The following is a 110,997-nucleotide window of genomic DNA, read 5'->3' as shown; positions in this document are numbered from 1 at the left end:
GACGGTCACGTTGGCGGTGGGCGCGGCCGACAGCTTGGCGGTGAAGGTCGCCGTGCCGCCCTCGTTGACGGACACCGAGCTCGCGGAGGTGACGACCGAGGGCGTCGTCGGATTGCCGCCGCCACAGGTCACGTTGTTGACGCTGAAGGAGGCCGGGTTCGGGTTGCTGCCGCTCCACGTGCCGTTGAAGCCGATGTTGGTCGAGGCGCCGGTGGCCAGGTTGCCGTTGTACGACAGGCTCTGCCCGGTGACGCGGGTCCCGGTCTGGCTCCAGTTGGCGCCCCAGCCGCTCGGGGTGTACTTCTGTCCGGCGGTGGGGAAGTCGAAGGCCAGCGTCCATGCGGTGAGGGGGTCGCCGAGGTTCTTGAGGGTGATGTTCGCGGTGAAGCCGCCCTGCCCCGGACTCGTCGTCCACGTGTTGGGCGTGTAGGAGACGTCACAGGCGACCGCGGCCTGTGCGGCCGTGGTCTGGCCGGCGACGAGCCCTAAGGTCGCCAGGCAGGCGGCGGTCGCGGTCACGGCCCATCTGCGCAGGCCGCGGTGGAGTTTCACGAGCAATCATCTCCAGGAGCTAGAGCTGATGTTTTGGGAGCGCTCCCATACTGAGCCGTGCTCACGGGTGTGTACAGGGTGCGGTGAAGAGCGGCTGCGCCGCCGACCCGGCATGCTCGCCGAATGTCGCGGAACGTCCATGAAACTTTCATGCCACGCAGCCAGGTGAGAGGAAATATGCGGGTCACCGGGACGGCATTCCGTTGACATCTCCATATGGCCACCCACAATCCATTTTGGGAGCGCTCCCACCCCCTACTCCCATGGAGACCTCGTGTCGTACACAATGCTCGCGCGCCTGAGAAGGCGGCTCGCACCGGCTTTTGGGCTTGTCCTCATAGCCGGGGTGACCACCGCGCTGACGGCCGCGCCCGCCAGCGCGGCCGTCGCCTGCGAGGTGACGTACACCACCAATGACTGGAGCCCCGGCTTCACCGCCAGCGTCACCATCAAGAACACCGGCGACCCGATCAACGGCTGGACGCTCGGCTTCAGCTTCCCCACGACCACGCAGAAGCTCACCCAGGGCTGGAGCGCCACCTGGGCGCAGAACAACCAGGCCGTCACCGCCAAGAGCCTCGACTGGAACGGCAACCTGGCCACCGGCGCCTCCACCAACATCGGCTTCAACGGCACCTTCACCGGCAGCAACCCGAAGCCCACCGCCTTCACCGTCAACGGCGTCACCTGCGGGGGCGCCGGCGTCAACAAGCCGCCGACCGTGGCGCTGACCTCGCCGAGCGCCGGGCAGACGTTCGCGGCGCCCGCCACGGTGCCGATCGCCGCGACCGCGGCGGACTCCGACGGCACGATCGCCAAGGTCGACTTCTACCAGGGCACCACGCTGCTGAACAGCGACACCACAGCCCCGTACGCCTACAGCTGGCCGAACGTGCCCGCGGGCAGCTACTCGATCACCGCCAGGGCCACCGACAACCTCGGCGCCACCACCACCTCCTCGCCCGTCGGGATCACCGTGACGGCCGACAACACGCCGGCGCTCGTGGTGAGCCCGACGAGCCTGGCCGTGCCGGAGAAGGGCACCGCGACGTTCGGCGTCCGGCTGTCGCGGGCGCCAACCGGCAACGTGACCGTCGCCACCGCGCGGACCAGCGGTGACACCGACCTCACGGTCAGCTCGGGCGCCAGCCTGACCTTCACCACCGCCAATTGGAACACCGCGCAGAACGTCACCCTGGCCGCCGCCGACGACACCGACACGACCGCCGGCTCGGCCACCTTCACGGTGAGCGCCAGTGGCTACAGCCCGATCACGGTCACCGCCACCGAGGCCGACGACGACCTGCCGGGTGGCGACAACGAGTACGTCAGGCGGTTCACCGAGCTCTACAACGAGCTGCACGACCCGGCCAACGGCTACTTCTCGCCCGAGGGCGTGCCGTACCACTCGCTGGAGACCCTCATGGTCGAGGCACCCGACCAGGGGCACGAGACCACGTCGGAGGCGTTCAGCTACTACCTGTGGCTGGAGGCGGTCTACGGGCAGATCACCGGTGACTGGGCCAAGTTCAACACCGCCTGGGCGACGATGGAGAAGTACATCATCCCGGCCACGGCCGACCAGCCGACCAACTCCTTCTACTCCCCGTCGAAGCCGGCCACGTACGCCCCCGAGTCCACCTCGATCAACAACTACCCGTCACCGCTGGACACCAGCGTGAGCGTGGGCACCGACCCGATCGCCAACGAGCTGAAGAGCGCTTACGGCACCGGCGACATCTACGGCATGCACTGGCTGCTGGACGTCGACAACACCTACGGCTTCGGCCGCTGCGGCGACGGCACCACCAAGCCCGCCTACATCAACACCTACCAGCGCGGCCCCGAGGAGTCGGTCTTCGAGACGATCCCGCAGCCGTCCTGCGACCAGTTCAAGTTCGGCGGACCCAACGGCTACCTCGACCTGTTCGTCAAGGACAACTCGTACGCCAAGCAGTGGAAGTACACCAACGCCCCCGACGCCGACGCGCGAGCCGTGCAGGCGGCGTACTGGGCGCAGACCTGGGCCAAGGCGCAGGGCAAGGAGTCGCAGATCTCGGGGTCGGTCGCCAAGGCCGCGAAGATGGGCGACTACCTGCGGTACGCGATGTACGACAAGTACTTCAAGAAGCCCGGCTGCACCAGCCCGTCCTGCGCGGCCGGCACCGGCAAGGACGCCTCCAACTACCTGCTGTCCTGGTATTACGCCTGGGGCGGCGCGACCGACACGAACGCAGGGTGGGCCTGGCGGATCGGCTCCAGCCACAACCACTCCGGCTACCAGAACCCGCTGGCCGCCTGGGCCCTGTCGAACGTCGCCGAGCTCAAGCCCAAGAGCTCGACCGGCGTCACCGACTGGAGCACCAGCCTGACCCGGCAGCTGCAGTTCTACACCTGGCTGCAGTCGGCCGAAGGCGCCATCGCCGGTGGCGCGACCAACAGCTGGGAAGGCCACTACGGGACGCCGCCGGCCGGTCTGCCCAAGTTCTTCGGCATGACCTATGACTGGCAGCCCGTCTACCACGACCCGCCGTCCAACCAGTGGTTCGGCTTCCAGGCGTGGACGATGGAGCGGGTGGCCGAGTACTACTACGCCACCGGCAACGCCAGTGCCAAGACGCTGCTCGACAAGTGGGTCACCTGGGCGCTGGCCAACACCACGGTCAACGCGGACGGCAGCTACCAGATCCCGTCCACGCTGCACTGGACCGGCCAGCCGGCGAGCGACTTCAGTTCCACGAGCGGCATGCCCGCCGCCAACCCGGGCCTGCACGTGTCGATCGTGGACTACACGCAGGACGTCGGCGTCGCCGGCGCCTACGCCAAGGCCCTGATGTACTACGCCGCCAAGGCCAATAACACGGCGGCCAGGACCACGGCCAAGGCGCTGCTCGACGGCGTCTGGAAGTACCGCGACGCCAAGGGCGTGTCGGTGCCGGAGACCAAGACGGACTACAAGCGCCTCGCCGACCCGGTCTACGTCCCGCCGGGCTGGAGCGGCACCATGCCGAACGGCGACCCGATCAACTCCAGCTCGACGTTCCTGTCGATCAGGTCCTTCTACAAGAACGACCCCGACTACGCGAGGGTCGACGCCTTCATCAAGGGCACGGGCCCGGCGCCGGTCTTCAACTATCACCGGTTCTGGGCGCAGGTGGACGTAGCCGTCGCCCTGGCCGAGTACGGACGGCTCTTCCCCTGATCCGTCCCGCATGATCGCCCCGCCCCGCCGCGTCCTGCCACGTCGGCGGGGCGGGTCACCATCGAAAGGCCGCCCATGAGAACCCGGCTCGCGGCGCTCGCCGCGCTGTTGCTCCCGCTGCTCTTCCTCCCGGCGCCCGCGCACGCCGCCACCGGCCTTCATGTGAGCGGTACGAAGATCCTCGAAGCGAACGGCCAGGAGTTCGTCATGCGCGGCACCAGCCACGCGCACACCTGGTACCCCACCCAGACCAAGGCGTTCGCCGACATCAAGTCGCTGGGCGCGAACACCGTCCGGGTGGTGCTCAGCGGCGGCCGCTGGACCGCCAACAGCGTCTCCGACGTGGCCGACGTCGTCGCCCGCTGCAAGGCCAACCGGCTGATCTGCGTCCTGGAGAACCACGACACCACCGGGTACGGCGAGCAGAGCGGCGCCTACACCCTCGACCAGGCGGCCGACTACTGGATCAGCGTCAAGAGCGCCCTGGTCGGCCAGGAGAACTACGTCATCGTCAACATCGGCAACGAGCCGGTCGGCAACAACGCCGTCACCCCTGACTGGACCACCGCCACCGCCAACGCGGTCAAGAAGCTGCGCGCCAACGGCTTCGAGCACGCGCTCATGGTGGACGCGCCCAACTGGGGTCAGGACTGGCAGAACGTCATGCGCACCACCGCGCGGACCGTCTTCGACGCCGACCCCGCCAAGAACACGATCTTCTCGGTGCACATGTACGGCGTGTACGACACGGCCGCTGAGATCACGACTTATCTGGACGCGTTCAGGACCGCCGGGCTGCCGCTGGTGATCGGTGAGTTCGGCTTCAACCACTCCGACGGCGACCCGGACGAGGACACGATCATGGCCCAGTCCGTGAGCCGGGGCCTCGGCTACCTGGGCTGGTCGTGGAGCGGCAACGGCGGCGGCGTCGAGTACCTCGACCAGGTCACCAACTTCGATGTCAACCAGCTCACCTCATGGGGTCAGCGGCTCTTCAACGGCGCCAACGGCATCGCCGCCACCGCGCGTGAGGCGTCGGTGTACGGCGGCGGCACCCCCGACCCGACCCCGCCCAGCGTGCCCGGCACCCCGGTCGCCTCCGGCGTCACCTCGACGGGGGCCACGCTGAGCTGGACCGCCTCCACCGACAACGTGCGCGTGACCGGATATGACGTCTACCGGGCGCCGAGCACGCTGCTCGGCCAGTCGGCGACCAACTCGATCACGCTGAGCGGGCTGACCCCCGCGACCGCCTACCAGGTCTACGTCAAGGCCAGGGACGCGGCGGGCAACGTCTCGGGGCAGTCGGGCCAGGTCACCTTCACCACCCTCAGCGGTGGTGGCGGCGGGGGCTGCACGGCCGTCGCGACCGTACAGACCCAGTGGAGCAGCGGGTACGTCGTGCAGCCCGTGACCGTGACCAACACCAGCGGCGCGGCTAGGACCAGCTGGACGGTGACGTTCACGCTGCCCGCCGGGCACGTGCTCACCGGCTCCTGGAACGCCGCGGTGACGGTGAGCGGGCAGACGGTGACGGCCAAGAACCTGAGCTACAACGGCGCGCTCGGGCCGAACGCGAGCACCGCCTTCGGCTTCCAGGCCAGCCGGCCGAACGGCCAGATCACCGTGCCGTCCGGCTACACCTGCGCGAACTGAACCCCGGACCGGCCGGTGTGGCGAACCTCGCCATATCGGCCGGTCAACGCCGCGAAGCGGCCCGGTGTACGAGCTGGCCGTCTATCCGGCCGGTCGATGAGGAGGTGGTGCCGACAACCGTCACTGGTGCAACCGTTCCATGACACCATCCCGCCCGGATGGCGTGGCCGCGGCCGGCCGCGAGACCTCCCCCTCCTGCCGGCCGCGTCCGCATGCCAGGCGGCGCCCCTCGGGTCGAGCGCCCCTCGGGTCGGGCACCGCTCGGGTCGGGCACCGCTCGGGTCGAGCACCGCTCGCTTCGAGCATCACTCGGCCGAGCGCCACTCATCGGGCGCCACCAGGTCATCGGGCCGTCACCAGGGCGAACCTCTGACGGGCCGCCTCGATCGCGTCCTCGTCGGCGAACTCGCCGAACGCCTCCTCCTGATACCGCTGGGGTATCACCTGCCGGACCCGCTCGGGGTAACCGGCGCCCGGCGTGGGCACCCGTACCAGAGGTGGATCGCCGAGCCGGACGGCGAGCGGGCCCGAGGCGCGCACCGAGACGGCCCACCCGGCGCCCGGACCGGTGATGGCGCACATGTGGCGGGCGTAGACCCACTTCACCTGGGCCGTCGTGGTCGCGGTCGGCGGGTCGAAGCCGAACGGGTCGACCGCGCACACGATCCGGCCGGCCTGCTCGCCGAACTCGTGCCCGTGGTCGTGGTGCTCGGCCGGGGTGGATCTCTCAAGGATGTCCGTGACCTGGGCGGCGAGCTGATCGCGCAGGTCCGATCGCCCCGCCTGGTGCAGGCCCACGAACAGCGCCGCACCGGCGACGGGGATCAGGGCCACGACGGCGATCGCCGCGGCCCTTCTGGTCCTCAACTCTTCCGGAATGCGCATGACCTACGGGCTGGTGCAGGTCAGCGTGGGTGCGGGGCTGGGGGCGGTGCCCGTGGCGTTGAATCCGAACGAGGTGGTCGCGTTCGGCGCGAGCTGCCCGTTGTAGGTGGCGTTCTTGACCGAGACGTTGGGCGGCTGCGCGCTCAGCACGCCGTTCCATGGCGATCCGTCGAGGCCCTGCCCGCCGCTGAAGGTCCACTTGACCGTCCAGCCGTTGAGCGCGGTGGTGCCGTTGTTCTTGACCGTCACGTCGGCCTGGAAGTGTCCTGGCCAGCCGGGGTTGTCGGTCGCGTGCCAGGTGGCGGAGCAGGCGCCGGGCGTTGGGGGAGTCGGGGTGACAGTGGGGTCGGGCGTGCTGTCGCCGTTGGGTCCGACACCGGTGACCTCGCCGTGGCCGCCGTCGAAGACGACGTCGGAGCAGCTGAAGAAGTTCTCGGCGCTGTCGGAGCGGATCCAGTCGACGTAGATCATGTGCCGCCCGCTCTTGCCGGACGGGAGCTGGACGTTCCAGTAGTAGTAGTTGAGCGCGCCGGGCCCACCGGTGGCTGGCGGGTTGGTGACGCTGCCGAACGACTCCAGGTCGGACCACTTGAGCGGGGCGTTCGGGTTCCAGCCGTTCTTGGTGACGTAGTAGACGAACGTGCCGGGGTGCTGGGCCCAGTTGCTGTGCCACATCTGGATGCTCGCGCCCGAGGTCAGGTGGGTCTGCGGCCAGTCGGAGCGGACGGCGTTGTAGGCGGTGAAGTCGTACGGGCCGCCGGTGCCGCCGCTGCAGAGCTGCCCGTCGGGGATGAAGCCGCTGGTACGGCCGCCGGCGTCGGAGCGCAGCACGGCGAACCAGTTGTACAGCGGCGTGGCGCCGCTCTGCGCGACGGCCGCAGCGCAGGCCGGGTTGTAGGGGATGATCTGCCCGTTGTCCCGCAGACCGTCCTTCCAGCACAGGTAGGTACGGGCACCGGGGAACATCGTGACGCCATGCGCCTGCGCCTGGGGAGCCACCAGGGCGGAGGCGAGCAATGTCGCCACCAGCGCGGCGGCGAAGGCCACCGACCGGATGAATCTCATGGGGATTCCCTTGTTCGTGCGACAGAGATCCCGCCCACGACCTGCCCGCCCGGCAGCTAGACGGATTGAACCACGCGCCGACCCGGCCGACAACGCGCCGTGAAACTTTCACCCCGTCCCGGTCAGGGTTTGCCTGGTCGCTCGCCTCACTGCGGGCGCCGGCACGGACGCGCGCTTGCCGGGAGACCACGTCGGCCATGATGCTGCGTTGTGGGAGCGCTCCCAAACCTCCTTGTCAGAGAAGCGGGAGCAACATGCCATGAGGCGCGTGCACATCAACCTGATCATCGCGGCGATCGGCTCGATCCTCGCCGCGGGACTGTTCGCCGTTCCGGCCCAGGCCGCCCCGGTGATCTGCGGGAAGATAGATTCCACCAGCATCCAGGGCAACAAGTACATCGTCCAGAACAACATCTGGGGAGCCGACACGGCGCAGTGCATCGACGTCGACCAGGCCGCCGCCGGCTTCACGATCACCCAGGCGGCGCACAACAAGCCGACCAACGGAGCGCCCGCCTCCTACCCGTCGATCTTCGCGGGCTGCCACTACACCCTCTGTACGACCGGCAGCGGCCTGCCCATGCGGGCCGACGCGAGCGGCTTCGGCAACCTGCGCACCAGCGTCAGGATGAGCTACCCGAGCGCGGGCGTCTGGGACGCGGCCTATGACATCTGGTTCGATCCGACCCCGCGCACCGACGGGCAGAACACCGGCGCCGAGATCATGGTCTGGCTCAACAAGCAGGGCTCCATCCAGCCGGTCGGCTCGCCCGTCGGCACGGTGAGCCTGGCGGGCGGCACCTGGCAGGTCTGGTTCGGCAACACCGGCTGGAACGTGATCTCCTACGTCCGCACCTCGGCCACCTCCTCGCTGGACTTCGCCATCGACACCTTCCTCGCCGACGCGATCAGCCGCGGGTACGCCCAGCGGTCGTGGTACCTCACCAGCGTGCAGGCCGGGTTCGAGCCCTGGGTCGGCGGGACGGGGCTGGCCGTCAACGCCTTCTCGTACACCACCTCGGGAGGCGGCACCGACACGACGCCGCCGACCACGCCGTCCGGCCTGACGGCCTCGGGCACCACGTCGAGCGGCACGAACCTGTCGTGGACCGCCTCCACCGACTCAGGTGGCAGCGGGCTGGCCGGGTACGACATCCTGCGGGCGACCGGTACTGGCTCCTTCGCCCAGGTCGGCACGAGCACCACCACCTCGTACGCCGGCAGCGGCCTGAGCGCCGCCACCACCTACCGCTACCAGGTCCGCGCCCGGGACGGCGCGGGCAACCTGTCACCGGTGTCGAACACGGTCAGCGTGACCACCTCGACCGGCGGCGGGGGCGGCGGCTGCTCGGCCGTCGGGACCGTACAGAACGCCTGGAGCAACGGCTACGTCGTGCAGCCCGTGACCGTGACCAACACCGGCACCGCCACCAAGAACGGCTGGACGGTCACCTTCACGCTGCCCGCCGGTCACACCGTCACGGGCTCCTGGAACGCGACCCTATCGGTCAGCGGGCAGACCGTGACGGCCAGGAACCTGTCGCACAACGGCACCCTGGCGCCTGGCGGGAGCACCACGTTCGGCTTCCAGGCGAGCCGGCCCAACGGCAACACCCAGGCGCCGTCGGGGTACAGCTGCAGCTGACCGCGCATCGCAGCTGACGGCGCATCGCGGCTGACCGCGCATGAGGTGGGCGCCCGCGCGTGAGGCGGGCGCCTGCGCGTGAGGTGCGCGCCCGCGCGTGAGGTGCGTGGCCTCGTGTGAGGGGCGTGGCCTCGTGTGAGGGGCGGTGGCCGCGCGTGAGGGGTGCGGTCCGGCCGTACCCCTCACCGAGGGCCCAGCGCGGTGGCGATCCGCTCACACCGTCGCGGAGCGGCCGGGTGCGAATTGCCGGATATTGGCCTCGGTGACACCGTCAGCGAGGAGATCGCCCAGAGCCTCGCCGACCGCCGGCGCGTACTTGAATCCTCCACCGGAGAATCCGACGGCGACCGCGACGTGCGCGGCGCCCGGGAGCAGCCCGACGACGGGCCGGCCGTCCCCCGTGTACGACTCCACGTGCACCGAGGTCTGCACAGGACGCGGGTTGAGCCGGGGCAGCCAGCGCCCGACGACCTCGCGGACCTCCGCCATGTGCTCGGCGGTGAGGTGGGGATCCGGGCGCGCCGGGTCGGCCACCTCCGGGTGTGGGCGGGTCTTCACGCCGATCTTGACCGTGGCGCCGTCCAGGCTGGGAAAGCCGTAGACGGAGGCGCCGTCCGGCAGGCCGGCCCGTTCGAAGACCGGAAAGCGTTCCGCGCTGTACAGCGACGGGTCGTCCGGTACGAACCAGGTCTGCGCCAGCCGGCGGGCGGTCAGCCCGGCCACCCCGATCGCCGCCCGCAGCCCGTCCGGCAGCAGCGTGGCCGCCCAGGCGCCGGGGGCCAGGACCACCGCGTCGAACGTCTCGCTGCGAGCGCTGCCTCCCGTACCACGGTAGGTCAGCTCGACCGTGTCGGACCTTACGTCGATGTCGAGGATCTCGGTGTCATGGCGCACCGTCGCCCCGAGCGTCGTGGCCTGTTCGATCGCGGCGAGGATGGCCGGCTCAGGACGGAGAAAGCCGGTCGCGGAGTCATGGACGGCGATGTCCTCGTCGTCGACGGCGTGCTGGGGGAAGCGGTGCCGCAGATCTCGCGCGTCGAAGATGCGGTGGGCCAGCCCCCACTTCTCGCAGCTGGCCACGGCCTGCCGGACGGAGGTGCGGTCCGCGGGACCGAGGATCAGTCCTCCGGTCTGCTCAAGCAGATGTCGTCCGGTCAATTCCTCCAGCCGGCGCCACAGCCGCTCGGCCCGGAGCACCAGCGGCGGCAGGTCCGGGTCTCCCATGCTGATGACCGCGAACCGGCGGCTCTGCCCGCCGGAGGCCCCGCGGTGGTGCGGGACGCCCCAGCGATCGAAGGCATGCACGTCCAGGCCGCGCTCGGCCAGCTGCCAGGCGGCCATGCTGCCCACCGCTCCGGCCCCGATGACCGCCGCTCTCCTTCGAGCGGTCATGAGGCCAGCGCCGGAGCGGCGAGGTACTTGAGGTTCTGGTACTCGGTGAGCCCTTCGGCGCCGCCCTCCCGGCCGAGCCCGGACTCCTTGATCCCGCCGAACGGCGCGGCCACGTGGGACAGCAGCCCCCGGTTGATGCCGACCATGCCGCTGTCCAACCGGCCCGCGACCCGCGCGATCCGGTCGCTGTCACGCGCCACCAGGTAGGCCGCGAGCCCGAACGGAGTGTCGTTGGCCAGCGCCACCCCCTCGTCCTCCGTCCTGAACCGGCGGATGCCCGCGACCGGGGCGAAGACCTCCTCCTGCTGCAGGAGAGCGTCGGCGCTGAGATGGTCGAGCACCACCGGGGCGAACCAGCTGCCGGGTCCGCCGGGTACGCCGCAACGCCCCAGAACGGTCGCCCCCTTCGAGACGGCGTCGTCGACCAGCCGGTCGGCCTTGGCCACCGCACGGTCATCGATGAGCGGACCGAGGTCGACGTCCGAGGTGCCCAGCCCGACCCTGATCGCGGTGAGGGCCTCGGTGAGACGGGCCGCGAACTCGTCGGCCACCGGTTCCTGGACCAGGAACCGGTTGGCCGCCACGCACGACTGACCCCCCAGGCGCATCTTGGCGATGACCGCCTCACGGACCGCGAGGTCGAGGTCGGCGTCGTCGAAGACCAGGAACGGGGCGTTGCCGCCGAGTTCCATCGACGTACGCAGCACGTTCGCGCCGGCCTGCCGCAGCAGCAGCTTCCCGACGGGGGTGGACCCGGTGAAGGACACCTTCCGCAGTCGTGGGTCGGCGATGAGGGCGCCGCAGACCGCCCCTGGATCCGTGGTGGTGACCACGGTGAGGACTCCTGCCGGGACCCCCGCGTCCTCGGCTAGCCGCGCGAAGGCCAGCGAGGTCAGCGGGGTGAGCTCCGCCGGTTTCAGCACGACCGTGCAGCCGGCGGCCAGGGCGGGCGCGACCTTGCGGGTGGCCATCGCCAGCGGCACGTTCCACGGGGTGATGAGCAGACAGGGGCCGACCGGGCGCGGGACGGTGACGATGTGCCAGCCGCCGTCGGGGGTCGGGGTGCTCCGGCCGGAGCTGCGGACCGCCTCCTCGGCGTACCAGCGGATGTACTCGGCGGCGTAGCGGACCTCGCCGCGGGACTCGGAGAGGGTCTTGCCGACCTCCAGGGTGATGAGGGCCGCCAGGCGGTCCTCATCGGCGAGCATCGCCTGGTAGAGCCGGTGCAGAATGTCGGCCCGCCGCCGGGTCGGGGTGGCCGCCCAGGCGGGGAACGCCTCGCTCGCCGCGGTGAGCGCGAGCAGGCCGTCAGCCGGTTCGCAGTCGGCGACGGCGGCGACCGGCCGGCCGAGCGCGGGATCGGCGACGTCGAAGGTCCGCCCGGAGCGCGGCGCCGTCCACTCGGCGCTCAGGAAGCCACTGGGCAGCGACGCGGCCGCGGTCTGCGTGAGTTCGCTGTGCCGGGCGAGGTCCGCCGACGCCGGCGTGGGCTCAGGCGGATTCGAGGGCACGGGCACGGTCGAGAGCGGACTTGAGGACGTCAGCGGCACGGGAGATCTCCTCGGCGGTGATGACGAACGGGGGACTGACGTGCAGGGAGTTGTCGGCCAGCAGCCGGGTCAGTACGCCCTGCTCCCGCGCGGCGCGCAGCACGGGGCGCGCGTCGACGTCGGGGGCGAGCTGGACGGCCGCGAGCAGGCCGACCCCGGCCCGGACGTCGACGACGGCTCCGTGGTCGACCAGCGGGGCGAGGGCCTGGGCCAGGACGGGTTCGAGGTCCAGGACGCGCTCCAGCAGACCTTCCTCCTCAAGGATGCTCAGGTTCGCCTCGGCGGCGACACAGGCCGCGGCGTGGCCCGAGTACGTCAGGCCGTGGCGGAAGGTCGGGGCGTCGGAGGTTTCGGCGAAGAAGGGCTCCCAGACGCGCCGGGCCACCAGCACGCCGCCCAGCGGCAGGTAGCCGGAGGTGATGCCCTTGGCCATGGTGAGGAGGTCCGGCTCGATGCCGAAGCGCTGACAGGCGAACCACTGCCCGACCCGTCCGAAGCCGGTGATGACCTCGTCGGCGATGAGCAGGATGTCCAGGCGGCGGCACAGCTCGGCCAGCCCGGTGAGGTAGCCGGGCGCGGGCAGCAGCACTCCTCCGGTGCCGATGATCGGTTCGGCGATGAGGGCGGCGATGTTGTCGGGTCCGAGCCGGAGGAGCTCCGCCTCGGTGGCGGCCAGGTCGTCCCATGGCACGCGGGCGGTCTCGGGGATCAGCGAGTCGCTGCCGTACCCGTCGCGGTTGCTCTGGATGCCCGTGATGCTGGTCCCGAACCCGTGCAGGCCGTGGTAGGCGTGTTCGCGGGAGACGATGACGCGCTTGCCGGGCCGCCCGGCCACCTGCCAGTGCCGGCGCGCGAGCTTGCAGGCGGTGTCGACGGAGTCGGAGCCGCCGCTGGTGAGGAAGACCTTCGCGTCGGGGATGGGACTCAGCGCGGCCAGGCGCTCGGCGAGCCGGATGGCGGGGCGGTTGGCCATGCCCTGGAACAGGTGGTAGGTCTCCAGGTCGGTCAGCTGCTGACGCACGGCGTCGGCGATGCGGGCTCGGCCGTGTCCGATGTTGGCGTGCCACAGGCCGGCCGGCAGGTCGAGCAGGTCCTGGCCGTCCTCGGTACGTATCCAGGCTCCCTGCCCCGACGCGATGACGGTGCGGGTTTCCTCGATGGTGGACATCGCGGTCTGCGGATGCCACAGGCTGGTGCTGGTCAAGAAAGGCTCCTCATCACGTCGGGGGGAGTGCTGCCGGTGGTGGCGGGAACGGCGTGGGTCAGGCGGCGGCCACGACGTCCTCGACGACCTCGGCGTGGATGTGCAGCATCCGGGCCACCAGGCCGTTGCCGCGAGTGAACTTCAGGTCCTCCGGCGCCACGGCGTCGTCCGCGCCGGTGAAGAACGCGGCACCCTGGTCCATCGACTTGTCGGACTTGTCATCGGGGTAGAGCGGGTTGATCGTGTTCTCGATCTTCGGCCACAGAGCTCGGGCGGCCTCGGTGCTCTCGAACTCCAGCGTCATCACCAGCGTGTTCGAGATGAGCTCGCCCGCGCACTCGCGCAGAACCGAGCCCCCGAGGTATCCGGGGTGGCCCTCCAGGCCGCGCAGCCAGTCGATGAGGCTGGTGCGGGCCTGGTCGACCTTGGTGGGCTCGGCAACGAAGATGAAGACGTCACGACGCTTGGACATGGTGTTCTCCTGTCTCGCCAGTGCGGTGGGGATGGCATGGGGACCGCGCGGCAGTCACCGCGAGGAGCGCGGCAGGTCGTAGAAGACCGCGCCGGTGGCTCCGTTCGAGTCGTCGTGGATGAGCCGGGCGCCGAAGGACTCCCAGAAGGCGACGGCGCCCGGGGAGTGCTGGTAGGTGTGCAGAGCGATGGCCTCGTAGTGCCCCTCCCGGTCCGCGCGGTCGAGAACCGCGTGGACCAGGGCTCTGGCGATGCCGCGGCGGCGGGCTTCCTTGCGGACGTAGACGCGTACGAGCTGGCCGTGCCGGCCGTCCTCGTACCGGTCGACGACGTGTTGCGGGGTGAGTCCGGGCTTCAGCCGTCCGCTGCGGATCCCGCCCGTGGCCAGGACCTCATCCGTGCTGTCGTCGGTCACCACCAGGAGGAAGGGGCCGGCTCCGGGGGCGTAGTGGGTCAGCGGGTCGTCGACGTCGGCGTGGATCCGCGGGTCGTAGGCGTCGCCGAAGTCCTCGGCGATGCTGCGTCGCATCACCGACTGCGCGCCGGCCAGGGTGCGCTCACTCAGCGGGTGGATCGACCATCCCGTCGAGCCGTTCACGGGTGTCACCGCGCGCTCTGCGTGGCGAGCTTGGCCCGGTAGGCCTCCCGGGCCTCCTTCGAGGCGTGGTGGTCGGACAACTCGTGGAGGTCGTCGGGGACCACGCCGTCGAAGGCGGGGTGGACGTGGACGGTGACCCGGTCGAGGTTGCCGACCGCGTGCATCAGGGAGTGCTGTACGTCCTCGGCCACGCGGTGGGCCTCGATGATGCTCAGCCGGGCGTCGACGCCGATCTCGGCGTCTCCCTCCATGCGGTGACCGGACCAGCGGGCGCGCACGCCGCCGACGGTCTCGACGCCGACGACGCCGGCGATGGTGCTGCGCATCCGGTCGATCGTCGCCGGCTCCACACCGTCCATGAGACGGCGGACGATGATGACCAGGGAGTTGATCAGGATGCCGGTGATCGCCAGGGCGATGAGCAGGCCGACGATGGCGTCGGCGCGGTCGAACCCGAGCCACACGCCGATCACGCCGGCGACGACGGCGATCGATGTGTAGCCATCGGCGCGGGCGTGCTGGCCCTCGGCGATCAGCGCCGCGGATCCGATGCGACGGCCGGCCCGGATGCGGTACACGGCCACCACCTCGTTTCCGAGGAAGCCGACGATCCCGGCGGCGAAGACCCACCACAGGTTGGTCGGCGGGTGCGGGTTGAGCAGCGCGTCGATCGACTCCCAGATGATCAGCCCGATCGAGGCGACGATGACCAGGGAGATGAACAACCCGACCAGGTCCTCGGCGCGCCGGTAACCGTAGGAGTACTTCTTCGTCGCCGCGCGCCGGCCCAGCCGGAAGGCGATGATCAGCGGGATCGTGGTCGCCGCGTGTCCCAGGTTGTGGATGGTGTCGGCCAGCAGGGCGATCGACCCGGACATCGCGACGATGACCATCTGCCCGATCGCGGTGGCCATCATCCCGGCCAGCCCGATCCAGGCCGTGCGGATCCCGTCTTTGGCCGACTCCTCGGCGGTCTGGATCGCTTCGTTGGCGTCGTGGGCGTGGGGGACCACCGTGTGCTTGATCCGCGCCCACAGGCCGTTCCCGTGGTCGTGGCCCTCGTCGTGGCCATGCCCGTGCCCATGCCCATGCCCGTGCCCGGTGATGGCCGACGCCTCTGCCGCGTGGTGGCCGGTCGCGTGGTGATCGGCCGCGTGGTCATCGTGGGCGTGATCGGAGTGGTCGTGCCCGTGGTCGTTCCCGGTGGCGGGCGCGTCGTCGTGGGGGTGGCCGTGACCGTGACCATGGCCGTGTCCGTGATCGTCTGGGGTCGTGGAAGCTCGCATCGGGAGTCCGTTCGTGCCGGCGGAGGGGGGAGTCGCGGGGCCGGGAGAGAGTCGGCCGGCTACCGAGTGGCGCCTGCCGCGTCACCACATCTTGTGCACAACCGCCAGCGGCGGTCAACTGTTGTCAACAATCTTCCGGTGGCCTGAAGGGAAACTCCGGCGGCGAAAGTCAGCGCCACGACCTGGAAATAGTCGTCCAACCCGGCTTATGAAGATCAAAGAAAGGCCGGGAAACGTACTCGTTACAAGCAGGCGACTCGAAATTGTTGACAACAGAGAATCGGGTCCTTAGCGTTCCAGACACCACGCTGGCTGCCCGCCTCGGACGGCTCGCACCGGGCGTGATATCTCGCCGCTTCGCCGCCTGCCCAGTCGCACCGACGGGCTCCGGCCCTCACCGGACCGACCACCGACGCTCCTGCCCCCACCGGACATACCACCACCGGAGGAACTGCTCGTGGACCTGACCAGTGTGCGCCCCAAATACCTCACTTTCGATTGCTACGGGACGCTGACCAGCTTCGACCTCAACCTCACCGTCAAGCCGCTGGTCGCCGACCGGATCTCCGAGGAGGACATGCCGGTCTTCCTCAAGGACTACCGCGCGTACCGGATGGACGAGGTGCTCGGCGAGTTCAAGCTCTACCCCGACGTGCTCAAGGACTCCTTCAAGCGCACCTGCGAACGCTGGGGCATCGGCTACCGCCCCTCCGACGGCGAGGCCATCGTGGCCTGCGTACCGACCTGGGGTCCCCACGCGGACGTTCCCGCGAGCCTGGCCAAGCTCGCCGACGCCTACCCTCTGGTGATCTTCTCCAACGCCGTCGACGAGCCGTTGCGGCACAACGTCGAGCAGCTCGGCGCCCCCTTTCACAAGGTGTTCACCGCCGAGCAGGCCAGGGCGTACAAACCGCGCTACCAGGCCTTCGAGTACATGCTCGACCAGCTGGGCTGCGAACGCGACGAGATCGTCCACGTCTCCTCGCACATCTGGTACGACCTGATCCCCGCCCACGAGCTGCGGATCCCGCACAAGATCTACGTCAACCGCGGCTACGACCCCTCGACGCCCTTCTACCAGTACGCCGAAACCGCCGACCTGTCCGGCGTCCCTGCCGTTCTGGGTCTGTGAAGTCCGCGAGGAGGCTGTCGTGAAGCTGACCAGCTACTGGCTCGACACCGCCGAACCGGCCGGCGACTTCCGCCGCACCGAGCTCCCTGCGAACGTCGATGTCGCGGTCATCGGTGCCGGGTTGACCGGGCTGTCCGCCGCGCTGCATCTCGCTCGCGGCGGTGCCAGTGTCGCCGTGCTGGAGTCCCACACCGTGGGCTGGGGAGCCTCCGGCCGCAACGGCGGCATGGCCACGACCGGCCTGGCCATCTCGCTTCCCGCCGCGGTCAAGCGCTACGGCCCTGAGCGTGCGGCCATGATGTTCACCGCTTACGACAACGCGATCGACACCGTAGAGAAGATCGTCACCGAGGAGCGGATCGACTGCCACTTCGAGCGGTCGGGAAAGCTCACCCTGGCCGCCAAACCGGCGCACTACGCCGCTTTGGAGCGTTCGGCGCGGGTGATCGAGAAACTCGTCGGCCGCACGGTTCAGCTGGTCCCCCGCGGCCGCATGCGGGACGAACTCGGCAGCGACCGCTACTACGGTGCGCAGGTCGACCCGAACGGGGCGGGCGCCCACGTGGGGAAGCTGGTCATGGGGCTGGCCCGTGCCGCGGTCGGTCACGGGGCCCTGATAGCGGAGAACGCCGCGGTAACCGGCGTCCGCCGCGGCGGCCGGGGGCACCAGGTGCAGACCACCCGTGGCGCCCTGACCGCCTCCGACGTGCTCATCGCCACCAGCGGCTACACCGGGAAACTGACCCCGTGGCTGCGCCGCCGCATCGTGCCGGTGGGCAGTTTCATCGTCGTCACCGAACCCCTGCCGGACGACCTCGTCGCCCAGCTCATGCCGCACCGGCGGATGGCGTCTGACACCAAGAACCTGCTGTACTACTTCCGTCCCACACCGGACAACCGGCTGCTGTTCGGCGGGCGGGCCCGGTTCGCCCTGTCGGACGCCCAGTCGGACCTCAAAAGCGGGGAGATCCTGCGCAAGGCCGTCACCGAGGTGTTCCCGCAGCTGCGGGACGTCCGGCTGGACTACTGCTGGGGCGGCCTGGTCGACATGACGATGGATCAGATGGTCCACGCCGGCGTACGCGACGGGATGCACTACTCCGTCGGCTACAGCGGCCACGGGGTCCAGATGGCCACCCACATGGGCAAGGTCATGGCCGAGGTCATCGGCGGCGACTCCACGGCCAACCCGTGGCAGGGCCTGGCGTTCCCGCCGGTTCCCGGTCACTTCGGGCCGCCGTGGTTCCTGCCGGCCGCCGGGGCGTTCTACCGCGCACTCGACGCCGTGCGCTGATCGATCCGAGAACGTGTGACGACCCGGAGGTATCCCGAGTGTTGTACATGCTGAGGCGGTTCGCCGTCCTCGTGACGACCCTGCTGGTCGCCTCTTTCCTGGTGTTCCTCATCCCCTACGTCACCTCCGGGGATCCGGCCGCGCGGATCCTGCGCGCCCGGGTGGGCGACCTGGTCCAGGACCCGGCGACGCTGGCCCGCCTCCGGCTCGAGTACGGGCTGGACCGGCCGCTGCTCCAGCAGTACCTGTCCTGGCTGGGCTCGGCACTGCAGGGCGATCTCGGCCGGTCGTTCACCAACGGCACGGAGGTTCTTCCTCAGCTGATGCGGGCGTTGTCGGTCACCGCCTCGATCGCCGTTCTCGCGCTCCTGCTCGCCCTGTTGGTCGCGGTTCCGCTGGGAGCCCTCTGCGCGATACGGCGTGGAACCAAGCTCGACGGGGCGATCACCGGCATCACGCAGGCTTTCGTGGCCGTCCCGGAGTACTGGCTCGCCCCGGTCCTGGTGCTGGTGTTCGCCCTGCAGCTCGGCGTGCTGCCCTCCTCCGGCTGGCAGGGGCCGTCGTCGCTGGTGCTTCCCTGCCTGACCCTGGCGTTGCGGCCGATGAGCTACTTCACCCAGGTCGCCCGCTCGTCGATGGTCGAGGTACTCGAGGCGCCCTACATCACCGCCGCCCGCGGTCGCGGGCTGAGCTTCGCCCAGACCATGCTGCGTCACGGGCTGCGCAATTCCGTCCTGCCGGTCCTGACCCTGTTCGCGGTCTGGCTGGCCGGCCTGCTCGGCGGGTCCGTCGTCGTCGAGGTGATCTTCGCTGTGCCCGGAGTGGGGCGACAGATGTACGACGCGGTCATCAACAACGACGTCCCGCTCATCCAGGGTGGGGTCGTGGCGGTCGTCGGCCTGGCCGTGATCATCACCAGCCTCACCGATGTGCTTTACACCGTCATCAACCCGACTGCGAGGGCGAGCCGTGTCCGTGCTTAACGTCTTCGGCGACAACACCCGTCGCGACGATTCCGGCGCTGAGCATCCGCCGTCACCGGCCGGAACCACCACCGCCCCGGCCCGCCGGGGGCGCGGAAGCTGCCCACCGGCGTTGCTGGCCGGGTCCATCATGTTCGGTGTGATCGCCCTGCTTCTGCTGCTGGCACCGTGGCTGTCGCCCTATCCGCCGGCTCAGCAGAACCTCGCCGCCCGTCTGGAAGGCATCTCCGCCGCCCACCTGCTGGGCACCGACCACCTGGGCCGTGACGTGCTCAGCAGACTGCTGGACGGGGGCCGGTTCTCTCTCGCCGTCGCCTCGGTCACGCTGGTGATCTGCGCCGTCACCGGCACTCTCGTGGGGTTCCTCGCCGCACGGCGGGGCGGCCTGCTCGACACCCTCGTCATGCGCGTCACCGACATCCTGCTGGCCTTTCCCGAGATGGTGGTCGCGCTCTTCCTCGTCGCGGTCCTCGGCACCGGTAACCTGACGCTGCTGCTCGCCCTGACCATCGGCGGGTGGACCCCGTTCTGCCGGCTGGCCCGTGGTGTCGCCCTGGAACTCAACGGCCGCGACTTCATCGAAGCGGCTCAGGCCCTGGGGTGCTCGGGGTGGTTCATCATCCGCCGCCACCTGCTTCCCAACGCCATGCCCCCGTTGCTGGCCCACACGGCACTGCGCTTCGGCCACAAACTCATCACCGTCGGCGCCCTGTCGTTCCTGGGGCTCGGCGTCCAGCCGCCGTCCTCCGACTGGGGTTCGATGCTGTCCGAGGCCACCCCGTACCTCGACCGCCTGCCGCTGCTGGTCCTGGCACCCGGTGCCGCGATCTTCCTGGCCGCCCTCAGCGTCACACTCGCCGGCCGCGGCCTGGAGACGCGCCGGGCCAGGACAGGCGGGTCCTCATGACGTGCGGAGCTCCGCTGCACCCGCGCGGCGATCAGACTGGAAACGCTCACGCCCTCCTGCGCCTGCGGACTGTGAGTGGCGGAAACGGCCCACAAACCCGGAGAAGCACACCCATGAGCGCTCAGACCCCGGCCCCGGCGGCCAAGACCTCGAAGCGCACGCTGACGGAGGTGGTCACCGGGCTGCTGCGTAACCGCATTCTCAGCGGGGAGTTCCCGCCCGGAACCCAGATGAACGAAGTCGAGCTCGCGGCCTCCTTCGAGGTCTCCCGCGGCCCGTTGCGCGAGGCGATGCAGCGTCTGGTACAGGAAGGTCTGCTGGTCAGCTACCCCCGTCACGGGGTCTTCGTCCCCACCTTGACCAGGGAGGACCTGGAGGACATCTTCGTCGCCCGCCAAGCGATCGAGCGGGAGGCGCTGCGCCGGGTCACCGCCCGAGGGGTCTCCGCGGGCCTGGTCGCCGACCTCGAAGTGATCGTCGCGCGGATGAAGGACGCCGCCGGCGGCGCGGACAGGAGCGCACTGGCCGCCCTGGACCTCGCCTTTCACCGGCGGCTGGTCAGCGGTGCCGGCAGCACCCGGCTGGATCGGCTGTACGGACTCATCTCCAACGAGATGCAGCTGTGCTTCCGGTTGATCGTCGACAGCTACAGCGATCGTTCCGAGTTGCCGGCCGAGCACGAGCAACTGCTGCACGTCATCGCCAGCGGTGACAAGTCCGCCGCCCTGGCACTTCTGGACCGGCACTTCGCCGAGGTCGGCGAACTCCAGGCGGCGACATCGGGCAAGCCGCACAAGCACCACCTTCGACCGCAACCGCATCACCACCAGGATCCGTTGGCGCATGAACAGATCTTTCACGAACACGCCGACGGCTACCGCCACGGAGACGACCACAAAGCCCCACCGCAACCCCGGGAGCAGCCATGAGCGCACGCCTGGAGGTCCGTGACCTGACCGTTCACGCTGGTCGGCCAGGACAAGCCCCGCCCATCCTCGACCGTGTCAGCCTGACCCTGGACCCCGGCGAGGTGCTGGCCCTGGTCGGTGAATCCGGGTCGGGCAAGAGCATGGCCGCCCACTCGATGCTGCGCATGCTGCCGACCGGGCTGCACATGCACGCCGAGGCGCTGCGGCTGGGCGATCTGGACCTGCTCGCCGCCTCATCACGGGCGTTGGACGGCATCCGCGGCCAGCGCATCTCCATGCTCTACCAGCAGCCCAAGCGCATGCTCGACCCGACCGCGACGATCGGCAGCCAGGTCGCCGAGCCACTGCGCCGGCATCTCGGCATGAGCCGGCCGGCCGCCCGCCGCCGGGTCGTGGAGTTGCTCGCCGACGTCGGGATCCCCGATCCCGAACGCCGCGCCGGTGACCATCCGCACCAGATGTCCGGCGGCATGGCCCAGCGCGTCATGATCGCCATGGCGCTGGCCACCCAGCCGGACGTCCTCATAGCCGACGAACCCACCACCGCCCTGGACGTCACCGTCCAAGCGCAGATTCTCCGTCTTATCGCCACCCTGCAGGCCGAGACCGGAATGTCGGTCCTGTTCATCTCCCACGACGTCACCACCGTCGCCTCCATCGCCGACCGCATCGCCGTCATGTACGCGGGCCGCATCGTCGAGGACGGACCGGCCGACGAGGTCATCACCACCGCCGAGCACCCTTATACCCAGGCCTTGTTGCGCTGCTCCACTCTGCAGACCGACGACACGGGCCATCTGCACGTCATCCCCGGCAACGCCACCTCGGCCCGCGCCGCCAGTAACGGCTGCCGATTCCGCCCACGCTGCGCCGTCGCGGACGGCGACGCGAAACTGGGCTCCCACTGTGACAGCGAGGAACCCGACCTCACCTGCTGCGGCACTCACCGCAACTCACGCTGCTGGGTCACCATCGACACCCGACGACAGGTTCCGGCATGAACGACCTCGCCCAGAACTCCGACATCGCCGTCATCGACCATGTCAGCAAGCACTATCCGTTGTCGCGGACCGGTTTCGGCCGCCGGCCGCACGTGCACTCCGTCGACGACGTGTCCCTGCGCATCCGGTCAGGGGAGGTGCTGGGGCTGGTCGGTGAGTCCGGCTCGGGCAAGAGCACTCTGGCTCGGCTCCTGCTCGGCCTCGTACCAGCCGACTGCGGACGGATCGACGTCGATCGGCTGAGGGTCGGCAAGTTGCGCGGCGCCCAACTGCGGCAGCTGCGCCGGTCGGCGCAGCTGGTCTTCCAGGACCCGCACTCCGCGCTGGACCCGCGCATGACGCTGTGGGAATCGCTGCTCGCCCCCCTGCAACAACACCGCATCGGTACGCCGCCGGAGCGCCTGCGGCGAGTCGCCACCGCGCTGGCGGAGGTGGGCCTGGACGACAGTTTCCTGGAGCGCCGGCCGGGTGACTGCTCCGGTGGGCAACTGCAGCGGGTGGTCATCGCCAGAGCCCTCCTGCTGGAACCCAAGCTGCTCGTCTGCGACGAGCCCGTGTCGGCCCTGGACGCCTCGGTGCAGGCGACCATCCTGAACCTGCTGGTCGATCTGCGTCGTTCGCGGGGGCTGAGCATGCTGTTCATCTCCCACGACCTGAAGGTGGTCAAGTTCCTCGCCGACCGGGTGGCGGTTCTGTATCTCGGGCAGGTCGTGGAGACAGCCACGCACGAAGGCATCTTCACCGGCGCCCTGCACCCCTACACCCTGGCGCTGCTGCATTCCGGTCGTGGACACCGCATCGACGCCGGTGCGGCGGACCAGCTGAAGGGCGAACCACCCAGCCCCGTCTCCCCGCCTTCCGGCTGCCGCTTCAACACCCGCTGTCCGCTGGCCACCGACCATTGCCGCACCGAGCCACCCGACCTCGTCGACATCGGAGACGGCCACCAGGTCCGCTGTCACCGCTCGGCGGAGACCCGGAGCCGGCTGGCAGTTGAGGAGCTCCCCGTATGAGCCTCATGACCGGACGCGCCGCCACGGCGGCCACCTGGACCCCGCCCGGCAAGGCGTACGCCGGCGGACGCTGGCGGGAAACGGCACGGCACACCGCCATCACCGACCCCGAAACCGGCGCTTTCCTCGGCGAGGTCGCCGACAGCACCGCCGCGGAGGTACGCGAGGCCGTCGACGCGCTGGTGGACACCTTTCGGGCCGGCACCGCCGACCGTACCGGCTGGCCGCTGTGGCAACGCCGGGAGGCCCTGCACCGCGCCGCCGAACTGCTGAGACAGCACGCCGAGCGGTTCACCGCCATCGTGAGCTCCGAGGGATGCAAGACCATCAGAGATGCCCGCCGGGAGGTGGCCCGGGCAGCGGAGACCTTGCAGCTTTCCGCCGGTGCGGGACACGCCCTGCAGGGCACCAGCGTGCCGTTCGAGGACACCTCCCGTGGCGCGGACCGGCTCGGGTGGAGCAGCAGGGAACCGCTCGGGGTCGTCGCCGCCATCACCCCGTTCAACGACCCGCTGAACCTCGTGGCGCACAAGGTCGGCCCGGCGCTGCTGGCCGGCAACGTCATCGCGGTCAAGCCGCACGAGGCGACGCCGCTGTCCGCGCTCGCCCTCGCCGAGTTGCTCCTTGAGGCCGGCGTTCCCGGCGACCGGATCGCCGTGCTGCCGGGCGGCCCGGCCGCAGGGCGGGAGCTGGTGTCGCACCCCGGCATCGACGTCGTCTCCTTCACCGGCGGGGTCCGCACCGCCGACGAGGTGGCCTGGCTGGCCGGCGCCCGGACCCTGCTGATGGAGCTGGGCGGATCCAACCCGGTCATCGTCGACCATGGCGTGGACCTGGCGGCAGCCGCGCGGGCCATAGCCGAAGGGGCGTTCGGGTGCGCGGGGCAGAACTGCCTGTCGGTGCAGCGGGTCTACGTGGTCGCCGAGCACTACGACGAACTGCTCAGCCACCTGACCCAGATGACCGCTCACCTGAGCGTCGGCAGCAAGCACGACGAGAGCACCGACGTCGGGCCGCTGATCGACACGGCGGCCGCGCGGCGGGTGGAGCGCCGGGTCGAGGAGGCCGTCGCCCGCGGCGCGGTCGTACGCGCGGGAGCGGTCCGTCAGGAAGCCACCTATCAGCCGACCATCCTCACCGACCTCGCCCCCGACGATCCCATCATCACCGACGAGATCTTCGGCCCCGTGGTCAGCGTGCTGCCCGTGGCCGATCTCGACGACGCCGTGACCCAGGCCAACCGCGCGGCCACCGGTCTGCAGGCCGGGGTCTTCACCCGCGACACCACCTCGGCCCTGCGCACGGCCCGCCTGCTGCGAGCCGGCGCGGTAATGATCAACGACACGTCCGACTTCCGCATCGACGCCATGCCGTTCGGCGGTTTCCACCGCAGCGGCATCGGCCGGGAAGGCGTCACCAGCGCCGTCGTGGCGATGACCGCACCCAAGGTCATCGCGGCCCGGCTGACCTCCATCAGCTGAGCTCTCTTCACTGACGAAATATCCATCGGCTCTGCCAGCCCGACCGGGACGAACAGCCCTCACCGGGTCATGTCGTGGTGCCCATTTCCCCTTGCTCTCCCCCCAACGACGTTCCGGAGGAACACCAGCATGGCCCGCACCCTCACCGCCCTCGCCGGCTTGTCGACAGGCATCGTCCTGCTCGCCGGCTGCTCGTTCGACTCAGGAAGCCCCGATGCCACCACGAGCGGCACCTCCAAGCTGGTGATCGCCGACCTGTGGGCGCCCGACTCCGGGTACGCCCTGGAGACCGACGACGCCTTCACCCTCACCCGCGCGGGCTGCCTGGAGACCTTGGTGGCCGTGGACAACGACAACCAGGCCCAGCCCGCTCTGGCGACGGAATGGAAGCAGGCGGCACCCACGTCCTGGACGTTCACCATCCGTGAGACCAAGTTCCAGAACGGCACCGCGCTCACCGCCAAGGTCGTCGCCGACGATCTCAACCGGCTGCTGAAGGCCACGGCACCGCCGCGCAGCTTCTCTCCCAGCGTCATCTCCGCGGTCACCGCCGTCGACGACCGGACCGTACGGATCGACACACCGGAAGAGGACCACTTCCTGCCGCTACGGGTCAGCGTGCCCAACACCGGGATCCTCGCCCCCGAGGCGTTCTCCGGCACCACCACCAACCCGGTCGGCACCTGCACCGGGCCGTTCAAGATCACCAGCACCGGAACGGGGCAGTCGCTGGCACTGACCGCCAACGCCGACTACTGGGGCGGGGACGTCGCCCTCGGCAGCGCCGAAATCCGCTACGCCGAGAGCGGCGCCACCCGCGCCACCCAGCTGCGTACCGGTGAGGTCTCGGTGGCCGCCAACCTCCCCGTCACCACCCTCACGACCCTGAAGGGCGACAACAAGATCACCCTTCAGCAGACGTCGCTGCCCCGCACCACCGGCCTCTACCTCAACACCCGCAAAGCCCCCTTCGACAACGTCGAGGCCCGCCGCGCGATCCAGAAGGCCATCGGACTCGACGCCATCGTCAAGGGGGTCTACGAGGGCACCGCCACCCCGGCGGCCGGACCGTTCACCCCCGACGAGCCCTGGACACCGGCCGAACTGAAGCCGGTGCAGGGAGACGCCGCGGCGGCCAAGGCCGCCATGGCCGCCGCCGGAATCGACCCCGCCTCCCTCGGCTTCGAGCTCATCGCCTACTCCGACCGGCCCGAGTTCGCCGACCTCGCCCAGGTGATCCAGGCGCAGCTGGCCGAAGCCGGCATCACCGTGAAGATCCGCACCGGGGACTACGCCTCGGTCGAGGACGACCTCATGAGCGGCAAGTTCCAGGCGACCCTGCTGTCCCGCAACCACCTCATCGACATGCCCGAGCCCATCAGCATGCTGCGCTCGGACGAGACCTGCAAGGGCAGTTTCAACCTCGCCGGATACTGCAGCCCGAAGGTCGACGGGCTGGTCAAGGAGGCCGGGAGCACCGGGGACACGACCAAGCGCCACGCCCTCTACGGTCAGATCGCCACCCAGCTGGCCGGCGACGTGGCGTTCATCCCGCTCGTCCACGAGAGCCTGACCATGGGTCTGGCGGCCGCCGTCAAGGGCCTGCCGACCGACCCGATGGAGCGAACCCTGCTGACGATGGACACGAAGCTGTCGTGACCACGACCACCCCCGAACACACCGGCCCTGGGACGACACGGCGCTACGTCATCGACGTCATCCCGGGGGACGGCATAGGCACCGAGGTCGTCCCCGCCGCCGTCCGCTGCGTCGACCACCTGGCCGGAACCTTCGGGTTCACCATCGAGTGGCGCGACCGCGCGTGGGGCTGCGACCACCACCGGGCGCACGGGCGCATGATGCCCGTCGACGGCCTCGAACGACTGGCCTCCGCCGACGCCATCCTGCTGGGCGCCGTCGGAGCGCCGGACATCCCCGATGACATCACCCTGTGGGGTCTGCTCATCCCCATCCGCCGGGAGTTCGTGCAGTACGTCAACCTGCGGCCGGTCCGATCCCTGCCCGGAATCCGCACGCCGCTGCGGTCGAATGTCCCCATCGACCTGGTCGTCGTACGCGAGAACGTCGAAGGCGAGTACAGCGAGGTCGGCGGCCGGGTCAACCGCGGCCGGCCCGGCGAGTTCGCCGTCCAGGAGGCGGTGTTCACCCGGACCGGCATCGAGCGGGTCGCCCGCTTCGCCGCCGACCTGGCCCGGCGACGCTCGGGCCGGCTGATCTCGGCGACGAAGTCGAACGGCATCATTCACACGATGCCGTTCTGGGACGAGGTGGTGGCCGAGGTGGCCGACGGCAGCGGGGTGGAGCTGGAGAAGGTCCTCATCGACGCCCTGGCCGCGCGTCTCGTGCTGCGGCCGGAGTCCGTCGACGTCATCCTCGCCTCCAATCTGTTCGGCGACATCCTGTCCGACCTCGCCGGTGCCCTGGCCGGGTCGATCGGGGTCGCGCCCAGCGCCAACCTCGACCCCACCAAGACGTACCCGTCGATGTTCGAGCCGGTGCACGGATCGGCACCCGACATCGCCGGCATGGGTATCGCCAATCCGGTCGGCACTCTGTGGGCCGCGGCCATGATGCTGGACCATCTCGGCGAACCCGCGGCCGCGGCCAGGCTCGTGTCCGCCTTCGAGCACGTCCTCCGTACGGGGACCGCCACACCCGATCTTGGCGGCACGGCGAGCACCGAGCAGTTCACGACCGCCGTCGTCCACGCCCTCGCCGGGGGAACGCCGTGAGCGCACGCTCGCGAGCTGAGGCTCGGCCGGATCCGCTGGACGCGAGCGCCGTCCGGCGTCATCTGCACCGGCGGCCCGAGATCGGCTTCCTCGAGATCGAGACCGCGGACCTGGCCTGGGACCTTCTCTCCGATCTGGGCTGGCGGCTACGCGGCGGCGGCGACCTCGTCGACGTACACGATCACCCTGGTCTGCCGAGCCGCGACGAGCTCGACGCCGCCGTCCGGCGGGCCGTCGCGCGCGGTGTGCCGGAGTCATCGGTGCGGCGCTTCCGTGACGGGAACACCGCCTTCGTCGCGGAGCTGCGGGGCGCCCGCCCGGGTCCGCTGATCGCCCTGCGGGTGGACATGGACGCCCTGCCGATCCAGGAGAGCCGCCACCGCGGCCACCACCCGGCGGCCCAGGGTTTCGACTCGACCATCGACGGCGCGATGCACGCCTGCGGACACGACGGGCACGTGGCCATCGCGTTGCGGGCCGCGGCCCTGCTGTCCGACAGGCGGTTCGCCGGCACCGTACGGCTGCTGTTCCAGCCGGCCGAGGAGGGTGTCCGCGGCGCTGCTCCCATGGTGGCCGCCGGGCTGGTCGACGACGTCGACGTCCTGCTGGCCGTCCACCTCGGTTTCGGCACCCCGGACGGGTGCGTCGCGGCCGCGACCGAGCTGTACGGGACCTCGAAGCTGCGCGCGGAGTTCACCGGCGTCGCCGCCCACGCCAGCGGAGCGCCCGAACAGGGCCGCAGCGCCCTGCTGGCGGCGGCGTCCGCCGTTCTGGGCCTGCACGCTCTGCCCCGCTACGCGACGGCGACGACCCGCGTCAACGTCGGGGCGCTGCACGCACCCGGTGCGGCGAACATCGTCAACGCCCACGCCGTTCTCGACGCCGAGGTCCGGGCGGACGCCGCCGCCGAACACGACGACCTGGAGCGGCGTGCCCGCGCTGTCCTCCACGGCGCGGCCGCCATGCACGGTGTCACCGTGGACATCACCAGAACCGGCTGGGCGACCAGCGCGACCACCGACGGCGCGATCCTCGGCAGGGTGGAAACCCTCGCCCCGAGCTGCGGTCTGCGTCTACTGCCGCCGCGTCCCTTGCGCGCGAGCGACGACGCGACGCTGTTCATGCGGCACGTCCAGGAACACGACGGACTCGCCGGATACCTGCTCATGGGTGCCGGAACATACGGACCGCATCACTCGCCGACGTTCGACCTGGACGAGGCCGTGCTGACCCCAGCCGCCGACCTCCTGGCCACGCTCATCCGATCCCTGGAGGATCCTTGAGGGAAGACCGTCCAACGTTCCGGCCGTACTCCTCATTGGGGGCCCAGCGCGATGGCGATCTCGTCGAGACGGGCCTGGAGCTGCGTTCGGCAGGACGGTGTGAGGCGGCCTTCGCGTTCGCGGTCGGCCAGCTTGCGCCTCAGCTTCGCCATGCCGGGCTCGATGGGGCCGGGGGTGTCGAGCACGCCCTGCAGCACCTGCTGGAGGTCCAGCGTGACGTCGTGATCGATGGCCCCGCACGCCGCGGCGCCCGACAGCGTTCCGTGGAAGCCGGCCACCGCCTGCCGGGCCGTACGCTCCTGGCCGGCCGACCGCTGGACGGTGTGGGTGGATGGTCCCTCGGAGACAGCCGGTCCTGTGGTGCTAGCCGGGTCCGCGGTGGCCGGCGGCAGCGCGGTGGCGGCGGGGCTCGCGGACCGCCCGGCCGTGATGGCGCCATCGCCGGACGCGCGCGGGACGGCCGTATCGCCGGGGGCTCGCGTGCCGGGGATGGTGTCGGACGCGCGCGGCGGGGTGGTGGCGGCGCCAGGGGTCTCGCTGGAGGCTCGCGGCGTGGCCGTGGTGCCGGCGGGGGGCGAGGGCGAGATGGGGAGGCGGTCGACCGGGCGGTTGAGCCACAGCACCGAGGACAGCACCATCACACCCGTCCCGGCGACGGCCAGGCCATGCCGTACCCGCCGGCCGAGCGCGGCGCCCCTGAGTGTGGCGGCCAGCGAGTCCGCGATCTCCGCCGCCGTGGGCCGCCGCGCCGGGTCGTGCGCGAGGCAGTTCCGGCACAATGAAGCGATGCCGTGCGGCACGCCGGTCACCCGGGGCGGCGGCGAGGTGCGGTGGGCGGCCTCGATCTGCTCCCAGGTGGTCTCCGGATAGGGCGTACGCCCGGTGAGCATGGCGAACAGCAGCACCCCGAGCGCGTACACGTCGACCGCCGGATGGGTGGGGGCACCGGCCAGCCGTTCGGGTGCGACGTAGGGCGGGGTGCCCCGGTCGTCGTCGGGGTCGCCGGAGGCGGCCGCGATCCCGAAGTCGAGCAGCTTCGGGCCGGACGCGGTGAGCAGCACGTTGTCGGCGGTGACGTCGCGATGGACCACGCCGCGGGCGTGTCCGTCGCGCAGCGCCCGCGCCAGCCGCAGGGCGATCGCCGCGGCCTCGGTCCAGGGCAGCGGCTCCTCGGCGATGCGCTCGCCAAGGGTGGAGCCGTCGAGCAGCGGCATCACCACGTAGGCCGCCACCTCGCCGTCCTCCGTCACGGTTTCGCCGTAGTCGTAGATGTCGATCACGTCCGGATGGAGGAACCGGGCGGCGGCGCGGGCCTCACTGCGTACGCGGACACGCTCGCCGAGCCCGGCCTGGAGCGAGGCGGTCAGCACCTTGACCGCGACCAGCCGGTGCAGCGACTGGTCGAAGGCCCGCCAGATCATCGACATGCCGCCGCGGGCGAGGGGATCCAGCAGCAGGTATCTGCGGGCCAGGACGTCACCCGGGTCAAGCCGACTCACGGATGACCAGTTCCGTGGGGAGGACTGGGTCGATGCCGGTCGTACCGGCCAGTAGTAATCGGGTGGCGACCATCGCGAGCTCCTCGACCGGTTGCCGGACCGTGGTCAGCGCCGGGACGGTACGCCGGGCGACGGGGGCGTCGTCGAAGCCGATCACCGCGACGTCCGCGGGGACCCGGCGACCGGCGCGGCGCAGAGCCTGGACCGCCCCGGCGGCCATCAGGTCGGAGGCGGCGAAGACCGCGTCGAGCCCGGGGGCGTGCCGCAGCAGCCACTGCATGGCGTGCGTGCCGGAGGCGGCCGTGAAGTCGCCGTAGGCCACGGGCACCTCCGTCGCTCCGGCGGTGCGCAGCGTACGCACCAGCCCGTCTAGCCGGTCGCGCGCCCCTGGCAGGGACGGCGGGCCGCCGATGGCGGCGATCGTCCGGCGGCCCGACAGCAGCAGGTGCTCGGCGGCCTGCCGGCCGCCGTCGTGGTTGTCCACGTCCACGTATGGCAGTTTGAGGTCGTGTGGGGGGCGGCCGACGTTCCGCACCGGTACGCCCGATGTACAGAGCTTGATGGCCAGGGGATGGCGTTCGCGGGCGCCGATGAGGAGCACCGCGCCGCCTAACTCGGGAAGCACCGACGCGGTCGGGGTCACCGTCGTCACCATGAGCTGCGTGCCGTGCTCGGCCAGTACGGCACCGGCGGCAGACAGCAGCCTGGCGTAGTAGGGCTCGGAGAATAATCGGGGCAGATGGTCGCAGACCACCGCCGTCACCCCGGCGGCCGGTCCTCTGGCCCCCGTTCCCCTGGGCGCGCGATGACGTACGTATCCCATGCGGGACACCGCGTCGTAGACCTGCCGGCGGGTCGAGGTGCTGACCCGTACGGAGCCGGTGAGGACCCTGGATGCGGTCGCGGGCGATACCCCCGCTTCGGCCGCTACCTGTGCCAGTGTGGGCTGCTCAGACATGGGAGCACCTCGCGGAAAAGATCCTGGGAGCGCTCCCACGTTACCAATGTTTCGCCGCTGTTAACAGGGCGATTTGACAGTGTTGTCAGCACGAGACCCGCGAGCACGGCGTGCTCGCGGGTCTCGGAACGCTGGACCGGCTGGTCGGTCTCGGAACGCGGAACGCTGGACCGGCTAGTGGGGGAGCGTGTTGTCGATGATGGGCTCGTCGTCGTTGGGGCCCGTGTCGTTCTGCTCGTCGTCGGTCGGCGTCCGTACGGGAGCGCAGCCCTGACCGCAGCCGCCGAAGCGGGCGGAGTTGATCGGCGTGAACGAGGTGGGCTCGGTGTCCTTCAGCGCCGCCAGCATGGTGTCCTTCCAGATCGGCCCCGGCACGCTCGCGCCGAACACCGAGCCGAAGTAGCGGCCGCCGATGGTGATGTTGTTGAGCTTGTATTTCTGGGAGCCCCGGATGTCGCCGATGCTCACCGCGCCGGCCAGGTCGGGTGTGAACCCGGCGAACCAGGCGGTGGCCTGGTTGTCGGTGGTACCGGTCTTACCCGCGGCGTCCCGGCCGATGCCGCCGACGCCCCGCATCGTGCCCTTGGTGAACACCCCGCTCAGGACGTTCGCCGCAGCGTCCGCGACCTCGGGGTCGAGGCCGGCCGCCTGGTTGCAGTTGGGGTTGTACTTGGTGACCTTGCCGTCGCGGTCGGTGATCTGGGTGATGGCCATTGGCGTGCAGTACTTGCCGCGCGCCGCGATGGCGGCGTAGGCGTTGGCGACCGTGATCGGGTCCATCTCATTGATGCCGAGCGTGAAGGTCTCGTATTCCTGCAGCCTGCCGCCGTCGGCCCGCTTGATGCCGAGCGACTGGGCGGTCTTGATGGTGTCGCAGAGGCCGACGCGCTGCTCCAGCGTCAGGAAGAAGGTGTTGACCGAGCCCCAGGTGCCGGTCTGCAGCGTCTTGAAGCCGCCGCCGCCCTCGTCGTTGGTGACGGTGTGCGACGGGTCACCGATGTTCTCGCCCTTGCAGTTCTTGAAGGAGGAGTAGTAGGGGGCCCGGTAGCCGCTGCCCACGGTGAAGCCGTCGTTGATCTTCATGCCCTCCTTGAGGGCGGTGATCAGCGTGAACGTCTTGAAGGTCGAGCCGGGCTGGAAGCCGGTGCCGCCGCCGTGGGCCGCGTCGGCCGCCACGTTGAGCGACAGTTGGTGCTTCCGCTTGGACGTGCCGTATGGCCTGCTGACCGCCATCGCCTTGATCGCCCCGGTGCCCGGCTGGATCAGGGCCTCGCTGGCGATCGGGTTGTCGGTGGCGAAGACGTGCTTCTTGATGGCCTTGTCGGCCGCCGCCTGCATCTTGGGGTCGAGCGTGGTCTTGACCTTCAGGCCGCCCCGGCTGAGCAGCGCGGCGCGGATCTTCGGCGTCTTGCCGAAGAGCTTGCTCTTGGTGATCTCGTTGCGTACGTACACGCAGAAGTATGGGTATTTGCTGGACTCGCAGCCGCCGGGCAGCGGGGTGCCCTTGTAGCCGAGCTTCTTGGCCTTGGCCTCCTTGGCCTCTTCCGGGGTGATCTTGCCGAGTTCGGCCATCCGGTTGAGTACGGTGTCGCGGCGGACCACCAGGCGATCCCGGAACTTCTTGCCGAGATTGGGGTCGGTCGAGTTGGGGTCCTGCACGGCGCCCGCCAGAGTGGCCGCCTGCGCCAGGCTGAGCTCGGAGGCGTGTACGCCGAAGAACCGCAGAGCCGCGGCCTCCACCCCGTAGGCACTCGCGCCGAAGTAGGCGATGTTCAGGTACTTCTCAAGGATCTGGTCCTTGGTGTACTTCTCCTCGACGGCCATCGCATAACGCAGCTCGTTGAGCTTGCGCGCGTAGGTGGCCTCCAGCGCCTTGTTCTTGTCCTCTTCGGTGGTGGCGTTGTTGAGCAGCACCTGCTTGACGTACTGCTGGGTGATGCTGGAGCCGCCCTGCGCCACCCGGCCCGTGCCCAGGTTCTTCGCCAGCGCGCGGACCGTGCCCTCGATGTCGATCGGGCCGTGCTCGTAGAACCGGTAGTCCTCGATCGAGATGATGGCTTTCTTCATGAGGTCGCCCATGTCGGCCAACGGGATGACCTTGCGGTACTGCTCGTAGAACTGCGCGATCTGGTTGCCCTTGGCGTCGAGGATCGCGGTCATCTCGGCCGGCGGCTCCTCGCGGAGATCTGTCGCCTTGAGATTCAGCTCGGCGGAAGCGGTCTTGAACAGCGCCCCCGCGCCGCCCACGGCAGGCAGGGCGATAGCGGCCACCAGCACACCCGCAGCCGCTCCCGCTCCGGCAAGACGCGCGATACTCCTGGTGATCACGTCAGCTTCCCCCCTATTGGTTATAGGATTAATCCTATAGCCGTTAGGGTTGCGGGGCGGACGATGCGTAAGAGACTAACGCGGCAGACGACGATAGATGGGGCGATCGCCTATGCCGATGAGCACGGCATCGACGCCCTGTCCATCAGCGCCCTGGCCCGCCATCTGGGTGTGGCCGCGCCCAGCCTGTACGTCCACCTGCCCGGCGGGCTGCGTGACCTTCGGATCGCCCTGTCCGTCAAGGGACATCGCGACCTCGCCGAACACTGCCGCCGCGCCGCCACCGGCCGCTCGGGAGCCGACGCCTTAAGAGCGCTGGCCCACGCCCAGCGAGCATACGCGCGCGAGCATCCTTCCCTGTACGCGGCCACGCACTTCGCGGTGGACGGCTTCGACGACGAGGAAGTACGCAGTGCCGCGGACGAGGCGGCGGCCGTCACCGTCGACGTCCTGGCCGTCGGCTCGCTGACCGGAGCCGCCCTGGTGCACGCCGCCCGCGGCATCCGCAGCGCGGTCCAGGGGTTCTGCGCGCTGGAGTCGGCCGGGGTGTTCGCGCTGCGCGTCTCGCTGGACGACAGCTTCGCCTGGCTGGTGGACGCGCTGGTGACCAAGGCCATGGGGGCCACCGCGCTGTCCACAGGAGCCGCCGCGCTGTCCACGGGGGCCACCGCCGTTTGGGAGAGTGGGCCTCGGCCAACCTGATGGGAGCGGCGGTGACGCCCCTCGTCGCGCGCCCCCTGCCAGGAGAGTTTGGTGTGATCAGGGGCCTTTGTCGAGCATTTCGAAGATTCTGAAAGCGCCCGCCCCCCGTGAGCCGGACCCAGGTCGGCGTGTGACAGCCGAGGCTCGATACTGGGGAGATGGTGATGGACGCGGCGCTCGTGGCCCGGCTGTTCGACGGGTCCATCGATCGCTGGGCGAATCTCCTGGAGAGTGCATCAACGTGAGCGACATCCTCTTCCCCGTCCGGCGCATCGGCCGCCGCGAGTTCGACTTCGCGCGCCAGGTGGCCATCATGGCGATCGTCAACAGGACACCCAACTCCTTCCACGACAAGGGCCGGACGTTCGAGCTCGACAGGGCCGTCGAGGCGGCGCGGGCCGCCGTCGCGGCCGGCGCCGACTGGGTGGACGTCGGCGGGTTCGCGTTCAGCGCCGATCAGGACGGCATCAGCGTCGGCGAGGAGGTCGACCGGGTGGTCCCCGTCATCGCCGAGATCCGGAAGGTGACGGACGCCGTCATCTCGGTCGACACCCACCGCGCCGACGTGGCGAAGGCGGCCCTGGCGGCCGGCGCCGACGTCATCAACGACACCAACGGCCTGCGCGAGCCCGGCATGGCCGCGGTCGCGGCGGAGAGCGGCGCGACCGTGATCGTGACCCACAGCCTCGGCGGCCCCGGGAAGGCGGTCGTCCGGCCGGTGTACGGCGACGTCGTGACGGAGGTCGCCGACTTCCTGCGCGAGCGGGTCCGGTTCGTGCTCGACTCCGGCATCCCCGCCGAGCGGATCATCATCGACCCCGGCCACGACCTGAACAAGAACACCTTCCACTCGCTGGAGCTCATGCGCAGGCTCGACGAGATCACCTCGATCGGCTACCCGACCCTGGTCGCCCTGTCGAACAAGGACTTCATCGGAGAGACCCTCGATCGCCCGCAGCGCGAGCGGACGGAAGGCACGGTCGCCGCGAACGTGACCGCCGTCCTGAAGGGCGCCCGGATCCTCCGCGTGCACGACGTGCCCTCGACGGTCGCGGCCGTACGGATGACCGAAGCCATGCTCGGCTGGAGAGCGCCGATCGCGCCTCGGCATAATCTTGGGTGAGGAGAGGGGCCGCGGATGACTGAGCGCAAACCGGGTGGGATGAGCTTCGAGTCATGGATCGACCGGCAGATCCGTGAGGCGACGGAGCGCGGCGAGTTCGACAACCTGCCAGGCGCCGGCAAGCCGCTTCCAGACCTCGACAAGCCGTACGACGAGATGTGGTGGATCAAGCAGAAGGTGCGCAGCGAGGGCCTGTCGATGCCGCTGCCGCCGACGCTCGCCCTGCGCAAGGACGCCCAGGAGGCGCGCGCCGAGGCCGTGGGCGCCAGGTCGGAGGCCGAGGCGCGGCGGATCATTGAGGAGATCAACGCGCGGATCCGCGAGGCGATCAGGACCGGGCTGCAGGGCCCGCCGCTCAATCTGATGCCGTACGACGTCGAGCGCGTCATCTCCGAATGGCGCGACCGCCAGGCCCGCTGACCCCAGCCACATCCCCCGAAGGGGGTATCACCCCTATAAGGACCCCAGCCACGACGGACCGTCACAGAGATCGAGGCGGGTCCCTGTGGAGGGCTCTTCGTCACCGCACTACCGGGTCCAATAGCTGTCGATGATGGGCTCGCGGCTCAGCAGCTCCGCGAACAGGTCCTCCCACAGCGGCATCACCGAGTCGGCGTGGTAGTTGGCGGCCGTCCGTTTGGCCGCCGCCCCCATCCGCACCCGCAGCGCCTTGTCCGACATCAGCCGGTCGAGCGCGTCGGCCAGCCCGGCGACGTCCCCGGCCGGCACCAGCAGCCCGTCCTTGCCCGGGGTGAGCACATCGGCGGGCCCGGTGGGGCAGTCGAACGCGGCGATCGGCAACCCCTGCCCCATCGCCTCGATCATCACCATCGGCAGCCCCTCGAAGCGGGACGAGAGCGCATAGATCGACGCCCCGGCCAGCTTCTCCTCCAGGCGGTCCGTACGGCCCATCAACTGCACCCGGTCCTCCAGGCCGAGCTCGGCGATGAGCGCGTTGAGCTCGGCCTTCCTGGGGCCGCCGCCGTACACGCGCAGCCGCCAGTCCGGATGCCGCCGCGCCGCCTGCTGGAACGCCGGGATCAGCAGGTCGAAGCCCTTCTGCTTGACCAGCCGCCCGGCCGCCACCACGACCGGGTTCACCTGCTTGGAGACCGGCCCCGACCCGTGCAGCGCGTTGGGGATGCGCACGATGGGCGTGTCAGGCAGGAGGATGCGGTATTCGATCTGGTTCTTCGTGGTCAGCACGACGACCGCGTCGAAGCGGCCGTAGTAGCGGGCGATGTCCCGGGTGATCGTCTCGGGGTAGGCGCCCACGTTCATGTGGTCCTGGGCGACGCAGATGACGCTCTTGGGAGTACGGCGGGCGGCGATCAGGTTGAGCGCGGGCCGGGTCGTGACCAGGATGCCGCCTTCGAGGCGCGAGACATAGTCGATGACCGCCCTCTCCACCCGTTCGGTGAAGTAGTCGGCGGCGAACTCCCCGAAGGGCACGATCTTGCCGCGCATCCTCCGCCACAGCTTGCGGCCCAGCGAGTCGACCGGCACACCGGCGCGCTGGTCGGCCAGCGGAACCAGCCTCACGCGGGGATCGATGGGGAACTGGGGCTTGTCGCGCCGTCGTACGGCGCTGGCGATCTCCACCTCGTGACCGAGCGCGACCATCGCGTTGGCCTGGTTGATGACGGTACGGATCGTCCCGCCCTGCCCATAGGCATGCAGCAGCAGATATCGGATCTTCATGAGTATCCCCAGCTCCGGCACATGGCCCGGAGCATCTCGGGCACCTCCTCAGGTGTGGGAAGTTCGCGGCCCGGCTGCACGCTGCCGGAGCGGATCTTGTCTCGCCAGTCGCCGAGCCCCTTGGTGAGCACGTCAGGCCGGCCGTACGCGAGCATCTCCGGCTCCCAGGGGACGCCCAGGAACTCGCAGACGGCTCTCGTCTCGCGCTCGGGGTCGGCGGTCAGGTCCTCGTAGCGCACGGTCAGGCCGGTGTGCGCCTTCCTGGCCCGCTGGACCGCCTTCATGTAGCGCAGCGCGTCGGCCGCCGCCGCTTCGCGGTCGCGCTTGTCCGGGGCGGCCTCGTGCCAGGAGGCGGCGATGGAGGCCGGGTGGCGCAGCAGGAAGACGAAGCGCGCGTCGGGCCAGCAGGTGGCGATGCGCTCGTGGGCGAAGGCGTTGGCCGGGGTCTTGTCCACGATGTGCCGCTTGCCGCTGCGGACCAGTTCGCGGTGGAGCACCCGGTCCCAGAGCAGGTGTTCCAGATCGGCCCGGTTGTGGCCGAGTGCCGCCATCGACCGCTCCGCCAGCGATGTCCCGAACTCGACCCCGAGCCTGCGCACATGCAGCTCGTGCGGGGCGTGGACCAGGGAGTGGGCGTCGAGCATCGCGCGCAGCAGGGTGGAGCCCGATCTGACGGGCGACAGGATGAACACCGGCTCGCTCAACAGCCTGTCGGCGGGGTCGGCAGGTGGCCTTGCCGGGCTCTCCGGAGCCGCCTTGCTGACCCGCGAGAACTGGACGCCGGCATATTTGCCGAGCGCCTTGTTGATCTTGTGCTGCCAGGTCATGCGCTTGGAGGTTACCCAGCGTTCCTGGCAATTGGCTGGCAGCGGACAATCGGCGCGGGTCAGGTGAAGAGGGAGTTAACGCTGGTGCAGCAGCGGATGATCGCCTGCGGGCGGGCAGGTGAGCGGGATCCGGCGACCGTACGTACTCGCCATAAAGTCGCATCCATAAAGTCGCATCCATAAAGTCGCATCCGCAGGCGGACGAGGAGGAACCCGATGGCGCACGGCTACCCCACATCGGTGCCCTACCGGGCGGGCACCGACGGTTACCACACCTTCCGCATCCCGGCGGCGGTGGTGACCGGGGCCGGCACGATCCTGGCCTTCGCCGAGGGGCGGCGCGGCTCGGCCGGCGACTCGGGACACATCGACATCGTGCTCAAGAGGTCGACCGACGGCGGAGCCACGTGGGACGGGCCGCGCGTGGTCGCCGCCGAACCGCACAAGGGCACCGCGGGCAACCCGGCCCCCATCGTGACCCGCGACGGCCGGATCGTCCTGGTGTACGTGCGCAACGGCCCCGCCGCCACCGAGGACAAGATCAGGCGCGGGCAGGTCGCCGCCGCCGACGGCCGCCGCGTGTACGTGCAGGCGAGCGACGACGACGGCGTCACCTGGTCGGCGCCCCGCGAGATCACCGCGAGCGCGAAGCGGCCCGAGTGGCGCTGGTACGCCACCGGCCCCGGCCACGCGGTCGAGCTGCGGCAGGGGCCGCACGCGGGCCGCCTCGTCGTACCCGCCAACCACTCGGTGCCCCCGACCGGTCGCGACAACGGCACGGAGGGCAAGTACAACGGCGGCCACTGCCTGCTGAGCGACGACGGCGGCACCTCGTGGCGCATCGGGTACGTCGACGGCAACCCCGACGGCTACCTCAACATCAACGAGTCCACGGCCACCGAACTGCCGGACGGCCGCCTCTACGTCAACTCCCGCACCGACTCCACCGCTCCCGGCAACCGGGCCGACGCCTACTCGGCCGACGGCGGGCAGACGCTCGAAGCGCCGTTCCGCCCGCAGGCCGATCTGGTCTGCCCGGTCGTGGAGGGCAGTGTGCTGCAGTGCGAGACGCCGGACGTCCTGCTGTTCTCCGCCCCGGGGGCGCCCGACGCCAGGGCGGTGATGACGGTACGGGCCAGCGCGGACGGCGGCGTCACGTGGCGGCCCGTGCACACGGTGTCGGGCCTGCCCGCGGCCTACTCGGACCTGGTCAGGGTGGACGCGGACACGGTCGGGCTGTTGTACGAGACAGGTGACACCAGCGCCTACTCCACCATCGCCTTCCGCCGCGTCCCCATCGCCGAGCTCAGCTGATCCGGCTCTCCAGCCAGGGCCGCAGGATCGGCAGGACGTTGGCCACCTGCATCGCCCGAATGTGGTCGAGGCCGTCGAGCACGCGCACGTCCCAGCCGAACGATTCGAGCTCGGCCCGCCGGTTGACCATCGGCCCGGCGATGTCCACGTCCACGCCGCCCCACCGCTCGCCGTACTCGATCTTGTCGGCCGAGCCCGCGAAGCAGAGGCGCGGGCAGCTCAGGCTCGCCTGCGCCGCCCGGTCGTCGAACTCCTGCAGACCCTCGTAGAGCGTGACGAACTGCCTGGTCTGGGCCTCCGTCATGGTGACCTCGGCGGAGTCCCAGTCGTACTCCTCGGCCTTGGTGCCCTCGGCTTTGGGCTGGGGGGCGGGGTCCTGGCCGGACATCTCGTAGGTGGCCATGGTCACGCTGAGCATCTCCGCGTACGGCCCGTCGAGCGGCGGGTAGCCGCCCATGACGAGCGCCGACAGCCGGTCGGTCCTGATCGCCAGCTGCAACCCGCTGAGCGCGAGCCACGAGTAGCCGTAATAGGCGAACCGGTCGGCCTCCACGGCGTCGGCGACGGCGAGCAGGTCGGCGGCGATGTTGGCCGGGGTCAGCGTGTCCGGCTTGGGGGTGGCCAGGACGTGGCCCTCGTAGTCGAAGGCGACGACCCTGAACGCGTCCGACAGTCCGTCGATGAGGTTGCGGCCGAGTGCCGGGTCGACGCCCCATTTGCGCATGTCGTCGGCCTTGGTGCCTTCGATCGGCACCGGGTTGACCGGTAGTAGCACTGTCGGGCCCTGGCCGTGCACCTCCAGGTGGATCGTGCTTCCGTCGTGCAGTTTGGCCTCGGTCATCAAGGATCTCCTTCTAACTCCATACGCTGTAAACCAATCATCCATACAATAGCTTATGCCGTAAAGAGTTGAGCATTGCGACTAGCCAATTTTCCGCAGTACGCGATAGCATTCCATTATTCGGAATACGCTAGGAGAATCCATGGCCGAGGCCCAGTCGCCGGTGGGCAGCGTCGACCGCGCCCTGCTGATCCTGCAGGAGATCGGCAAGCACAGCCGAGGGGTGACGCTCGACGAGCTGGCCACCCGGCTCGGCCTGCCCAAGAGCTCGCTCCACCGGTTGCTCGGCGCGCTCAAGCATCGCGGCTTCGCCGCGCAGCCGGAACCCAGCGGGCCCTACTTCCTGGGCACCGAGATGCTCGCCACAGCCTTCAGATTCTACGAAACCATGGACCTGCGCACGCTGGTGCGCCCGCTGCTGCTGCGGCTGAGCGAGGAGTTCGCCGAGACCGTGCACATGGCCATGCTGGACGGCGGCGAGGTCGTCTACCTGGACAAGGTCGAGGCGGTGCGGTCCATCACGATGACCTCCGTGGTCGGCGGGCGCAACGCGGCCCACTGCACGGGCGTGGGCAAGGCACTGCTGGCCTGGACCTACCCGACCGACGAGGCGATCAAGGCCTGGGCCGATCGCTACGGCCCGCTCGCGACCAGGACCCGCAACACGATCACGAACCCGGCCAAGCTGGCCACCCACCTGGACCAGGTCCGGCAGCGCGGCTACGCGCTCGACATGGAGGAGAACGAACCCGGCGTGCGCTGCGTGTCCGCCCCGGTCTTCCTGGGGCGGACGGCTCCCGTCGCCGCGGTGAGCGTGACCGCGATCAAGGACAGGATGTCACCGGCCCGGATGGAAGAGGTGGGCCACAACCTGCGGCGGGCGGTCGCGGAGCAGGGCTGACCAGCGGCCACGATCTGCGCTGGGCGGTCGCCGCGGCAGAGCTGATCGGTTGACAGTGCGATCTTCCGGGTGATCTCCTGACACTCTAACTGGAATGCCGTTCTGACATACGGAACAAAGGAGTGGCGATGGAGGTCGTACCCGTACCGCACGCGCGGCTGGGTGAGGGGCCGTGCTGGGACGAGCGGACGGGGACGCTGCTCTGGGTGGACATCCCCGCGGGCCTGGTGCACCGGCTCGACCCCGCCGACGGCTCGCACGAGTCGATCGACGTGGGGCAGCCGGTGGGCGTGGCGGTTCCGCGTGCCTCCGGCGGTCTGGCGCTCGCCGTCAGGGACGGTTTCGCCGTACACGATGGAGAGTTGACCGTCGTGGCGCCCGTGACGGCGGCCGAACCACCCGGAAACCGGATGAACGACGGTGCGTGTGACCGCGCGGGCCGGTTCTTCGCCGGGACCATGGCGCAGGACGACACCCCTGGCGCGGGCTCGCTCTACCGCCTCGACCCCGACCGCCGCGTCGAGCGGATCCTCGACGGCGTCACCATCTCCAACGGCATCGGGTGGAGCCCCGACGAGCGACTGCTGTACTACGTCGACACGTTCACGGACCGGGTCGACGTCTTCGACTACGACCCGGCGACCGGTCAGGTCGCGGACCGCCGGTTGTTCGCCGTGCTCCCGAGCCCCGACGGCCTCACGGTCGACGCGTCGGGGCACGTGTGGGTGGCGCTGTGGGGCGGCGGGAAGGTGGTTCGGCTACGGCCGGACGGGCAGCCCGACCTGACGGTGGAGGTGCCCGCCACCAACGTGACGAGCTGCGCCTTCGGCGGCCCCGACCTCGACATCCTGTACGTCACCACCGCCTGGGACGGCCGGACCGGCGGCGAGCTGTGGCAGCGGCGCACCTCGTTCACCGGCCTGCCCGCCAACCCCTACCGCGACCTGAACCCGTGACCGCGACCTCAGCCCCCGCCCCGATCAGCCCTTGACCGCGCCGGTCAGCGCCTGGACGAACCGGCGCTGGCCGAACAGGAACACGCCCAGCACCGGCAGCGTCGTCAGCACCGTGCCCGCCATGATCGCCGGCCAGTCGGCCCGGTGCTGGCCCTGGAACGACGTCAACCCCACCTGCACGGTGTAGTTGGCGTCCGAGTTGATCGCCACCACCGGCCAGAACAGATCATTCCAGGCGGTGATGAACGTGATGACCGCCAGCGCGGCCAGCGCGGGCCGGGCCACCGGCAGCACCACCTTGAAGAACACCCCGTACCGCGAGCAGCCGTCGATCCGCGCGGCCTCCTCCAGCTCCCTCGGGAAGGACTGGAAGAACGAGGTCATCAGGAAGATGCCGACCGCCGAGCTGAGCTGCGGCACGATGAGCGCGCCGAGCGTGTCGGTCAGCCCGACCTTGTTGAAGATCAGGAACGTGGGGATCACCGTGAGCTGGAAGGGGATCAGCGCGGTGGCGATGACCAGGACCAGCGTGATCCTGGAGCCGGTGAACCTGATCCTGGCGAACGCGTAACCCGCCAGGCTGCAGAGCGCCAGCTGGGCCAGCACGATGGCGCCCGAGACGATCACGCTGTTGAGGAACCAGCGCGGGAAGTTCGAGCCGTTGAGCACCGTACGGTAGCCGCCCAGGTCGATCCCCTCCGGCCAGAACGGCGGCGGGAACCGGTTGAGCTCGCCCTGGGTCATCACCGAGCTGAGGATCATCCAGACGAACGGCAGCACGGTCACCACCGACATCGGCAGGAGCACCAGATGCCACTTGCTGGGCAGGCGCAGCTTCACGCCATGGCTCCCTTCCTGCGCGCGATCAAGAAGCCACCGATGATCAGCACGAGGGTGCCGACGAACAGGACGTACGCCACGGCCGCGCCGTAGCCGGCCGTGAAGTAGTTGAAGGCGAGCTGCCAGATGTAGTAGACGATCGTCACGGTCGCGTTGGCCGGGCCGCCCTTGGTCGTGGTCATGACCAGGTCGAAGAACTGCAGCGCGTCGATCACGCCCCAGACCGTGAGGAAGAGCGTCATCGGCCGTACGGACGGCACGATGATGTGCCGGAACGTGGTCCACCGGCCCGCCCCGTCGATCGAGGCAGCCTCCAGGATCTCCTTGTTGATCTCCTGGATGGCGGCCAGATAGATCACCACCGCGAACCCGAACCGGGTCCAGAAGAAGATCAGGGTGAGCACGAACATGGCCTGCGAAGGGCTGCTCAGCAACCCCTGCACCGGCAGCCCGAGCTTGACGAACAGCCCGTTCATCAGCCCGAAGTCCCGGTCGAAGATGTAGCCCATCAGCAGCCCGGCCGAGGTCGCCGAGGCGATGTAGGGCACCAGGAAGCAGGTCCGGTAGAACCCGATCCCGCGTACCTTCCTGTTCAGCAGCACCGCCACGAGCAGGCCCGCGATCAGCGACGCCGGGATGTAGAGCACGACGAGCAGCCCGGTGTTGCGCAGCGCCTGGAAGAAGACGGGGTCCTCCAGCAGCGCCCGGTAGTTGGCCAGTCCCACGTTCCGCCCCGGCGTCTGCAGGTCGGAGTCGGTGAAGGACAGCGCGAGCGCCCACACCATCGGGACCAGCGAGAAGCCGAGGATGATCAGCGAGGCGGGGCCGGCGAAGGTCCAGCCGGCGACGTTCTCGGCGAGTCTGCGGCGGTCGCGCGGCTGCCGGTGGCCGACGGCGGCCCGGCCCAGGGCCGGCGCGGTGCTGTTCACGATCCCGGTACGGCGAGCGCCGCGTCGGCCTTGGCGGCGGCCTCGTCCAGGGCCGTCTTGGGATCGGCCTTGCCGAGCAGGGTCTGCGCGATGGCCTCGGCCACGAACGCCGACACCCGCGGATATCTGGTCGTCGGCGGCCTGACCCGCTTAGCGTTGGCCAGGTTGATGGAGATCACCTCGATACCCGGATATTTCATGAGGTAGTCCTGGTAGCCGGGCAGCTTGGTGATCGACTCGCGGATGGGCAGCGAGCCGGTGTCCTTCATCCACTCCAGCTGCTGTTCGGCCGCGGTCAGCCAGGTCAGGAACGTGGCGGCGGCCTTGACCCGCCGGTCGTCGTGCTTGAACACCACCCAGTTGTCGGGCCCGGAGACCGTCTCGTGGTTGCCGTTCGTACCGGGGAGCTGGGCGACGCCGTAGTCGACCTTGGCGGCCTGCAGGTCGGGCAGCACCCACGGACCGGCCAGGAACATGCCGAGCCGGCCCGATTCGAAGAGCTTCTGGCCCTTCTCGGCCGGGCTGGAGTCGAGGTAGAGCGACTTGTCGTCGATGGCCATGCCGCGCAGCAGGCCGAGCGCCTGCTGTCCGGCGGCGGAGTTGAAGACGGCCTTCTTGCGGTCGGGGGAGAGCACGTCGCCGCCCGCCTGCCAGACCAGCGGCCACAGGCCCCAGACGGCCTCCTCGCCACCGCTGATCGCCCAGGTGGTGCCGAAGGTGCCGGACCCGGCGTCGGTGGTCTTCTTGGCGATCGCCCGGAAGTCGTCCCAGGTCCAGTCGGGCTTCGGCGCCTCGACCCCGGCCTTGGCCAGCAGCTTCTTGTTGTACAGGACCACCATGTTGTCGACCACCGCCGGGAAGCCGATGACCTTGCCCTCGACGGTGGCCGCCTCCCGCTCGCTGGCCCAGAAGTCCGCCCAGCCGACGGCCGGATCCTTGGCGTACTGCGTGAGGTCGGCCGTCTTCGGGTTCCTGGCCAGGTTGGGCGCCCAGGAGCCGTACAGGTAGGCGATGTCGGGATAGGCGTCGGAGGTCAGCGCGGCGGTGAGCTTGGGCAGCATGCCGTCAGCGGTCGCGGCCCCGGACTCGAGGCTCACCTTGATGTCCGGATGGGCCTGGTTGAACTGGGCCACCAGCTTCGCGATCGACTTGGCGGCGGCGTCTGACTGGCCGTCCCAGACGGTGATCCGCACCGGGCCGCCCGCCTGCTCGCTCCCGGCCGGCGAGCCGCAGCCGGTCGCGAGCAGGGCGAGGCCCGTGACGGTGGCCAGGGCGCGCCTCATCGGACGCCCTCGGGAAGGAGATCGCCGTGAGCGGCGATCATCTCGTCCACGAGGTCGTGGATCTGCTGGAGGGTGAGCGTGGCGGCGGCGTTCGGGTCGAGCATGGCCGCGTGGTAGACGTGCTCGCGGCGGCCTTCGAGCGCCGCCCGTACCGTCAGGTCGCCGACGTTCAGGAACGTCTGGTTGAGCGCGGCGAGCTGGGGCGGCAGGTCGCCGATCCGGGTCGGGCGCATCCCCGACCGGTCGACCAGGCAGGGCACCTCGACGCAGGCGTCGGGCGGCAGGTTACTGATCAGCCCGTCGTTGCGTACGTTGCCGTGGACCACCCTGCGGGTGCCGGTCTCGATCGAGTGGATGACCTCGGAGGCCAGCTCCATCGCGGGCTCGATCTCCACGCCCTCGCCGGCCGCCAGGCGCCGCTTGGTCTCCTCGTAGGTGTCGAGGTTCTCCTCCGACCAGCGCAGGTAGATGTCCACCGGGATGCGGAAGTGCGCCACCTGGTCGTCGTGGTGCAGGAACCAGGGCAGGTATTCCGAGCCGTGCTCGCTCGACTCGGTGGGGAAGTAGCCGAAGCGGCGGTACATCTCCACCCGCACGGTCCTGCGCAGGTCGGCATCCCGGGCGATCACGTCGTCGAGCGCCGGGTACAGGTCCCGGCCCTGGTGCTCGAACCGCAGCACGAACGCCTGGTGGTTGGCCCCGGCCGTGACGAAGGAGACCTCGTCCTCGGGTACGCCCACGAGCGAGGCGAGGCGGGCCTGCGTGTCGCGCACCGAGTGGCAGAGCCCGACGACCCGCTTGAAGTCGGTGCCCTGGTAGACGGCCCGGGGGATCATCGCCATCGGGTTGGTGTAGTTGAGCAGCAGGGAGTCCGGTGCCAGCTCGGCCAGGTCGTTCCCCAGCCCGACCATCACCGGGATCGTACGGAGCGCGCGGAAGATGCCGCCGATGCCGAGGGTGTCGGCGATCGTCTGGCGCAGGCCGTAGCGGCGCGGGATCTCGAAGTCGACGCGGGTCGCGGCGTGCCCGCCGACCGCGATCTCGTTGATGACGTAGTCGGCGCCGTCCACGGCGGCGCGGCGGTCGAGGTGGGCCTCCACCTTGGCGCCGAGGCCGAGCGCGGCGACCATCCACTCGGCCATGGCGGCCGCGGTGGCGAGCCGCTCGGGGTTGATGTCATGGAGGACCAAGGTCGAGTCCCCCAGCTCGGGGAAGGTCAGGATGTCGGAGAGGACGTTTTTGGTGAATTCGACGCTGCCGGCGCCGATGAAGACGATGCGTGCCATCGGGCTCTTTCCCTCCACGGACCACGGCGGGCGTGGCGGCCCGCTGCGTGCGGCGAGTATAGCCATCCATCCACGATACAGACTAGCATTCCGCTATACGGAAAGCCCTGAGAGCACGGCCTGGTCGGCGTTACACGCCTTTTGTGAGGAATTCTCGACATCGAGACAAGATTGACAGCGTGTGATCTTGCCCGATTTCCTTGGTGTCGGAATTACATTCCACCCCTCGGAATAGAAGGTGAGTGTATGATCAACCTCCGATCGTTCTTCACCCGGTCCGCCGTGGCCGCGGCGCTGGTCATCGCGCCGGTGGCGGTCCTCGGCGCCGCCGGATCGGCCGCCGCCGCGACCACTCCCAAGGCCGCCACTCCCAACGCCGCCACTCCCAACGCCGGCGCTCGTGCGGCGATCTGGAAGCCTCCGCTGCGGAGCCGCTGGCAGTACCAGCTCCAGGGCAACTCCGCCTACCCCGCCACCGGCGGCGTCAACGTCGACATCTGCCAGGTCCCGCAGACCGGGGGCGCCTGCGTGAAGCCGACGGTGTTCGACATCGACCTCTACGCGGACGCCGATGTGGTGGGCAACAACACCACGCTCAACACCGCCGCCGTCTCCGCCATCCACGCGAAGGGCGCCAAGGCGATCTGCTACGTCGACGCCGGCTCGATCGAGGAGTACCGGCCCGACTACCAGACGTTCGTCGACTGGGACAACAGCCACGGCAATTCCCTGCTGGGCAAGCCGTTCAGCGAGGAGTTCCCGAACGAGCGCTGGGCCAACATCAACAACGACAAGGGCCAGCGGGACTTCCTGCTGACGATGATGGCGGCCCGGGTCGACAAGTGCGCCCGGGCCGGGTTCGACGGCGTCGAGTTCGACGTGGTGAACGCGCACGAGGAGGGCAAGTCGGTCACCGGCTGGACGGTCACCCCGGCCACCCAGCTCATCTTCAACCGGGCCCTGGCCGCCCTGGGCCACGCCAAGGGCCTGTCGGTGGCGCTGAAGAACGACCTCTCCCAGGTGTCCGACCTGGTGGGGGACTTCGACTACGCGGTCAACGAGCAGTGCTTCGAGTTCGACGAGTGCGGGGAGCTGACGCCGTTCATCCAGGCGGGCAAGCCGGTGTTCCAGGTGGAGTACCTGACCTCGCCGGCCGGCTTCTGTGGCAAGGCGGCCACGCTCAACGTCAACGCCATCAAGAAGGCGACCGACTACTCCCTCAAGGATCTGCCCTACAAGCCCTGTAGGTAGGCGGGCGAGGTGGCCCCACCGGGGGCGGGGCCACCTTTCCGTAAAACAGAACGCTGTTCCGGGCTACCTACGGTTATGTGAGCAGGCGTCAAGGACTCGCGGAGCCCGTTGAGCTTTCCGAATAGCAGAATGCTCGTGCGCCTGGCGGAATCAATGCTACGTTCGGAGCCGAGTCGCGACAGGGGGAGGGCATCATGCGCGGGCTGGCCGGAAAGCGGGTGCTGATCAGTGGTGGCAGCAGCGGCATCGGCGCCGCCACCGCGCGCCGGTTCCTGGAGGAGGGCGCCCGGGTCGTCCTCGGCGGCCTCCACGAAGCCGAGGTGGACCAGGCGGTGACCGAGCTGGCCCCGCTGGGTGAGGTGCACGGGCTGGCGGGCGACATCAGCTCGGAGGACGACGTCACCCGGCTGGTGGACGGCGCGATCTCGACACTGCGCGGGATCGACGTCCTGATCAACAACGCGGGCATCGCCTGGCGCGAGCCGTTCCTGGAGATCACGCCCGACCACTGGGACCGGATCGTGTCGGTGAACCTGCGGGGGATGTTCCTGGTCGCGCAGGCCGTGGCCAGGCATCTGGTGGCGCGCGGCGCCGGCGGAGTGATCCTCAACATGTCGTCCACGAACGGGCTCGGCGGTGAGGCCGACTACGCGCATTACAACGCCTCCAAGGGCGGCGTGCTGTTGCTCTCCAAGACCATGGCCGTGGAGCTTGGAAAACACGGCATCCGCGTCAATTCCCTTTGTCCCGGATATATCAAGACCCCATTGAATTCCACCATCTCGGCCGGGCTGGCGGACGATTTCGTGTCGGCGTACGAACGCGACCACATCCCGCTCGGCCGGGCCGGGCTGGCCGAGGAGGTCGCGGCCGGGTACGCCTTCCTGGCCTCGGACGACGCCGCCTTCATCCACGGCACCGAGCTGGTCATCGACGGCGGGCAACTCGCCATCATGTGAGCACTTTTCTCGCTGATCGCGGCTGAATCGCCGTCATTAATACGCGTGGACTTTCCGATGAAACCGCGATCTCATATCCCCGCCGGTATCGCCGAGTGGGGAGAGATGAATGCGGAGAATAGTGGGCATCACCGCGGCCGTCGCGGTCACGATCGGCCTCGCCGCCGTGCCCGCAGCCACGGCGGCGAGTGCCTCGCCGCAGCCGGTCGAGATCACCCGGTTCCTCGGCGAGCAGCGACTGCCGTACAAGCTGTCCTACGCCGGCAGCACGGTCGGCGGCCTGTCCGGACTCGATCGCGACCCGCTCACCGGCACCTGGTATCTCATCTCCGACGACCGCGGCCGCTACGGCCCGGCTCGCTTCTACACCGGGCGTCTCGCCATCGACCGGACGACCGGCGCGTTCACCGGCGTGCAGCTCACCGGGGTCAACTCCTTCCTGCGTCCCGACGGGAGCACCTACCCGCCGTACGGCGAGCCCGACGCCGCCGATCCGGAGAGCATCCGCTACGACCGGTGGACCGACCGGCTGCTGTGGGGTGACGAAGGCGACCGCCCGGACGAGGGACACCCGGACATCCCGCCGTCCGGCCCGTACGTCCACCGGGCCGACGCCCACGGCCGGCAGGTCGGCGAGCTACCGATGCCCGCCAACCTGCGCATGACCGCCACGGACAGCGGGCCCAGGCGCAACTTCGGCATCGAGGGCCTGGCCCTCACCCCGCGCACGATCACGACCGTCACCGAGGGCCCGCGTTTCGAGGACGGGGAGCCGCCGACCGTCGAGCACGGCGCCCCGGCCCGCCTCACCGTATGGAGCCGCTTCGGGACCAAGCCGAGCGCCCAGTACGTTTACCCCATCGACCCCCTGCCCACCGCCCCCGTCCCGCCGACCGGGCACTCCGACAGCGGGGTCTCGGAGATCCTGGCGATCGACGAGCACCGGTTCCTTGCTCTGGAGCGCTCCTGGCTCGAAGGCGTCGGTTACCGGGTGAAGCTGTACGAGATCGACCTGCGTGGGGCCACGAATGTGCTGGCCAGGAACAGCCTGACGACCGGCGGGCCCTACCGGGCGGTCTCCAAGCGCCTGGTCACCGACCTCGACGACATCCGGACGCCGGTACAGAACCTGGAGAGCCTCGCCTGGGGGCCGCGGCTGCGCACGGGCGAGTGCACGCTGGTGATCGGATCCGACGACAACTTCTCCGCTGAGGAGACTACGCAGTTCCTGGCCTTCGCCACCCGGAGCTGCTGAACCCGCTCGAACCCGCTCGAACTCGCTTCGCAAAACGGTGAAGCATCGTGGGGGGCCTGGGCGCCCGAACTAGCCTGACTTTTCATGACGTACCGGCCGCCGCAACAGCCACCGTATCCACCTCACCACCAGCAGCAGTTCAACGCCCCGTATCCCCCGCAGCAGCAACCCCCCGCCTTCGCCCCGCCTCCCGTGGTGATCGACGTCGGCGGGGACGCCAAGACGAAGGCGTTGATCGGCGGCTCCGTGGCCGGGGTCATCGGGCTCATCACGATCGTGTCGTCGCTCACCGGCCAGGTCAGGGGCGGTGCCGGGACCACTGTCGTCGCCGTGCTGTTCGGGCTGCTGTTCCTGGCCATCGGGGCCCTCCCGATCATCACGTGGCGCAAGCTCAGCCGCCCCCGCAGGCTGGTTTTCGACGGTTACGGCGTGCGCTGGGACGATCCCCAGGGCCGGCCGTGGTCCGTGCCGTGGGCCGAGCTGTCGGGGGTGGGCATCTCGCGCACCCAGCAGCGCCGGGTCAAGCTCGCCGACTACATCATGCGCAAGGTGATGGTGCGCCTCGATCTCTTCCCCGCCGACCCCGGGTTCCGCGCCCGCCACCCGGAGTTGGAGCACCTGTGGGAGTTCCACACGGTCAAGAACGGTTACCGGCTGCCTCTTGGCTCCAACCCCAAGTACATTCCGGTCATCGAGCGGGCTATGCGGCAATATCATCCCGCGGCCTACCTGGGGATCCGCGACGAGGGGTTCATGGTCGGCCTGGTGTAGGGACCGCAATGTCTCTCTGGAGGGACCCCCTTCGGGGAGGGGAGGAAGACGGTCCGTCGGGCTGGGGTCTCTGGGTGGCGTCAGTGGGGGCGGGAGAGGCGGCGGGCGGCCAGCAGGAGGGAGAGCAGGCCTACCCCGGCGGTGACGGCGAGTTCCATGAGGACGGGCGAGTGGACGGTGGCGGGCTCCGGCCGGGCGAGGTACGGGGCGATGGTCCGCCGGAGCAGGTCGATCACGTAGGTGAGCGGGTTGGCCATCATCAGAGCGGTCAACCAGCCCGGCAGGCCCGCGATCGGGAACAGCGCGCCCGACAGGAACACCAGCGGCGTCAGCGCGCACCCCAGCGCCGCGTGGAAGGACGGCGTCGGGGAGATGACCACGGCCAGCAGGGCGACGAACGCGGTCATGGCGAACGCGATCAGCGCCATCTCGGCGACCAGGGCGAGCATCAGCTCAGGCGCGTACGGGATGTGCGCCACCCCCGCCAGACCCAGGACGAACACGCCCTGACAGGTGGCCACCGTGGCGGCGCCCGCGCACCGGCCCGCCAGCAGGCTCACCCGATGGACGGGCGCGACCAGCATCTCCCTGAGGAAGCCCGCCTCGCGGTCGGCCGCGACGGAGGCGCCGATGGCGATCGCGGGCGCCTGGACGGTCATCAGCAGTACGCCGGGAAACAGGTAGGTGAGATAGCCGCCACCGCCCGGGAGCATGGCGCTGAGCCCGGTGCCGAGGACCAGCAGGTACACGACCGGCTGGACCAGGGTCATGATCAGGCGGGCGGGGTTGCGGACATAGTGGAGCAGTTCGCGCTGCCACACCACGTGGGCGGCCCGCGTCTCCCACCAGAGCCGGCGCAGCAGACGTGACCAGACGGAAGGACGGGCGTCCACGGTCACGGCCACACCCCCGGACGTGACGCGCCGTCCAAGGTCCGGCCGGTGTAGCGCAGGAACACCTCGTCGAGGCTGGGACGGCGTACCTCGATCGAATGGACGGGCACCCGCAGCACGGTGCACACCCAGGGGATGGCGGTGGCCGCGTCGGTCACCTGGACGTACAGGCCGTCGGGCCCCCACGCGCTCGACAGGCCCAGGTAGTCGGACAACGTGGCGGCCGCGGCCTGGTCGTCGCCGGTGCGCAGATGGATGCGGTCGGTGCCGATCAGTCGCTTCAGCGCGGCCGGGGAGTCGTCGGCGACCACCCGGCCCCGGTCGACCATGGCGATGTGGTCGCAGTATTCGGCCTCCTCCAGGTGATGGGTGGTCAGGAACACGGTGATGGCCCGGCGATGGCGCAGCTCACGCAGGTGCTCCCAGATCTCCGCGCGGGCCTGCGGGTCCAGGCCCACCGTGGGCTCGTCGAGGAACAGCACCCCCGGCTCGTGCAGCAACCCGCGGGCGATCTCCAGCAGGCGTCTCATGCTGTCGGACAGGGTGCGTACCAGCGTGTCGCCGCGGCCGGTCAGGCCCACGAGGTCCGCGGCCTCGGCCACGCGGCGGCGCGCGTCGTGTTTGCCCAGGCCGTAGAGCGTGGCGTGGAAGGCGAGGTTCTCGCGTACGGTCAGGTCGGCGTCGACGGTCGGCTCCTGGAAGACCAGCCCGATGCGCCGGCGTACCTCCTTCGGGTCGTCGCGCACGTCGATGCCCGCGACGAGGGCCCGGCCGCCGCTGGGCCGCAGCAGCGTGGACAGCATCGAGATCGTGGTGGACTTGCCGGCCCCGTTGGGCCCGAGGAAGCCGAACATCTCCCCGGCCTCGACGTTCAGGCTGATCCCGCACACAGCGCGCATGCCCTGGTAGGACTTGCGCAGCGAGCGGGTGTGGATCGCCCCCGGCCTCATGGGGCGGTCGGGGGGGCCGCGACGGTCATGATCGGCCGGTAGTAGCCGGCCGGGTAGGGCTCGCCGACGGGCTGCCCGTTCACCTGCACCCAGGCGTGCGCGCGGAACGGCTCCACGCGCACCCCCGCGCACCAGGTGGGCCAGGTGCCCCGGAGCCGGCACAGGATGGCCGTCGCCAGCGAGCGCTGCAGGCAGGCGGGCCCGGCGCAGCGCGCGCTCACGGCGACCACGTCGTCCCTGGCGGCCAGGGCCTGCGCGGCCGTGGCGGCGACGGCGCCGCGCCGGATCACCCCTAGGACGCGCCGGATGCGGTACGGCCTGAGCCCGGCCAGTGGCCGGGCCGCGGCGACGGCAAGGAGCGCCACCGATGTCCTGGCCGGCGAAACCCGAGCGCGTGACTCGGAGGCCATCGGGTGGCTCACGGCCTCACCAGCCCGGCTCGGCGCAGGGCCGCCAGCAGGTCGGCGACGTCGCGGTCCGCCTGCTCGACGGACAGCCCCGGATGGTTGCCGGTCAGCCTCTTGGCCACCTCGCCCGGAGAGGCGCCGCAGAGCAGGGCGCGCAGGACCAGCGTGGCGGTGGCGTTGAGCTGCCAGTAGCGGCCGGCGTGCTCGTCGAGCAGCACCATGCCGTCGATGGAGTGCGCGGCGGACACGCCGCCGCGCAGGCTGAAGGGCATCAGGAGTCTCCCGTGGTCATGGCCGGCATCCGGTGTGGGGTCAGTGAGCGCAGCCATATCTCGCAGGCGAGCGTCTGCGACAGGGGTTCCATGACGTGCGGCCGCGGGTGCACGCCGAGCAGGGCGGCACGCAGGGCGCCGGTGTCGATCAACCCGAGCCGGCCGAGCTCCGACGCCTCGAACAGCTCCAGCACGCTGTCACGATGGCGCCGCCAGCCGGCGTAGAAGTCGGCGCCGTATTCGCCCTTGGTCGAGCGCTCCAGCATCTCGGCCGGCACGACGCCGTCCATCGAGGCCGCCAGCAGCGGCTTGTAACGGCCGAGGCCGGCGCGCTCGTCCGGCCGTACCGACAGCGCGGCCTCGATCACGGCGTCGTCCAGGTAGGGCGCGGCGTACGGGAGACCCAGGCGGGAGGTGGCCTGGTCGATCTGGCGCAGCCCGGCCCCGCCGGTGCGCGCGTAGAGCAGGGTCTGGTGCTGGGCACGTAGCGGCGACAGCGGCGCCGGCCGCGCGGCGGCGATCCCGGCCAGTACGTCGCGGGCCGCGTGCACGGCGCAGGCGGTGGCCCAGGGCGGCATGCGCAGCGGCGGCCCCCAGGCCATCGAGTAGGGGTCCGCGACCGCGGGCGTGGTGCTCAAGTCGGCGACACAGCGTTCCAGCCAGGCCGGGTGGTCGGTGCGGTCGGCCAGCGCCCGCAGCATCCGCCACCAGGAGCTGCGCCAGCGGGCCCGGCGGGCGCGGAGGTGCGCGGGCGCCGTGAACGGGCGGTCTCTGACCAGGTCGTGAAGGTAGGGCGGAAGCGCGGAGAACAGCTCGTCGCCGCCGACCCCCATCAGGTGCAGCCGGGAACCGGCGGTGCTCAGCCGCCAGGCCAGGTCGGCCAGCCGCGCCGCGTCGCGTACCCAGCCGGAGGGTTCCTCCATCGACGGCTGGGGCTCGGTCAGCTCGGCGAACCACAGCGGGAGCTCGTCGCTGCCGATGACGTGGTGCGTCGCATCCGGAAGGCCGGTGGCCGCGCGGAAAGCCCAGGCCGGGTCGTCGTTGCCGGGGTCCATGCCCTCGCAGTGCACGGTGATCAGGCTTGCCCGGCCGCGGGCGGCCAGGAAGCAGAGGCTGGTGGAGTCGATGCCGCCGGACAGGTCGGCGCTGATCGTGCCGCCGTCGGCGGTGCACGCGTCCACGGCGCCGGTCAGCGCCTCGCGGAGCGCCGTCGCCCCCTCAGCCAGGGGCAAGGCCGGTTCGGGTGGGTGCCACCAGGTGCGGATGCCGGTCATGCCGGTGGGCTCGATCAGCAGCGTACGGTCGGGCGGCAGGCAGCTGACGTCGCGCCACACACCGAGGTCCTGCAACGGGCCGACCACCCCGCTCGGCAGCAGCCGCGTGGCCAGCACCCGTTCGTCGATCCGCCCGCCGGTCGCCCACGCGAGCACGTCGGAACGGCTGGCGGCCACGGTCACACCGCGTACGCGGGCGTGGAAGACGCGGCGGACGGCCGAGGCGGTGCCGCGCACCGCCACCCGGCCGTCGATCGAGGCGACCAGGTGGAAGCTGCCCGTCAGCCCCGCGACGACCTGCTCGATCCGCTCGACGTCGGATATCCGGGCCAGCCGCAGGGCCAGGTCAGTGGCGGTGACCGGGCAGCGCCCGACCACCGCCACCCGTGCCGCTCCCGCCGCCGCCAGACGGATCTGGTGGCCGGGCCAGTCCCCGATCAACCACGGCCGCCCGGAGGCGTGGTCGATCACCTGACTGGCTCCAGGAAGCAGCACGCCTGCCGCGGCAAGACCGGCTTCACCGTCGGGGAGGACGGCGAACCACATCTCACCTAGCACCGAAGCTCCCGCCCGTCAGCCGGAGAACCACTGGAACGGCTGGGGGCCCAGTCAAGGACGAAGCCTGACGGGAAACCGCGCGTCAGGTCGGCGAAGTCGCCGACTTCGGCCAGGGCCGGCGGCTCGTACGCGGCTGGTGCGTGCATGACCTTCTCCTTTCAGAGATGATGTCGGTCACGCCCATGTCTATCTACCTGGCACTGTCACTGACAGTAGCTATTCGGTTACTAATAGCGATGACCATGGTCACGGTTTCTGTGCCGACCGGCTACTGGTCGCAGGGGACTGGGGACGGGGCACGCAGAGGGGCTAGTAGGGACGGGCGCGCAGGGAGTTGGGACGGGCGCGCAGCGGGTTGGGGACGGGCACGCAGCGCATCGCGCCGCCGTCGGCGCCGAGCCAGCGCAGTAGCAGGTTGGCCTTGGCGGGCACGTGGTCGGCGGCCAGCAGGGCGCGGACCTCTATGTGGTCCGCCGCGTACCCGGCGAGCAGATCTCTGGCCCGCGCCCACAGCGCGCCGCCGAGGCCCGGGTGGCGCTCCTCGATCGCGCCGGCGATCTCCCAGAGATTGTTGGTCACCAGGCAGTAGACCAGCCGCTCCCAGCCGTAGGCCGCGCTGACGCCCGGTGTCGTGTCCGGGTGCCGGTCGGCGACCAACTTGACGCCCTCGTGGTCACGGAAGATCACCTGTGCCGGGGCGCCGGTGGCGTCCACGCCGATCAGTACGTTCTGCAGGTGGCACTCCAGGACCACACCGTGACGCAGGTACGCGTGCAGGACCGGCGGTACGACGTGCTCCAGGTAGCCCTGCCACCAGGCGAGCGCCCGGTCCTCGTCGAGGCCGTCGAGCGGGTTGCCGGGAAAGCCCTCGCTGATCCCCGCCGCCAGCAGTGCCGCCAGGCCGGGACGCAGGTGCGCCCCCAGGCCGTCGCGCACGACCACCGCCAGCGCCTCGCCGCCGTCGCCATCGCCGAGGTCCACGGTGCGGTAGCCCCGGTCGGAGAGTACGGACGGTCTCGGCAGGTGGGCGGGCAGGTCGTCGAAGACCTCCCGCAGCCGGCTGTCTATGGTGGTCAGCCGGCGCAGGTCATGGACCCAGAGGCGGCGGACGTCGTTGGTGATCCGGACGTCGAGACTGAACTTGCAGAACAGGTCTACGTCGGGCAGATACACGGTGCGCAGCGAAGAGGTGGGTACGGCCACGGCGGTGGTTTCGCCGAGATAGCGCGCAGCTTCGCCCAGGTTCTGCAGCCGCCCGTCCCGCAGGGCGGCGTGGCCGCCCAGCAGCTCCAGTTGCCAGGGGTGGGCGGGCAGCAGGAGGCCGCCATCGGGCGGCGGCGGTCCGAGGGCGTCCAGCGCGGTGGCGTCGCCCTCCTCCAGCACGATCTCGGGCGCCAGCCCGAGCAGGATCAGCGGGAACCGGGCGCTGGCCTCGGGCGCGTAGGGGAGCCAGGCGTCCGGACCGAGGCCGCCACGGGCCTTGGGCGCCGGGTGGTAGCGGTGCCCGGCGACCAGGGCCTGCTCGGACCGCAGGAACAGCTCGGTGGGTTCGATGAACGGCTGGGTGCTGGATGTGGGGGTGCGCCGGGTGGACAGCAGAGTGGCGACGACGTCTCTGCTGTGGCGGATCTCGCTCGCGAGGGTGTCGTTGGACACGCCGGTGTACGCGGTCAGCTCCTTGGTGGTCAGCGCCACCAGGAGGTCCAGGGACAGAGGGAGCCAGCCATCGGGCGTGTACAGGGCGGGGTGGCCGGGGTAGCGTCCGGCGCGAACGCGCAGCAGGTGGCCGGTCGTGGGCAGACGGTAGGTCTGGTGGCCGTCGTTCTGGCCGCTCTCGGGGCTGACCACTTCGCGGACCAGGCAGTTGAGGAGAGCCGTCATCGTGAGAGCGTCGGCGACGGTCACCTGTGCCGGGTCCGGCCCCTCGGGATGGTGTGCCATCGCGGATCCCTCACCACTCGTATCGGTGGTCATACACGGGGTAACTACCCGTTATGAGTATTGAATTGGAGGATCCCCCTCAAGGTCGGGCAGAAGCGGAACTTGCCGCAAAGCTGGCACAGGTCCGTCCCGGTCTGGCCGCCGCCTACGCCGAGGCGCTGCCGGGGGCGCGGGCCACCATCCTGGGCCTGCTCTGGCGGGGCCTGCTGTACGAGCCGGTGCCCGGGTTGGCCGGGCGGGATGGCGCGGCCGGGCGGGTCCGGTTGGCGGATGGACGTCTGCTCACCGGGCCCAGCCGCCTCGCGTACGACCTGGGGGCGGGGGAGGACCCGGCGGTGCTGCTGGATGGGCGGGCCTACACGCGGCCGGGCGAGCTGTTGGCCGCGCTCGGGCTGCCGGGATCGGAGCGCTTCGGCGCCGATCTGGACCGCAGCGTCGCCTCCCTGGCGCTCGCGCGGGCCGGAGCCAGGCTGGGGCTGGGGACGGGGGCGGAGGAGGGGTCGCTGGAGTGGTTCGAGCAGAGTGTGGTGGACGGGCATCCCTATCATCCGTCCTGTCGTAACCGGCCGGGGGTGTCGCCGGCGGAGCAGATCGCGTACATGCCCGAACATCGGCCCGTCGTCGACCTGGATCTGGTGGCGGTGCCGGCGTCGCGGTGCGTGGTCATCGGAGCCTGGCCCGACTGGCTGCGCGACGGTGACCGGCTGCTGCTGCCCGCCCATCCGTGGCAGAGCAGGCATGTGCTGCCGGAGCTGGGGTTCCGGCCGTTCGTGGCCGGTGGGATAGCGGCCCGGCCGCTGATCTGTGTACGAACGCTCGCGCCCGTCGGCGGCGGGCCGCATTTCAAGACGGCGTTCTCCACGCGGCTGACGTCCAACGTGCGGGACATCTCGCCGGGCTCGATCCGTGACAGCGCGCCGCTCTCGGCCATGCTGGTGCACCTGGTCCGGCGGCTGGGCGGGCCGCTGCGGATCACCCGCAACCTGGCCGCCGCCTGCGCGGTGGTGGATGGCGAGCCCAGTGCCGACCTGGCGGTCCTGGTGCGCGAGTCGCCGACGGAGTACGCGGGCGCGGGCGAGACCGTGCTTCCCGTGGCGGCCCTCATCGTCCGGCCCCCGACCGGTGGCCCGCCCTTGATTCACGGCATCGTCCAGTCTCCGACCGATGGTCCACCCTTCATCCATGGTGTCGTCCAGTCTCCGTCCGGCGGTCCACGGCTGGATGCGGTCGTGGAGTGGCTGGGGGAGTTCGCGCGGCAGGCGTTGGAGGCGGCGCTGGGGCTGTTGGCGTACGGCGTGACGTTGGAGGCGCATGGGCAGAATCTCCTGGTCGTCCTGGACCGTCACGGTCGCCCGATCCGTCTGGTCTATCGGGACCTGGCCGACATCCGCGTCAGCCCGGCGCGCCTGCGCCGCAACGGCCTTACGCCGCCACCGCTCAGTGCCCGCCTCATCACCGACGATCCGGACGAGCTGCACGCCAAGCTGTTCGGCTCGCTCGTCGGCACCACGTTCAGCAGCCTCGTCTCGGCTCTCGGGCAGGGTGACCGGGAGGTGGAGGGGCGGCTGTGGGCGGTGGTGGCGGCGGTGGCCGGCCAGGTCTTCGACGACCTGCCCGCCACCGCCGACACCCGCGCTGACCGGGCGGCGCTGTTCGGCGCGGAGCTCCCCGTCAAAGCGCACACGGTGATGCAGTTCGAAGGCGGCCTCACCGGCGACCGCTGGGCGCGGCTGCCCAACCCGCTGTCGCGGACCTGACCCACGCGCCCCTCAGACGTCGAAGCCCACCGGCACCCGGGCCCCCGTGCGGGCCGACTCCAGGGCGGCCGTCACCATGGCCAGGCTGCGGATGTTGTCATGGCACTCACCCTGCGGCGGTCGACCGGTACGCAGACCGGCCAGGAACTCCTCCAGCCCCTCCGCCAGCCCGCTGAACCGGGCCCGCCCCGGGTACCGGTCAGGTTCGGGTGGATGTCTGCGTACCTTGTGGCCGTTTGCCCCTTCCACCGTCGGCCGCCGTTCGCCGTCCCAGCGCGCCGTGCCGTGCGTGCCGGCGGCCCGCCAGCTGCCGGTCCAGGACGTCGCCTGGCCGGGCGCGGACCAGCTCCCCGTGAAGGTGTAGCGGAGCCCGCCGGTCATCTCGAAGATCGCCGTGGCCGAGCAGGTGCCGGGATACCAGGTCCACGGCGGCCGGAACGACTCGCAGTAGACGCTGACCGGATCGGCCCCCGACACCGCGCGGGCCGCGTCGAACAGGTGAATGGCCATGTCCTGTAACAGCGGGTGCTCCAGCGTGTCCAGGAACGGCGGCCCCTTGTACGGCATGAAGAACTCCGAGGTCAGCAGCCCGAGCGGCCCGAGCTCGGCCACCGTCCTGCGGAAGGCCACCAGGTTCGGCAGAAAGCGGCGGTTCTGGTTGACCGCGAACAGCCGCCGCGCCCGGTCCGCCGCGCTCACCATGCTCCGCGCCTCGTCGAGCGTGATCGACATCGGCTTCTCGCTGAGCACCGACACCCCACGCTCCAGGGCGGTGACGGTGACCTCGCGATGAGCCCCGGGTACGGTGCAGTTGACGATGAAGTCGGGCTCCTCGCCGTCGAGCACGGCGGTGAGGGAGGCGCTGACGGGCAGCCCGTCCAGGCCCAGGGCGGCGGCGGAGGCGCGGGCGCGCTCCTCGGCCACGTCCACCCAGCCGACCAGCTCGGTGCCGGGATGGGCGAGCAGTTCGGGTGCCCATTGGCCGCCGATGTACCCGGCGCCGACGACCACGGCCCGCAGCGGACGGTCCTCGTCGAGGGTGATGAAGGTCATGCGGCTCCTACCAGGTGATGGGGGTGTGGGCGTTCCGCAGGGGGTCGCCGACGCCGGACGCGGGGGCGGCCCACAGCACCGCGTTGGCCAGCACGCGCCGTACGTCGGGGTGGTGGTAGACCGGGTGCCCCTGGTCGCCGGGGCTGAAGTAGAAGACCCGGCCCAGGCCCCGGCGGTAGCAGCAGCCGCTGCGGAAGACCTCGCCGCCGCTGAAATTGCTGACGAAGACCAGCTCGTCGGGTTCCGGGATACCGAACGGTTCGCCGTACGTCTCCTGCTCGCCGATGACCAGCGGACGCGGTACGCCCTCGGCGATGGGATGGCCGGGGGCGACCGTCCACACCAGCTCGCGCTCGGCCGCGTCGCGCCAGGTGAGCGAGCAGGTGGTGCCCATCAGTTTGCGGAAGATCTTCGAGTAGTGGCCCGAGTGCAGCACCAGCAGGCCCATCCCGCCGAGCACGCGCTGATGCACCCGCTCCACGACCTCGTCGGACACCTCCTCGTGGGCCATGTGCCCCCACCAGGTGAGCACGTCGGTCTCGGCGAGAACCTTCTCCGACAGCCCGTGCTCCGGTTCCTCCAGGATCGCGGTGCGCACCTGTACGTGGTCGCCGAGCCGTTCGGTCAGACCGGCGGCGATCGCGCCGTGAATGCCCTCCGGGTAGCGCAGGCGTACGTCCTCCTCGCGTGGCTCGTGGTAGTTCTCGCTCCAGACGGTGACCTTGATCGGCATCCGTGTGCCTCCCCGAGGGGCCCTGCGGCCCTCTGAACGTCGTGGACCCTTTGTTGGATGGTTCTCGCCGCTATCGGAGGCGTTGAAGCCGGTTTCAGGGGAGAGGATGGCCCCGATGTGCCTTTCGTGGCGATTCAAGGCCAGGTGACTCCGCTGGCCGTAAAGCACGGCCACATCCGGCCGGTGGCGGCGTCGTCTGCGCTGATCCTTCTTCGCGGATGATGAGCTGAAGGTCGCAAAGCCGCATGTTGCCCAGGAGTGCCCATGTCCACGATTGAGACGCCGGAATCCCAGCAACGCCCCGCCGAGCCGCCGGTCATCGAAGAGCCGGGCCGCCGCAGGTGGGTGACCGCGGGGATCGGCTCGGCCGTCGCGCTGGTCGCCCTGGCCGCGGCCGGGTACGGCATCTTCCAGACCGTCTCGGCCAAGCCCGCCCAGCCGTACGGCGGGACGCCGCCCTGGTCCATCCCGGACGACCCGGCCCCCGGGATGAAGGCCGCCGGTCTCACCGCCGGGCCGATGGGCACCGCCGAGCACTACCACGCCCATCTGAGCCTCTTCGTGGACGGCAAGGAGGTGGCGGTCCCGGCCAACATCGGGATCGAGGGGGAGGACATGACCCCCGTACACACCCATGATGACCGCGGCGTGATCCACGTCGAATCCCGCGCCAAGGGCGAGGTCTACACCCTCGGCCAGATCTTCAAGCAGTGGGGCGTCACCCTCTCGGCGAACCAGATCGGCGCGCTGCGGACCGGCAACGGCAAGGTCCTCACCACCCAGGTCGACGGCAAGCCGTTCACCGGCGACCCGGCGAGCATCGCGATCAAGGCGCACGAGCAGATCTCGCTCGTGTACGGCGTGCCGGACCCGTCCTTCACCCCGCCGACCAGCTTCGCGTTCAAGGCGGACGAGTAGTCAAGCCGGCCGGGTAGTCACGCGAGCCGGACGAGTAGTACTCACGCCGATCGCTGCGTCAGCCGGTAGCGCGACGGCGGGATCCCGTAGCGGTCGACGAACGCCTGCCGCAGCGTCTCGGCCGTGCCGAAGCCGCAGCGGGCCGCCACACCGGCCATCGGCAGGGTGGTCGAGGCCAGCAGGTGGGCGGCCGCCTCCGTACGGGCCTGCCGGACGAACCGGCCGGGTGTCTGGCCCAGGTCCTTGATGAACAGCCGGGTCAGGTGCCGCTCGCTCACCCCGGCGTCGGCCGCCAGTGTGGCGGTGGTCAGGTCGGCGGCCAGGTGGCTGGTGACGTACTCGGTCACCTGCCTGACCAGCTTGTCCGCGCCCGCCGGCGCGCCGGTGAAGATGCTCATCTGCGCCTGGTTGCCGGGCCGTTGCAGGTAGGTCACCAAGGTGCGGGCGACCTTCCTGGCCAGGTCCGCGCCGTGGTCGTCCTCGACGAAGGCCAGCGTGAGGTCGAGAGCGCTGGTGACGCCGGCCGCCGTGATGACGTTGCCGTCGCGGATGAAGATGGGGTCGGGGTCGAAGGTCACCGAGGGGTGCCGGACGGCGAGGTCGTGCGCCCACTCCCAGTGCGTGGTCACGCGCCGGCCGTCCAGCAGGCCCGTCGCGGCCAGGATGCCGGCGCCCGTGCACACCGACGCGACGCGGCGGCTCTCGCGGGCGAGGCGGCGCAGGTGCGCCAGGATCGGCTGGTTCTCCGCCGCTTTCTGGTGGCCGATGCCGCCGACGACGACGACCGTGTCGAGGGGGCCGGTGACGCGTTCGAGGACTTCCTGGGCCTGCAGCGTCAGCCCGGTGCCGCAGGTGATGGGGTTGCCGCCGAGGGTGGCGAGCCGCACCTCATAGAGGGGGCGGCGGGCGTGGTGGTTGGCCGTCACCAGGGAGGTGGTGATGCAGGCGATGTCGAGCAGCTCCGCCGCCGCGTATCCGATGACGATGATCCGCCGTACGGTCATGGCCAGACCCTACGTCGGAAGGACCGGGACCCCAAGTTTCCGGACCTGTCGATTTGCCCGCCTTTTGGCGGGGAGACGCGGGGTGGGACAGTCGGCGCATGACACAGAGATCATGGGGCCGATTCGCCTGGCACTACGTGGAGATGGTCATCGCGATGTTCGTCGGGATGCTCGTGCTCGGCTTCCTGTTCGACGCCGTCGGGTTCGGGCTGTCGTACGACCGGGATCCCGAGCCGGCCTACCTGCTCATGGCGTTCGACATGTCCGTCGGCATGGCCGTCTGGATGCGCTTCCGGGGTCACGGGTGGGCCGGCACGCTGGAGATGTGCGCCGCCATGTTCGTGCCGGTCGTGCCGCTGTTCCCGCTGCTGTGGCTGGGGGTCGTCGACGGGATGGGGCTGATGATGGCCGCGCACGTGGCGATGTTCCCGCTCATGCTGCTGGTGATGCTGCGCCGGCGCGACGAGTACGCCCACGCGCACTGAACCGGCTGGCGTTTGTAGCAAGCGTTTGGTTGGATCACCGTATGGACGACCGCGAGATCGCCGACCGCCTCCAGATCGCCGAGGTGCTGGCCCGCTACGCCTACGCCATCGACTCGGGGGACTGGGACCTGCTCGACGAGGTGTTCACCCCTGACGCGGTGATCGACTACCAGACGGCGGGCGGCATCCGCGGCACGCGGGCCGAGGCCAAGATCTGGCTCGCCGACGTCCTGGCCAACTGGCCCGGACGGCTGCACCTGATCGGCGCCACGAGGATCGCCTTCGAGGCCGGCGAGGCCCGCGTGAGCGCGTCGTTCGCCGACACCCTCGCTCCCTCGCGCGAACTGGTCTCCGCCGACAGCAAGGGGCTGATCCAGGGCGGGGGCTGGTATCACCACCGGATGCTGCGCACCGCCGACGGCTGGCGGAGCCGCGAACTCGTCGAGGAGCAGTCCTGGCGCACCATCAGGTGATAACGGCGCCGGTGCTGCCGCGCGGAGTCAGCCTGGCCGCCTGGTCCTCGAACGGGGGGACGGCCTCGCCCGCGATCAGGGCCAGCAGCCGCTGGGCGGCGTGCGCTCCGTACGCCGGAATGTCCCGGGTCAGCGCGGTGAGCGGTGGGCGGACGACCTGCGAGAGCGGGGAGTCGTCCCAGGCGACGATCGACAGGTCGCGCGGCACGTCGAGCCGCATCTCCTGGGCGACCGACAGGCCCGCCACCGCCATGATGTCGTTGTCGTAGACGATCGCGGTGGGCCGCGCCGCCGAGCTGAGCAGCCGCCTGGTCGCCCTGGCGCCCTCCTCGCCCGTGTAGTCGGTGTGCACGGTCACGTGCTCGGCCGCGCCGGCGCACGACTCCGCGAACGCCCGATCGCGTACGGCCGTGTGGACCAGATCGGACAGTCCGGCGACGCGGGCGATTCGGCGGTGCCCGAGCGCGACGAGATAGGCGATGGTCTCGCGGATCGCCTCGCCGTCGTCGGACCAGACCGCCGGCAGCGGGCCCGATTCGGCGGGATGGCCGATCACCACGACCGGCATGCCCAACTGCTCCATGGCGGGCACCCTGGCGTCGGAGTAACGCAGGTCGACGAGGAAGGCGCCGTCCGTACGGCTCTCGCCCCACCAGCGCCGGTAGACCTCTATCTCCTGCTCATGGTCGGCGACCACCTGGAGCATCAGGGCGTACGAGTGGTCCGCGAGCTCGCCCTCGATGCCGCTGATGAGCTCCATGAAGAACGGCTCGACGCCCAGGAAGCGCGCGGGACGGCACAGCGCGAGCCCCACGGTGTGGGCCCTGGCGCCGTTCAGCGCGCGGGCGGCGCTGTTGGGCCGCCAGCCGATCTCCTCGGCGATGGCGACGATCCTCGCCCGGGTGGCCTCCGACACCCCCGGCTGACCGTTGAGCGCGTAGGAGACCGCCACCTTGGAGACTCCCGCCCGGCTGGCGATGTCGGCGATCGTCGGTCGCTTCACGAGACCCTCCTGTGAACCGGTTATCTGCCCACACCCTAGGCCACCCACTCCATATGGCCGGTGGCCACGGTCAAAGCACTTATCCGGTTCAGTCAGAAATAGTTACCCGGCAGAGGCATAGCGCGGCAGGCTTCCCGGCGTCTGAGGGCTGATATCAACCCTTTGGAGGTGGTCGTGGACGCTGCGGACGAGCAAGGCTTCCGCGAGTTCGTCTCTGCGCGCTCTCCCGCCCTGATGCGGCTCGGCTTCCTGCTCACCGGTGGTGACCAGCACGGCGCCGAGGACTTGGTCCAGACCGCACTGACGAAGCTGGCGGCCAAATGGCAGCGGGTCGAGGCGCCCGAGGCGTACGCCAGGCAGATCATGTACCGCCAGCAGGTGAGCTGGTGGCGCGCGGCCAACCGGCGCAGCGAGGTCGTCCAGGCGGCCCCGCCCGACCTGCCAGGAGCGGACCGCACGCACCAGAGCGAGCTGCGCCTGGTGCTGCGCGGCGCTCTGGCCAAGCTCACCCCGAAGCAGCGCACGGTACTCGTGCTCCGCTATTTCGAGGACCTGCCCGACCACCAGGTCGCCCGCGAGCTGGGGTGCTCGGTCGGCACGGTCAGAAGCACCACGCACCGATCACTTGCCCGGCTGCGGCTGATCGCCCCCGAACTGGCCATGGAACTGGAGGCCGCGACATGAGCCGACTGCTTCGCGACACCCTGGAGGAGTGGGCCTCGGAGGCGCGGGTCCCGCACGACCTGGCGGACCGGGCGCTACGGAGGCGCGCCTGGCTGCCCATCGGCGCGACGGTGCTGGCGGTCGGGCTGGCGGTGGCCGTCGCCGTGTTCGCCTTCGGCCTGCGGGGCGACAACACGACCGTGCGCCCGGCGACCGACGGGGTGAGTGTCCCGGTCAGGCCGACGGTGACCTCGACCGACGTACGCGGCGACGAGGAGAACGCGCCGCCGCGGAAGCTGGTCGCGGCCGGGAACGTGGCCGTGTCCGCGTACTCCGTCACCAAGGTCGAGAAGCTGGAGGGCAACTGGGTGCGGGAGCGGCGTACCTGGTCGCTCTACGACCCGCGCGATGACACCTACGAGCAGACCCCCTGGGCCTGGGTGGACGTGGCGCCGGGACTCCAGCTCGCCGCGGTGGTCGGGGGCGACCTGATCGGCAAGCAGGTGGGCATCCTCGACATGAACACCCGGCAGATCAAGGCCTTTATCGGGCTGGAGCACGCCGTCGGGTCGGTGGTCTGGTCGCCCGACGGGACCAAGGTCCTGGCCACGGCCTACTCCGAGTACCCGGACCGGTGGCAGGTCCTGGGGAAGGATTCCAGGTCGATGCCCGGGTCCACGCGGATCGGCTATTACGTCATCGACGTCGCCACGGGTGAGGCCGACTACCACGAGCTCGGGCCGATGAGCAGGGACGGGTCTCCAGGCAACTCGAACGCGCGCCAGGATCTCGGCTGGAGCCTGGACGGATCGCTGCTCTGGCAGCCCAGCGTCAGCGGGACGGACAAGGTCTTCCTCGACCTCGACGGCAGGCAGCGGGAGGCGCCGGCCGGCGACCAGTACGTCTACTTCACCGGCAGGTCGAAGGTCTCGCCCGACGGCAAGCTGGTCCTCGGCCGCGACGGCCTGCCGACCCGCATCACCGACCGGTCCGGAGCGGTCGTCGGCAGACAGAAGGTGCTCCAGCTGCTCGCCTGGGCCGACAACGACAACGTGGTCGCGCTCGGTTGCGCGGACAAATGTGGGAACGAGTTCGACAACGGTCTGGTGCTGGTCAGCGTCGACGGCTCCCGGGTGACCCGGCTCACCGCTAGCCATGACAGGAACAACGACCGCTGGGAATGGGTCCTCACGCCCAGAAACTAGCCATCTGGACGCCCGGTCAGTCGGTCTTGAACTCGTCGACGTTCTCCGTGGTCGCGACCTTCACCGGCACGGCCACGGTCTTTTCGATCTTCTCGCCCATGGCGGCCTTGACCGCGGCCGCCACCGCCTGCTGGCCGAGCAGTGCGGGCTGCTGGGCGACGCTGGCGTTCATCGTGCCCGCCTTGACCGCCTTCAGGCCGTCGGGGGTGCCGTCGAAGCCGACGACCTTGACCTCCTTGCCCGCCTTGGCACCCAGGGCCTTGATCGCGCCCAGCGCCATCTCGTCGTTCTCGGCGAACACGCCGTCGAGGCCGGGGTTCGACTGGAGCAGGTTCGTCATGACGTCGAGGCCCTTCGTCCGGTCGAAGTCGGCCGGCTGCTGGGCCACGACCTGGATGCTCGGGAACGCCTTGATCCCCTCGGTGAAGCCCTGCCCGCGGTCGCGCGCGGCCGAGGTGCCGGCCACGCCCTGCAGCACGACGACCTGGCCCTTGTGGCCGAGCAGCTCGGCCAGTTCTTGGGCGGCCAGTTTGCCGCCCGTCACGTTGTCGGAGGCCACGGTCTGCGTCACCTCGGCGCCGTTGACGCCGCGGTCGGCCGCGATGACCGGGATGTTGGCGCGCTCCGCCGCCTTGGCCGCGGGCGCCGCCGCGTCGGAGTCGACCGGGTTCAGGATGATCGCCTTCATGGCCTGGCTGGCGAAGTTCTGGACCTGGTTGACCTGCTGGGAGGCGTCGTTCTGGGCGTCGGTGACGGTGAGCTTGGCGCCGACCCTCTGGGCCTCGGCCTGCGCGCCGTCGCGGAGCTGGACGAAGTACGGGTTGTTCAGCGTCGACACGGTCATGCCGATCTTGACGTTGGCTCCGCCCGGTGAGGCGGAGGTGTTCGAGCCTGACGGGCCGGCGGAGCCACAGGCGGTGAGGCCGAGCGCGAGAGCGGCACCAGCTATGACGAGCGCGGGAATCCGCATGATCTATCCCTTTCCTATGACATCCCCCTGCGCCGCAGCGTGTCGACGAGGACCGCGAGCGCGATGACCACGCCGATCACGACCTGCTGCCAGAAGGCCGAGACGGAGAGCAGGTTCAGGCCGTTGCGCAGGACGGCCAGGATGAGCGCGCCGACGAACGTGCCGAGCGCCCGGCCCTTGCCGCCGGACAGGCTGGCGCCGCCGATGACCACGGCCGCGATGGCGTCGAGCTCGTAGCCGGCGGCGGCCTGCGGCTGGGCCGAGGCCAGGCGGCTGGCCAGGACGATCCCGGCGACCGCCGCGAATCCACCGGACAGCGCGTACGTGATGAGCTTCTGCTGGGAGACCTTGATGCCCGACAGCCGGGCGGCCTCCTCGTTGCCGCCGATGGCGTACATCGCGCGGCCCACATAGGTCCGGTTGAGGATCACGGCCGCGAGGGCGCCCATGACCAGCATCACGAGGACGGGGACCGGCAGGTAGCCGCCGATGGTGTCGCCCAGATGGGAGACCGCGTCCGGCATCGGGATGGGGCTGCCCTGGGAGATGACGAGGGCCAGGCCGCGGGCGATGCCGAGCATGGCCAGCGTGGCGATGAACGGCGGCAGCTTGCCGTACGCGATGAGAGCGGCGTTGACCAGGCCGCACGCGACGCCCACCACCAGGGAGACCACGGTGGCCAGCGGCCAGAGCAGGCCGGGGACGGCGGCCGTCCACGCCAGGACGATCGCGGAGAGCGCGGCGACGGAGCCCACCGACAGGTCGATGCCGCCGGTGACGATGACGAACGTCCCGCCGAAGGCGAGGATCGCGGTGACGGCCGCCTGGACGCCCACGTTGAGCAGGTTCGTTACGCTGAGGAAGTCGGCCGACAGCAGCGACAGCGCCACGACCAGCACGACGAGCGCCACGAGCGCGCCGTTCTCGGCCAGCCAGGACCGCCGGAGGAAGACGTTACCGGCCACGGGGCCCCGCCACCTCGGCGACCGCCAGCGCCATCACGCCGTCCTGGGTGGCCTCGGCCGCAGACAGCTCGCCGACCAGCCGCCCGCGCGCCATGACCAGGATCCGGTCGCTCATCCCGAGCACCTCGGGCAGGTCACTGGAGATCATGAGCACCGCGTGCCCCGACGCGGTGAGCTGGTTGATCAGCTGGTAGATCTCCACCTTCGCGCCCACGTCGATGCCGCGGGTCGGCTCGTCGAGGATCAGCACCCCCGCGTCGGCCTCCAGCCACTTGCCGATGACGACCTTCTGCTGGTTGCCGCCGGAGAGCGTGCGTACCTCCTGGGCCAGTCCGGTCATCCGGATGCCGAGCTGTTCCGCGACCTCCGCGGCGGCGCGGCGCTGCCCGCCGCGGTCGACGAATCCGGCGCGGGTGGCCTCGCGCATGGTGACCAGCCCCAGGTTCTCGCCGATGTCCGCGCCCAGGACCAGCCCCTGGCCCTTGCGGTCCTCGGGGACCAGCCCCAGGCCGGCCTCCATGGCCGCGACCACGTCCCCCGGCGCGGGCCGCCGGCCGCGTACGGTGACCTCGCCGGTGTCGTAGCGGTCGGCGCCGAACACCGCCCTGGCGACCTCCGTACGACCGGCGCCCACCAACCCGGCCAGACCGACCACCTCGCCCGCACGGACCTCGAAGGAGACGTCCTCGAAGACGCCCTTGCGGCCGAGCCCGGTGACCTTGAGCAGCGGCTCGCCCGCCTGGCCGCGCTCGCGCGGGAACTGCTGGTCGATCGGACGGCCCACCATGAGGCGGACCAGCTCGTCCTGGGGCGTGTCGGCGGGCACCTCGCCGACCGACCGGCCGTCGCGCAGCACGGTCACGCGGTCGCCGATCGCGGCGATCTCTTCCAGGTGGTGGGTGATGAACACGATCGCCACCCCGTCCTCACGGAGTCGGCGGACGATCGAGAACAGCTTCTCGACCTCGCCGGTGGTGAGCACCGCCGTCGGCTCGTCCATGATCAGAACGCGGGCGTCGAGGGCGAGTGCCTTGGCGATCTCCACCATCTGCATGCGGGCGATGCCCAGCCGGGCGACCGGCGTACGCGGATCGACGTCCACGCCCACCCGCGCCAGCAGCTCCACGGCCCGCTCGTGCATCTTCTTGGTGTCGACGAAGCCGAACCTGCGCGGCGGCCGGCCCAGCGACAGGTTCTCGGCCACGCTGAGCTCAGGGACCAGGTTGAACTCCTGGTAGATGGTGGCGATGCCGAGCCGTTGCGCGTCGCCGGCCGTACGGATGTGCACGACTCGCCCGTCGAGCAGCACGCGGCCCTCGTCCGGGTGGTAGGCGCCGGAGAGCATCTTGATGAGCGTGCTCTTGCCCGCGCCGTTCTCGCCCAGCAGGACGTGCACTTCACCGGCGCGTACGGTCAGGTCGACGCCGTCGAGCGCCAGCACGCCCGGGAAGCGTTTACGCAGGCCCTCGGCCCTGAGAAGCTCCACTCCACGATGGTGTCCGCCACCGCGCCGACCATTCCGCGAACGCGCAGGTAAAAGGCAGGTTTTTACGAGGAAAGTACCCGTCTGGCACGTTGGCCGCTCATGCCAGCCTTGGCACGAGCCGGCGCGCGTTCGCCGAGTAGACCTGTTCGAGTACGTCCGGTGGGAGATCGAGGCCGGAGATGGTCCAGCGGCCCATCAGCGGCGGGTCGTCGAGCATCACCAGCTCGCCGCGGTGATCGCGGACCCGAAGGCCGACGTCCTTCCAGACCTTCAGCCCCGCCGCGCCCTCGGCCGCCGAGCGGCGTAACTGCGCGGCCAGCCGCTCGCCGAACCCCGGCTCGGCCGTCTGCGCCCAGTCGACGTGACAGAAGGTGGCGAACCTGCCGGGGTGGGCCGCGTCGTAGCGCTCGATGTTCGCGGCCAGCTCGGTGCCCCAGCGGCCGTCGAGGTTGACCATGCCGCGCAGGTTGACCTCGTCCATCAGGCCGATCAGGGCCGGTACGTCCTTGACCGTCCAGTCCCCGTCCTCGCTCAGCCACCGGCCCAGGTGGACGTGGGCGTCCACGGCGGGCACACCGGCCCGGTCGACCTCGTGGACCGCGACCCGGAGCTGGGAGACCGGCCGGTAGCGGGACAACGGCGGGTCGGCTGGGCACATGGTTGCCACCTCTCAGGGGATCAGGAGGGCCTTGACCGGGGTGGTGTGGCCGTTCATCAGCGTGGTGAAGATGTCGGCGCCCTGGTCGAGGGGGTAGGTGTCGGTCCAGCTGAGGTCCCATCCGCCGACCAGGTCGATGGCGGCGCTGAAGTCGGCGTCGCCGTAGGCGAAGGAGCCGAGGACGCGTTTCTCGGTGCGTACGAGGTCGGTGGCGTCGAAGCCGGGGTCGGCGGCGGCCAGGCCGAGCCATACCGTCACGCCGCCGGGGCGCAGGTGGGTGAGGGACTGCTCATGCGTGGCGGCGGCGCCGACGGCGTCGAAGATGACGTCGTACTCGCCGGTCAGCTCGGCGCCGGTGGTGGCGCCGAGCCGGGCGGCGATGGCCAGGCGTTCGGGCGAGCGGTCGGCGACATGGACGGACGCGGCCTTGCCGGCGAGGGCGGTGTGCAGGCAGGTGAGCCCGATGGCGCCGGCGCCGATGACGCCGACGCGCGCTCCGGCGGGGTGGCCGGCCAGGCGCCAGGCGTGCACCGCGTTGGCGGCGGGCTCGATCAGCGCGGCGGCGGTGCGGCCGACGCCGTCGGGCAGGGGGATGACGGCGGTGGCGGGGACGGCGACGCGTTCGGCGAAGCCGCCGGGCCGGTGGATGCCGAGGATCTGCCGGTTCCGGCAGATGTTGGGCTGCCCCTGGGCGCACAGGTCGCATGTGCCGCAGGCCAGGATGGGGTTGACGATGACGGCCTGTCCGTCGTCGGTGTGGCCGGTGAACTCGTGTCCCATGATCAGGGGCGGCACCCGGAAGCCTGGTGTCCTGACGCCGTGCAACTCGCTGCCGCAGATGCCGGACGCGGCCACGTGGACGAGCACCTCGCCGGCGCCGACCACGGGCTCGGGCACCTCGCGCAGCTCCACGACGCTCGGACCGGTGAACACCAGGGCCTTCACGTGCACCCCTCTCTTTTCCGTATTTCGTCTATTCCGTATTGCGGAATGCCATTCCGAATCAGCGCTAGCAGACCATTGCCGGGAAGGAGGTGTCAAGTGCCCGTCCGCGTGTCCACACTGCGGTCAGCGATCCACACCTGTGCGACCTGCCTGTTAGCGTTATCGCGGAGGTGGTGATCCGCATGGCTGGGGGATCGGACGGCAAACCGCGCACCAGGCCCGCCGTGCTCGGCGATGTGGCCGCGCTGGCCGGCGTCTCGGCGATGACGGTCTCGCGGGTGCTCAACGCGCCCGACCGGGTCCGCGCCGAGACCAGGGAGCGCGTGCTGGCCGCCGTGCGCGAGCTGGACTACTGGCCCAACTCGGCTGCTCGCCAGCTGGTCACGGGCCGCTCGGGCGTGCTCGGCGTGGTCAGCATCGACACCACCCTGTACGGCCCGGCCTCCACTCTCTACTGCATCGAGCAGGCGGCCCGGCTGAGCGGCTACACCGTGAGCATCGCCAGCCTGAGCCTGCTCAACCGCAAGTCGATCGAGGAGGGCGTGCACCGCCTCCGGTCCCAGTCCGTCGACGGCGTGGTCATCGTCGCGCCCCACGAGTCGGCGGTCGACGGCCTGCGCTACCTGCCGCCCGATCTGCCGGTGGTCGCCGTCGACGCGGGCAAGGAGGTCCCGGTGCCGGTGGTCATGGTCGACCAGCGGGCGGGCGCCGCGCGGGCGACGCGCCACCTGCTGAGCCTCGGACACGAGACGGTCTGGCACCTGAGCGGGCCGGTCGACTGGATCGACGCCAGCGGCCGGATCGAGGGCTGGCGAGGAGCGCTGGAAGCCGAGGGCCGGCCGGTGCCCGAGCTGTTACGCGGCGACTGGAGCTCCCGCTCGGGCTACCAGCACGGTAGACGACTGGCCGCCGACCCGTCGGTCACGGCCGTCTTCGCGGGCAACGACCAGATGGCGCTGGGCGTCCTGCGGGCGATGCGCGAGGCCGGGCGCCGGGTGCCGGAGGAGGTGAGCGTGGTCGGCTTCGACGACATCCCCGAAGCGGCCTACTTCTGGCCCCCGCTGACCACAGTCCGGCAGGACTTCGGTGAGGTCGGTCGCAACGCCTTCCACCTGCTGCTCGACCAGATGGCCGGCACGAAGCGGGAGACTCAGCGGCTGGTGGAGCCCGAGCTCGTGGTCAGGGAGAGCACGGGCGCCAGCCGTACCAGGTGATAGTGATCAGCCGAGGCGGATCACATTCCAGGAGACAGGAGGCAGCAGCACGCGCAGGGGATCGTGCTGGACGTCCGGGTTCGTCCGAGGGGCGACCGTGTCCGGCGCCTCGGCCGTGTTGCGCGCGTAGACGTCGGGGCCCGACAGCGTGGTGGCCTCGACGACGCGGACGTCGCCCAGTGACCGCGCGTCGATCTCCAGGGAGAGCGGCTCGTCGGTCGAGCGGTTGACGGCGAAGATCACGGTCCCGTCGGCGGAGTGCGTGGCGACGGAGTGCAGCAGCGGCACCTCCCCGTACTCCTTGGTGTCGTGGCTCGGGGAGGTCGCCTCGACGCGGAGCACGTCGCCGGCGGCCAGGCGGGAGGCCTGCGCGAAGGGGTGGAAGGTGGTCTGTTTCCACGCCGAACCGCCGGGCGAGGTCATGATCGGCGCGATCACGTTGACCAGCTGGGCCAGCGAGGCGGAGGTCACCCGGTCGCTGTTGCGCAGCAGGGTGATCAGCAGGCCACCGAAGGCCACCGCGTCCGCCAGGTGGTAGTGGTCCTCCAGCAGCGGCGGCGCGACCGGCCAGTCACGCGGCGGCTCGGCGGCCTGGAAGCGGGACAGGTACCAGACGTTCCACTCGTCGAACGACAGGTTGATCTTCTTGCGTGACTTCAGCCGGGCGCCGACGTGGTCGGCGGTGGACACGACCGACTGGATGAAGTACTCCATGCCGGTCGAGCAGGCCAGGAAGCTCGCCAGATCGCCGTCCTTCTCCTCGTAGTAGGCGTGGCAGGAGACGTAGTCGACCACGTCATAGGTCTCCTCCAGCACCGTGGCCTCCCACGCGCCGAAGGTCGGCATCGACGAGGACGAGCTGCCGCAGGCGACCAGCTCCAGGTCGCCGTTCATCGTGCGCATGGCGCGGGCGGTCTCGGCGGCCAGCCGGCCGTACTCGCGGGCGGTCTTGTGGCCGGTCTGCCACGTGCCGTCCATCTCGTTGCCCAGGCACCACATCCGGATGCCGTGCGGCTCCTTGGCGCCGTTGGCGATCCGCAGGTCCGACAGTGTGGTGCCGGACGGGTGGTTGCAGTATTCGAGCAGGTCAAGGGCCTCGGCGATGCCGCGCGTGCCGAGGTTGAGCGCCATCATCGGCTCCACCCCGGCCTTGCGGCACCAGCGGACGAACTCATCCACCCCGACCTCGTTGGTCTCGGTGCTGTGCCAGGCCAGGTCCAGCCGCCGGGGCCGCTCGGCGACCGGCCCGATGCCGTCCTCCCAGCGGTAGCCGGAGACGAAGTTGCCGCCCGGATAGCGGACCGTGGACACGCCCAGCTCGCGGGTCAGGTCGAGCACGTCCCGGCGGAAGCCGTCCTCGTCGGCCGTCGGGTGGCCCGGCTCGTAGATGCCGGTGTAGACGCACCGGCCCAGGTGCTCGACGAACGTGCCGAAGGTGCGGCGGCGTACGGGGGCCACGCGGAAGGCGGGGTCGATCGTGAGATGTGCTTCGTGCACTGTGCGGACTCCTCGAAAGTGATGCCTAGATTGTTAGCGCTCTCATAGGTCCGGTCAAGGCTCTTGACAGCTCACGTGTTACCGCAAACACTCGGGTAACCCGAAAAGAGGCCGCTCATGGAAGGTCCCTCGTCCGTCTCCCGCCGCCACCTCCTCGGTGGCGGCCTCGCTCTTCTCGGTGCCGGCGCGGCCGGCTGTGCGATCCCCGTCGGCCTGGGCTCGGCCCAGCGGCGGGTCCGCTACTGGCACTTCCTCGGCGCGAGCGACGGCATCATCATGAACCGGATGGTCGGCGCGTTCGCCAAGGCCAATCCCGACGTCTTCGTCGAGGAGAACGTGCTCGCCTGGGGCGAGCCGTACTACACGAAGGTCGCGATGGCCGGAGCGGGCGGGCGCTCGCCCGACCTGGCCACGTTCCACCTGGCCCGCCTGTCCGGGATCGGCGCCGGCCGGATACTCGACCCGATCAACGTCGACCTGCTCGCCAAAAACGGCCTGCGGGCCGCCGACTTCAGCCCGCCCATCTGGGAACGCGCCCACGTCAACGGCGAGCTGTACGCCGTGCCGTTCGACGCCCACCCCATGGTCCAGTACTACAACACCGACCTCTCCCGCCGCGCCGGCCTGCTCGGGGACGACGGCAAGCTGAAGCCGACCACCGGTACCGATGAGCTGCTGGCCATGCTGCGCAAGGCCAAGGACGCGCTCGGCGGCAAGCCGCCGCTGGTCTTCGACGCGCTCGGCCTCGGCACGGTGGGCCCGTGGCGGGTGTGGGAGACCCTGTACGCGCAGAGCGGCGGCACGCTGGTGTCGGACGACGGCACCCGGATCACCCTCGACGACGCCAAGGCGCTGACCGCGCTGCGGTTCATGCGCCAGCTCGGCCAGGAGGGGCTCTGCAACCCCAAGACCGACTACGGCGCGTCCGTGGCCGCCTTCACCAACGGCCTGGCGGCCTTCCTGTGGAACGGCGACTGGGAGACCACCGGGCTCAAGGAACGCAAGACGCCGTTCAGCATGGCCCGCTTCCCCAGTGTCTTCGGCAGCGGCGCGGCCCAGGCCGACTGCCACTCGTTCGTGCTGCCGCACCAGCGCAACCGGGACCCGGAGACCGAGGCGGCGACCTACCGGTTCATCGCCTACCTGGTCAAGCACAGTGCCGACTGGGCGGTGGCCGGGCACGTGCCCGCCTACCTGCCCGCGCTTGAGGAGCCCGCCTACCTGGCGCTGCAGCCGCAGTCGGAGTACCGCTCAGTGATCACCGAGGTCGCCCTGGACCCGAAGGTGTGGTTCGCCGGGTCCGCGTCGCGGTTGTGGATCGAGTTCGGCGGCGCGTTCTCGCCGGTCATCAGCGGGGCGCGGACGCCCGAGCAGGGCCTGGAGACGGCCAAGCAGGCGCTGCGCCGGCTCATGTCAGCCCCGAACCCCTTCCCCGCCAAGGAGGGATGATGACGTCCACCGTCGCCGCCCCCGCCACGACCGCTCCCGTCGCCCACGTTCAAGTACGGCGCCGCTGGACCCAGCACGGACTGCTGTTCGTCGCGCCCTTCCTGGTGATCTATGCCGCCTTCCTGGTGTGGCCGACCGTGCTCGGCCTCCGGATGAGCCTGTCGAGTGTCAACATCGCGGGCGGCAACAACGAATTCGTCGGGTTCGCCAACTACGCCGAGGCGTTCGCCGACCCCAGAATGTGGCACTCGCTGTGGAACACCGTGGTGTTCACCGTGCTGAGCACGATCCCGCTGGTGCTGCTCGGCCTGGGATTCGCCCTGCTGGTGCACAACCTGCGCTTCCTGCAGTGGCTGTGGCGGCTGTCGTTCTTCGGGCCGTTCCTGCTGCCGTCGGCCGTGGTCGCGGTGCTCTGGCTGCAGATGATCTATCCGCCCGAGTACGGCCTGCTCAACGGCACCCTGGGCACTGACGTCCTCTGGCTGGGCGACCCGAGCGTGGCGATGTGGTCGATGGTGCTGACCACCGTCTGGTGGACGGTCGGCTTCAACTTCCTGCTCTACCTCGCCGCTCTGCAGTCGATCCCCCAGCACCTGTACGACGCCGCCGCGATCGACGGCGCGACGGCCTGGACCAAGCTGCGCTCGATCACGCTGCCCCTGCTCGGCCGGACGACCGGGCTCATCGTGATCCTGCAGCTCCTCGCGTCGCTGAAGGTCTTCGACCAGATCTACCTGATGACGAACGGCGGCCCCGAGGAGGCCACCCGGCCGATCATCGAGTACGCCTACGAGGTCGGCTTCTCCGGCTACCGCATCGGCTACGCGTCGGCCATCACCTACATCCTCTTCGTCCTGATCGTCATCGTGTCGCTGGGCCAGCTCCGGCTGCTCCGCAAGCGCGAGGAGGCCCTGTCATGACCAAGCGGTTCAGCCCCTCCCAGATCATCCTGCTGGTGATCGCGGCGGCGCTCGCCATCGTCTGGCTCGCGCCCCTCGCCTGGGCCGTCGCCACCTCGCTGAAGCCCGAGAGCGAGACCACCAAGCTGCCGCTCCAGTGGTTCGGCAGCGAGCTCACCCTGGACGCCTACCGGCTGGTGCTGGCGACCGGCGGCATCGTCAAGTGGGCGATCAACTCGACGGTCACCGCGGTCGTCGTCACCTTCATGACCGTGCTGTTCTCGGCGATGGCCGCGTACGGGTTCGCGCGTACGCAGTTCCGCGGCCAGCGGGCGCTCCTGGCGGTCATCCTGGCCGGGATCATGGTGCCGCCGCAGGTGCTCATGGCGCCGCTGTTCGCCGAGATGGTCTCGCTCGGGCTGGTCGACACCTGGTGGTCGATCATCCTGCCGCAGGTGGCGGCGCCGCTGATCGTGTACATCCTCTACAAGTTCTTCCAGGATGTGCCGCTTGAGCTGGAGCAGGCGGCCTTCGTGGACGGGGCCGGGCGCTGGCGGGTGTTCTTCACCATCGTCCTGCCGCTGTCGCGGCCGGTGCTCGCGGCCGTGTCGATCTTCACGTTCATCACGACGTGGAACAACTTCCTCTGGCCGTTCCTGGTCTCGACGGACCCCAACACAATGACCCTCCCGGTCGGGCTGGCCAACGTGGTGCAGGGTACGTTCGGGCTTCGGTACGCGCAGATCATGGCCAGTGTGGTGCTCGCCGGGCTGCCGCTGCTGGTGGTCTTCGTCCTCTTCCAGCGCCAGATCATCAGAGGAGTCGCCCACACCGGCCTGGCCGGTCAGTGACCGACCTTCCCTCCGGGGCAGCTTCTTCCGCTCCCCGGAGGGACCTCAGCGGTCAGAGCAGCTTGTCGAGCGTGATGGGCAGGTCGCGGACGCGCTTGCCGGTGGCGTGATGCACGGCGCTGGCGATGGCCCCGGCGACGCCCGTGATGCTCACCTCGCCGATCCCGATCAGGCCCAGGGGCATGGTCGGGTCCGGCTCGTCCAGGTAGTGGATGTCGATCGGCGGGATGTCGGCGTGCACCGGGATGTGGTAGTCGCCCAGACCCGGGTTCATGACGCGCCCGTTGCGCGGGTCGACGAGCGTCTCCTCCGACAGCGCCATGCCGATCCCCATCACGATGCCGCCCCGGAGCTGGCTGGCCGCCGTCTTCGCGTTGATCACCCGGCCCACGTCGAACACGCCGAGCCAGCGTGACAGCCGTACCTCGCCGGTGTCCGGATCGACGCGTACCTCGCAGAACTGGGCGCCGGACGCGGCCTTGACCCAGCGCCGCTGGTCGTTGACGAACTTGGCCATGAACCTGATCTGCCCGGCCAGAGCGCCGAGGCCCGATTCGGAGCCGATCGCCGCCTCGACGGACGGCCGGCCCGCCCTGGACAGGATGGCCTCGTAGCTCTCGCCGGCGTCCGGCCGGTCGCGCCGGTAGAGCCCGCCGTCCCTGGCCTCGACCGCGGCGAGCCGCTGCCCGCGCAACGGCGAGTCGCCGGAGCGCCGGGCCAGCGCCAGCACCGACCCCCTCAGCTTCTCGCAGGCCGACAGCAGGCTGGCCGCGATGCTCGCGGTCTGCGCGGAGCCGCCCGCCATGGGCCCGGTCGGCAGGTCGGAGTCGCCGTACTCCACCCGGACCGCCTCGAACGGCACGCCCAGCTCGTCGGCGGCGATCTGCGCCTGCGCGGTCGCGCCGCCCATGCCCATCTCCTGGAAGCCGCAGCGCACCACGACCGTGCCGTCGGCCGAGAGCCGCACGGTGACGTTGGCCGTGAACTGCACCGACGAGTGGTAGGCCGTGGCCACCCCCATACCGACGAGCCACCTGCCGTCGCGCATCGAGCCGGGCTCCGGCGTGCGCTCGGCCCAGCCGAACCGCTCGGCGCCCAGCGCGTACGCCTCGCGCAGCTTCCGGTGCGCGAAGCGCTTGCCGTCGAGCGGGTTGCGCTCCGGCTCGTTGCGCATCCGCAGCTCGATCGGGTCGACGCCGAGCTCGCCGGCCAGCTCGTCGATCGCCGCCTCCAGCGCGAACGTGCCGATGGACACGCCGGGCGCGCGCATGAACGTGTTGGGGAGCAGGTCCATCTCGACGAGCTTCTGCTGGACGAGGATATTCTCGGCGTCGTAGAGGTGCCGGGCCGCCTCGGTCACCGACTCGGAGTTGCCGCCCACCTTCCCGGTCCTGGTGACGCTGGTGTGGATCAGCGCGGTCAGTCTGCCGTCCTGGCCGGCGCCGAGCGCGACGCGCTGGGTCGAGGGCGTGCGCCCGCCGACCGTACGGTAGACGCCCTCCCTGGTCAGCATCATCCGCACCGCTCTGCCGGTCGCCCGGGCGGCCAGCGCGGTCAGGATCGTGCCCGGCCAGATCGAGCCCTTGCCGCCGAAGCCGCCGCCGACGTACGGGGAGGTCATGCGTACGTTCCGCTCGGGGATGCCGAATCTGACCGCGAGGTGTTTGCGCATCCAGGAGATGGCCTGACTGCCCTCGTGCACGGTCAGCCGGTCGCCGTCCCAGACGGCGGTGGTCGCGTGCGGCTCGATCGCGTTGTGGTTGTGGGGCGGGGTGGTGAAGCGCAGGTCCACCGAGACCGGCGCCACCGCCAGAGCCGCCTCCGCGTCACCCTTCTTGGCGCTGCCCGGCCCCAGAATGCTGCTCGGCTGCGGCTTGGCGTTCGCCTCCTCCGCGGCGAAGTCCAGCACGGCCGGGAACTCCTGGTAGGTCACCTCGACCAGGCTCGCGCCGTACCGCGCCGCCTCCAGGCTCTCCGCGACGACGACCGCCACCGGCTGTCCGTCCCAGTGCACCTCGTCGGTGTTGAGGTAGTTGACCGACGTCGCGGAGACCATCGTGCTCAGGTCGAGCATGCTCCGCGCGGGCGCCGGCTTCAGCACGGGCGCGTTCAGATGGGTGAGCACCGACAGGACGCCCGTCACCGCCTCGGCCGCCTTGACGTCGATGCCGGTGATCCGGCCGCGGGCGACAGTCGCGTGCACCAGGGCGGCGTAGGCGAGGTCCGGGTACGGGAACTCGGCCGCGAACCGGGCCGTGCCCGTCGTCTTCTCCGGGCCGTCGACCCGGTCGATGCCCCGGCCCACGGCCTTCTCGCGCGGCGGGCTCTGCGTCTCGGTAGTGGTGGTGGTCATGCCAGGCCCCTGTCGCTGAGCTGCCGCAATGTCGCCACGATTGTCCGTTGTGCTAGTTCGATCTTGAAGGCGTTGTCCGGCCGGCCGACCGCCGGCTCCAGCTCCGCCTCGGCCGACCGGCGGAACGACTCCTCGGTGGCCGGGGCGCCGAGCAGGGCCGCCTCGGCCTGGTGGGCCCGCCACGGCTTGGCCGCCACGCCGCCGAGCGCCAGCCGTACCTCCGACACGACCCCGTCCGTGACCTCCAGCGCCGCGGCGACCGACACCAGCGCGAACGCGTACGAGGCCCGGTCGCGCACCTTGCGATAGCAGGAGGGCGCCGTCAGCGCCGGCACCTCGACCGCGGTGATCAGCTCGTCGGGCTCCAGCGCCGTCTCCAGGTGCGGCGTGCCGCCGGGCAGCCGGTGGAAGTCGGCCAGCGGCACGCGACGCAGGCCGCGTACGCTCTCCACCTCCACGGTGGCGTCGAGCGCGGCGAGCGCGACGCACATGTCCGAGGGGTGCGTGGCGATGCAGTCGTCGCTCGTGCCGAGGATCGCGTGGTTGCGGTTGAAGCCGCCGATCGCGTCGCAGCCGCTGCCGGGCACGCGCTTGTTGCAGGCCGACGCTCCGTCGTAGAAGTAGGGGCATCGGGTGCGCTGCAGCAGGTTGCCGCCCACCGTGGCCATGTTGCGCAGCTGCGCCGACGCGCCCGCGAGCAGCGCCTGCGACAGCAGCGGATAGCGGGTCCTGATCAGCCGGTGGGCGGCCAGGTGGCTGTTGCGCACCAGCGCCCCGATGCGCACGCCGCCGCCGGGCAGCTCCTCGATCTCGGTCAGCGGCAGCCGGGTGATGTCGACCACCGTGTCGGGCCGCTCGATGTCCTCGCGCATCAGGTCGACGAGGTTCGTCCCGCCGCCGAGGAACTTCGCGTTGGGCTCCGTCGAGATCGCGCGGACGGCCGTGGCCACGTCGGGCGCGCTGACGTACGCGAACGGCTTCATCGCGCGACCTCCTTGATGGCGTCGACGATCCCGTTGTACGCGCCGCAGCGGCACAGGTTGCCGCTCATGCGCTCCCTGATCTCGGCCTCCGACAGCCCGGTGGCGCCGGGCTCGGTGACCGCGCTGGGCATCCCCGCCCCGTGCTCGGCCAGCATGCCGATCGCCGAGCAGATCTGGCCGGAGGTGCAGTAACCGCACTGGAAGCCGTCGTGCTCGATGAACGCCCGCTGGATCGGGTGCGTGATCCCCTCGATGGTGGTGATGTCGCGGTCCTCGTACTGCACCGCGAGGGCCAGGCAGGAGTTGATCCGCTCGCCGTCGACCAGCACCGTGCAGGCACCGCAGGCGCCCTGGTCGCAGCCCTTCTTCGTGCCGGTCAGGTCGAGGCGCTCACGTAGCGCGTCGAGCAGGCTGACCCATGGTTCGAGTTCGAGCGAACGGGTTACGCCGTTCACCCGCATACGCAGCGTGACCACATTGCCCTCCGAATGATGCGCGTCAGTTGAGGGCGACGTTAACAGGACGGTGTAATCTTAACAAGAGGACGATGTTTCCTTATCTTGCTCGTATGCTTGGCTCAACCATGACGAGGTCGGCGTTTCTCCGGGCCAGACGCCCGGAGCACAAGCAGCAGCGGCGCGAGGAGATCCTCGCCGCCGCTCGTCGGCTTGCCACCGAATCAGGGGTTCGCAACGTCAGCTTGGGCGGGGTCGCGGCGGCGGTCGGACTGGCGAAGTCCAACGTGGTGCGATATTTCGGGACCCGGGAGGAGATCTACCTCGAACTCACCGTCGAGGAGTGGATCGGCTGGTCGGACGAGGTCGCCGCCCGGCTCGCCACGGCCGCCGGTCCGGACGACGTGATCGCCGCGCTGATCGACACGCTGGCCGAGCGGACGCTCTTCTGCGACCTGCTGGGCCACGTGTCGATCACGCTGGAGCACAACATCTCGGTCCCGGCGGCCCGTGCCTTCAAGCGCGCCGTGCACAGTGCGATCGACGACCTGGGAGCGCGCGTCGCCCTGGCCTACCCCGGCCTGACCACCGGTGAGGGGGTCGAGCTGGCAGGGGCGGCCGCAGCGCTGGCGGGCACGCTCTTCCCGATGTCGAACCCGCCGCCCGCCCTGCGGGAGCTCTACGCCCAGGACCCCGACATCGCGGCTCGCTGCCTGCCATTCCAGCCCACGATGAGGCGCATGCTCGCCGCCCTCGCCGCCGGACTGCCTACACAGCGCTGACCCGCGCCGTGCTGATCGCACGGGCGGGTCAGGGTGTGGCGGGTCAGGGTGTGGCGAGTGCCTCGGTCGGGGAGAGGCGGGAGGCGCGGATCGCCGGGTACAGTCCGGCGACGGCGCCGATAGCCAGGGTGGCCGCGAGCCCGCCGGCCGTCGCCCACGCGGGGATCACCGCGGGCCATCCCTGGTACAGCGCGTACCCCATGGTGACGCCGGTGCCGAGGAGCACCCCGCCCGCACCGCCGAGCGCCGAGAGCAGCAGCGACTCGGCAAGGAACTGCGTACGGATCTGCCCGCGCGTCGCGCCGAGCGAGCGGCGCAGGCCGATCTCCGAGCGTCGTTCGAGCACCGAGATGACCATGGTGTTGGCCACCCCGACCCCGCCGACCAGCAGCGCGACCGCGCCGACGCCCAGCAGCAGCCCGGTGAACGCCTGGCTGGTCGCCTGCTTGGCGGCCAGCGCGTCGGACGGCCGCGAGACGTCGACCTCGTTGGGCGCCTCCGGATTGGCCGTGCCCGCCAGCACCGAGCGTACGTTCTCCAGCTTCGACTCCTCCGCGCGGGTGTAGAGGGTCGTCGGGTACCCGTCGAAGTCCAGCTCCGCCTCCGCGACGGGCCAGCCGACCAGCACCGCGGTGTCCAGCTCGTCGGCGAGCGGCACCGGGTCGAGTACGCCGACGACCGTGAACCGCTTGCCGCCCACGACCACCTGGGTTTCCGGCCCCGCCGCGCCCACGCCGAGCCGCTGGGCCGCGCTCGCCCCGAGCACCGCGGCCGGGTAGCGCTGGGTGGCCGCGTTGAGCCAGGTGCCGCTGCGCAGGGTCGCGCCCACCGTGGCCGGCAGGTCGAGCCGGGCGGCGTAGGTGTTGATGCCGCTGGTCTGCGCCTTGGGCACCTCCTCCGACCGGTAGACCTTGGCCGCGCTGACCTTCCCGGCCGCCGAGACGGCCTGGACCGGCCCGATCCGCTCGATCATCGCCTCCGCCTCGACCGGCATCTTGGCCGGCTCACCCATCAGCGTCTGCCCGGAGGAGACGGTGAGCAGGTTGGTGCCGAGAGCCGAGAGCGTACGGTCCAGCTCGGCTCCCGACGAGGACGAGATGCCGACCACGCCGATCATGGCCGCGATGCCGATGGCGATGCCGAGCGCGGACAGAAAGGCCCGCAGCGGGCGGGTCCGCAGGCCGACGGCGCCGACCCGCAGCACATCGCCCGCCCGCATCCTGGCCGGGGTGAGCTTCGGCAGTCCCGCGTGCTCGACGACGGCCGCCATCAGGCCACTCTCTCTTCGGCCGCGGAGTCGGCGACGATCTGGCCGTCGCGCATCCGTACCTGCCGGGGCAGGCTCGCGGCGATCTCCCGGTCGTGCGTGATGATCACGATGGTGGTGCCGGCCGCGTTCAGGTCGTGCAGCAGGTCCATCACCCCGGTGCCCGAGACGGAGTCCAGGGCGCCGGTCGGCTCGTCGGCCAGGAGGAGCGGGGGATCACCCGCCACGGCCCTGGCGATGGCCACGCGCTGCCGCTCACCGCCGGACAGCTCGTGCGGCTCGTGGTCGAGGCGGTGCCCGAGCCCGACCCGCTCCAGCGCGGTCGCGGCCCGCCGCCGTCGCTCGGCGCGCCCGATGCCGGTGTAGACGAGGCCGTCGGCCACGTTGTCGATCGCCGGGACCTTTGCGGCGAGGTGGAAGTGCTGGAAGACGAAGCCGATGCGGGTGGCCCGCAGCGCGGAGAGCCGGCCGTCCGACAGTTTCGCCACGTCGTAGCCGTCGATGCGGACGGTTCCCGAGGACGGGCGGTCGAGCGTGCCGACGACGTTGAGCATCGTCGACTTGCCCGAGCCGGACGGGCCGACGATCGCGACGAGCTCGCCGCGCTCGATCTCCAGGGACACCTTGTCCAGCGCGGTGACCCCGCCGGGATAGGAGCGGGTGACATCAGTTAGGGAGATCATCGAATAAGAGGTCGGCGAAGGAGAGATCATCGGGGCATCCCGACGCTCATGCCCTCGGTGAGGCCATCGCCGGAGATCTCGACCCGGCCGCCGGAGAACAGACCCGTCTTCACACCGACATATCGGGACTTGCCGCCTTCGACGACCTCCACGCCGTACCCGCCTTCCTGGAGCGCCACGAGCGCGGCGATCGGCACGGTCAGCACGTTCTTGCGCTTCGACGCCGTGAACGTCACGTCCACCGCGGCCTGGTCGAGCCCCTTGGCGGCCCGCTGCTTACCGAGGGAGACGAGCGCCTCCACCCGCGTCTCGGGCTCCGCGCCCTGCCCCTCGCCCGGTTCGATGATGGTGGCGACCTCGGTGACCTTGCCGGACACGGTCTTGCCGTCGGGCAGCTTGACCGACACCTTGGCGCCCTTCTTCGCCACCCGCCCGTCCTTCGTCTCCAGCTTGACGGTGATCACCTTGTCGGTGCCGGTGTAGGAGAGCACCTTCTGGCCCGGCGCGGTGGGCTGGCCGGCCTCGGCCTCCAGGCTGTCCACACGTATCTTGCCGGCGGCGAAGACGACCCGGCCGAGCTCGACGACGCCGGTCTCGTCGAGGTTGCGGTCCTCCTGCCACTCTCTGACCGCGTCGGCCGTGGAGTCGGTGTACTCGTCGTCCACGGTGAAGCCGTCGTAGCCGAGGGCCTTGAGGTTGCGTTCGAGCTGCTCGACGTCCTTGCCTTCAGTGCCGATCCGCAGGTCGCGGTAGGCGGGCGTGGTGCCGTACATCAGCACCACCGGCTTGGCGTCGAGCCGGTACAGGGACTTGCCCCTGCCGACCGTGTCACCGCTGTCCGGCAGCCAGGTGACCGTGCCCGGCTTCCTGCTCACCACCGTGGTGGTCGGCCCGTAGCCAAGGTCCCCGTCGGCCTCCCGCGTGTCGAGCAGTGTCTGCCTGGTCACCGTGGTGGTGGCGGGCGGCAGGGCGCTGGCCGTCTTGCCCGCCGCCCGGTCGCCGCCCAGGAGGCCCATACCGTTCACGGCCGCGCCGGCCGTACCGATGACGGCGAGCGCGAGAAGCAGACCCGCGACCCGCCTGCCGCGACCGCGGCGGCGGCGCGGGCGATCCCCGCCCGCTGCCGCCTTGTCGTCGAGGGTGGCCGTGGACATCAGGAGCCGCCCTGGCCCATCTGGGGCAGGAACTCCTTCGAGCACTTCTCCTGCGCGGCCTTGAAGTCCGGGTCGTCGCCGGCCTCACCGGTCATGCGCAGCGCGCCGCCGTCAGGGTCGGGGAAGGCCTCGACGCCGTTGTCCCGCATGCACTGGGAGAACTTGCGCATCTGCTCGGCCATCTTGGGGTCCACCTTCCCGCCCGGTCCACCGCCGTTCGGCGCGTACTGCTTGCAGGCCTCCTGCGCCTTCTGCGCCGTTTCCGGGGAGATGCTCTTGTCCATCTTGAGCATGACCCCCTTGCCGGGCTCGGGGTCGTCCATGGGGACGCCGTTCTCGCGCATGCACTGGGCGAACTTGAGCCCCATCCCCGCCCGGTCCACACTGGCCGAGGCGCTGGGGGCGGCGGCCGGTTTGCCGCTGCTCACCGATGCCACGTCGGAGCCCGCCGGGTCGTTCGCGCCGCAGCCCGCCAGGGCCAGCGTCAGCGCGAGCGGGATCGCGGCCAGAATGCCTCGTCGTCTCATGGTCTCCTCTTTCTCTGATCGGCTGTACGAGACGAGAGCCAACAGCGCACGCTGTTTCCCCGGCGTTTCCATCAGGTCGAAGGCAGGGGACCGCTCGCTTCAGAGAGCGGGGGAATGCCGAGCGGGAAGGCGTTCTGGCGCCTGAACGTGCCTTGTGTCGCAGGCTGGTGCCGGTTCTGGTGAACGCTGATGTTATAAGAGCGCGTTGGTTATACTGATCGTGTGTCTCGTCAGGTGCGTACTTCCCCCGGTGCGGCCTATGACTTGGGCTACCAGGTGGTGTGGTGTCCCAAGTATCGGCGGCCTGTCCTGGGCGGCCGGGTCAAGGCCCGTCTGGAGGAACTGCTGCGTGCCAAGGCCGCTGAGCACGGCTGGGAGATCATCGCCTTGGAGGTGATGCCCGACCACGTGCAGCTGTTCGTCAAGGCGCATCCGAAGAACTCCCCGTCGTACGTGGCCAACCAGTTCAAGGGCTACACCTCCCATCATCTGCGGGCCGAGTTCCCGCATCTGCGCTCCCAGTTGCCGACCTTGTGGTCGCGTTCCTACTTTGTGGCGAGTGTGGGAGCGGTCAGCGCAGCCACGGTCCAGCGGTACATCGAGACCCAGTACGAGCGCGTCCCCAAGGCCAAGAGCGGGGGCGAGGGTGCGTAGGTCGTTCAAGTTCCTGCTGCGGCCGACCCGGCACCAGGAGATCGCTCTGACGGCGATGCTGGACGATCACCGGGCGTTGTACAACGCCGCGCTGGAGGAACGCCGGGAAGCGTGGCGGCGGTCAAGGGTCTCGATCCGGTACAGCGATCAGTCCGCCCAGTTGAAGGAGATCCGTGATGCTGACCCCGAGGGTCAGGGCCGTTGGTCGTTCACCAGCCAGCAACAGACCCTCCGGCGGCTGAACAAGGCGTTCGAGGCGTTCTTCCGCCGGGTCAAGACCGGCCAGACGCCTGGCTATCCCCGGTTCAAGGGCAGGGGCTGGTTCGACACCGTCACCCTGGTCGAGGGCGACGGCGCGAGATGGGACTCCCAGCCTCACCACCCGTCCGCGACCTACCTGCGCGTGCAGGGCGTCGGGCACCTGCGGGTGCACCAGCACCGGCCGATCGCCGGGCGGGTTAAGCAGATCGAGATCAAACGGGAAGGCTCCCACTGGTATGTGATCTGCTCCTGCGACGGCGTGCCTGCCGTGCCGTTGCCTGCGACCGGCCGCGAGGTTGGGGTGGACATGGGCGTCGCGCACTTCGCGACCGTGAGCGAGCCACTCGACGGCGTTACCGACGAGTGCGGGCATATCGCCAACCCCCGCTACCTCAAGACCGTGGAGAAGGAACTGGCCGCCGCGCAACGGGCCTACGCCGGCACCAGATGCGGCAGCACCCGCAGGAAGAGGGCTGCCAAGAAGATCGGGCAGATCCACCGCAAGGTGGCCCGCAGGCGCACCGACCACGCGCACAAGACCGCGCTTGGCCTGGTCCGCGCGGCCGACGTGATCGCGGTCGAGGACCTGCACATCGCGAACATGACCAAGAGCCCCGCGGAGAAACCTGACCTGGAGCAGGCGCGCGGATTCCTGCCCAACGGGTCAGCGGCGAAGGCTGGACTGAACAACAGCATCCTGGACACGGGTTGGGGGGTGTTCCTCTCGATCTTGACCAACAAGGCTGAAAGCGCCGGTCGGGACGTGATCGCGGTGAATCCCCGCAACACCTCCCGCACCTGCCCCGAATGCGGGCACGTGTCAGAGGAGAATCGCACCACCCAGGCTGGCTTCATCTGCGTCACCTGCGGGCACGCCGCCAACGCGGACGTGGTCGGGGCGAGCAACATCAAGAGGGCCGGGCTGGTCCTCCGCGACGCCCGCGCGGCGTAGCGAGAAGCCACCCCGTTCACGGGGCGGAGGAGTCACGGGTGCTAACGCCGAACAAACAGCGCAAGCGGCACGATCGCCCCAGTACATGACCGAAGGGGACGAGGGCGCGATGCGGGTGCTGGTGGTCGAGGACGAGCGCATGCTCGCCGACGCGATAGCCGAGTGGCTGCGCGAGGAGACGCACGCGGTCGACACCGCGCACGACGGGGAGGCGGCGTTGGAGCGCATCGCGGTCAACGACTACGACGTGGTCGTCCTGGACCGTGACCTGCCGCTCGTCCATGGTGACGATGTCTGCCGGGAGCTGGTCGAGTCCGAGTCGACCGCGCGGGTGCTGATGCTCACCGCCGCCGCCGAGATCGGCGACCGGGTGACCGGGCTCTCCCTCGGCGCCGACGACTACCTGGCCAAGCCGTTCGCGTTCCCCGAGCTCGCGGCCCGCGTCCTGGCGCTCGGTCGGCGCTCGCGTCCGGCCGCGCCGCCGGTGCTGCGGCGCGCGGGGATCACCCTCGATCCCGCGCGGCGGGAGGTGTTCAGGAACGGCAGGTACGTGCCGCTGTCGAAGAAGGAGTTCGCCGTGCTGGCCGAGCTGCTGCTCGCCGACGGGGGTGTGGTGCCCGCCGAGCACCTGCTGGAGAAGGCGTGGGACGAGCACGCCGACCCGTTCACCAGCGCGGTCCGCCTGACCATCCTCAAGCTGCGCCGCAAGCTCGGCGAGCCGCCGGTCGTGGAGACCGTGCCGGGAGTGGGGTACCAGATTCCATGACCACTCCCACGCTCCGCAGCAGACTCACTCTTGTGTACGGCACGCTGTTCTTCGTCGCGGGACTCACGCTGCTCGGCGTCACGTACTTGCTGTTCAACCAGCAGCTCGAGCAAAAGACGGTATCCATCATCGTCAGAGGCGGAGGCCCCGGCTCGCTGGACACCAACACGGGCTCGCTGGACGGCGACAGGGCCATGAACTGGATGAAGCAGCAGCAGAGCCTGCTGCGCGGAGCCGCGACCACCTCGCTGCTCACCCAGGGCGCGATCGCGCTGGTCGTGGTCGGCGGCGCGGCGTCGGGTGTGGGGTGGCTGGTCGCCGGACGGGTGCTCACCCCGCTCCGCCAGGTGACCGAGACCGCGCGGCGGATCGCGGCCGCCCCGGTCGCCGAGCGCGGCCTGCACGAGCGGATCGCGCTGAACGGCCCGGCCGACGAGGTGAAGGAGCTGGCCGACACCTTCGACACCATGGTCGAACGGCTGGACCACTCCTTCGACGGGCAGCGCAGGTTCGTCGCCAACGCCTCGCACGAGCTGCGCACCCCGCTGACGCTGAACCGCGCGCTGGTCGAGCTGGCCATGCACCGCCGTACGGCCTCGGCCGACGTCAAGCAGCTCGGCGAAAGCCTGCTGGAGATCAACGCCCGGCACGAGCGGCTCATCTCCGGGCTGCTGCTCCTGGCCCGCGCCGAGCACGAGATCGGTGATCGGTCACCCGTGGATCTGGCCGACGTGGTGAGCCACGTGGTCGCGCAGGCCACCGCCGAGGCCACGGAGTCGAAGATCACCCTGCACGAGACGGCCGGACTCGCGCCGACCAGCGGGGACGCGCTGCTGCTCGAACGGCTGGTGCACAACCTGGTCGAGAACGGGATCCGGCACAACATCGACGACGGCACCGGCTGGGTGCGGGCCGTCAGCCGCATCGCGTATGACGGCCGCGTCGAGGTGGAGGTCAGCAACACCGGGCCCGCCGTGCCGCCGTACGAGATCCCGACGCTGTTCAAGCCCTTCCGCCGGCTCGGCCCGGAACGCGTGGTCACGGCCAAGAGCGCGGGGCTGGGGTTGTCCATCGTGCGCTCGATCGCGCTCGCGCACGGCGGCGAGGTCTCGGCCCGTCCCAGGGAGGGCGGCGGCCTGATCGTGACGGCCACCCTGCCACCCCAGAGCCCAGCCCATCACTAGACCCGCGCCCGCTCACTGGGCACCGCCCAGAGCAGCAGGCAGTGCTCCGCCTCAGGCAATAGATGTGCGAGCTAACTTGGCTTCGACCGGTAGTCAGCCCACAGGTCGACGGCCTCTTGGAGACCAAGAGCGGCAACGTCCTCACGGGCCATCTCCACCGTGTAGATCAACCGGCCCGCAAGCCAATCTGGAACCGTCTCCCGTATCCGCGACCGACCGGGCAAGTACAAGCGCCAAATCACGCAGATCGGCCGCCGCCTCCTCCAACTCGTTGAGCCGTCGGATGCTCACCACGGCCGCCACCGGCTGATGTCGACGGGTGACCACCAGGTCGGTCCCCTGCTCCGCATCAGCCACCAGGCGGGCAACCCCTCGCTGGGCCGCTTCCGTGACGCTCAGCTCAGTAGCATCGTGCAGAACTCCAGGTCGCGAAACGTCGCGACGCGGCGGCCGCTCAGCCCAGCGAGACCGCCGAGCTGCGTCCGGCACCACTTGTTCAACCCATCCTTTCCTCGTTCCGGAGGTGTCTTGCCCGCCATCGTTTCCCAGACCTACCGCATGGTGCCGGTCGGCGACCTTGAGCCGCACCCTGACAACCCCCACCAGGGCGACGTGGATGTGATCGCCGAGTCGATCGCGAAGAAGGCTTCTACGGCACGGTCCTGGTCCAGCAGCCGCGGATGCGGATCATCGTCGGTGAGCACCGCTGGCACGGAGCGAAGGCCAACGGCCTGGAGCAGGTGCCTGCCCTGGTCATCGACGTTGACGACGACGCGGCAACCCGGATCATGCTCGCGGACAATCGCACCGCTGAGTTCGGAGGGTATGACGACCGGGTCCTTTCCGAGCTGCTGCGCGGCCTCGACGGCACCGGCTGGTCCGACGACGACCTGAACGACTTGCTCGCCGACCTCGATAGCGGTATCGCAATCGTCGGCGATGCGCCAGCCAGCCCACGTGCCGCCCAGGCGGACGACGACGGCCGGGAGGAGCGGTCGCGGTCGCGGCCGCGCACCGACCTTGACGACGAGGAAGATGAGGACGACCTGGGCGAGGACGACGACTCCCCGCCGCCCCGCCCGAAGGTGGCATGACGGCCGACCTGCTCATCACGTTGACCGCCGCTGAGCACGACCAGGTGAACGCCCTGCTCGGGCACATCCGAGCCCGCGACGGCAACGCCAGTACCGCACAGGTCGTCCTGGCGGCGCTACGGGCCTACGCCGACTAACTAGGTGCCTATCTGCGTTGGCGGACCTCCACGCCGAACATGTCAGCGTACTTGAAGGGCATGTCCGGCTGGGGTTCCGCCCGCCATGAGGTGATCAGGTACTGCTCGACCGGGGTGCTGGCCACGCCGTCCGGCTTGGTGTCTCGCCCTCGCGCGTGCACCCGTAGCCGGTAGAAGCCCGCCCCCTGCCAGGCAAGGTTCGGTAGGTGGGGGAGATCCCCATCGAGCCCGCAAACGACCAGTGATCCGCTAGTGGATTCGATGGAGACCTCGACGATCTCCTCCCAGCTGTCAAGGTCGAGAGGTGGAGGCCCCTCGGTCAGCTGCACCTCGACCTCTACGACACCCTGTGCGATGCCAGTAAGGATCGTCGCACCGTCCGGCTCATCGTCCACCGCGATCAGGCCGTTGTCGAACCTTGCCGGAAACTCTGGGCCCAGCTCGGTCGAGTCCAGAAGCTGGATCTGGTGGTAAGACAGCCTGACTTCTGCCCGATGGGGCGAAGGTGCGCCGGTCATGGGGAGGAGGCTCTTTCTGGGTTAGTGATTCATGTCGGGAAAGACAAAGAATGCGTCCCTATTCAGCAGCCGTTGCTGAGCAGCGAAGTCACTATAGAGGCCGCCAGCCTTGCTGTTCTGGGTGGCGTCCACCCATTCGACAGAGAAGTCGTCGGGGTAGTCGCCGCCGCCGGTGTACGCGCCCTGATAGGTGTGTGCCATCGGATACTCGTCACAGTTTGCCCCGGCCGGGGGCGAACCGGTGAGGAAGCTGCACGCATCGGTGCGATTCTGCTCCGCATCGTCGTCGTTGTACATGCGGGTGAGTGGAACGTCGCCCACCGCGCCAGGGTTGCCCCTTGCCTGGGCGCGGCTGATGTGGCCGGCGATATCCTCGACCTCGCTGCGCTTGTAGGTAAGAGTAGGCCAGGTGTCGGAGAAGACACAGCCCATGGTGTCCTTGCCCTTGAGCAGGCCGTTGTCGCAGCGCAGATCGATGGGGCCGTCAGTGACGTACTCGGCCTTGTCGAAGTCGCCGCTGTTGGGGGTGGCCCAGGTGAGCTGTGAGTCGAGGCTGATGTTCTCCTTCGTAAGGGTGGGAACGTTGACCTTGAGAGTCGCGTTGAACTGCAGCCACGTGCGAAGCTGCAGCGGCTTGGGGCCGCTGGCGGCCACTTGCGTACAGTCGGGGTTGCAGTGTCCGCCGAAACTGATCTGCGTAGTGGGCACCCATTCGCCCCACTCGTTGTGTGGATAGATGTGCTCGCCGTAGATGAGCGCGCCCTCGTTCCACACGCTGACAACGTCGACGTAGTGGGTGAAGTCCATGCCGCCGACGACCTCACCGGTGTTGACGACGATCCATACAACACTGTCGATCTGCCAGAAGCACTGGTTGAAACGGGTCTGGCCGTACCATCCAGCGGTCTCGTCCTTGCACCAGCTGGGCACGCCCGGGGGCACGCCGCCCGGAGGCTCCTCTACGGCGAGCTTCAGCTTGGGCGGGCGGGTGCACATGACCTTGTCCACGCCCTTGGCCCGCAGACTGCTCAGCTGCTTCTTCACCTCCTCGCAGGGGCGGGACGAGGTGACCTTGGCCGGTGAGGAGGAATTCCTTCCGGCGCTGGTGTCCTCGCGAATGGAGGCGTTGGCCGCTCGGATTCGGGCAGCATCCTTATCTGCCTGCGTGGACGGGCTCGGAGTCGGGGACGATGTCGTGGCTGTCGACTTTGCCGCTCCAGGGTCGTCGGCGGTCTGCGCCGAAGCGATGGGGCCAAGCGGGCTAGCCTGCGCAATGTCGAGCTGATCGCTCCGTCGGATAGCGAAGGCGGTCTGTCCGGTACGTGGGACGGCCGCTCGACCGGGCGTTCTGGCGTAGGGGTCGGTCGGATCGCTCGCATCAGAACGTGTTCTGACATACGCTCATGGCGTGAGCACCAGCCATGCCGACGCAGTGACATTTTCTGACTTGTCGAGAAATCCCCGAGCGGTTGCCGAGCGTGCGGCACGCCTGGGACGTGTGCGTGTCACGCATCGGGATGCTCCGGACTTCTACCTGACTGCGGCGGACCGTGAGGAGGAGCGTGAGCGGACGCTGGCTACCGCGTCCCGGCTGTTCCTTGCCTTGATCAAGCATGATCCCACCGCGCGTGCGCTGGTCATAGCCATGCCGGAGGTCTTCCCGTGGGTTCGCCACCTGTCCTCGGACGAACTGCGTGCCTTCACTCTGGAACTGGTTGAAGCGCTTTCCGACGCGGCCGAGCTGGATGTCGATGCCACCACCCGGGAGGTCATCGCGGGCTGGCGGGCCACTGCCAGAATCAAGGCCGATCCCGCGCACTACGCCGAGGCTCGCAAGCCCACAAATGGTGACTTCGGGCCGGTACAGGCCCACTCCGGCGGGGTGTAGCGAGTGAACATCTCCGTACGGTTCTGGAGAGCGTCCCGGACGGCCTCCTCGTAGCCCGGACGGGCGTAAGCGATCGCACGCAGGCGCCACTGACGCAACAGCGTCTGCACCTGCTTGAAGCGGGCCAAGTCGTGCGCGGCCTCCAAAGCCTCGTGGTACTCCGCCCGGAACCGGGTACGGTGCGACGGCGGAAGCACCTCGAAAATCGCGGCCGGATCCTCACCTGGATCACGAGGCGCAACGGGCTCCACAGGCTGAGCGGTCATACCGACCAACCTATCTTCCCAGGCATGCGAGATGTGGGCCAGTGCTCCCGCCTTCGGTCACGTCCGTGGATGTGACCGCCCTGAAGTGATCACCTCGCCAATCCGTACGCTGGACGAGGCCATCGCGTCACCGCAGTCCCAGCGCGAACTGGAGGCGGCCATCTACGCTCTGCGCATGATCCACCGAGGGTGAGAGGGGACTCCCATGGCGGAGGAACTGTCGAGGCTGACGGGCCTGCTGTACGAGATCGGACTGCTCAAGCGTTACAAGCGCACGGGCTGGCTGGTCGCGGGAGTACGGGATCCCGAGAGCATCGCCGATCACTCCTTCCGAACGGCGATCATCGCGAGTGTGATCACGGCCCTGGAAGGTGGCAATCCTGAGCGTGCGGCGTTCCTGAGCCTGTTCCACGACACCCAGGAGACCCGCGTCACCGACATCCCCTACATCGGCAAGCGTTATCTGAAAGCGGCGCCGAACGAGGAGGTCACCGCCGACCAGGTACGCGGCGTTCCGGAGCCGGTCGCGGAGATGGTGGGCGGCGCGGTCGGTGAGTACGAGGAGAAGAGCAGCCTCGAAGCCGTCTGCGCCCGCGACGCCGACAAGCTCGAATGCCTGATCCAGGCCGTCGAATACCGCGAGCAGGGCCACCAGAACGTCCAACCGTGGATCGACAGCTCGCTCGCCGCGCTGCGGACGGCGTCCGCTAAGCGCCTCGCGGACGAGGTGCTCAGCACGGGATCGCTGGAGTGGATGATGCACGTCCTCAACGGAGATCAAGTCACCTGAGAGCGAGTCTGGGCCGGAGCCGTTCCGCGGTCCGGCACGGAGATCTGAGAGGCATCCCACATGGGACGAGTCGAGTACTGGAATGACCCGAACGCCCCGAAGGCGAACAGCCTGGTGCCGGCCTGCGGGACGGTCACTGTGGACGACGCGGGTCGCATCCTCATGCAGTGCCGACGGGACACCGGCCAATGGGCGTTGCCGATGGGCAAGATGGAGATCGGCGAGACGCCCTCGCAGTGCGCCGTGCGGGAGACCGAGGAGGAGACCGGTGTTCGTGTCGAGCCGGTCGGCATTCTCGGGATCTACTCCGACCCCGGCCACATCGTGGCCTACGCGGACGGGGAGGTTCGCCAGGAGTACGAGGTCATGCTGATCGCTCGTCCGGTCGGCGGTCGGCCCGAGGCCAACGATGAGGCGAGCGACGTGCGGTGGGTCGAGCCGGGCGAGTTGCACACGCTGGACATTCATCCGACTCAGTGGCGGCAGCTCAACGACTACCTAGAGCAGAGACATTCCCACGTCGATTGAGCTCAGCCAGCTCGGAACTGCCGTGTCCAGTGAAGTACATTTGAGTCAACTATAGTTCGGTCAAGTATACTTCGATATATGCGGAAGCCCGAGCATGTGTTCGACCGTGAGCGAGAGTGGGCGGGCCTGGTCTCGTTCGCTTCAGACGTGAGCCCGGGAGCTCGGCTCGGCGTGGTGAGCGGCCGCCGCCGCCAAGGGAAGAGTTATCTCCTGCAGGCCTTGGCGAGCAGCATGGGCGGCATCTACTTCCCCGCGCTCGAGGTGACGGAGGCGGTGGCGTTGCGCCTCTTCGCGGACGAACTGATCAGATTCACCGGCGCGCCTGTTCCGGCCTTCCGCGATTGGATCGACGCCGTCCCCTATCTCTTCGGTGTCGTACGCGATCGGGCGGTGCCTGTCGTTTTTGATGAGTTTCCGTATCTTGTCAAGGCATCCCCGGAGCTTCCCTCGATCATCCAGCGGGAGTTGGGTCCTGGCGGCTCCGGAGCCGCCAGCACGGCCAGGGTGCTGCTCTGCGGTTCGGCGATGTCAGTGATGGGCGGTTTGTTGTCCGGTACGGCTCCGCTACGCGGACGCGCGGGACTGGAAATGGTCATCAGGCCCTTCGACTACCGCCAGGCCGCCCGCTTTTGGGGGATCAGCGACCCGCGTCTGGCGGCCCAAATCCACGCGGTGGTGGGTGGGACACCGGCCTACCGGAACGAGTTTGTCCGTGGCGATGTCCCGGCCGGGCCGGCGGATTTCGACGACTGGGTGATCAGATCCGTGTTGAACGCCGAGGTCCCGTTGTTCAGGGAGGCCCGCTACCTGTTGGCGGAAGAGACGGAGATCCGCGACCTGTCGCTCTACCACTCCGTCCTTGCCGCCGTCGCCGACGGCAACACGATGTCAGGGGGCATCGCCGGCTACGTGGGGCGGAAATCCAACGAGATCGCGCACCCGCTTCGCGTCCTGGAAGACAGCCATCTCCTGGTCAAAGAGCGCGATCTCTTCCGGCCGAACCGCGGCTACTACCGGGTGACCGAACCGCTCATCACGTTCTATCAGGCGATCATGGTCAGGGAGTGGGCGCGGTTGGAGCGCGGGGACGCGGCGACGGTGTGGCGGGGCAGCAGAGCACGCTTTCTGTCGCAGGTCGTCGGCCCTCATGTCGAGGTGCTCTGCCGCGAGTACGCCCTGCATGCCGATACCGCGGCCGGTGAGGTGGGGAGTGGAGTCGTGCCCGATCCCGCCAACCGCACGCAGATACAGGTCGATGTCGCTGTTCTGGCGCCCGCGGATCACGGACGCCCCCGACGGGTTCTCTCGCTGGGCGAGGTCAAGTGGGACAGGGTCATGGGAGCCGAGCACGTGGCCCGGCTCCGCCGCGCGCGCGATCTGCTCACAGCAAAGGGGTACGACACCCGTGACACGGTGCTCACGTGTTATTCGGGAGCCGGATTCACCCGGGAGTTCGGGGCCGGACCGGGGAGCGACGTGCGCCTGGTCACCCTTGACGACCTCTACGCTTGATCGCTTGCCCTCCAATCACTTAGGGGCGCGGGCCGAAGCCCTGGGCGGCGAGCCAGGTGGCGCAGAGGTCCGGCCAGGCGGACGCGGCCAGGTCGCCGCCCTGGGCGAGCCCCAGCCCGTGCTTGCCATCGGGAAAGACATGCAGCTCGTACGGCGTTCCGACGCGGGCGAGGGCGGAGGCAAAGAGCAGGCTGTTCTCGGCCGGGACTCCTCGGTCGGCCGCCGTGTGCCAGAGGAACGCCGGTGGCGTCTCGGCGGTCACGTTGAGGTGCGCGGACAGGGCCGTCGCCTGCTCCTCGGTGGCGTCAGGGCCGAGCAACTGACGGCGTGACCCCGAGTGCGCGCTCCACCCGATGAGGTCGATGACCGGATAGCCGAGTATCAGGGCGTCCGGGCGGTCCTCGTCCTTGGTGGTGGCGAAGGTGGCGGCGAGGTGGCCGCCCGCCGAGAACCCCATGACGGCGACCCGCCCGGCCCCGCGCTCCCGGACGACGCGCACCGCCTGGCGCAGGTCGTACAGCGGAGCCGGATGCAGCGGCTCGCGCCCCGGCTCGTCGCCGGCCACCCGGTAGGCCAGCACGTAGGCGTCGATTCCGAGCGTGACCAGCCAGCGGGCCACGTCCGCGCCCTCGTGCCCGGCCAGCCGGGAGTAACCGCCACCGGGGCACACCACCACCGCGCCCGTGGCCGGGCCGTCCGCCGCGTACAGCGTCAAGCTCGGTGACTCGCCGGTGGCCGGGCCGGGGGGAGTATCCGGCCAGAGGGGAACGTCGATCATGGCGGGTACTCTACTCCCCGGAAAAGTTAGGAAACTTTCCTAAGAAGGTTGACCGGGCCACGTAACGCTCGTTGGATGAGCTGTCATGACCCCCCGTATCATCGCCACCGCCGCCCTGGTCGCCGCTCTGGCCCTGCCACTGCCCGCGGCCGCCGCCCCCGTGACCTTCACCCACCCCGGCGTGCTGCTCGGCCGGGAACAGCTCGACTTCATGCGTACCAAGGTCAACTCGGGCGCGCAGCCGTGGAAGTCGGCCTACGACCAGATGATGGCCCACTCGCTCGCCTCACTCACCCGGGCGGCCAAGCCTCGCGCCGTCGTCGAGTGCGGCCCCTACTCCAACCCCAACAACGGCTGCACCGACGAGCGCCAGGACGCGCTCGCCGCGTACACGATGTCTCTCGCCTGGTACGTCACCAGGGACGCCAAGTACGCCAAGAAGGCCATCGAGATCATGGACGCCTGGTCCGCGGTCATCAAGGACCACACCAACAGCAACGCGCCCCTGCAGACCGGCTGGGCCGGCTCGGTCTGGCCACGGGCGGCCGAGATCATCCGCTACACCTACACCAGCTGGCCGAACGTCGACCGCTTCGCCACCATGCTGCGCACCGTCTACCTGCCGAAGGTCATCAACGGCTCCAACAGCAACGGCAACTGGGAGCTGAGCATGATGGAGGCGGCCGTCGGCATCTCCGTCTTCCTGGAGGACCGGACGAGCTACGACAAGGCGATCACCAAGTACCGCGGCCGGGTGCCGGCCTACGTCTACCTCAGCACCGACGGCGACCTGCCCAAGGGCGCGCCCGGCAGCGGCAACGACACCCGTGACGAGCTCGTCAAGTACTGGCAGGGGCAGACGACCTTCGTCACCGGCCTCACCCAGGAGACCTGCCGCGACTTCACCCACACCGGCTACGGGATCTCGGCCATCTCCCACGTCGCCGAGACCACCAGGATCCAGGGCCAGGACCTCTACCCGGAGGTCGGTGAGCGGCTCAGGCAGGCGCTCGGCTTCCAGTCGAAGTACCAGCTCGGCGCGGCCGTGCCCTCCTGGTTGTGCGGCGGCAAGCTGAACCTGGGCCTCGGCCCGATCACCGAGGTCGGCTTCAACCAGCTCCACAACCGCCAGGGCATCCCGATGACGAACACCCAGCAGCTCACCGAGCAGCAGCGTCCCGCCGGCACCAACCAGCTCTTCGTCGCCTGGGAGACCCTCACCCACGCGGGCAGTTAAGGCTTCCCTTAGGTGAGCGTTGACAACCTCGCTGCGCAGGAGTCGTCTGAGGGCCCACGACGAGCGAGGGGGTGTCCGGATGCAGGTTCCAGCGCCGTTGGAGTACGAGCGGGCCACCAGCGTCGATCAGTTGGAAGCGCGCCGGTTGGCATAGGCGCCGGCGACCCGGGCGATCGCCCGCACGGCCGCTTGCGCACCCAACCCGGCCACCTGCCCACGCACCTCGTAATAGGCCAGCCGATGCAACTCCACCACCGCGAAGACGCGGTGCCGCCAGGCCAGGCGGGAGACGACAGTGGCCGCCTCATTGCACAACAGCACCGCCGCAGCCAGCGCCTCAGCCTGGGCCGAAGCGGGCGTGAGCCGCAGTTGCACGATCGAGGGCAGGCCGTGACGTTTGGAGGCGGAGCGGCGGATCGCCATCGCGCACCTCCTGTCACAGCAGCATCACCCACCGCACATATTACCGAACGTGACCGAGACTTTCCATACTGTTTTCGACAGGAGTGGCGCTCCGCGCTGAGGAGGACAAGGAGGAACGACGCGAGTTCGTGAAGTGGTCCGATGCCAAGGCCAAGATCCGCGAGATCGACCCCGACTGGGACTCTACCGAGCGGGTCGCTGCTCGGGAGGCCAGCCGCGAGGAGTTGCGGGCGGAGCTGCGAGGCGCCCAACTCGCTGAGACGCGCAAACGACCTCGGATGTGGTGGCCGACTTCGGCGACCACTCCGTGAAGGTTGCTTGAGGCGAATTCGGCAGCCCGCTACCTGTTCAGTTCGGCTCTCTGGTGCAGCACATTCAGTCGCCCGTGACGCTGATCTGGGCGGTCCAGTCGGCGACGACGCGTGTTCTCTTCGACGGTGCGGCGGGGACGATGGCGGCGAACCAGGTGGCCTGGACGAGGATGACCCGGCTGCGGAACTCCTTCTTGCCGCTCAGCACGGCGGGCTCCGGCCGGGTGAAGGAGAGTGTCGCGGCGTCGGGCCGGGCGGTGAAGCTCTGCTGCTCCCGTACGCCGTACCAGATGACGGCCCCTCCTCCCGAGGCGCGCAGCGCGTAGATCGTCGGGACCACCTGGGTGCGGTCGCGTACGTCCCACTGGCCGCGCAGGAGGCGCATGTCGGCGAGCCGGGCGGTGGCGGACTGGGTCGTGTAGGGGCCCGCGGCCAGGAGGCGCTTGGCCTCCGTGTCCTTGCCGTTGGTGGCCAGGGAGCGCGCGTGCGCGGCGGCCACGGCGCGGGGGGCGACGGCGAGGTTCTCGGTGTCGTCGGCGGCCACCGCGGTCGCCAGTCCCTCGTCGTCCACGGCGATGGGTAGGGCAGGTGCCTGGAGTGGGGTGGTCGATCCGGCGACCAGACGCCAGCCGTCGGCGGTCTCCTGGAGGATGAGCTGGGTCCGGTAGTCCCTGCCCTGCTCGGTGATCTCGGCCAGGAACCAGCGGGCGCCGCCGGGGTTCTTCGGGATCACGAAACGTGTGCTGGTGAGGCGGGGCAGCGTGCCGAGCCGGTCACCGCGTAGCCTGGCGAGCCGGAAGACGGCCCGGTCGAGCTCCAACGCCAGGCCGGCGCTCGTTTCCTGCAGTCCGGATCCGTTCCGCTTCCTGGCCTGCTGCAGTCGCTCACGGTAGCCGTTGAGGACGAACTCGGCCCCGTCCTCCGTCAGGGTGGGCTGCGCCGGTGCGGCGCTCGCCCGGGGCCCGGCGCTCACCGACCAGGCACCGGCCTGGGGTGACGTCCCGGAGGCACTGCACGCGGTGACCATGGCCAAGGCCAGGCCACTCACGAACAGCTGGCGATTCACCGGCACGGATACCTCCGCGACATGCCCGTGGGAGCGTCCTGAGCTGTCCTCATGATGTACGGGCCGAATCTGGCCCAGGTTCAATCCACCGGAGCTGGGACTCCATACGGACCGTGTTCAATCTACCGGGATCGGGACGGTGCGGACCGTGCTCGATCCACAGGGACCGTACGACGCGGCTCAGAACTCGGCCGCCGCGAGCCGGTGCGCCCGGACGGTCGCGGGGCGCTCGTCGTACGCCGGGCGGGTCAGCAGCGCCTGGGCGAGGTTGGCCTTGATCAGGGCGGCGCCGCGCACGACCGGCACCAGCGTCAGCGCGAACAGGACCCCGATCACGGTGTTGAAGACCACGAAGGTGGTGGTGTCACTGCCGAGGCCGAGCAGTTCGGGCAGCCCGCCGTGGAATTCGGGCAGGCCGGCGATGATCCACCCGTAGAGCGGGAAGGTCAGCCCGGCGATCGCGCCCGCCCACCAGACGAGGGTGACGACGAAGGTGGCGATGGCGAGGGGGAAGGCGACGACGGCGTGCAGCATGTCCAGCGCCGCCTGCCCGCTGGTCAGCGGGTTCATCGCGCGGCGGAACCAGCCGGCGTCCGAGGGGGCCTGGCGGTAGCGGGGACGGGCGACGCGGCGGCCGAGTACGTCGGGCAGCAGCACCCGCTCGACGTCGGCGAAGTTGCGCGCCATGGCGGCGGCCGCGGCCAGGATCGGCAGGCCGATGAAGGCGACGGCGCTGCCCGCTCCGGTCGCGACACCGATCACGACCAGGACGAAGGACATCACGGCGGTGGGGAAACCCAGCAGGACGTAACGGGTGTCGGTGGCGATGCGGTGCCGGAGCGTTGTCATGCCAAGAACGTTACGAGTCGCCACCCCTCCAGATCGCTCCCGCTCACTGGCGTATCGAGGTAGTGCAGGCCCTACCCAAGTACGTCAGGTGGTGATGGCGTGCGACCGTCATCCGTCACCTGTCAGGTGGTGATGGCGTGCGACTCCATGTCGGCCACCGTCCACTCCTCGACCTCGTCCAGGTGGATCGCGGCCGCCGTCTGCGCCGCCGCGACGTCGCGGCCCGCCATGGCGTCGAGGATCTCCAGGTGGCGGCGGGTGGAGCCGGCGATCCGGTGCGGGCCGGTGGCGCCCAGCACGCGCAGCCACTGCACGAACGGCTCCGTCGAGGAGCGGACCCGGATGAGCCGCTCGTTGCCGGTGGCCGCCACGATCTCGGTGTGCAGGCGCGTGTCACTGACGAAGAACGGCTCGTAGTCGCCCTTCTCCGCGTACGCCAGCGCTTCGACGACCTCGGCGCGGAGCTCCGCGATCCGGGGGAGCGGCATGACGGCGGCGGCGATGCCGGTCGCCAGCCACTCGATGCCCTTGCGCAGCTGGCAGACCTCGTGGACGTCGGTGACGTCCGGCCGGGCCACGAACGTCCCCGACCGAGGCCGCGTCTCGATGAGCTGGTCGTGCTCCAGGCGGGCCAGCGCCTCGCGGACCGGCGTGCGCGAGACGCCGAACTCCGTGGCCACCGAGTTCGGATCGAACCGGGAGCCGGGGGCGTACACCCCGCTGGTGATGCGGTCGCGCAGGATCCCGTAGAGCTGGTCCGCGATGGAATCCACGACCAGGGACGAACCCTTCGAGAGCTTGACGGACTGACCCGGCACGATCTCTCCCTGCAGATGTGTGATGTCTAGTCGATCAGATTAGCCGCGCGGAGGGCCACCGCGATCCGCTCGCGTTCGGCGGGGCTCGCCGGCGCGAAGGGCTTCCGGGGACGCCCTCCGTTGCGGCCCTGCAGCTCCAGTGCCGCCTTGAGCGTGGCCGGCAGGTTGGGTCCGTCGATCGCCCGCCACACCGTGAGAATACGCTCGTGCAGCTTCAGCGCGAGCCCGTGGTCGCCGTCCTGGATGGCGTTCCACAGCTCGACGCTGAGCCGCGGCGTGACGGTCGGGATGGCCGCGAGCGCGCCGTGCGCGCCGAGCACGAACGCCGGGTAGTGCAGGTCGTCGAGCGCCGCCAGGATGGTGAACCGGTCGCGTACCCGGGCCAGCAGGTCGACCAGCAGGTGCATGTCGCCGCCGCTCTGCTTGATGGCCACCAGCTGCGGAACGGCCGCGAGCCGCTCGATCACGTCCACGGGTACGAGGGCCCACGGCACCACGTTGTAGAGCACGATCGGCAGGTCCACCGCGGCCCCGATCTCGCGGTAGTACGCCACGGTCTCCTCGGCTGACGGCGCGAAGACATAGTGCACCGGAGTGATCTGCAACGCGTCGACGCCCACCTCCTTCAGCGCCAGCGAATAGCGGATCACCTGGGCCGTCGAATTCTGGATCACTCCGGCGATCACCGGCACTCGCCCGGCGACCTCCTCGACCACGACCCGGCAGATGTCCCGGCTCTCCTCCAGGGAGAGTGTCTGGCCCTCCCCGGTGCTGCCGCACGCGCAGATCGCGGTGACTCCGGCTTCCAGCAGGTACTTGACCTCCTGGCGCAGGAGATCGAGGTCCACCTCGTCGTTCTCGTCGAACGGGGTCACCACCGTGGAGATCATCCCGTGCAGGTCCAGGTCGCTCATCGACATCCTCCTCGTGGCCAGGCTATTGCGGCCGTGTTAAATCTAGTGTCTGATACATTAGATTATCACCCGGACATGAAAGGATGTCCAATGCAGAGCGGGACGCCAGTCAAACGTGTCGTCTGGGCCAGCGCCCTCGGCACGACCGTGGAGTACTACGACTTCACGCTCTACGCCACCACGGCCGCGCTGGTCTTCAACAAGGTCTTCTTCCCGGCCGAGATCCCCCTGGTCGGCACGCTGGCCGCGTTCGCCACGTTCTTCGTCGGCTATCTGGCGCGCCCGCTCGGCGGCCTGATCTTCGGCCACTTCGGTGACCGGCTGGGCCGCAAGAACATCCTCATCACCACGATGCTGATGATGGGCACCGGCACCTTCGCCATCGGCCTGATCCCCTCGTACGAGTCGATCGGCATCGTCGCGCCCCTGCTGCTGGTGCTCATCCGGCTGATCCAGGGGCTGGGGATGGGCGGCGAGTACGGCGGCGGCGTGCTGATGGCCCTGGAGTACAGCCCGAAGCGACGCCAGGGCTTCTTCACTTCCCTGGTGCACATCGGCACCCCGGCCGGTGTACTGCTGCCGGTCGCCCTGGTCACGGCGCTGGACGCGTTCCTGCCGGCGGGCGCGTACGAGTCGTGGGCCTGGCGCCTGCCGTTCCTGGCCAGCATCGCGCTGGTCGCCGTCGGCTTCTACATCCGGCTGCGCGTCAGCGAGAGCCCCGAGTTCGTCAAGATGCGGGCCGAGCGCGAGGTGCGGAAGCTGCCGGCCAAGGAGCTGTTCGCCGACTACACGGGCAAGGTGCTGCTGTCGATCGTCGCCAAGGTGGCCGAGAGCGGGCTGTTCAACGTCTACTACGTGGTCGCCATCGCCTACGTCACCACGGAGCTGGGTCTGCCGCGCGGCCCGGTGCTGATGGCCGTGCTGATCGCGTGCCTGGCCGAGTGCCTCACGCTGCCGCTGTTCGGGGCGCTGTCCGACCGGATCGGCCGGCGCAAGGTGTACGTGGGCGGCGCGGTGTTCCAGCTGCTGCTCGCCGTGCCGTTCTTCCTGCTCGTACAGACCGGCAGCCTGCCGCTGATGACCCTGGCCATGCTGCTCGGCCTGGCCGTCGGCCACGGCTCCATGTACGGCGCGCAGGCGGCGCTGTTCGCCAATCTCTACCCGGTTCAGGTGCGCTACACGGGCCTGTCCGTCACCCAGCAGGTAGGGGCCACGCTCGGCGGCGGGCTCGCCCCGCTGGCCGGCACCGCGCTGCTCGCGGCCGGTGGTGGCCACTGGACTTGGCTCGTGGTCTATATGATCGCGATCGCGGCTCTGTCCAGCCTGGCGGCCAGCCGGCTGGGCTCGGGCGAGCTCGACCGTGAGGCGCTCGGTGGAGTGCCCGCCGCCAAGGAGGCGATCCAATGAGCCTGTTCCTCGCCGAAGGCGATCCCGTGACGCCCGCTCTGCGCGGGTTCGCGCGGGTGCACGCCGACCTCGTCGAACTGAGCGAGGACCCGGTCTTCCTGCGGGCCCGCGACCGCGATCCGCGCCGGACCGTCGGGCTGGTGTCCGGCGGCGGCTCGGGGCACGAGCCGCTGCACGGCGGGTTCCTCGGCCGGGGGATGCTCGACGCGGTGGCGCCGGGGCAGGTGTTCGCCTCGCCGCACAACCGGCAGGTGCTGGCGGCCAGCCGCGCCGCCGCCGGCCCCGGCGGGGTCATCCACATCGTGAAGAACTACACCGGCGACCGGATCAACTTCGGCATCGCCGCCGAACGCCTGCGACACGACGGCATCGAGGTCCGCCGGGTGCTGGTCGACGACGATCTGGCGACCGAGAGCACGGAGACGGCGACGGGACGGCGGGGCACCGGCGCGACCGTCATCGTGGAGAAGCTCCTCGGCGCCGCCGCCGACGAGGGGCTCGGCCTCGACGAGCTGACCGAACTCGGCACGCGGTTCGCCGGCGCCTCGCGCAGCCTCGCGGTGGCGGCGCGGGCCCAGACCTCGCCGCAGACCGGCGCCCCCTCGTTCGAGCTGGGGCCCGACGAGCTGGAGTACGGCGTGGGCATCCACGGCGAGCGGGCGGCCAAGACGATCACCAGGCCACCCGTCGGCGAGCTGGTCACCCGGATGCTCGACGAGCTGCTGGCCGGTCTGCCACCGGGTCCCGACGACCTCGTGGTGCTGGTCAACGGGCTCGGCGGGACCACCCAGCTGGAGCTGTACGGCGTCTTCGACCAGGTGGCGGGCGAGCTGTCGGCACGCGGGCTGGACGTGCGCGGCTCGCTGGTGGGGACGTACGTGCCCGCCCTCGACATGGCGGGCTTCTCGCTGACCCTCACCCGGCTCGACCCGGCCTGGGACCGCTGGTGGCGGGCCCCGGCCATGACACCCGCCTTCGTCCAGCTTGAGGAGAACCGATGACCGCGTCGCCCGTACTCCGCCGCTACGCCGCCGACGTGGAGGCGGCCCACGCCGAGCTGACGCGGCTCGACCAGCTCAGCGGGGACGGCGACTTCGGCGACAACCTGCGCTCCGGGTTGCGTCGCGTCATCGACGAGCTCGACCGGGCTGGTACGGCGGGGCATGGGTTCGACGTGGCGGGACGGGTGTTCCTTGACGACGTCGGGGGCACGAGCGGGCCGCTGTTCGGGCTGCTGTTCACCGAGATCGGCCGGGCGCTTGACGGCGACAAGCCGACCGGGCGGGCGCTTGACGGCGACAAGCGGACCGGCTGGGCGCTCGACGGTGACGTGCCGACCGGCCGGGCGCGAGACGGTGATGTGCCGAGCTGGGCCGCGGGCGCCTCCGCCGGGCTGGCCGCGATCCAGCGGGTGGGCGAGGCCAACGTGGGCGACCGCACCCTGGTCGACGCGCTCGTGCCCGCGGTCGCGGCGCTGGAGTCGGACGGTGCCGGAGCCTTCGCCCGCGCCGCCACGGCCGCCGCCGATGGCGCCCGGAGCACGGCCGGGCTGCGAGCTCGGCTCGGGCGGGCCAGTTACGTGGGCGAGCGGGCCAGGGGTGTCGCCGATCCCGGGGCGGTGGGGGTGGCGCTGCTGTTCCGAGCGCTGGCCGAGGTCGAGGAGCCCGGCTCGGGAGTAGCCCCGCCGTACTGACGGACGTGCGGTTACGGGACGCGCGCCGACCACGTACGGCTACCGGAAGCGGGCTGACGTGCGCTTACGGGACGCGGGCTGATGTGTGGCTACGGGACGCGCGCGACGCCGCCCAGGACGCCGCCCTTCGCCAGGCTGGCCGGGATGTACTGCTCGTCGTTGCGCCAGTCCTGCGCGGGTACGACGCCCGGTTCGAGCAGTTCGAGCCCGTCGAAGTAGCCGCGTACGGTGTCGCGGTCGCGCCAGGTCATCGCCCCCGAGCTGGTCTGCCGGTAGACGTCCTGCGCCTCGGCGAGCCTGGCCGGGATGCCCTCGTTCTCCTCGATGTACCCGTGCGAGATGATCAGGTAGCTGCCCGATGCCAGCGGCTCGCGCAGGGTCTGGACGATGCGGGCCACCTCCTCGTCGTCGGCCAGGAAGTGGAACACGGCGACGACGAGGAGGGCGACCGGCTGGCTGAAGTCGAGGTGCGCGGCGGCGGCGTCCAGGATCGCCTTCGGGTCGCGCGTGTCGCCCTCGACGATCACCGTGTCGGGGTTGTCGGCGAGCAGGGCACGGGCATGGACCAGGACGATCGGGTCGTTGTCGGTGTAGACGACCTTGGCGTCCGGGATGACGCGCTGCGCGACCTGGTGCACGTTGTTCTGGGTAGGCAGACCGGTGCCGATGTCGAGGAACTGCCGCACACCCGCCTTGGCCGCCTCCTCCACCGCCCGGATGAGGAACCCGCGATTCGCTCGGGCGATCTCGCGGATGTCGGAGCCGGTCTCCAGACTGATCCGGATGATGTGCTCGGCCGCCTCGCGATCGGCGGAGAAGTTGTCCTTCCCACCCAGGAAGTAGTCGTACATCCGGGCGACACTGGGAACGGTCGGGTCGACCTTCCCCGCGGGCAGCTCGTGCTCGGTCACGCCTACACCTTCCTCGCCTATGCCCGCATCTTACGAGGAATCAGGTGATCTGTGGCGATCTGTCAGTCCGGCGCCCAGTACTTCACGAGAAACCGCTCCATCCGCTGTACCACCGGGGTCCAGGTGGCGGTCAGGGTGTAGCGGCTGACGCGGTGGCCTCGGTAGGTGAGGGTGTACTTGAGGAAGTCGGCTCCCTGGGGCTTGGCCTGGGAGTGGCCGAGGCGCAGGAGCTTCAGGTCGTGGTGGAGTTTGCGCTGTTCGCCGCGGGTGAGGCACTTGTTCACGGTCGGGCCCGTACGACGGCTCAGGCGTACGCAACCGTTGGTGTAGACGATCACCCGGTTGTCGAAGCCCGCGAAGCCGCCCTGCTCGCGCAGCTCGACCAGCACCTTCTTGGCGACGGGCGTGGCCGAGGCGGCGGGTGCCATGGTGGCGCTCAGAGCGGTACCCAAGATCACGATGAGCGCGATCCGCAAGATTCTCATACTCCTACGACGTACGGGGCAGCGAAACGGCTCATCAGACGTGGGGGAGCGGCGAAACGGCTCATCGCGCGGCCGCCCTGGAGCATGGCCGTGATGCCGCCGAATCCCTGCTTCGGCGACAGGTCGTCCCAGTGGATCTGGCCCTCGGCCATGCCGACGCCGCAGATGTTGACGATGACCGGGTTCGCGCACTGCTCCATGCCCGTGGCCCCGTACCTGGAGGCCGTGGCCACCAGCCTGCTGGGCGCCCGATGCCGGGAAGATGATGGGCATTTAACGGTGAATTAGGGGCTTACCGATACGATCAGCTACTTGTGGGGTGATGCGTAGTTTGATGGGCGCGTCACCGTCGGTCCCGTACCCCTGGAGGATCGCTGATGGCGAAGGTCGACCTGCACCGCCAGGCGCTCGAAGACTGCCAGTCGGCGGCGAACCGGTTGTCCAAGGAGTTCGCCGACCTCGCGGGCGGGTATCCGGCCAAGACCGCCGACTCCTCGATCTTCGGTGACCTGACCGGCTCCTCCTCGCTGGCCGCCCTCCTCGACAAGATCGAGACCGGGGTCTCCGGCGAGCTGGGACATGTCCAGAACAAGCTCCAGGGCGTCGAGCGGGCGCTGGAGAAGGTACGCGACAACGTCCACACGGCGAACCAGGCCTCAAGCGTGTGATCAAGGAGTGAAGTGTGGAGCTCGGTGACCTGCCCGGCGGTGACGGCCTCGCGAACATCCTCAAGTCCGTCAGCGGCGATCCCAGCTCGGTCCGCGGCGTGGCCAAGCGCTGGCGCGGCGCCGGCGGCAAGACCGGCGAGTACGTCGGCCGCCTCGGCACGTCGGTCAAGGGCGTCAACACGGCCTGGCAGGGCGACTCCGCCGACGCCTTCGACAAGTACATGCGCCGCTACTCCACGGCCGGCGGCGCGCTCCACGACGCACTGACGGACAGCGCGACGGTTCTCGACGACGTCGCCCAGGCGCTGGAGACGGCCGCCTCGAAGGTACGCGGGATCTGCGGCGACGTCCTCGACAAGGCCCGCGCCTACAAGACCAACAATCCGGACGCCACGCAGGCGGAGTTCGACAAGGCGCTCGCCTCTCCCGTAGCCGACGCGGTCGAGGACGCGAAAACGCACCTCACCTCGGTCAACAAGGTCGTGAACCAGGCCGTCAAGACGATCGGCGAGCACTGGAACGGGCGGGAGGCGACGTTCGCCGCCATCAAGGCGCCCGGCGACCAGACGTTCGTACCGGCGCCGGGCCACACGGTCCACTGGGACCCGACGCCACTTCCCGACTGGCAGAAGACGACACTGGCGAGTGCGAACGGCAACGGCAACGCCTACAGCCCCGCCTCCGCGTCCGCCCCGGTGGCCGTGTCTTCCGGGGCCGGTGGATCTTCGGGCTCCGGGGGCTCTGGGGGCTCTGGGGGCTCTGGGGGTGCGGTCGCCCAGGCCGTGCCGTACGTGCCGGGCGGCGGCACCGGCGCCGACATCGTCAACGCGGCCCGGCAGCACCTCGGCAAGCCGTACGTCTGGGGCGCCAACGGCCCGAACGCCTTCGACTGCAGCGGGCTCGTCTACTACTCGCTGAACCAGGCAGGCATCAAGATCGGCGACACCACGGCGGCCGGCTACCAGGCGAGCGGGCACCCGATCTCAGGGCCGCCGCAGGCCGGTGACATCGTCTTCTTCGGCGCCCCGCCCGACCATGTGGGGATCTACATCGGCGACGGCAAGATGATCCACGCGCCGCACCCGGGGGCGAACGTCCGGGTGGGAGAGGTGGCGGTCCAACACGGCCCGATCACCTACCGTCGCTTCTGAACCCCCGCGCTTCTGGACCGCGCGGGATCTTTGCCTGAACCCCCGCGCTTCTGGACCGCGCGGGATCTTTGCCTGAACCCCCGCGCTTCTGAACCACGCGGGATCTTCGCCTGAACACACGCGAGCCGGGGCCCGCATGCGCGGACCCCGGCTCGTCGTGGTGTTACGTCGTTGATCAGACCGGAACGATGTTCTCGGCCTGCGGGCCCTTCTGGCCCTGCGTGATGTCGAAGCTCACCTTCTGGCCTTCCTGCAGCTCGCGGAAGCCCTGGGTGGCGATGTTCGAGTAGTGGGCGAAGACGTCGGCGCCGCCGCCGTCCTGCTGGATGAAGCCGAAGCCCTTTTCAGAGTTGAACCACTTCACGGTGCCAGTCGCCATGTCGATCTCCTTTGATAGGCGCAGAGCCGGGACTCGCAGGTCACGAATCCCATGTCGCCGCAATGACCCATCCGGAAATGACCGGGTGAAACAACACGCCTTCGGGGCGGAACCCGTCAGGCGCGCAAAGTTCGTGGGTACCAAAACTGCAACAGCTGCCACGCTAGCACGTGGCCTCTCATACTCCCTCCCGAAAAATGGGAGATCTTGCGGCCTGCCTGCTGGAAGGGAAAATCGCCGCCTGGACACCGGCTCCCGACAGGTCGAGGAGCGCCGCCTACCCCTGCCAGACGGCCCCGAGAGCACGGGGCACTTGGACGGTCGTGGCCATCGACCACGACCCGACATGGTCGACGTACTCTCGCCGCCGGCGCGACCGCAAAATTTATGTCAACCCGACATAGATAAAACAAAGCGGCATATCAGACATCTCTCATGTGGCGTCGGCAGAGTTCAGGGCGTGCGGATGACTCTCGGGGGCCGAATTCATCGGGATGCGGCCGGGTCATCCAGGATTGGACGTTGATCTCAGTGCGTTTCCTGAAGCCCCTCACCGTGACCCTGGCCAGTGCCGCCCTCGTCGCCCTGCCGTTCGCGGGCGGCGCCTTCGCCGACAGCGGCCAGCCGCAGCCCGTCACCACGGTCACGCCGGGCGTGAAGACCACCCCGACGGTCACCCCGGGCGTGAAGACCACCCCGACCACCAAGCCCACCGCACCGGTCAAGACGGGTCACCCCACCGCGACGGACGACAACGCACGGCCCAAGCGGCCGACCTCCACCGCCCACGAGCGGGAGACCACGGCCTCCACCCTCTACTTGAAGGAGCGCCGGAGCCCGGCCTCTCTCGAGGTCTCGGTCAACCCGACCCGCGTCAAGCAGGGCGCCTCCTACGGGGTGACCATCGTGGTCAAGGGCGCGTCGGCGGGTAAGGCGGCCACGATCACGAGCCCCGAGGGCAAGAGCTACCGCGTGTCGCTCGACCAGCGGACGGTCACCAAGACGCTGACCGTACCGGCCAAGGCCAAGCTCGGCGCCAAGACGGTGACGGTCAAGGTCGGCAACCGGACCGCCACCGCCCAGTTCACCGTCGTCCGCGGCGGCGACCACCGCCACGAGGGCAAGTAACCGACCTCCGCCACGAGGGCGAATATCGGGAGGCCCTCGCCGCGGAACCCGCCCGCGCTCCGGGTCCGGCCCTCCCCGTGGCCGGTCCCGCCAACGCGGGCGCCCGCGCCGCCGTACCAGCTCAGCTGGTACGGCGGCGCGGGCCTTTTCAACGCTGGCTCAGCGCGGGATCACACGCCGAACGGCGGCGCGTACCGGATCGTGCCCGCCGGCAGCGGGCTCCCGTCCAGCGACATGGCCATCAACGCCTCATCGGGCACGTCGAAGGACACGCCGATGCCGTGCCCGGAGGCGATCGTGAACCCGAAGCGCGGGTAGTACTCGGGATGCCCGAGCACGACCACGGCACTCTCGCCCAGTTCGCGGGCCGCCTGGAGCGCCGCGCGGGTCACCGCCGCGCCCGCCCCCTGCTTCTGTACGGCCTGCGACACGGCCACCGGCCCGAGGGCCAGCGCGGGCGCCTGCCCGATGTGGCAGCGGGTGAGGAGGGCGAAGGCGACGATCTCCCCGTCAGGGGCGACCCCCACCCAGGACAGGCCCGGAATCCAGGCCGGGTCGAGGCGCAGCGCCTCGACGAGGTCGGCTTCCAGCGGGGTGGGGAAGGCCGACAGGTTCACCGCGCGGATGGCAGCGGCGTCTTCGGGCGTTTCCGCCCGCGTAGTGATGTTGAACGGCGTGATGTCGAGCGGTGTGGTGTTCAACGGAACCCTTCATCGGAAGAGAGGGCTCCCGCGGAGAACGGCCGAGCTCAGCGGCAGTGACCGGCTCCCGGGCAGCCCGGAAGGACAGAGGAGGAGATGCCGCGCACAACAACGGCCACCCAACGGGCGGTCATACGCTCCTCGCTCCCTTCCTGCTCAACCGGCGCCTCGGCCGTCGTTTCAACCGACGTCGATCAAGGTACCGCATGGCTACCCGATCTGTCGCCCCGCACGGCCGAGGTCATCCGCTCTTCGCCGGATGCCGGGGGTTCGTCGTCCTGCAGGGTTCGCATCGGTGACGTCGAAGCTCAGCTCACCGGGCACATCGATGCGGGGCTCAACGTGGGCCGCACGCCCAGGGGGATCGTCCAGGTGATCATTCATCTGAATAGTGGCGCGGAGACCCGATCCTTCAGGGTCAGGAGGGGAGCGCCACCCTTCCTTTCGAAAACAGTATGGAAACTGTCGGTCACGTTCGGTAATGTGTGCGGTGAGTGAGGACGCTGTGACAGGAGGTGCGCGATGGCGATCCGCCGCTCCGCCACCAAACGCCACGGCCTGCCCACGATCGTGCAACTGCGGCTCACACCCGCACCGGCCCAGGCCGACGCGCTGGCCGCGGCGGTGCTGTTGTGCAATCAGGCGGCCACCGTGGTCTCCCGGCTGGCCTGGCAGCACCGCGTCTTCACCGTGCTGGAGCTGCATCGGCTGGCCTACTACGAGGTGCGCGGGCAGGTGGCCGGGTTGGGCGCGCAGGCGGCCGTGCGGGCGATCGCCCGGGTCGCCGGCGCCTAC

111 protein-coding genes and 1 pseudogene (1 of these 112 only partly in view) are annotated in these 110,997 nt (G+C 69.9%); 54 read left to right on the top strand and 58 right to left on the bottom strand.

The annotated features are described in order from the left end of the window. A protein-coding gene (locus ACIBO2_RS17045; protein ID WP_358533418.1) for a glycoside hydrolase family 6 protein crosses the window boundary here: on the bottom strand, positions 1–552 show its 5' end (the start). It extends 1,797 nt beyond the left edge of the window; only the first 552 of its 2,349 coding nucleotides appear in the window; it begins with the start codon at positions 550–552; its stop codon lies off the left edge, out of view. A 274-nt stretch (positions 553–826) separates the two neighbouring features. Between ACIBO2_RS17045 and ACIBO2_RS17040 the strand changes: the two genes are divergently transcribed. Together ACIBO2_RS17040 and ACIBO2_RS17035 are read left to right on the top strand one after the other, a co-directional pair. Beyond that, positions 827–3,754 (top strand): glycoside hydrolase family 48 protein, encoded by a 2,928-nt coding sequence (locus tag ACIBO2_RS17040; RefSeq protein ID WP_397297790.1) that lies wholly within the window; start codon positions 827–829, stop codon positions 3,752–3,754. A 75-nt stretch (positions 3,755–3,829) separates the two neighbouring features. After that, positions 3,830–5,410, top strand: a complete 1,581-nt coding sequence (locus tag ACIBO2_RS17035; protein WP_397297788.1) for a cellulase family glycosylhydrolase — start codon at positions 3,830–3,832, stop codon at positions 5,408–5,410. Between the two features lie 342 nt (positions 5,411–5,752). On the opposite strand, the gene ACIBO2_RS17030 is transcribed toward ACIBO2_RS17035, so the two are convergent. After that, positions 5,753–6,295, bottom strand: a complete 543-nt coding sequence (locus ACIBO2_RS17030) for a hypothetical protein (RefSeq protein WP_397297786.1) — start codon at positions 6,293–6,295, stop codon at positions 5,753–5,755. A 3-nt stretch (positions 6,296–6,298) separates the two neighbouring features. Then, complete coding sequence (locus tag ACIBO2_RS17025) at positions 6,299–7,360, bottom strand: lytic polysaccharide monooxygenase (protein ID WP_358533407.1); 1,062 nt, start codon at positions 7,358–7,360, stop codon at positions 6,299–6,301. Between the two features lie 259 nt (positions 7,361–7,619). On the opposite strand from ACIBO2_RS17025, the gene ACIBO2_RS17020 reads away from it, so the two are divergent. After that, on the top strand, positions 7,620–9,005 hold the full coding sequence (locus ACIBO2_RS17020) for a cellulose binding domain-containing protein (protein ID WP_397297784.1): 1,386 nt from the start codon (positions 7,620–7,622) through the stop codon (positions 9,003–9,005). 213 nt (positions 9,006–9,218) lie between these two features. On the opposite strand, the gene solA is transcribed toward ACIBO2_RS17020, so the two are convergent. The 6 genes from solA to ACIBO2_RS16990 are packed head-to-tail and all read right to left on the bottom strand — an operon-like array spanning position 9,219 to position 15,506. Further along, positions 9,219–10,397 (bottom strand): N-methyl-L-tryptophan oxidase, encoded by a 1,179-nt coding sequence (gene solA, locus ACIBO2_RS17015; protein ID WP_397297782.1) that lies wholly within the window; start codon positions 10,395–10,397, stop codon positions 9,219–9,221. After that, complete coding sequence (locus tag ACIBO2_RS17010) at positions 10,394–11,914, bottom strand: NAD-dependent succinate-semialdehyde dehydrogenase (protein WP_397297780.1); 1,521 nt, start codon at positions 11,912–11,914, stop codon at positions 10,394–10,396. The genes solA and ACIBO2_RS17010 overlap by 4 nt, the downstream gene beginning before the upstream one ends. Further along, positions 11,889–13,151 carry an aspartate aminotransferase family protein gene (locus tag ACIBO2_RS17005; RefSeq protein ID WP_358533397.1) on the bottom strand — a complete coding sequence of 421 codons (1,263 nt, stop codon included), beginning with the start codon at positions 13,149–13,151 and terminating at the stop codon, positions 11,889–11,891. The genes ACIBO2_RS17010 and ACIBO2_RS17005 overlap by 26 nt, the downstream gene beginning before the upstream one ends. Before the next feature lie 58 nt (positions 13,152–13,209). Next, positions 13,210–13,623 carry a hypothetical protein gene (locus tag ACIBO2_RS17000; RefSeq protein ID WP_358533395.1) on the bottom strand — a complete coding sequence of 138 codons (414 nt, stop codon included), beginning with the start codon at positions 13,621–13,623 and terminating at the stop codon, positions 13,210–13,212. A 54-nt stretch (positions 13,624–13,677) separates the two neighbouring features. Next, positions 13,678–14,220, bottom strand: a complete 543-nt coding sequence (locus ACIBO2_RS16995; protein ID WP_358533392.1) for a GNAT family N-acetyltransferase — start codon at positions 14,218–14,220, stop codon at positions 13,678–13,680. A 5-nt stretch (positions 14,221–14,225) separates the two neighbouring features. After that, entirely contained in the window at positions 14,226–15,506 is a 1,281-nt protein-coding gene (locus ACIBO2_RS16990; RefSeq protein ID WP_358533390.1) for a cation diffusion facilitator family transporter, read from the bottom strand. Between the two features lie 457 nt (positions 15,507–15,963). Between ACIBO2_RS16990 and ACIBO2_RS16985 the strand changes: the two genes are divergently transcribed. From ACIBO2_RS16985 to ACIBO2_RS16935, 11 genes are all read left to right on the top strand, one after another. Beyond that, a complete protein-coding gene (locus ACIBO2_RS16985; RefSeq protein ID WP_358533387.1) occupies positions 15,964–16,638 on the top strand; it encodes a haloacid dehalogenase type II in 675 nt (224 codons plus the stop codon). Between the two features lie 19 nt (positions 16,639–16,657). Next, complete coding sequence (locus tag ACIBO2_RS16980) at positions 16,658–17,932, top strand: FAD-binding oxidoreductase (RefSeq protein ID WP_358533384.1); 1,275 nt, start codon at positions 16,658–16,660, stop codon at positions 17,930–17,932. Positions 17,933–17,979: 47 nt separating this feature from the next. Continuing rightward, the gene (locus ACIBO2_RS16975; protein ID WP_358534808.1) at positions 17,980–18,915 is read left to right on the top strand and encodes an ABC transporter permease; all 936 of its coding nucleotides are present in this window, start codon (positions 17,980–17,982) and stop codon (positions 18,913–18,915) included. Continuing rightward, positions 18,902–19,822: an ABC transporter permease gene (locus ACIBO2_RS16970; protein ID WP_358533381.1), complete on the top strand. Its 921-nt coding sequence runs from the start codon at positions 18,902–18,904 to the stop codon at positions 19,820–19,822. The genes ACIBO2_RS16975 and ACIBO2_RS16970 overlap by 14 nt, the downstream gene beginning before the upstream one ends. 113 nt (positions 19,823–19,935) lie before the next feature. Then, positions 19,936–20,751, top strand: a complete 816-nt coding sequence (locus ACIBO2_RS16965; RefSeq protein WP_358533378.1) for a GntR family transcriptional regulator — start codon at positions 19,936–19,938, stop codon at positions 20,749–20,751. Next, on the top strand, positions 20,748–21,752 hold the full coding sequence (locus tag ACIBO2_RS16960; RefSeq protein WP_358533375.1) for an ABC transporter ATP-binding protein: 1,005 nt from the start codon (positions 20,748–20,750) through the stop codon (positions 21,750–21,752). The genes ACIBO2_RS16965 and ACIBO2_RS16960 overlap by 4 nt, the downstream gene beginning before the upstream one ends. Further along, entirely contained in the window at positions 21,749–22,765 is a 1,017-nt protein-coding gene (locus ACIBO2_RS16955; RefSeq protein WP_358533372.1) for an ABC transporter ATP-binding protein, read from the top strand. The genes ACIBO2_RS16960 and ACIBO2_RS16955 overlap by 4 nt, the downstream gene beginning before the upstream one ends. Beyond that, positions 22,762–24,246 carry an aldehyde dehydrogenase family protein gene (locus ACIBO2_RS16950; RefSeq protein ID WP_397297774.1) on the top strand — a complete coding sequence of 495 codons (1,485 nt, stop codon included), beginning with the start codon at positions 22,762–22,764 and terminating at the stop codon, positions 24,244–24,246. The genes ACIBO2_RS16955 and ACIBO2_RS16950 overlap by 4 nt, the downstream gene beginning before the upstream one ends. A gap of 129 nt (positions 24,247–24,375) precedes the next feature. Beyond that, on the top strand, positions 24,376–25,905 hold the full coding sequence (locus ACIBO2_RS16945) for an ABC transporter substrate-binding protein (RefSeq protein WP_358533367.1): 1,530 nt from the start codon (positions 24,376–24,378) through the stop codon (positions 25,903–25,905). Then, complete coding sequence (locus ACIBO2_RS16940; RefSeq protein WP_397297772.1) at positions 25,902–26,999, top strand: tartrate dehydrogenase; 1,098 nt, start codon at positions 25,902–25,904, stop codon at positions 26,997–26,999. Before ACIBO2_RS16945 ends, ACIBO2_RS16940 begins: the two co-directional genes overlap by 4 nt. Then, positions 26,996–28,282 (top strand): amidohydrolase, encoded by a 1,287-nt coding sequence (locus tag ACIBO2_RS16935; RefSeq protein WP_358533361.1) that lies wholly within the window; start codon positions 26,996–26,998, stop codon positions 28,280–28,282. The genes ACIBO2_RS16940 and ACIBO2_RS16935 overlap by 4 nt, the downstream gene beginning before the upstream one ends. 32 nt (positions 28,283–28,314) lie before the next feature. Here ACIBO2_RS16935 and ACIBO2_RS16930 read toward each other — a convergent pair whose 3' ends face one another. The 3 genes from ACIBO2_RS16930 to ACIBO2_RS16920 all read right to left on the bottom strand — a co-directional run bounded on the left by ACIBO2_RS16930 (position 28,315) and on the right by ACIBO2_RS16920 (position 33,067). Then, a complete protein-coding gene (locus ACIBO2_RS16930) occupies positions 28,315–29,781 on the bottom strand; it encodes a protein kinase (RefSeq protein ID WP_397297769.1) in 1,467 nt (488 codons plus the stop codon). Then, entirely contained in the window at positions 29,768–30,739 is a 972-nt protein-coding gene (locus ACIBO2_RS16925; RefSeq protein ID WP_358533355.1) for a LacI family DNA-binding transcriptional regulator, read from the bottom strand. Before ACIBO2_RS16925 ends, ACIBO2_RS16930 begins: the two co-directional genes overlap by 14 nt. A 174-nt stretch (positions 30,740–30,913) precedes the next feature. After that, positions 30,914–33,067, bottom strand: a complete 2,154-nt coding sequence (locus ACIBO2_RS16920; RefSeq protein ID WP_358533352.1) for a transglycosylase domain-containing protein — start codon at positions 33,065–33,067, stop codon at positions 30,914–30,916. Positions 33,068–33,130: 63 nt separating this feature from the next. Between ACIBO2_RS16920 and ACIBO2_RS16915 the strand changes: the two genes are divergently transcribed. The 3 genes from ACIBO2_RS16915 (at position 33,131) to ACIBO2_RS16905 (ending at position 35,312) form a co-directional block, all read left to right on the top strand. Continuing rightward, positions 33,131–33,769 (top strand): WHG domain-containing protein, encoded by a 639-nt coding sequence (locus ACIBO2_RS16915; protein ID WP_358533349.1) that lies wholly within the window; start codon positions 33,131–33,133, stop codon positions 33,767–33,769. 241 nt (positions 33,770–34,010) lie between these two features. Continuing rightward, positions 34,011–34,892, top strand: a complete 882-nt coding sequence (gene folP, locus ACIBO2_RS16910; protein ID WP_397297766.1) for a dihydropteroate synthase — start codon at positions 34,011–34,013, stop codon at positions 34,890–34,892. 15 nt (positions 34,893–34,907) lie between these two features. After that, positions 34,908–35,312: a DUF1992 domain-containing protein gene (locus tag ACIBO2_RS16905; protein WP_397297764.1), complete on the top strand. Its 405-nt coding sequence runs from the start codon at positions 34,908–34,910 to the stop codon at positions 35,310–35,312. A gap of 108 nt (positions 35,313–35,420) precedes the next feature. Here the strand turns inward: ACIBO2_RS16905 and ACIBO2_RS16900 are convergent, their stop codons facing one another. Next, positions 35,421–36,593, bottom strand: coding sequence for a glycosyltransferase family 4 protein (locus tag ACIBO2_RS16900; RefSeq protein WP_397297762.1), 1,173 nt, complete (start codon positions 36,591–36,593; stop codon positions 35,421–35,423). Beyond that, positions 36,590–37,420 (bottom strand): sulfotransferase family protein, encoded by an 831-nt coding sequence (locus ACIBO2_RS16895; RefSeq protein ID WP_397297760.1) that lies wholly within the window; start codon positions 37,418–37,420, stop codon positions 36,590–36,592. The genes ACIBO2_RS16900 and ACIBO2_RS16895 overlap by 4 nt, the downstream gene beginning before the upstream one ends. Before the next feature lie 216 nt (positions 37,421–37,636). Here ACIBO2_RS16895 and ACIBO2_RS16890 point away from each other — a divergent pair, with 216 nt between their 5' ends. Then, complete coding sequence (locus tag ACIBO2_RS16890; protein ID WP_358533334.1) at positions 37,637–38,734, top strand: sialidase family protein; 1,098 nt, start codon at positions 37,637–37,639, stop codon at positions 38,732–38,734. On the opposite strand, the gene ACIBO2_RS16885 is transcribed toward ACIBO2_RS16890, so the two are convergent. Beyond that, on the bottom strand, positions 38,727–39,575 hold the full coding sequence (locus ACIBO2_RS16885; RefSeq protein WP_397297757.1) for an alpha/beta fold hydrolase: 849 nt from the start codon (positions 39,573–39,575) through the stop codon (positions 38,727–38,729). The two genes, ACIBO2_RS16890 and ACIBO2_RS16885, sit on opposite strands and share 8 nt — an antisense overlap. Positions 39,576–39,717: 142 nt before the next feature. On the opposite strand from ACIBO2_RS16885, the gene ACIBO2_RS16880 reads away from it, so the two are divergent. Together ACIBO2_RS16880 and ACIBO2_RS16875 are read left to right on the top strand one after the other, a co-directional pair. Next, positions 39,718–40,476: an IclR family transcriptional regulator gene (locus ACIBO2_RS16880; protein WP_358533328.1), complete on the top strand. Its 759-nt coding sequence runs from the start codon at positions 39,718–39,720 to the stop codon at positions 40,474–40,476. A gap of 128 nt (positions 40,477–40,604) precedes the next feature. Then, on the top strand, positions 40,605–41,432 hold the full coding sequence (locus ACIBO2_RS16875) for an SMP-30/gluconolactonase/LRE family protein (protein ID WP_397297755.1): 828 nt from the start codon (positions 40,605–40,607) through the stop codon (positions 41,430–41,432). Positions 41,433–41,456: 24 nt separating this feature from the next. Here the strand turns inward: ACIBO2_RS16875 and ACIBO2_RS16870 are convergent, their stop codons facing one another. From ACIBO2_RS16870 to ACIBO2_RS16855, 4 genes are read right to left on the bottom strand one after another with little or no spacing between them, the layout of a single operon-like run. After that, complete coding sequence (locus ACIBO2_RS16870) at positions 41,457–42,272, bottom strand: carbohydrate ABC transporter permease (RefSeq protein ID WP_357938982.1); 816 nt, start codon at positions 42,270–42,272, stop codon at positions 41,457–41,459. Continuing rightward, positions 42,269–43,201: a sugar ABC transporter permease gene (locus ACIBO2_RS16865; protein ID WP_358533322.1), complete on the bottom strand. Its 933-nt coding sequence runs from the start codon at positions 43,199–43,201 to the stop codon at positions 42,269–42,271. Before ACIBO2_RS16865 ends, ACIBO2_RS16870 begins: the two co-directional genes overlap by 4 nt. After that, positions 43,198–44,484 (bottom strand): ABC transporter substrate-binding protein, encoded by a 1,287-nt coding sequence (locus ACIBO2_RS16860; protein ID WP_397297752.1) that lies wholly within the window; start codon positions 44,482–44,484, stop codon positions 43,198–43,200. The genes ACIBO2_RS16865 and ACIBO2_RS16860 overlap by 4 nt, the downstream gene beginning before the upstream one ends. Further along, a complete protein-coding gene (locus ACIBO2_RS16855) occupies positions 44,481–45,770 on the bottom strand; it encodes an alpha-glucosidase/alpha-galactosidase (protein ID WP_358533316.1) in 1,290 nt (429 codons plus the stop codon). Before ACIBO2_RS16855 ends, ACIBO2_RS16860 begins: the two co-directional genes overlap by 4 nt. Before the next feature lie 246 nt (positions 45,771–46,016). Between ACIBO2_RS16855 and ACIBO2_RS16850 the strand changes: the two genes are divergently transcribed. From ACIBO2_RS16850 to ACIBO2_RS16835, 4 genes are all read left to right on the top strand, one after another. Continuing rightward, entirely contained in the window at positions 46,017–47,021 is a 1,005-nt protein-coding gene (locus ACIBO2_RS16850; RefSeq protein WP_358533313.1) for an endo alpha-1,4 polygalactosaminidase, read from the top strand. Positions 47,022–47,215: 194 nt separating this feature from the next. Continuing rightward, positions 47,216–47,980: an SDR family oxidoreductase gene (locus ACIBO2_RS16845; protein WP_358533310.1), complete on the top strand. Its 765-nt coding sequence runs from the start codon at positions 47,216–47,218 to the stop codon at positions 47,978–47,980. A gap of 109 nt (positions 47,981–48,089) precedes the next feature. Continuing rightward, positions 48,090–49,235 (top strand): esterase-like activity of phytase family protein, encoded by a 1,146-nt coding sequence (locus tag ACIBO2_RS16840; RefSeq protein WP_397297749.1) that lies wholly within the window; start codon positions 48,090–48,092, stop codon positions 49,233–49,235. Positions 49,236–49,319: 84 nt separating this feature from the next. Further along, positions 49,320–50,006, top strand: coding sequence for a hypothetical protein (locus ACIBO2_RS16835; RefSeq protein WP_397297747.1), 687 nt, complete (start codon positions 49,320–49,322; stop codon positions 50,004–50,006). An 80-nt stretch (positions 50,007–50,086) separates the two neighbouring features. On the opposite strand, the gene ACIBO2_RS16830 is transcribed toward ACIBO2_RS16835, so the two are convergent. From ACIBO2_RS16830 to ACIBO2_RS16800, 7 genes are all read right to left on the bottom strand, one after another. Then, positions 50,087–50,905, bottom strand: coding sequence for an ABC transporter permease (locus ACIBO2_RS16830; RefSeq protein WP_358533301.1), 819 nt, complete (start codon positions 50,903–50,905; stop codon positions 50,087–50,089). Continuing rightward, positions 50,902–51,849, bottom strand: a complete 948-nt coding sequence (locus ACIBO2_RS16825) for an ABC transporter ATP-binding protein (protein ID WP_358533298.1) — start codon at positions 51,847–51,849, stop codon at positions 50,902–50,904. Before ACIBO2_RS16825 ends, ACIBO2_RS16830 begins: the two co-directional genes overlap by 4 nt. Next, the gene (locus tag ACIBO2_RS16820; protein ID WP_358533295.1) at positions 51,846–52,214 is read right to left on the bottom strand and encodes a lasso peptide biosynthesis B2 protein; all 369 of its coding nucleotides are present in this window, start codon (positions 52,212–52,214) and stop codon (positions 51,846–51,848) included. The genes ACIBO2_RS16825 and ACIBO2_RS16820 overlap by 4 nt, the downstream gene beginning before the upstream one ends. A gap of 53 nt (positions 52,215–52,267) precedes the next feature. Next, positions 52,268–52,528, bottom strand: a complete 261-nt coding sequence (locus tag ACIBO2_RS16815; protein WP_358533292.1) for a lasso peptide biosynthesis PqqD family chaperone — start codon at positions 52,526–52,528, stop codon at positions 52,268–52,270. Next, on the bottom strand, positions 52,528–54,360 hold the full coding sequence (locus ACIBO2_RS16810; protein WP_397297744.1) for an asparagine synthase-related protein: 1,833 nt from the start codon (positions 54,358–54,360) through the stop codon (positions 52,528–52,530). Before ACIBO2_RS16810 ends, ACIBO2_RS16815 begins: the two co-directional genes overlap by 1 nt. Continuing rightward, on the bottom strand, positions 54,354–54,506 hold the full coding sequence (locus tag ACIBO2_RS16805; protein ID WP_397297741.1) for a lasso RiPP family leader peptide-containing protein: 153 nt from the start codon (positions 54,504–54,506) through the stop codon (positions 54,354–54,356). Before ACIBO2_RS16805 ends, ACIBO2_RS16810 begins: the two co-directional genes overlap by 7 nt. A 163-nt stretch (positions 54,507–54,669) precedes the next feature. Continuing rightward, the gene (locus ACIBO2_RS16800) at positions 54,670–56,301 is read right to left on the bottom strand and encodes an IucA/IucC family protein (RefSeq protein WP_397297739.1); all 1,632 of its coding nucleotides are present in this window, start codon (positions 56,299–56,301) and stop codon (positions 54,670–54,672) included. Positions 56,302–56,354: 53 nt separating this feature from the next. Here ACIBO2_RS16800 and ACIBO2_RS16795 point away from each other — a divergent pair, with 53 nt between their 5' ends. Continuing rightward, on the top strand, positions 56,355–58,058 hold the full coding sequence (locus ACIBO2_RS16795) for an IucA/IucC family protein (RefSeq protein ID WP_397297737.1): 1,704 nt from the start codon (positions 56,355–56,357) through the stop codon (positions 58,056–58,058). Between the two features lie 12 nt (positions 58,059–58,070). Here ACIBO2_RS16795 and ACIBO2_RS16790 read toward each other — a convergent pair whose 3' ends face one another. Together ACIBO2_RS16790 and ACIBO2_RS16785 are read right to left on the bottom strand one after the other, a co-directional pair. After that, complete coding sequence (locus tag ACIBO2_RS16790; protein ID WP_358533278.1) at positions 58,071–59,111, bottom strand: Gfo/Idh/MocA family oxidoreductase; 1,041 nt, start codon at positions 59,109–59,111, stop codon at positions 58,071–58,073. A 7-nt stretch (positions 59,112–59,118) separates the two neighbouring features. Next, a complete protein-coding gene (locus ACIBO2_RS16785; protein WP_358533275.1) occupies positions 59,119–59,844 on the bottom strand; it encodes a ThuA domain-containing protein in 726 nt (241 codons plus the stop codon). Between the two features lie 264 nt (positions 59,845–60,108). Between ACIBO2_RS16785 and ACIBO2_RS16780 the strand changes: the two genes are divergently transcribed. Further along, the gene (locus tag ACIBO2_RS16780; protein WP_358533272.1) at positions 60,109–60,762 is read left to right on the top strand and encodes a hypothetical protein; all 654 of its coding nucleotides are present in this window, start codon (positions 60,109–60,111) and stop codon (positions 60,760–60,762) included. A 41-nt stretch (positions 60,763–60,803) separates the two neighbouring features. Here the strand turns inward: ACIBO2_RS16780 and ACIBO2_RS16775 are convergent, their stop codons facing one another. Next, positions 60,804–61,766 carry a GlxA family transcriptional regulator gene (locus ACIBO2_RS16775; protein WP_358533269.1) on the bottom strand — a complete coding sequence of 321 codons (963 nt, stop codon included), beginning with the start codon at positions 61,764–61,766 and terminating at the stop codon, positions 60,804–60,806. Between the two features lie 98 nt (positions 61,767–61,864). Here ACIBO2_RS16775 and ACIBO2_RS16770 point away from each other — a divergent pair, with 98 nt between their 5' ends. Both ACIBO2_RS16770 and ACIBO2_RS16765 read left to right on the top strand, forming a co-directional pair. Beyond that, a complete protein-coding gene (locus ACIBO2_RS16770; RefSeq protein WP_358533266.1) occupies positions 61,865–62,251 on the top strand; it encodes a hypothetical protein in 387 nt (128 codons plus the stop codon). Positions 62,252–62,292: 41 nt separating this feature from the next. Beyond that, positions 62,293–62,724, top strand: a complete 432-nt coding sequence (locus ACIBO2_RS16765) for a nuclear transport factor 2 family protein (protein WP_358533264.1) — start codon at positions 62,293–62,295, stop codon at positions 62,722–62,724. Here the strand turns inward: ACIBO2_RS16765 and ACIBO2_RS16760 are convergent. After that, positions 62,717–63,727 carry a LacI family DNA-binding transcriptional regulator gene (locus tag ACIBO2_RS16760; RefSeq protein WP_358533261.1) on the bottom strand — a complete coding sequence of 337 codons (1,011 nt, stop codon included), beginning with the start codon at positions 63,725–63,727 and terminating at the stop codon, positions 62,717–62,719. The genes ACIBO2_RS16765 and ACIBO2_RS16760 overlap by 8 nt on opposite strands. 174 nt (positions 63,728–63,901) lie before the next feature. Here ACIBO2_RS16760 and ACIBO2_RS16755 point away from each other — a divergent pair, with 174 nt between their 5' ends. Further along, on the top strand, positions 63,902–64,411 hold the full coding sequence (locus tag ACIBO2_RS16755) for a SigE family RNA polymerase sigma factor (protein WP_358533258.1): 510 nt from the start codon (positions 63,902–63,904) through the stop codon (positions 64,409–64,411). Further along, positions 64,408–65,595 carry a hypothetical protein gene (locus ACIBO2_RS16750; protein ID WP_397297733.1) on the top strand — a complete coding sequence of 396 codons (1,188 nt, stop codon included), beginning with the start codon at positions 64,408–64,410 and terminating at the stop codon, positions 65,593–65,595. Before ACIBO2_RS16755 ends, ACIBO2_RS16750 begins: the two co-directional genes overlap by 4 nt. Before the next feature lie 16 nt (positions 65,596–65,611). Here the strand turns inward: ACIBO2_RS16750 and ACIBO2_RS16745 are convergent, their stop codons facing one another. From ACIBO2_RS16745 to ACIBO2_RS16725, 5 genes are all read right to left on the bottom strand, one after another. Continuing rightward, positions 65,612–66,565, bottom strand: a complete 954-nt coding sequence (locus ACIBO2_RS16745; protein WP_358533252.1) for a substrate-binding domain-containing protein — start codon at positions 66,563–66,565, stop codon at positions 65,612–65,614. A 14-nt stretch (positions 66,566–66,579) separates the two neighbouring features. After that, positions 66,580–67,530, bottom strand: coding sequence for an ABC transporter permease (locus ACIBO2_RS16740; RefSeq protein WP_358533249.1), 951 nt, complete (start codon positions 67,528–67,530; stop codon positions 66,580–66,582). Further along, positions 67,520–69,016, bottom strand: a complete 1,497-nt coding sequence (locus tag ACIBO2_RS16735) for a sugar ABC transporter ATP-binding protein (RefSeq protein WP_397297730.1) — start codon at positions 69,014–69,016, stop codon at positions 67,520–67,522. The genes ACIBO2_RS16740 and ACIBO2_RS16735 overlap by 11 nt, the downstream gene beginning before the upstream one ends. A gap of 97 nt (positions 69,017–69,113) precedes the next feature. Then, complete coding sequence (locus tag ACIBO2_RS16730) at positions 69,114–69,674, bottom strand: hypothetical protein (RefSeq protein WP_397297728.1); 561 nt, start codon at positions 69,672–69,674, stop codon at positions 69,114–69,116. 12 nt (positions 69,675–69,686) lie between these two features. Next, a complete protein-coding gene (locus tag ACIBO2_RS16725; RefSeq protein WP_397297726.1) occupies positions 69,687–70,619 on the bottom strand; it encodes an alcohol dehydrogenase catalytic domain-containing protein in 933 nt (310 codons plus the stop codon). Between the two features lie 182 nt (positions 70,620–70,801). Here ACIBO2_RS16725 and ACIBO2_RS16720 point away from each other — a divergent pair, with 182 nt between their 5' ends. Continuing rightward, positions 70,802–71,833, top strand: a complete 1,032-nt coding sequence (locus ACIBO2_RS16720; RefSeq protein ID WP_357657101.1) for a LacI family DNA-binding transcriptional regulator — start codon at positions 70,802–70,804, stop codon at positions 71,831–71,833. 6 nt (positions 71,834–71,839) lie between these two features. Here ACIBO2_RS16720 and ACIBO2_RS16715 read toward each other — a convergent pair whose 3' ends face one another. Then, a complete protein-coding gene (locus ACIBO2_RS16715; protein WP_397297723.1) occupies positions 71,840–73,330 on the bottom strand; it encodes an alpha-N-arabinofuranosidase in 1,491 nt (496 codons plus the stop codon). Positions 73,331–73,447: 117 nt separating this feature from the next. Between ACIBO2_RS16715 and ACIBO2_RS16710 the strand changes: the two genes are divergently transcribed. From ACIBO2_RS16710 to ACIBO2_RS16700, 3 genes are read left to right on the top strand one after another with little or no spacing between them, the layout of a single operon-like run. Then, positions 73,448–74,779, top strand: coding sequence for an extracellular solute-binding protein (locus ACIBO2_RS16710; protein WP_358533232.1), 1,332 nt, complete (start codon positions 73,448–73,450; stop codon positions 74,777–74,779). Further along, complete coding sequence (locus tag ACIBO2_RS16705; protein WP_397297721.1) at positions 74,776–75,699, top strand: carbohydrate ABC transporter permease; 924 nt, start codon at positions 74,776–74,778, stop codon at positions 75,697–75,699. Before ACIBO2_RS16710 ends, ACIBO2_RS16705 begins: the two co-directional genes overlap by 4 nt. Further along, positions 75,696–76,529, top strand: a complete 834-nt coding sequence (locus ACIBO2_RS16700; protein ID WP_358533226.1) for a carbohydrate ABC transporter permease — start codon at positions 75,696–75,698, stop codon at positions 76,527–76,529. Before ACIBO2_RS16705 ends, ACIBO2_RS16700 begins: the two co-directional genes overlap by 4 nt. A gap of 52 nt (positions 76,530–76,581) precedes the next feature. Here ACIBO2_RS16700 and ACIBO2_RS16695 read toward each other — a convergent pair whose 3' ends face one another. The 3 genes from ACIBO2_RS16695 to ACIBO2_RS16685 are packed head-to-tail and all read right to left on the bottom strand — an operon-like array spanning position 76,582 to position 80,326. Beyond that, positions 76,582–78,882, bottom strand: coding sequence for a xanthine dehydrogenase family protein molybdopterin-binding subunit (locus ACIBO2_RS16695; RefSeq protein ID WP_397297718.1), 2,301 nt, complete (start codon positions 78,880–78,882; stop codon positions 76,582–76,584). Then, on the bottom strand, positions 78,879–79,865 hold the full coding sequence (locus tag ACIBO2_RS16690) for a xanthine dehydrogenase family protein subunit M (RefSeq protein ID WP_358533220.1): 987 nt from the start codon (positions 79,863–79,865) through the stop codon (positions 78,879–78,881). The genes ACIBO2_RS16695 and ACIBO2_RS16690 overlap by 4 nt, the downstream gene beginning before the upstream one ends. Next, on the bottom strand, positions 79,862–80,326 hold the full coding sequence (locus ACIBO2_RS16685; protein ID WP_358534806.1) for a 2Fe-2S iron-sulfur cluster-binding protein: 465 nt from the start codon (positions 80,324–80,326) through the stop codon (positions 79,862–79,864). Before ACIBO2_RS16685 ends, ACIBO2_RS16690 begins: the two co-directional genes overlap by 4 nt. 122 nt (positions 80,327–80,448) lie before the next feature. On the opposite strand from ACIBO2_RS16685, the gene ACIBO2_RS16680 reads away from it, so the two are divergent. Next, positions 80,449–81,102: a TetR family transcriptional regulator gene (locus tag ACIBO2_RS16680; protein WP_358533217.1), complete on the top strand. Its 654-nt coding sequence runs from the start codon at positions 80,449–80,451 to the stop codon at positions 81,100–81,102. 43 nt (positions 81,103–81,145) lie between these two features. Here the strand turns inward: ACIBO2_RS16680 and ACIBO2_RS16675 are convergent, their stop codons facing one another. From ACIBO2_RS16675 to ACIBO2_RS16660, 4 genes are read right to left on the bottom strand one after another with little or no spacing between them, the layout of a single operon-like run. Then, positions 81,146–82,372 (bottom strand): ABC transporter permease, encoded by a 1,227-nt coding sequence (locus tag ACIBO2_RS16675; protein ID WP_358533214.1) that lies wholly within the window; start codon positions 82,370–82,372, stop codon positions 81,146–81,148. After that, positions 82,372–83,052 carry an ABC transporter ATP-binding protein gene (locus tag ACIBO2_RS16670; RefSeq protein WP_358533211.1) on the bottom strand — a complete coding sequence of 227 codons (681 nt, stop codon included), beginning with the start codon at positions 83,050–83,052 and terminating at the stop codon, positions 82,372–82,374. The genes ACIBO2_RS16675 and ACIBO2_RS16670 overlap by 1 nt, the downstream gene beginning before the upstream one ends. A gap of 26 nt (positions 83,053–83,078) precedes the next feature. Next, on the bottom strand, positions 83,079–84,206 hold the full coding sequence (locus tag ACIBO2_RS16665) for an efflux RND transporter periplasmic adaptor subunit (protein ID WP_397297715.1): 1,128 nt from the start codon (positions 84,204–84,206) through the stop codon (positions 83,079–83,081). Further along, positions 84,206–84,733, bottom strand: a complete 528-nt coding sequence (locus ACIBO2_RS16660; RefSeq protein WP_358450827.1) for a hypothetical protein — start codon at positions 84,731–84,733, stop codon at positions 84,206–84,208. Before ACIBO2_RS16660 ends, ACIBO2_RS16665 begins: the two co-directional genes overlap by 1 nt. Positions 84,734–84,955: 222 nt before the next feature. Between ACIBO2_RS16660 and tnpA the strand changes: the two genes are divergently transcribed. From tnpA to ACIBO2_RS16640, 4 genes are all read left to right on the top strand, one after another. Beyond that, positions 84,956–85,387: an IS200/IS605 family transposase gene (gene tnpA, locus ACIBO2_RS16655; RefSeq protein ID WP_358533205.1), complete on the top strand. Its 432-nt coding sequence runs from the start codon at positions 84,956–84,958 to the stop codon at positions 85,385–85,387. Beyond that, the gene (locus ACIBO2_RS16650; RefSeq protein WP_397297712.1) at positions 85,380–86,600 is read left to right on the top strand and encodes an RNA-guided endonuclease InsQ/TnpB family protein; all 1,221 of its coding nucleotides are present in this window, start codon (positions 85,380–85,382) and stop codon (positions 86,598–86,600) included. Before tnpA ends, ACIBO2_RS16650 begins: the two co-directional genes overlap by 8 nt. A 109-nt stretch (positions 86,601–86,709) precedes the next feature. Then, positions 86,710–87,366 carry a response regulator transcription factor gene (locus tag ACIBO2_RS16645; RefSeq protein WP_397298569.1) on the top strand — a complete coding sequence of 219 codons (657 nt, stop codon included), beginning with the start codon at positions 86,710–86,712 and terminating at the stop codon, positions 87,364–87,366. Next, positions 87,363–88,550: a sensor histidine kinase gene (locus ACIBO2_RS16640; protein WP_397297710.1), complete on the top strand. Its 1,188-nt coding sequence runs from the start codon at positions 87,363–87,365 to the stop codon at positions 88,548–88,550. Before ACIBO2_RS16645 ends, ACIBO2_RS16640 begins: the two co-directional genes overlap by 4 nt. Before the next feature lie 141 nt (positions 88,551–88,691). Here ACIBO2_RS16640 and ACIBO2_RS16635 read toward each other — a convergent pair whose 3' ends face one another. Next, entirely contained in the window at positions 88,692–89,039 is a 348-nt protein-coding gene (locus tag ACIBO2_RS16635; RefSeq protein WP_358534802.1) for a type II toxin-antitoxin system prevent-host-death family antitoxin, read from the bottom strand. A 173-nt stretch (positions 89,040–89,212) separates the two neighbouring features. On the opposite strand from ACIBO2_RS16635, the gene ACIBO2_RS16630 reads away from it, so the two are divergent. Beyond that, positions 89,213–89,644 carry a ParB N-terminal domain-containing protein gene (locus tag ACIBO2_RS16630; protein WP_397298567.1) on the top strand — a complete coding sequence of 144 codons (432 nt, stop codon included), beginning with the start codon at positions 89,213–89,215 and terminating at the stop codon, positions 89,642–89,644. Next, complete coding sequence (locus tag ACIBO2_RS16625; protein WP_358533196.1) at positions 89,641–89,781, top strand: hypothetical protein; 141 nt, start codon at positions 89,641–89,643, stop codon at positions 89,779–89,781. Before ACIBO2_RS16630 ends, ACIBO2_RS16625 begins: the two co-directional genes overlap by 4 nt. An 8-nt stretch (positions 89,782–89,789) precedes the next feature. On the opposite strand, the gene ACIBO2_RS16620 is transcribed toward ACIBO2_RS16625, so the two are convergent. Both ACIBO2_RS16620 and ACIBO2_RS16615 read right to left on the bottom strand, forming a co-directional pair. Further along, complete coding sequence (locus ACIBO2_RS16620; protein WP_397297708.1) at positions 89,790–90,299, bottom strand: hypothetical protein; 510 nt, start codon at positions 90,297–90,299, stop codon at positions 89,790–89,792. Positions 90,300–90,320: 21 nt separating this feature from the next. After that, on the bottom strand, positions 90,321–91,343 hold the full coding sequence (locus tag ACIBO2_RS16615) for a hypothetical protein (protein WP_397297706.1): 1,023 nt from the start codon (positions 91,341–91,343) through the stop codon (positions 90,321–90,323). Positions 91,344–91,707: 364 nt separating this feature from the next. On the opposite strand from ACIBO2_RS16615, the gene ACIBO2_RS16610 reads away from it, so the two are divergent. Further along, positions 91,708–92,187 carry a hypothetical protein gene (locus ACIBO2_RS16610; protein ID WP_358533189.1) on the top strand — a complete coding sequence of 160 codons (480 nt, stop codon included), beginning with the start codon at positions 91,708–91,710 and terminating at the stop codon, positions 92,185–92,187. On the opposite strand, the gene ACIBO2_RS16605 is transcribed toward ACIBO2_RS16610, so the two are convergent. After that, positions 92,118–92,453, bottom strand: a complete 336-nt coding sequence (locus ACIBO2_RS16605; RefSeq protein WP_358533186.1) for a DUF6247 family protein — start codon at positions 92,451–92,453, stop codon at positions 92,118–92,120. The genes ACIBO2_RS16610 and ACIBO2_RS16605 overlap by 70 nt on opposite strands. A 205-nt stretch (positions 92,454–92,658) precedes the next feature. On the opposite strand from ACIBO2_RS16605, the gene ACIBO2_RS16600 reads away from it, so the two are divergent. From ACIBO2_RS16600 to ACIBO2_RS16590, 3 genes are all read left to right on the top strand, one after another. Then, positions 92,659–93,243, top strand: a complete 585-nt coding sequence (locus tag ACIBO2_RS16600; RefSeq protein ID WP_358533183.1) for an HD domain-containing protein — start codon at positions 92,659–92,661, stop codon at positions 93,241–93,243. Positions 93,244–93,303: 60 nt separating this feature from the next. Next, on the top strand, positions 93,304–93,771 hold the full coding sequence (locus ACIBO2_RS16595) for an NUDIX domain-containing protein (protein WP_358533180.1): 468 nt from the start codon (positions 93,304–93,306) through the stop codon (positions 93,769–93,771). A 78-nt stretch (positions 93,772–93,849) separates the two neighbouring features. Beyond that, a complete protein-coding gene (locus ACIBO2_RS16590; RefSeq protein ID WP_397297703.1) occupies positions 93,850–95,283 on the top strand; it encodes an ATP-binding protein in 1,434 nt (477 codons plus the stop codon). Between the two features lie 19 nt (positions 95,284–95,302). Here ACIBO2_RS16590 and ACIBO2_RS16585 read toward each other — a convergent pair whose 3' ends face one another. Further along, the gene (locus ACIBO2_RS16585) at positions 95,303–96,061 is read right to left on the bottom strand and encodes an alpha/beta hydrolase (RefSeq protein ID WP_397297701.1); all 759 of its coding nucleotides are present in this window, start codon (positions 96,059–96,061) and stop codon (positions 95,303–95,305) included. Positions 96,062–96,146: 85 nt separating this feature from the next. Here ACIBO2_RS16585 and ACIBO2_RS16580 point away from each other — a divergent pair, with 85 nt between their 5' ends. Further along, a complete protein-coding gene (locus ACIBO2_RS16580; RefSeq protein ID WP_397297699.1) occupies positions 96,147–97,298 on the top strand; it encodes an alginate lyase family protein in 1,152 nt (383 codons plus the stop codon). A 126-nt stretch (positions 97,299–97,424) separates the two neighbouring features. On the opposite strand, the gene ACIBO2_RS16575 is transcribed toward ACIBO2_RS16580, so the two are convergent. Beyond that, positions 97,425–97,721: a hypothetical protein gene (locus ACIBO2_RS16575; RefSeq protein WP_397297697.1), complete on the bottom strand. Its 297-nt coding sequence runs from the start codon at positions 97,719–97,721 to the stop codon at positions 97,425–97,427. A gap of 83 nt (positions 97,722–97,804) precedes the next feature. Here ACIBO2_RS16575 and ACIBO2_RS16570 point away from each other — a divergent pair, with 83 nt between their 5' ends. Next, positions 97,805–98,032, top strand: coding sequence for a hypothetical protein (locus ACIBO2_RS16570; RefSeq protein WP_397297695.1), 228 nt, complete (start codon positions 97,805–97,807; stop codon positions 98,030–98,032). Positions 98,033–98,096: 64 nt separating this feature from the next. Here the strand turns inward: ACIBO2_RS16570 and ACIBO2_RS16565 are convergent, their stop codons facing one another. The 4 genes from ACIBO2_RS16565 to ACIBO2_RS16550 form a co-directional block, all read right to left on the bottom strand. Next, complete coding sequence (locus ACIBO2_RS16565; protein WP_397297693.1) at positions 98,097–99,104, bottom strand: hypothetical protein; 1,008 nt, start codon at positions 99,102–99,104, stop codon at positions 98,097–98,099. A gap of 174 nt (positions 99,105–99,278) precedes the next feature. After that, positions 99,279–99,947 carry a sensor domain-containing protein gene (locus tag ACIBO2_RS16560; RefSeq protein WP_358533134.1) on the bottom strand — a complete coding sequence of 223 codons (669 nt, stop codon included), beginning with the start codon at positions 99,945–99,947 and terminating at the stop codon, positions 99,279–99,281. Positions 99,948–100,069: 122 nt separating this feature from the next. Continuing rightward, positions 100,070–100,765, bottom strand: a complete 696-nt coding sequence (locus tag ACIBO2_RS16555; RefSeq protein ID WP_358533131.1) for a GntR family transcriptional regulator — start codon at positions 100,763–100,765, stop codon at positions 100,070–100,072. A 26-nt stretch (positions 100,766–100,791) separates the two neighbouring features. Then, entirely contained in the window at positions 100,792–101,679 is an 888-nt protein-coding gene (locus ACIBO2_RS16550) for a dihydrodipicolinate synthase family protein (protein ID WP_358533128.1), read from the bottom strand. A gap of 90 nt (positions 101,680–101,769) precedes the next feature. On the opposite strand from ACIBO2_RS16550, the gene ACIBO2_RS16545 reads away from it, so the two are divergent. Genes ACIBO2_RS16545 through ACIBO2_RS16535 form a run of 3 tightly spaced genes read left to right on the top strand, consistent with a single transcriptional unit; the run spans position 101,770 to position 104,779 of the window. Continuing rightward, on the top strand, positions 101,770–103,086 hold the full coding sequence (locus ACIBO2_RS16545) for an MFS transporter (RefSeq protein ID WP_358533125.1): 1,317 nt from the start codon (positions 101,770–101,772) through the stop codon (positions 103,084–103,086). After that, on the top strand, positions 103,083–104,087 hold the full coding sequence (locus ACIBO2_RS16540; protein WP_358533123.1) for a dihydroxyacetone kinase subunit DhaK: 1,005 nt from the start codon (positions 103,083–103,085) through the stop codon (positions 104,085–104,087). Before ACIBO2_RS16545 ends, ACIBO2_RS16540 begins: the two co-directional genes overlap by 4 nt. Next, positions 104,084–104,779, top strand: a complete 696-nt coding sequence (locus tag ACIBO2_RS16535) for a DAK2 domain-containing protein (protein ID WP_358533121.1) — start codon at positions 104,084–104,086, stop codon at positions 104,777–104,779. Before ACIBO2_RS16540 ends, ACIBO2_RS16535 begins: the two co-directional genes overlap by 4 nt. Positions 104,780–104,868: 89 nt before the next feature. On the opposite strand, the gene ACIBO2_RS16530 is transcribed toward ACIBO2_RS16535, so the two are convergent. From ACIBO2_RS16530 to ACIBO2_RS16520, 3 genes are all read right to left on the bottom strand, one after another. Beyond that, a complete protein-coding gene (locus ACIBO2_RS16530; RefSeq protein ID WP_358533118.1) occupies positions 104,869–105,690 on the bottom strand; it encodes an SAM-dependent methyltransferase in 822 nt (273 codons plus the stop codon). 62 nt (positions 105,691–105,752) lie between these two features. Next, positions 105,753–106,175: a hypothetical protein gene (locus ACIBO2_RS16525; protein ID WP_397297689.1), complete on the bottom strand. Its 423-nt coding sequence runs from the start codon at positions 106,173–106,175 to the stop codon at positions 105,753–105,755. After that, positions 106,172–106,408, bottom strand: coding sequence for a hypothetical protein (locus ACIBO2_RS16520; RefSeq protein WP_397297687.1), 237 nt, complete (start codon positions 106,406–106,408; stop codon positions 106,172–106,174). Before ACIBO2_RS16520 ends, ACIBO2_RS16525 begins: the two co-directional genes overlap by 4 nt. Positions 106,409–106,552: 144 nt before the next feature. On the opposite strand from ACIBO2_RS16520, the gene ACIBO2_RS16515 reads away from it, so the two are divergent. Together ACIBO2_RS16515 and ACIBO2_RS16510 are read left to right on the top strand one after the other, a co-directional pair. After that, complete coding sequence (locus ACIBO2_RS16515) at positions 106,553–106,843, top strand: hypothetical protein (protein WP_397297685.1); 291 nt, start codon at positions 106,553–106,555, stop codon at positions 106,841–106,843. 14 nt (positions 106,844–106,857) lie between these two features. Then, positions 106,858–107,994 (top strand): NlpC/P60 family protein, encoded by a 1,137-nt coding sequence (locus ACIBO2_RS16510; protein WP_397297683.1) that lies wholly within the window; start codon positions 106,858–106,860, stop codon positions 107,992–107,994. 175 nt (positions 107,995–108,169) lie between these two features. Here ACIBO2_RS16510 and ACIBO2_RS16505 read toward each other — a convergent pair whose 3' ends face one another. Next, on the bottom strand, positions 108,170–108,373 hold the full coding sequence (locus tag ACIBO2_RS16505) for a cold-shock protein (RefSeq protein WP_219533118.1): 204 nt from the start codon (positions 108,371–108,373) through the stop codon (positions 108,170–108,172). Between the two features lie 522 nt (positions 108,374–108,895). On the opposite strand from ACIBO2_RS16505, the gene ACIBO2_RS16500 reads away from it, so the two are divergent. Then, positions 108,896–109,501, top strand: coding sequence for a hypothetical protein (locus ACIBO2_RS16500; protein WP_397297681.1), 606 nt, complete (start codon positions 108,896–108,898; stop codon positions 109,499–109,501). 170 nt (positions 109,502–109,671) lie between these two features. Here ACIBO2_RS16500 and ACIBO2_RS16495 read toward each other — a convergent pair whose 3' ends face one another. Further along, positions 109,672–110,202 carry an N-acetyltransferase gene (locus ACIBO2_RS16495; protein WP_358533105.1) on the bottom strand — a complete coding sequence of 177 codons (531 nt, stop codon included), beginning with the start codon at positions 110,200–110,202 and terminating at the stop codon, positions 109,672–109,674. Positions 110,203–110,724: 522 nt separating this feature from the next. Here ACIBO2_RS16495 and ACIBO2_RS16490 point away from each other — a divergent pair. Further along, positions 110,725–110,997: pseudogene (locus tag ACIBO2_RS16490) on the top strand (hypothetical protein); the annotation flags it as partial.

Source organism: Nonomuraea sp. NPDC050022 (genome assembly GCF_044460705.1).
Lineage (GTDB): Bacteria > Actinomycetota > Actinomycetes > Streptosporangiales > Streptosporangiaceae > Nonomuraea.
The sequence above is the reverse complement of the archived record's forward strand: the minus strand, read 5'-3'. Positions and strand labels throughout refer to the sequence as shown.

Excerpts from the sequence above, each read along its gene's own strand:
- ACIBO2_RS17035 (WP_397297788.1), top strand. The coding sequence starts at position 3,830 with ATGAGAACCCGGCTCGCGGCGCTCGCCGCGCTGTTGCTCCCGCTGCTC.
- ACIBO2_RS17030 (WP_397297786.1), bottom strand. The coding sequence starts at position 6,295 with ATGCGCATTCCGGAAGAGTTGAGGACCAGAAGGGCCGCGGCGATCGCC.
- ACIBO2_RS17025 (WP_358533407.1), bottom strand. The coding sequence starts at position 7,360 with ATGAGATTCATCCGGTCGGTGGCCTTCGCCGCCGCGCTGGTGGCGACA.
- ACIBO2_RS17020 (WP_397297784.1), top strand. The coding sequence starts at position 7,620 with ATGAGGCGCGTGCACATCAACCTGATCATCGCGGCGATCGGCTCGATC.
- solA (WP_397297782.1), bottom strand. The coding sequence starts at position 10,397 with ATGACCGCTCGAAGGAGAGCGGCGGTCATCGGGGCCGGAGCGGTGGGC.
- ACIBO2_RS17000 (WP_358533395.1), bottom strand. The coding sequence starts at position 13,623 with ATGTCCAAGCGTCGTGACGTCTTCATCTTCGTTGCCGAGCCCACCAAG.
- ACIBO2_RS16990 (WP_358533390.1), bottom strand. The coding sequence starts at position 15,506 with ATGCGAGCTTCCACGACCCCAGACGATCACGGACACGGCCATGGTCAC.
- ACIBO2_RS16975 (WP_358534808.1), top strand. The coding sequence starts at position 17,980 with ATGCTGAGGCGGTTCGCCGTCCTCGTGACGACCCTGCTGGTCGCCTCT.
- ACIBO2_RS16965 (WP_358533378.1), top strand. The coding sequence starts at position 19,936 with ATGAGCGCTCAGACCCCGGCCCCGGCGGCCAAGACCTCGAAGCGCACG.
- ACIBO2_RS16960 (WP_358533375.1), top strand. The coding sequence starts at position 20,748 with ATGAGCGCACGCCTGGAGGTCCGTGACCTGACCGTTCACGCTGGTCGG.
- ACIBO2_RS16955 (WP_358533372.1), top strand. The coding sequence starts at position 21,749 with ATGAACGACCTCGCCCAGAACTCCGACATCGCCGTCATCGACCATGTC.
- ACIBO2_RS16950 (WP_397297774.1), top strand. The coding sequence starts at position 22,762 with ATGAGCCTCATGACCGGACGCGCCGCCACGGCGGCCACCTGGACCCCG.
- ACIBO2_RS16945 (WP_358533367.1), top strand. The coding sequence starts at position 24,376 with ATGGCCCGCACCCTCACCGCCCTCGCCGGCTTGTCGACAGGCATCGTC.
- ACIBO2_RS16925 (WP_358533355.1), bottom strand. The coding sequence starts at position 30,739 with ATGTCTGAGCAGCCCACACTGGCACAGGTAGCGGCCGAAGCGGGGGTA.
- ACIBO2_RS16915 (WP_358533349.1), top strand. The coding sequence starts at position 33,131 with ATGCGTAAGAGACTAACGCGGCAGACGACGATAGATGGGGCGATCGCC.
- ACIBO2_RS16905 (WP_397297764.1), top strand. The coding sequence starts at position 34,908 with ATGACTGAGCGCAAACCGGGTGGGATGAGCTTCGAGTCATGGATCGAC.
- ACIBO2_RS16900 (WP_397297762.1), bottom strand. The coding sequence starts at position 36,593 with ATGAAGATCCGATATCTGCTGCTGCATGCCTATGGGCAGGGCGGGACG.
- ACIBO2_RS16895 (WP_397297760.1), bottom strand. The coding sequence starts at position 37,420 with ATGACCTGGCAGCACAAGATCAACAAGGCGCTCGGCAAATATGCCGGC.
- ACIBO2_RS16890 (WP_358533334.1), top strand. The coding sequence starts at position 37,637 with ATGGCGCACGGCTACCCCACATCGGTGCCCTACCGGGCGGGCACCGAC.
- ACIBO2_RS16885 (WP_397297757.1), bottom strand. The coding sequence starts at position 39,575 with ATGACCGAGGCCAAACTGCACGACGGAAGCACGATCCACCTGGAGGTG.
- ACIBO2_RS16880 (WP_358533328.1), top strand. The coding sequence starts at position 39,718 with ATGGCCGAGGCCCAGTCGCCGGTGGGCAGCGTCGACCGCGCCCTGCTG.
- ACIBO2_RS16875 (WP_397297755.1), top strand. The coding sequence starts at position 40,605 with ATGGAGGTCGTACCCGTACCGCACGCGCGGCTGGGTGAGGGGCCGTGC.
- ACIBO2_RS16860 (WP_397297752.1), bottom strand. The coding sequence starts at position 44,484 with ATGAGGCGCGCCCTGGCCACCGTCACGGGCCTCGCCCTGCTCGCGACC.
- ACIBO2_RS16855 (WP_358533316.1), bottom strand. The coding sequence starts at position 45,770 with ATGGCACGCATCGTCTTCATCGGCGCCGGCAGCGTCGAATTCACCAAA.
- ACIBO2_RS16850 (WP_358533313.1), top strand. The coding sequence starts at position 46,017 with ATGATCAACCTCCGATCGTTCTTCACCCGGTCCGCCGTGGCCGCGGCG.
- ACIBO2_RS16845 (WP_358533310.1), top strand. The coding sequence starts at position 47,216 with ATGCGCGGGCTGGCCGGAAAGCGGGTGCTGATCAGTGGTGGCAGCAGC.
- ACIBO2_RS16840 (WP_397297749.1), top strand. The coding sequence starts at position 48,090 with ATGCGGAGAATAGTGGGCATCACCGCGGCCGTCGCGGTCACGATCGGC.
- ACIBO2_RS16835 (WP_397297747.1), top strand. The coding sequence starts at position 49,320 with ATGACGTACCGGCCGCCGCAACAGCCACCGTATCCACCTCACCACCAG.
- ACIBO2_RS16825 (WP_358533298.1), bottom strand. The coding sequence starts at position 51,849 with ATGAGGCCGGGGGCGATCCACACCCGCTCGCTGCGCAAGTCCTACCAG.
- ACIBO2_RS16815 (WP_358533292.1), bottom strand. The coding sequence starts at position 52,528 with ATGCCCTTCAGCCTGCGCGGCGGCGTGTCCGCCGCGCACTCCATCGAC.
- ACIBO2_RS16805 (WP_397297741.1), bottom strand. The coding sequence starts at position 54,506 with ATGCACGCACCAGCCGCGTACGAGCCGCCGGCCCTGGCCGAAGTCGGC.
- ACIBO2_RS16800 (WP_397297739.1), bottom strand. The coding sequence starts at position 56,301 with ATGGCACACCATCCCGAGGGGCCGGACCCGGCACAGGTGACCGTCGCC.
- ACIBO2_RS16795 (WP_397297737.1), top strand. The coding sequence starts at position 56,355 with ATGAGTATTGAATTGGAGGATCCCCCTCAAGGTCGGGCAGAAGCGGAA.
- ACIBO2_RS16790 (WP_358533278.1), bottom strand. The coding sequence starts at position 59,111 with ATGACCTTCATCACCCTCGACGAGGACCGTCCGCTGCGGGCCGTGGTC.
- ACIBO2_RS16785 (WP_358533275.1), bottom strand. The coding sequence starts at position 59,844 with ATGCCGATCAAGGTCACCGTCTGGAGCGAGAACTACCACGAGCCACGC.
- ACIBO2_RS16780 (WP_358533272.1), top strand. The coding sequence starts at position 60,109 with ATGTCCACGATTGAGACGCCGGAATCCCAGCAACGCCCCGCCGAGCCG.
- ACIBO2_RS16775 (WP_358533269.1), bottom strand. The coding sequence starts at position 61,766 with ATGACCGTACGGCGGATCATCGTCATCGGATACGCGGCGGCGGAGCTG.
- ACIBO2_RS16770 (WP_358533266.1), top strand. The coding sequence starts at position 61,865 with ATGACACAGAGATCATGGGGCCGATTCGCCTGGCACTACGTGGAGATG.
- ACIBO2_RS16765 (WP_358533264.1), top strand. The coding sequence starts at position 62,293 with ATGGACGACCGCGAGATCGCCGACCGCCTCCAGATCGCCGAGGTGCTG.
- ACIBO2_RS16750 (WP_397297733.1), top strand. The coding sequence starts at position 64,408 with ATGAGCCGACTGCTTCGCGACACCCTGGAGGAGTGGGCCTCGGAGGCG.
- ACIBO2_RS16745 (WP_358533252.1), bottom strand. The coding sequence starts at position 66,565 with ATGCGGATTCCCGCGCTCGTCATAGCTGGTGCCGCTCTCGCGCTCGGC.
- ACIBO2_RS16730 (WP_397297728.1), bottom strand. The coding sequence starts at position 69,674 with ATGTGCCCAGCCGACCCGCCGTTGTCCCGCTACCGGCCGGTCTCCCAG.
- ACIBO2_RS16720 (WP_357657101.1), top strand. The coding sequence starts at position 70,802 with ATGGCTGGGGGATCGGACGGCAAACCGCGCACCAGGCCCGCCGTGCTC.
- ACIBO2_RS16710 (WP_358533232.1), top strand. The coding sequence starts at position 73,448 with ATGGAAGGTCCCTCGTCCGTCTCCCGCCGCCACCTCCTCGGTGGCGGC.
- ACIBO2_RS16705 (WP_397297721.1), top strand. The coding sequence starts at position 74,776 with ATGATGACGTCCACCGTCGCCGCCCCCGCCACGACCGCTCCCGTCGCC.
- ACIBO2_RS16700 (WP_358533226.1), top strand. The coding sequence starts at position 75,696 with ATGACCAAGCGGTTCAGCCCCTCCCAGATCATCCTGCTGGTGATCGCG.
- ACIBO2_RS16695 (WP_397297718.1), bottom strand. The coding sequence starts at position 78,882 with ATGACCACCACCACTACCGAGACGCAGAGCCCGCCGCGCGAGAAGGCC.
- ACIBO2_RS16690 (WP_358533220.1), bottom strand. The coding sequence starts at position 79,865 with ATGAAGCCGTTCGCGTACGTCAGCGCGCCCGACGTGGCCACGGCCGTC.
- ACIBO2_RS16685 (WP_358534806.1), bottom strand. The coding sequence starts at position 80,326 with ATGCGGGTGAACGGCGTAACCCGTTCGCTCGAACTCGAACCATGGGTC.
- ACIBO2_RS16680 (WP_358533217.1), top strand. The coding sequence starts at position 80,449 with ATGACGAGGTCGGCGTTTCTCCGGGCCAGACGCCCGGAGCACAAGCAG.
- ACIBO2_RS16675 (WP_358533214.1), bottom strand. The coding sequence starts at position 82,372 with ATGGCGGCCGTCGTCGAGCACGCGGGACTGCCGAAGCTCACCCCGGCC.
- ACIBO2_RS16670 (WP_358533211.1), bottom strand. The coding sequence starts at position 83,052 with ATGATCTCCCTAACTGATGTCACCCGCTCCTATCCCGGCGGGGTCACC.
- ACIBO2_RS16665 (WP_397297715.1), bottom strand. The coding sequence starts at position 84,206 with ATGTCCACGGCCACCCTCGACGACAAGGCGGCAGCGGGCGGGGATCGC.
- ACIBO2_RS16660 (WP_358450827.1), bottom strand. The coding sequence starts at position 84,733 with ATGAGACGACGAGGCATTCTGGCCGCGATCCCGCTCGCGCTGACGCTG.
- ACIBO2_RS16645 (WP_397298569.1), top strand. The coding sequence starts at position 86,710 with ATGCGGGTGCTGGTGGTCGAGGACGAGCGCATGCTCGCCGACGCGATA.
- ACIBO2_RS16640 (WP_397297710.1), top strand. The coding sequence starts at position 87,363 with ATGACCACTCCCACGCTCCGCAGCAGACTCACTCTTGTGTACGGCACG.
- ACIBO2_RS16625 (WP_358533196.1), top strand. The coding sequence starts at position 89,641 with ATGACGGCCGACCTGCTCATCACGTTGACCGCCGCTGAGCACGACCAG.
- ACIBO2_RS16620 (WP_397297708.1), bottom strand. The coding sequence starts at position 90,299 with ATGACCGGCGCACCTTCGCCCCATCGGGCAGAAGTCAGGCTGTCTTAC.
- ACIBO2_RS16605 (WP_358533186.1), bottom strand. The coding sequence starts at position 92,453 with ATGACCGCTCAGCCTGTGGAGCCCGTTGCGCCTCGTGATCCAGGTGAG.
- ACIBO2_RS16600 (WP_358533183.1), top strand. The coding sequence starts at position 92,659 with ATGGCGGAGGAACTGTCGAGGCTGACGGGCCTGCTGTACGAGATCGGA.
- ACIBO2_RS16595 (WP_358533180.1), top strand. The coding sequence starts at position 93,304 with ATGGGACGAGTCGAGTACTGGAATGACCCGAACGCCCCGAAGGCGAAC.
- ACIBO2_RS16590 (WP_397297703.1), top strand. The coding sequence starts at position 93,850 with ATGCGGAAGCCCGAGCATGTGTTCGACCGTGAGCGAGAGTGGGCGGGC.
- ACIBO2_RS16585 (WP_397297701.1), bottom strand. The coding sequence starts at position 96,061 with ATGATCGACGTTCCCCTCTGGCCGGATACTCCCCCCGGCCCGGCCACC.
- ACIBO2_RS16580 (WP_397297699.1), top strand. The coding sequence starts at position 96,147 with ATGACCCCCCGTATCATCGCCACCGCCGCCCTGGTCGCCGCTCTGGCC.
- ACIBO2_RS16575 (WP_397297697.1), bottom strand. The coding sequence starts at position 97,721 with ATGGCGATCCGCCGCTCCGCCTCCAAACGTCACGGCCTGCCCTCGATC.
- ACIBO2_RS16560 (WP_358533134.1), bottom strand. The coding sequence starts at position 99,947 with ATGACAACGCTCCGGCACCGCATCGCCACCGACACCCGTTACGTCCTG.
- ACIBO2_RS16550 (WP_358533128.1), bottom strand. The coding sequence starts at position 101,679 with ATGAGCGACCTGGACCTGCACGGGATGATCTCCACGGTGGTGACCCCG.
- ACIBO2_RS16545 (WP_358533125.1), top strand. The coding sequence starts at position 101,770 with ATGCAGAGCGGGACGCCAGTCAAACGTGTCGTCTGGGCCAGCGCCCTC.
- ACIBO2_RS16540 (WP_358533123.1), top strand. The coding sequence starts at position 103,083 with ATGAGCCTGTTCCTCGCCGAAGGCGATCCCGTGACGCCCGCTCTGCGC.
- ACIBO2_RS16535 (WP_358533121.1), top strand. The coding sequence starts at position 104,084 with ATGACCGCGTCGCCCGTACTCCGCCGCTACGCCGCCGACGTGGAGGCG.
- ACIBO2_RS16525 (WP_397297689.1), bottom strand. The coding sequence starts at position 106,175 with ATGAGAATCTTGCGGATCGCGCTCATCGTGATCTTGGGTACCGCTCTG.
- ACIBO2_RS16515 (WP_397297685.1), top strand. The coding sequence starts at position 106,553 with ATGGCGAAGGTCGACCTGCACCGCCAGGCGCTCGAAGACTGCCAGTCG.
- ACIBO2_RS16505 (WP_219533118.1), bottom strand. The coding sequence starts at position 108,373 with ATGGCGACTGGCACCGTGAAGTGGTTCAACTCTGAAAAGGGCTTCGGC.